Origin of the sequence: Streptomyces sp. NPDC059743 (assembly GCF_042732975.1) — a bacterium.
Classification (GTDB): Bacteria; Actinomycetota; Actinomycetes; order Streptomycetales; family Streptomycetaceae; genus Streptomyces.
Genome location: NZ_JBHWGS010000009.1, coordinates 134642 through 249984, shown reverse-complemented (window position 1 = coordinate 249984; position 115343 = coordinate 134642). Strand labels below are relative to the sequence as shown.

Here is a 115343-nt window from a genome sequence, read left to right as displayed (position 1 = left end):
AGACGGTGGTCCGCAGCCGGGCCAGGGCGTGGCCGGGACGGGAGAAGGCTCCGGCCACGATGTCGGCGAAGCGGTCGGGTGTGTGCGTGTCCAGGGCCGTCTCGATCTGCCGTCGTACATCAGCGCGAGGATCGAGACGCGGTGCCGCACGGCCGAGCCGCGCCATGGCCGTTCCGGGCACCGCGTCGCTGCCGAAGGCGCCGAGCAGGATCGGCTTGCCGAGCGCGGCACCGTAGAGCGTCACCGAGCCGTGGTCGCCGATCACGCAGTCGGCCGCCACCAGGGCGGCCCGCCAGGTGTTCACGGGTGGCATCAGCAGCAGACCCGCGTCCATGGCGTCGGCCAGGAGCGTGCGGATCTGCCAAGCTCCGTGCCCCGCCCAGACGTTGGGATGGATGACCGCTGCCAGACGGTAGCCGTCGTACGGCAACGCCGCCAGCAGTCGCGCGGGCAGCCCTGGGTCCCGCCCCAGGAGGGAAGTAGGGCCCCAGGTCGAGCTGAGCACGACGAGCCGCTGTCCGCGGGCCAGGCCCAACGCCTCGCGATAGACCCTGGCGTGGGACGCGCTCGCCCGTAGCTCGTCGAGAACCGGATCCCCGATCAGCACGGTTCGGCCGGCAGTCTCGGGGCGTGCTGTGATCAGCTGCTTTTCCTGATCGGGATGCGAGACCGCCAGCCATGCGCGCCCCGAATCCAGCAGCGTGTCCGGCACGAGACCGGAGAGACGTACACCCTCCGCGCGCGAGTCCGGCACCATCTTCTGGAAGCCGATGCCGTGCGGAAGCACCAGCACCGGCCAGTCGCCCGGCGGCACGTCGATGTTCTCGCTGGCTGAGATCAGCAGATCGGGCGATACGTCGGCCAGTTGTGTCCACGGCAGGATCCGGCAGCCGGCGTCCTTGAGGAGATCAAGAACCCCCGCGCTGAACGCGGAGGTGGAGTCGTACGCGAACACCACCGTGACCCGGCTGTCGCCGCGGACGACAGCCGGCAGCGTTTCCAGCAGACGTACGGTGGAGGTGACGGTGCGGGCGGCAACCGCGACGGTCCTCGTGCCTTGGAAAGTGCGCCACCGCTCGGCGTCGCGGCCCACGGGTACGCGAAGCGGTGGACGCGCGCTACTAGCCACAGCTGCCTCGGCTACTCCGCATGCCTACCGGATCGCAACCGTCGGTAACGCGAGGACAAGCATCCTCGCGGATCGCGGATCGCGGATCGCGGATCGCGGATCGCGGATCGCGGATCGCGGATCGCGGATCGCGGATCGCGGATCGCGGATCGCGGATCGCGGCAATCATCTGTAGCGGATAGCAAGCCGCGATTCAACCTTTCAACTATCTGGTAGTGGCACCCTCCACGGTATCGCTCGGTGTACTGGGCTGGGAACGGGCCGCTGGTGGAAGCGACGCGGACCGTCCGCGGGCCGCGCCGGTCGACTGCCTCGGCACACTCGACGTCACGGGCGCTGTTGCCGGCTGAGGAGGGTGTCCTGCCAGCTCAGGGGAGCATGGCCGGTGATCTCCTCTACGTCGTGGCTGACCCGGTCGTATCTGTTCGCCGCGTGCAGTCGCGCCATCGTGGCGATGTGATTGTGCAGATGATCCGGGAGACCCAGGGCTCGCAGCTCGTTGTTCTCCCACTCCTCGAACGGCACATCCGTATAGGTGATGGTCCGCCCCAGAGCGAGCGACCATTCCGCGGCGATCTCCGTCAGGTCCCGGGACGCGCCGCCCGTGAGCTCGTACACATGCCGTGTTCGGCCCGTGGGCCGGGACAGCAGAGCGGCGACCGTCTCCGCCACATCCTGGGCGGCGACAGGTGAGGTCCGGCCGTCGCCGAAAGGGAGACGGATGCTGTCGTACTCCGCCACGGAGGCGGCGGCCACGGTGGTGAAGAGCGGATTCTCCATCATCACGGTCGGCCGGACATGGGTCACCGGAAGGCCCGACCAGTCGAAGATCTGCTCGGCGAGCCAGTGCTGGCGTTGCTGGTCGGATTCGGCGGTGCTCGCCAGGCTCATCTGCGAGACGGTCATCTGGGACATGTCGAGAAGGAGATCCAGGCCTCCGTACTCGCGCGCGGCGGCTGCCGTTGTCACCGCCGCCTCCAGATATCTCGGTGAGACGCTCAGGGAGAAGAACGCGCGCTCGCAGCCGTCGAGAGCGGTGAGCACATCGCGGGCACGCGTCAGATCCCCTACGACGACTTCGGCCCCGGTGCGCCGCAACGCGTCGGCCCGCTCATCCTCCCGATGGACCAGCGCGCGAACGGATCTTTTCTGCTCACGGAGGAGCTCCACCACCCGGCGCCCTACGGCGCCCACGGCACCGGCCGCACCGGTCACCAGGAACTTCGCTTCGCTGTCCATGAGTACCGCCTCTCAAGGTGTCCCTCAAGGTGTCCGGGTCAGTGTGCCCCCGCGAGGTCCGTGAGGGCGTCGAGCCGCGTCGGTGTCCAGCCGAGTTCCTTGCGTGCGCGGGCGCCCGTGAACCGCTGGTCGAGTGCGAACGCCTCGGCGATCGGGCCCATTCGGGCCTCCGCCTCCTCCAGGGAGAGGGCAGTGATGTGTCCGGCACGGCCGACGCCCTGGGCCACGGCTTGGGCGATCCGGGACAGCGGGATGTTCTGGTCGCTCACACCGGCGTAGACCGATCCGGCGGGCGCGCTCAGGGCCAGGACGTACAGTTCCGCCACGTCGTCGACATGGATGAGTGCCCAGTGGTTGTGGCCGTCGCCGATGGAGAGAACCATGCCTTCGTCACGCCCCGGGTCGACGAGGAATTGCTTGATGAGGCCTTCTCCGTGGCCGTAGACGAGTCCTGGCATCACCACGACGGGCCGGCTTCCGTCGGAGGCCCTGGCCAGTACTTGTTCTTCGTTCCTGAGCCGCCAGGAAGTGAGCTGTGGCGGATTCAGCGGCGCGTTCTCGTCCGCGACACCATTCGTATTTCCGTAGACCCATACACCACCGGTGTGTACGTACGTTCCGCGCCCTCCCAGACCGTCCAGCAGCGCCTGTGACGCCGCGGAGTCGACGGCGGCGGTGTCGGCGCCGTAGTGCTGTCCGAGATGGATGACACCGTCCGCCTCGCCTGCCGCCGCGCGCAGTGTTCCGGTGTCCGTGAGCCCGCCCATGACCGGAGTGGCGCCCAGAGTTTCGACGGAATGCGCGGACCGGTCACTGCGTGCCAAGGCCGTTACCTCGAAGCCCTGTCGGATCAGCGCTTTGACGGTGGCTTTGCCCACATAGCCGGAGCCGCCCGTGATGAATACCTTCATGGGAATCGGAATCCTTTGTCGGTCGAGTACCGGCCGGGTATCGGCGGGTATCGGTCGGGTCGAATCTCTTACGTATTCGACTGTGCCGGGATACCCGCAGCGCCGTCCAAGACCTGATCCGGCGTCTGTGATACCTCCGGGGCATCAGGGCTGCGTGGCGACCTCACCGCTTGCCCGGACTCGGCCGGCCGAGTCGACGGCGATCCCGGTGAACTCCTCGACCAGTCCATGGTGACGACCGCTTGCCCAGGCCAGACAGACATGGCTCGGAGGAATGTCGTCCACCGGGACGTAGCCGATGTCCGGGCGGGTGTAGAACATCGCGGCGGACAGCGGCAGTACGACGACGCCGCGCCGAGCGGCGACATGTTCGAGTTTCTCCTCGGTCGTATGGATCAAGGGCTGACTCCGCCGTTCCCGGCCGCCCCGGGCCGCGACCATGTCACGCCATTCCGGGACCGCGTCAGGATTCTGGAGCAAATGCTCATCCACGAGATCCGCGATGCCGACGCTCTCCTTGCCGGCCAGCCGGTGGTCGCCCGGCAGTACGACGACCCGCTGTTCGGTCAGCAGCGGTACGGTCTCCAGCCCGGCCGGATCGATCGGCATCCGAACGTAACTGACGTCCACGCGACCGTCCCGTACGGCATCGGCCTGGTCCTCCCAGCTTGTGCGCACCACCTCGATGTCGAGGCCGGGATGACGGCCGGCCAGCGTCCGTACGGCGTCCGTCACGATCAGGCCGGGCATGAACCCGACGGTGAACGTATCGGCGACACGCGCGGCCCGCACGGCTCTGCGCCGCATCGCCGCGGCGCTCGCCAGCAGCGGACGGGCATCGGCGAGCAACTGCTCGCCGGCCGAGGTCAGTTCCGTACTGCGCCGGTCACGGCGGAACAACTGGACCTTGAGCTCGCTCTCCAGCGCCTTGATCTGACGCGAGAGCACAGGCTGAGCGATATGCAGTTCCTCGGCCGCACGGCCGAAGTGCAACTGTTCCGCGACGGCGACGAAATAGCGGATCTTCCGCAGGTCGACGTCCATGCGCGCCTCCACTCAACAGTGATACCTCCAAGGTATCACCGGGCTCCCTCGGCGGCGTGGTCGCACGGGCCCGACGGCTCCGACGAGCAGCGGGCCGTCCCGCCCGCCATGCTGAGAGTCCCGGCCGGGGAGCGGGCACGGTCATGGCGAGGGCGACGGTGCCCGGGCAAGCAGGAGGTCGTCAGCAGGTCGCCGGCAGGTCATCAGGAGGTTCGTCATGAGTATGAAGGTGTGGTTCATCACCGGTGCTTCCCGTGGATTCGGGCTGGAGATCGCGCGGAAGGTCCTCGACGGCGGAGACGCGGTCGTCGCGACCGCCCGCGCTCCACGGACCGTCCATGACGCGCTGCCGACGGGCGGCGACCGGCTGCTGGCCGTGCCGCTCGATGTCACGGTCGAGCAGCAGGCGCGGCAGGCCGCCGACGCCGCCGTGGAGCGCTTCGGCCGGATCGACGTCCTCGTCAACAACGCGGGACGCGGGCTGCTGGGAGCGGTCGAGGAGGCGTCGGCGGACGAGGTGAGGGCGGTCTTCGAGACCAATGTCTTCGGTCTGCTGGCCGTCACCCGCGCCGTACTGCCGGTGATGCGCCGACAGCGCGCCGGCCGGATCATCAACATTAGCTCGGTCGGCGGCTTCGCCGCGGGGAGCGGCTGGGGCGTGTACGCCGGGACGAAGTTCGCCGTCGAGGGCCTGAGCGAGTCCCTGCGCGCCGAACTGCTGCCTCTCGGGATCCTCACGACGGTTGTCGAGCCGGGCGTCTTCAGCACGGACTTCCTCGACCCCACCTCGCTGCACCGCGTGGAACAGGTCATCCCCGACTACGCCGATACGGTGGGCCGTACCCGCCGGTGGGCGGAGGAGAGCAACCACGCCCAGGAAGGCGACCCGGTCAAGGCCGCCGAGGCCATCGTGACCCTCGCCGCCATGGCCGACCCGCCGAGCCGGCTCCAGTTGGGAGCCGACTCCGTCGAACGGGTCCAGGCCAAACTGGATCTGGTCGCCGAGGAACTCACCCAGTGGCGCGAACTGGCCCTGTCGACGGCCCACAACGGCGGCGCGGGGCGCTAGGGCGCCTCCGTGCTAGTGGTAGGCGTGGACCACGGCGTGGCCCTTGCCGCGGGAGATCAACCACCGGTTGACCGGTACGGTGAGGACGAAGGCGACGGCGAGTGAGAAGGCCAGGGCGCTCCAGAAGAGAGCGCTGGTCAGGCCCGCGTGCAGGGCGCCGGGGACGGTGAGCATCACGGTGTTGTCGATGATCTCCATGACGGCGATGGAGACGGTGTCCGCGGCGAGCGCGACCTTGAGCGCCTGACGCACGGGCAGTCCGGCGGCGAGGACGCCTCGTATGGTCAGCGCGTAACCGAAGACGAACGCCAGGGCGATGGCCAGGGCGACGGTCGCGCCGTTGGACAGGCCGGCCGCCGTACCGATGACCATGCCCAGGACCTCGCCGATGGCGCAGCCGGTGAGGCAGTGGAGTGTGGCCCGGGCGGCGATACGCCAACCGGCGCCCGCGCCGGAGCCGTTGGAACCACCGTGGCCGGAGTGCTCGCCGTGCCCACTCCGCCCACTCTGCTCGCTGTGCGCGGAGTGCGTCTGCGGGTCTTGCGCGTGGTGCGTGTGGTGGTGGTCCATGGCGAAACCCTCCGTCGGATGTGATCTGCCGTTCTCGTTCTCCCATCCGAACGATATACCCCCCAGGGGTATTCCAAAGGCTGCGCCGGCCGGGGAACCGGGGACCGCGCCTCGGGCGCGGCCCCCGGCCGGGACCTCGTTCCGCCGGTCCCGGGACTGTCGCCGGCTAGCTGTCGAGAAGCCCGTTCATGCGGGTGATCTCGGCGCTCTGGGAGGTGACGATGCGGCCGGCCAGGTCCTTGGCGGCCTGGTTGGCGCCCTGGGACTGCTCGGTCTTGGCCATGGTGACGGCGCCTTCGTGGTGCTTGGCCATCAGCTTCAGGAAGGCGGTGTCGAATGCCGCGCCGGACGCGTTCTCCAGCGTGGACATGTCGTCCTCGCTCATCATTCCGGACATGGTGTGTGCGGAGTGGTCCGTGTCGTCGGCCGGCACCTGCTCGCCCCAGCCCTTGAGCCAGCCGGACAGCGTCTTGATCTCCGGGTCCTGTGCCTTCTTGATCTCGGAGGCGAGCGTCATGACCTCCGCCGAGGAGGCTCGGGTGGTGGCCAGATCGGCCATTTCGATCGCCTGCCGGTGGTGCGGGATCATGCCCTGCGCGAATGCCGTGTCGGCGGCGTTGTGGGCCGCGTCCGCCGTCGGTGCCGACACCGATGGTGAGGCCGAGGAGGAGGACGATCCGTTGCCGTGGCCGGAGTGTCCGGAGCGTGCCGTGGAACCGTCGTCGTTGCCGCCGCATGCGGCGAGTGCCAGCGCAGCGCCGACCACGGCCACGGCGGTCGCGGTCCTGCGGGCGAGATGGAGAGCGAGAGGGCGAGCGGGACAACGAGCGGAATGACGGAATGAGGTCATGGTGAAGCGACTCCTGTGCGAAGAAGAGGGATGAGGGCATGCCACGAGTGGCCGATGGCCCGAGGTATGGGCTCGGCCGCGGGGCAGGCCTATATGCGCAGGAGTTGCAGTTCGCTCAGGGACGGCGGAGCCCGGTCGTCCGGCGCCGCCCCCGGTGTCCGCTGCGATGTGGTCGCCGGATCGGCGAGGCCGGAGGGCAAGGTCGAGCCGGTCAGGGCGGACAGCGCGGGCCCGGTACTCGTACCGGCCGCCGCGCAGGTGCGGTCCGCGTGATCGAGATGGCCGCCGCCCCCATGGTCCGGATGCGCGCAGTCCCGCGCTCCGGCCGGCATGACATGGGCGGACGTCGGCGTGCTGTGCGCGGCGGTCGCCGTCATGGCGACCGGTGCCAGACCGTGCATCGCCAGCACTCCGGCCACCAACGCCAGCACCAGCAGCGGAAGACCCCGTACCCGCCAGGGCCGGTTCGCGCCATGCGCTGGCCATCTCATGTGCTCATCGTAAACACCGCACAGCTGACCATGTGATCTGGGATAACCCGGGCGAGTCCGATCACTGCGGGCGCGCACTGCTTCTCTCCCTCGACAGCAGCCACAGCAGATAGATCCCGCCGAGGGCGCCGGTGACCAGGCCCACCGGGATCTGGAACGGAGAGAGCAGCCGCTGGGCCAGCAGATCGGCCGTGGCGAGGAGGAGCGCTCCGGTGACCATGGCCGGTCCGATCGGAGCACCGGGCGACCGCGTGACTCTGCGGGCGAGTTGAGGCGCCGCCAGCGCGAGAAAGCCGATGGGGCCCGCGACGGCGATGGCCGTGCCGGCCAGGGCGACACCGAGCAGCAGTCCGACCGCGCGGACCCGCGCGACGTTCACGCCGAGCGCGCCCGCCGTGTCGTCCCCCATCTCCATCAGCCGCAGCGGTCTGCCGACGGCCAGGGCCGCCACCGCGAGCACCGGCAGGGCGAGGGCCAGCGGTGTGACCTGCGGCCAGGAGACGGCGTTGAGGCTGCCGAACGTCCAGGCCTTGGCGCTCTCCGCCGACTCCAGATCGGCCCGGGTGATGAGGTAGTCGTTGACCGACGCGAGCATGGCGCCGACAGCGATACCGGCAAGTACCAGCCGGTTGCCGGAGACTCCGCGCGTGGCGGTGAATCCGTACACGGCCGCCGCCGTGACCAGACCGCCGAGCACCGAGCCCGCGCCGACCCCGATCCCCGCCGTGCCGCCGCCCGCGAGGATGACGACGAGTGCGCCGCTGGTGGAGCCGGTGGTGAACCCGATGACGTCCGGACTGCCGAGCGGATTGCGCGACAGACTCTGGAACAGCGCACCGGACAGTCCGAGCGCCGCCCCGACCAGCAGTGCGGCACAGACGCGCGGCAGCCGCTGGCCGACGACGATGAACCGGTCGGTGCCGGAGCCGCCTCCCATGAGTACGTCGAGGATCTGGCCCGTACCGATCCGGTAGGTACCGGTGAACATGGTCACCGCCCACACCGCCGCGCAGGCCAGCACCAGTACGGCCATGACGGCGGCGGTCCGCCCCGAGTAACGGAGCGCGAGTCCGCCCGGGAGCCGCAGTACCCGGGTCGGGGCGGCGGCGGTGCCCTGCGTGGCGGTGCTCAGCGTGGCGGTGTGACGAGTACGGGTGCGACGAGTGGCCGAGCGACGGGAAGCCGGGCCGTCCGGGGCCTTCGCGGTGTTCATGGTGTTCACGAGGAGACCGCCCTCCGACGGACGACGAGCCACAGCAGCGCGGGAGCGCCGACGAACGCGGTGACGATACCGACCTCGATCTCGCCCGGCGGAGCGATCACCCGTCCCGCGATATCACTGACTAGGAGCAGGATGGCACCGCCCGGCAGGGCGAAGGCCAGCAGCCGACGCAGATCGGGCCCCAGGATCAGCCGCAGAACATGCGGAACGACCAGTCCGACGAAGCCGATCGGTCCCGCGGCGGCCGTCGAGGCGCCGCACAGCAGCATGATCGAGAGAAATCCGGCCGCACGGACCCAGGACACCCGGAGCCCGAGCGCCGCGCCGGTCTCGTCGCCCAGCGCGAGGGCGTTCAGGGACGGGCCGAGCGCGAGCGCGATCAGCGTTCCGACGGCGACGAACGGGACGGCCGCGGTCAGCGCCTCCGTACCGCGGTTCTCCAGCGCGCCCACCACCCAGAACCGGTACGAGTCGAACGCGTCCGTGTTGAACATGGTGAGGATGCCCGTACAGGCGCCCAGACTCGCCGACAGCGCCGCTCCCGCCAGTACGAGCCGGGTGTGCTGGTGGCTACGGGACGCGCCGGAGGTGAGCGTATAGACGAGCAGGGCGGCCAGCACGGCCCCGGCGAAGGCGAACCAGACGTAGCCGGAGACGCTGGTGATGTGGAACCCGGCGATCGCGACCACCACCGCGAAGGAGGCACCGGAGTTGACTCCCACGATGCCCGGCTCGGCCAGCGGATTACGGGTGATGGCCTGCATGACGACACCGGCCAGCGCGAGCGCCGCGCCGACGACGACCGCCAGGACGGTACGAGGCATCCGCAGCCGCCGGACGATGATGGCCTCCGGGCTTCCGTCGTCATGCAGCAGGACGCGCCACACGGTCTCCAGAGGGATGCTCCGCGCGCCAACTCCCAGGCTGACCAGGACGAGCAGCAGTACGACACCGAGACAGACCACGAGCGCGACGAACAGCCGCCCGCGCCGCAGCCCGCGTTTCCGTGGACCGGCGGCCCGTGCGTCATCGGGCTTCCGCTCGCCGTCCGGCGGCTTCCGGGCCGCGGAGCGCGTACCTCCGGATGTGTGATCTATTGCATCACTGTCATACCTACTCATCGACACTTAGGGAAGCCTAAGCTAAGCGATCGTGTACCGCTTCCGTGATCTTCATCTCAGTCTCCATCTCACCCGTGTCGTCAGCGGGTTCGCCGTAGCCGGCGCCCTGCTGCTCAGCGGCTGTTCCGCCGACTCGGCCGACTCCGCCACCGCCGCGTCGGCCGACAAGGGCACCGCCGCGCCCTCGGCCGCCTCCACCCACACCGCGCCACGCGCCGTGCCCAAGGGCATGGGAAGCGGCAAACCGGACGGTGAATTCCCGCGTACGGTCGGCCACTTCGAGGGCAGGACCACCATCGGGGCCGAGCCCAGGAAGGTCGTGGTCATCTCCACCGGCCAGGCCGACGCGCTGCTCACGCTCGGTACCGTGCCGGTCGGCTCGACCCGGGGCGACGGCGCGGACCTCGTACCCGGCTATCTGATCAAGGACTTCCCGCAGCACGCGGCCCAGTTGGCGAAGGTCGCCGATGTGGGCTCGCGGGTGGATCCCGATCTGGAGACCATCGCCAACATCAAGCCCGATCTGATCCTGATGAACATCGCCGGCAAGAACGCCAAGGGCCTCTACACCGCGCTGAGCGAGCTGGCGCCCACCATCGCCACCCAGGGCACCGGGCTCTACTGGAAGCAGGACTTCCTGCTCGTCGCCGACGGGCTGGGCAGGACCGAGCGGGCGCAGTCGTTCCTGGACGAGTTCCACGCCGACGCCGTCGCACTGGGCAAGGCGGTCGGCAAGCCGGTCACGGTGTCCTTCCTACGGCTCAACGGAGACCGTCTGCGGGTCTTCGGTGTGCCCTCGTTCACCGGCAGCATCGCCGAGGACGCGGCGCTCGGCCGGCCCGAGAGCCAGCGCTTCGACGAGACGTCGGAGGACATCAGCAACGAGCAGCTCGACCGGGCCGACGCCGACTGGCTGTTCTACGGAGTCCAGGGCGCCGGATCCAAAACCTCGGCGCTCACCGGCGCACCGCTGTGGCCGACGCTGTCCGCCGTCGTCGGGAAGACCGCGATCCCGGTCGACGACGACGCCTTCTATCTCAACACCGGCCCCACGGCGGCGCGTGACGTGCTCGCCGTACTGAAGGAGCATCTGGTCCCGAAGGGCTGACGAAGCGCTGACAAACGCTGAGCAGCGGTCCGTACCGCGGTCCGTACCGCCGTGGCGGTGCGGACCGCTGCTCCATCAGGCCGTCAGCCCACGAAGATCTCCACGACGGACCAGACGGCGAGGCCCAGCATGCACAGCCCGCCGATGCGCTGGACGGTCCTGAGGGGGACACGCGTGGCGATGAAACGGCCCGCGAGCAGCGCCAGCGCGGAGACCGACATCAGCGCGGCGGCCGAACCGATCGCGGTCGACCAGGTGCCGTTACTGGCGGCGAGATTGGCGGTGGTGATCTGCGTCAGATCGCCCCACTCGCTGATGAACACGGCCATGAAGGCGGTCGAGTAGACCGGCCAGAACCCGGTGACGGTCTTCGTCCCGGCCTTCTCGTCCTCGTCGCCGCCTCCACCGCGCAGCAGCATGAAGGCACCGAACGCGAACAGCAGCGCGGAGACGAGCTTGACGGTCCAGCCGGGAAGCAGCCCGATCAGACTGCCCGCCCCGACGGCGATGGCGACATGGACGAGGAACGCCGTCGATGTGCCGAACCAGACATAGAGCGGACGCATACGCGTACCCATGGCCAGGGACGCGAACATGGTTTTGTCGGGGAGCTCCGCAAGGAAGATCAGCCCGAAGGCGGTGACGATCGCCAGGGGGTCGAGAGACATTCCGGGTGGCTTTCTCTGAGGGCCGGACCCGGGTCTTCGCGAAGCGCCGTGAGGAGCAGGAGGACCACTCGGCCCGGCACGACGGTGCACCCGCGGGACACGGGTACGTCAATGCCTGACCGAAGGTCTCGCCCACCCGCCGAGACGGGCCCGGCCACCGGGAACCCTGGGGTTCCAGTGTGTCGACGACCGGTTCGCGGGGCTACTCCCCTTCGCGGTCACCCAGACTACCCCACCCCCGGAAGAGTGATCGAAGCCGGTACGGCAGCGGGCCGCCAGGCCTGCCGCGCGCCGCCTCCACCACGCGCGTACAGCCGCTTTCGCCCACGCGCGTACGGCCCGCCTCCATCGCGCGCGTACGGCAGACGCCGCCGTGGCCGTACTCCGGACGGCCCTGCCCGGTGGCCCGGTATCCGGGTCTGTCGTGTAGTGGGTGCTGTGGCCGCGATCTGGCGGTCGGAGTGCTGCCCCTGGGGCGGCCGGATCTGAGGAGCCTTCATGAGGAGCAACACCAGGACAGCCAGCGCCGTGGCAGCCGCCGTGCTGTGCGCCGCGGCGCTCGTCGGATGCTCGGACAACGGCGACAGCGGTTCCGAGTCCCGGGCCGAGGCACCTGCGGACTTCGCGGCGGCCCCGACCACCCCGTCCGGAACAGTGAGCCCGTCGGTGAACCCGTCCGACGAGGTGGGCACGATCTCCGCCAAGAAGGGGCCGCTCGGAACGATCCTGGTGGACGACAAGGGCCGTACGCTCTACCTCTTCGAGGCCGACAAGACCAAGGAGTCGACCTGCAAGGACGGCTGCGCCAAGGAATGGCCTCCCGGACTCGAGACCTCCGGCGCTTCGCCCAAGGCCGGCACGGGCGGTGTGAAGGCGAACCTGCTCTCCACCACGACCCGCAGCGACGGCACCAAGCAGGTCACGTACAACAACCACCCGCTGTACCGGTTCGAGGGCGACAAGAAGCCCGGCGAGACCAACGGCCAGGGCCTGACCGCCTTCGGCGCCAAGTGGTACGTCGTCGACACCGCGGGCAAGGCGATCACCACGCCGGTCTCCAGCACCAGTCCCAGCGCGAGTGCCAGCGAGAGCCCCAGTGAGGGCGCCAGCCCCGGTACCACCTCCAGCGACTACTGACCGCCGTCCATGGGCCCGACGGCTCGGAGAAGCCATGCCACTCCCGCACGGCACCGGCCGGACACCCCTGGCCGTGATACTTGCCGCCGTCTGCGTGACCGCCCTGGTCGGCTGTTCCCACAGCAGCGGCGGCGGCAAGCCGGCCGGTTCCACCAGGCCTTCCCCGGGCTCGGCCGCCCCGTCCGGCGGTGGACAGGACCAGGTCACCATCGACAACTTCACCTTCATGCCCGCCGCCCTCACCGTGGCACCGGGCGCGAGGATCACCGTGACCAACAAGGACGACACCGCGCACACCGTGACCGCGACCGCCGGTAAGGCCTTCGACACGGGAACCGTCGACGCGGGCAGGACGGTCACCTTCACCGCTCCCGCCAAGGCCGGTGTGTACCCGTACATCTGCACCATCCACCCCTTCATGAAGGGCACGCTCACGGTGCGCTGACTCCGCCACCGACGCCCTCATCGATCATCACCACCCACCACCCGCAGCCCGGACAGGCCTGGCCCCCGCCGGCCACACATGGCGTGGAGGGCGGGGGCGCGTAGGTCAGGAGCCGTCGGCGCGCCTCAGTGCCGGGAGCCGCGCTTGCCGCCGAAGTCCTGGCCGGTCCCGCCGGTCCCGCCGGTCCGACCGGTCTGGTCGGTGTCGTACTCGATCTGCTCCTTGCGGACGTCGGCCGAGACCTCCTTCTGCTCGGTCACCTTCTCCGTCTCCATACGCACACGCTCGACGGGAATGGTCTCCTTGCTGATCACCGGCTGCTCGGCGTGCAGGGTCACCTCGGTCTGGGCCTCGCTGATGGGGGAGCGGCCCATACGGGAACGGTCCTCGGGCGCGATCGCCTCATGGATGACACGGACCTCCTCATGGCTGAGAGGCACGGACGTGGTCACGCTCTCGGTCACGACGACCTTGCGCAGCCGCGCATGGCCCACCTCGTGCTCCTCGGTGCTGATGTGGAGCTGCTCCTCGGACCGGATGAGTTCCTCGCCCTGCGCCTCCTTGCCCTCGGCCGACTCGGCTCCGCGCATCCCCGCCATCGGCCGTCCCTGGCCTCCCGCGGCGGCCGGCGCGGGCTCCGCGGGCATGCCGGCACCGGCGGACACACCGGGGCGCGCGCCCGTACCCATGCCCGGGCCGGAGACCGTACCGGCCTCCGCGCCGGTCCCCGTCCGCGTCCCCGCCGTCGCGGCCGGAGTACCCGCGCTCTCGGCCATGCCGAGACCGGAACCCGTGGTGGCCAGGCCGTAGTGCTCGTAGAGCTGCTTCTCCTGGCCCGGGTCGAGATGCTCGTCGGCCGCGAGACGCGGTGCCTCCTTGACGGCCTCCTTGGCGTAAGGGACATGGATGTCCTCCCCGGCGCGACGGGCGCCGGTGAGCGGGACGAGGCTCTCGTTCATACCGAACAGACCGGTCTTCACGGTCACCCACTCCGGGCGGCCCGTACGGTCGCCCACATAGACCTGGCCGACGTTGCCGATCTTGTCGCCGTCCTTGTCGTACACGGGCAGCCCCGTGAGCCTGCTGGGGTCGTTGAACACGCCATCGGCTGACATCAGCGATCACTCCTCGCGTGGGGGAAGCGCGTCTGCGGGATTGGCCCCTCACGGTCAGGCGCGCACGACTCCATCGCGCCTCCGTCCGGCACCGGTGGCAACCGGGGGAGACCTGGGGCTACACGCCGTTTCGGTCCCGTCCGCCGTCCGAGCAGCGGTCACGGTGGATGGTGCCCGGTTCCCGATATCCGCCATTCGGGTGAATATTAGGTAATTGATCCGGGTTATTCCGGGCAGCGGACGTGCACCGGACGAGAGCGCCGGACGAGAGGTACGGATTCGTGAGGTACGGAGTTTCGTGAGGTACGGAGTACGGAGAGCGCGAACATGGCTGTGAAACGTATCGGTCTCGTCGTCCACCACGGCCGGGCCGAGGCCGTCGAGGCGGCCCGCGCCGTCTACACCTGGTGCGACGCGCGCGGCATCCCCTACAAGGAGATCGATGTCTGGAAGGCGCACGAACCGCGCCACGACAGCCAGGAGGAGGCGTTCTCGGCGGGCAACCCCGACCTCGTCGTCACTCTCGGCGGCGACGGGACCTTTCTGCGTGGTGCGCGGATCGCGGCCGAGAACGGCGCCGCCGTGCTCGGAGTCGATCTGGGCCGCGTCGGCTTTCTGACGGAGGTCCCGGCCGACAAGGTCACCCGCGCGCTGGACGCCGTCCACGAAGGGCGGGCCGCGGTCGAGGAGCGGATGACGCTCACCATGCGGGCCTCGCGCGCGCTGGAGATGCCGTCGGGTGTGGAGGCGCTGCTCCGCTACGGACGTGGTCCGGCGCTGCCGCCGCCGCATGTCCGGCCCGACACCACGGAGGGCGAGGGCTGGGGCGTGGCGCTGGACATCGTCGCCGTCAACGATGTCGTCCTGGAGAAGCTCGCCCGGGACCGGCAGGTCAATCTCGGGATCTATATCGCGGGCCGGCTCCTCGCCTCGTACTCCGCGGACGGTGTCATCGTGGCCACTCCCACCGGCTCGACCGCGTACAGCTTCGCGGCCGGCGGTCCGGTGCTCTCACCGCACATGGACGCCGTGGTCTTCACGCCGGTCGCACCGCACATGACCTTCGACCGTACGGTCGTGGCCGCTCCCGACGAGCCGGTGGCGGTACGGGTCCTGCCGCATTCCGGGGAGGCGGCGCTGAGCATCGACGGCCAGCTCCGCGGAGTGCTGGATCCGGGGGACTGGGTCGGTGTGTACGGTGCCCAGTACCGGCTGCGGCTGATCCGGCTGGGGCCCACCGACTTCTACACCAGGCTGCGCGACCGCTTCCGGCTCGCCGACGCGCCCGCCACCGCTCCCGACGGGGAGTCCGCACCGCTCTTCCGGCCCGACAGCCCGGTTCCGGCGGATCTGGCCCATCTACGGCTGCCGCCGCCTCCGTCGCGCTCCTGAGCCGCCCGTTCCGGAGGTGCGACCGGACCTGGTCTCGCCGACAACTGAGACGCTCTGGACAAAAATAGTTGTCGGTGGATACGGTGGAGCCATGTTGGACGTGACCGTGATCGAGGACGCGGCGGCGGCAGCCGTCTCGCTGGATCCTATGAGGGCCCGGCTGCTCGCCGAGCTGGCCGCAGGACCCGCGTCGGCGACGATGCTGGCCGGGCGTGTCGGGCTGCCCAGGCAGAAGGTCAACTACCACCTGAAGGCGCTGGAGCGGCACGGACTGGTCGAGCTGGCCGGTGAGCGCAGGAAGGGCAATGTCACCGAGCGGCTGATGCGGGCCACGGCGGCCTCGTACGTCATCTCGCCGCTCGCCCTGGCCGCGGTGCAGCCCGATCCGGGCCGCTTCCGCGACCAGCTCTCCGCGCGCTGGCTGCTGGCGGTCGCGGCGCGGCTCGTACGGGACGTGGGCGCGCTGATCACCGGAGCGACGAAGGCCCGCAAGGGACTGGCGACCTATGCGCTCGACGGCGAGGTGCGCTTCGGCTCGGCGGCCGACCGCGCCGCGTTCGTGGAGGAGCTGACGCGTGGCGTCGGCGCGCTGATCGCCAAGTACCACGACGAGCACGCCGAGTCCGGCCGCGACCACCGGATCGTCGTGGCGCTCCATCCCACCGTCAAACCGGCCGCCTCCGTGACAGCGGAAGGCTCTGTGACAGTGGGTGGCGGCGCGCCGCCGGACGGCGCCGCGCCGGTGACCACCGGCCCGGCCTCCATCGAAGAGGCGTCATGAGAGAGCCGGGCCCTGTCCTCGTCGTCCCGTCCGAGTCACTTCGGTAGCGAGCATTCAGCACAACGTCTACGCGCACCGGCGCGCCTGAGGAGTCACCACATCATGTCCAAGGAATTCGAGATCGTCCGCGAGTTCGAGGTCGACGCGAGCCCCGAGCAGGTCTGGGAAGCGATCACCACGGGTACGGGGGCCTGGCTGTGGCCCATGGAGTACGAAGGCCGTGAGGGCGGCGCGGCACCGCACGGCGGCACCATCACCGCATGGGAACCGCAGCGCCGGCTGACCGCCCGGACCGAGAACGTGGAGGGCATCGACCAGCAGACGCTGAACCAGCTCGACCATCGCATCGAGCCCCGTGAGGGCGGCGGTTCCTGGGTGCGCTACGTACACAGCGGGATCCTCGTCGACGACTGGGACAACCAGTACGACGGTGCCAACAAGCACACCGACTTCTATCTGCACACCCTGCGCCAGTATCTGCTGCACTTCGCCGGACGGCCCGTCACGTTCGCGACCACCAACGGTCCCGCGGCCTCCAACGCGCCCGGCGCGTTCGAGGTGGCGAGCCGAGGTCTTGGACTGCCGGACGACGCGGCCGAGGGCGCCACCGTACGCGTCGAGCTGCCCGCAGTGGGCGCCGTGGACGCCGTCCTCGACTACCGCAATCCGTACTTCGTCGGGCTGCGCACCGAAACGGCGATGTACCGGCTCTTCGGCAGGAACCACTTCGGCGCGCCGGTCGGCATCAGCGTGCACGACTTCGCTCCGGACGCCGACGCCAAGCGGATCGAGGGCGCGTGGCAGAACTGGATCGACGGAGTCTTCGCGTAGGCCCTGTCCGCCCTGTCTACGGGTCGGGGCGCGGGTACGCCGAAGACGCGCCGAAGCGGTACGGGATGAGGGCGTCGCGGCCGGGAGAGACGGCATGATCGAGGCGCTGCTCCAGGCCCGGGCCCCTGGGGCCCTGACCGAACGGGAGCGACACCCATGGCCACACGCGCGGCACTGTTCGATGTCGACGGAACACTTGTCGACACCAACCACCTCCATGTGACGTCCTGGTGGGAGGCGTTCCGCCAGGCCGGTCACACGGTGCCGATGTCCGGGATCCACCACTCGATCGGACTGGGCGCCGGCGAACTCATCGCGCATCTGCTCGGCGACGAGCGGGACCGCGATCAGGACGCCGTGATCAGCGCCGCGCACACCACGCTGTACGCGACCTACTTCGACCGGCTGCCGGCCCTGGAGGGCGCGGGTGATCTGCTGCGGTCACTGGACGACCGCGGCTGGCGCGTCGTACTCGCCACCTCGGCCGGAGAGGCCGAACTGACCGCGCTGCGTCGTGCGCTCGACGCCGACGAGGTCATCACGGCCGCGGTCGGTTCGAACGGCGCCGCCGTGGGCAAGCCCGCGCCCGATCCGGTGCACCGGGCGCTGGAACTGGCCGGGACGTCCGCCGAGCGCGCGGTGTTCGTCGGGGACACCGTCTGGGACATGGAGGCGGCGTCGAGAGCCGGTGTCCGCGCCGTCGCCCTGCTGTCGGGCGGTATTCCGCGTACCGCGCTGGAGTCCGCGGGCGCCACGGCGGTCTACGAGGACCCGACCGCGCTGCTGGCCCGTCTCGACACGAGCCTGTTCGCGGATCTCGACGGCCGCTGAGCGGCGCGCGAGCCGGTGCGGCTGTCCCGGCCCGTGGCCGCTCTCACTCCCGGGACCCGGCCTCGCGGGACCCGGCCTCCTGCGGTCCGGCCTCCCCGGACCGTGCCTCCCGGGACGGCGCCTCCCGGGACGGCGCCTCCCGGGTCCGTGTCCACTCCCGTAGCTGCTCGGCCGTCCAGGTGTTGACGATCCGTTCCGCCGGTACGCCGCACTCCTCCGCCCGCGCACATCCGAGGAGCTGCCAGTCGAGCTGTCCCGGCGCGTGGGCGTCCGTGTCGACGGCGAAGAAGACTCCGGCCGCGACCGCCTCGCGCAGCAGCCGACGTGGCGGGTCGAGCCGTTCCGGGCGGCTGTTGATCTCCACCGCCGTACCGGATTCGGCGCAGGCGGCGAACACCGCCTCCGCGTCGAACTCCGACTCGGGCCTGCCGCCCTCGCGCCGGTCCCGGCGGCCCGTTCCCCGGCGCGCCGTCAGCAGACGTCCGGTGCAGTGCCCGAGGACATCGGTGAGCGGATCGCGTACGGCCGTGATCATCCGGGCGGTCATCGGAGCGGAGTCCATCCGGAGCTTCGAGTGCATCGACGCGACCACCAGATCGAGCCGGTCGAGCAGCTCCCGCTCCTGGTCCTGCGAACCGTCCGGCAGGATGTCGCACTCGATCCCGGTGAGCAGCCGGAACGGCGCCCACCGCTCGTTCAGCTCCGTGATCACATCGAGCTGTTCGCGCAACCGTTCGGCCGTCAGACCTCGGGCGACGGTGAGCCTGGGGGAGTGGTCCGTGAGCACGGCCCACTCATGGCCGATCGCCGCGGACGTCCGTCCCATCGCCTCGATGGAGCTGCCGCCGTCCGACCAGTCCGAGTGAAGATGGCAGTCGCCGCGCAGCGCGGCGCGCAGAGCCTGCCCGTGGTCGGCGAGCGGCGCTCCGGCCTCCCGCTCCAGCCGTGCCAGATAGCCGGGGACGGCACCCGCGACCGCCTCCTCGACGACCTGTGCCGTCTTGGGTCCGATGCCCGGCACCCGGCCCAGCGTGCCGGCCGCGGCGCGCCGTGCGACCTCGTCGGGAGACATGCCCGCCACCGCCTCGGCGGCGGTACGGAACGCCCGTACCCGATAGGTCTCGGCCAGTGAGCGTTCCAGCAGAAAGGCGATCCTGTCGAGAGCCTCCACCGGATCCATGGCGCCCCCAGCGTGTCGGTCGCGTCCCGCCCATTGTCCGCGCCCTTCCGGCGCCGCGCATGGCGAGGCCCCGCAGACGGGGGATGTGCCGCGGGGCCTGCCTCGACCGTTGCCCGTCGTTCACCGTGGCCCGGTGAGACGACGCGCACGCCTCCCGCCGTAAGGAGTCCGGACGACGCGCCTCAGGCGGAACCTGGTGGGCGGCTGTCGGCCGTTCCATGCCTCTCGGCCGGACGATCGCCGTCCAGGCCGCCGGGTGTTGGCGGTGAAAGGAGTGGACGGCTGCCGGCGTGGCGGCGGGGTGGTGCGTGGAGCGTCAGGTCAGTTCTGTACGGTACGACGCTTGCGCGCGGCCCACATGATGCCCGCTCCGGCGACCACCACGACAGCGGCGGCTCCGGCGATCATCGGCGTGGCGCTCGAAGAGCCCGTCTCGGCGAGGTTGTCCCCGGCGGGGCTCGGCTGCGACGAGGGAAGCGCTTCCTCGGAGCTGGTGGGCTCCTCGGTCGGCGTGGCGGGAGCGGTCTCCGTCGGAGCCTCTTCCGACGGAGCCTCCGTGGAGGGGCTCTCCGCCGGCGGCGGAGTCGTGGACTCCGACTCCGAAGGCGCCGGGCTGCTTCCGGGGCAGACCGGAGCGGTCTTCTGGTCGTCGACGTTGTAACGCTCGCCGTCGGCGGCCTTCACCACGAGCCGCACGGCCAGCGTGTCCGAGTGCTCCGGAAGCGTGAGCTTCTTGTGGAACTCGTTCTTGAAGCTCTCCGTGGGCAGCAGGTCCTTGCCGTCCACGGTGACCGTCACGGTGTTCTTGTCGCTGTTGCCGTAGGCGGTCAGGTCGAGGCTGACCTCGGAACACGTCACGTCCCACGTCGGCGTGTGCGCGAACGCCGGAGCGGCCGACAGGCCGACCGCGAGCACACCTGCCGTCGCGGCTGTTATGAGGGCGCCTCTGCGCCGCCATGATCCGCTGAATTGAGTCACAGAATCCTCCGAATAACCGCGCCGCCCATGATGACGGCGCGGGCGCACAGTACCGCCATCGGCCATGACCTCATCAACCGCCCCACCCAACTCAGCCTCTCCACGCACCTCATGTGCCTGGTGGGAGGGGTGATGGCGGTTCGCGCACCGGGCGAATGGGACAGGCCGGGATGGCGTGATCACAACGGGTCCGACAGGCCGGATCGGAGTGTCATCGCTGATGACGCCCATTTCCGCCGGGTTTTGGACGGTGGACGCGAGCGCTCTTCCCCGAATGCGGTGCGGACCATTGCACATTGGGCAAAGTTTGCGTCAATTAACGCGCCCGAGTTTCTCGTTGCCGTGAGAGCGAGCGATTCACGCCAGCGTGACGGCCTGATTTCGGAATGCGCGCGCGGGAAATGGATCTGCTCCCGCACCCGTGCTCCCGCCCGCTCCCGCGGCCGTTCCACGGCCCATGCCGGCATCCGGTCCGGGGCCCGGTCCGGCCGTCTTCACCCATGGCCGCCGCGCCGCGATCGTCGCCGTACCCACTGCCGTGCCGCGGCCAGCCGCGGATGTCGTTCGCGCTGTTCGCGAGAGGCGCGGTCCAGCTCCTCCATCAGCCGCTGGGAGCGGTTCTCCATGTTCAGCTCGTCCAGCATCCGGTCGATCTTCGCGAGCAGCGCGCCATGGAGCTGCCACTGACGAGGATGCTGCTGGACGCCCTCCAGCAGCAGCCGTGCCACCCGCTCCCGGCTTCTCGTCGCCGCGGCCAGATCCTCGGACAGCCGTACCTCCGCCATCTCCGCGCTCTCGCTCACCTCCGTGGTGACCAGGACGGCGAAGCTCACGACGGCGCCGGCGACCCGTGCGAGCAGATCCTCCAGCGCGTTTCCCACCTCCGGCGGGAACAGCGCCTCCTCCGTACGCTCCTTGGCGAGATCCGTGAGCGTTCTGGCCAGCACGCGCAGCACGACCGTACAGATCTCCAGGGTGTCAAGACCGGTACGGAGCACCACCCGGTGCAGCAGTCCCTCCCTCACCCTCGGGTTGAGCCTGAGACTGTCCTCCGCCTGCCGCAGCGCCGCGTCCACCTCGCTGATGTCATGGTCGAGCCGCCGCGCCTCGTGCAGCCGGGCCGCCGCCCGCTCCACCGGGATCGATCCGGTCAGTCCCTCGCCGATACGCAGCAGCAGCCGGCGCATCCGGCGGGAGAGGTCCTCGATGGACTCGCCCGCGGTACCGACCCACACCGGCGGCACGAACAGGAAGTTGAACAGCAGCCCCACCGCCGCGCCGATCAGTGTCTCCAGCACCCGGTCCCAGGCCGTGGTCGTCACGCGTGTCACTCCGAGGACGAGCATGGCGCTGATCGCGACCTCGGGCACGAACTCACCTGCCCGGACGATCCTGCCCACGACGAGCGAGGCCAGGATGATCAGCCCCAGACTCCACCACGACAGCCCGACCAGCGCGCTGAAGGCGATGGCGACCAGCACTCCGGCCACGACGGAGTTCACCCTGCGGATGCCGGTGGTGAGGGTCGAGTAGAGGGTGACCTGTACGACGAGCAGGGCGGTCAGCGGAGCGGTGAGCGGAGCCGTCTCGTTGCTCAGTTGGAGGGCGACCACATAGGCGATGGTCGCGGCGGCGGTGGAGCGCAGCGTCTGTGCGACGGCCGGCTCCCGGCGCCGCTTCACGAACTCCGCCACCGGCGCGCTCACTGAGGTTCGGACATCACCCACGACGTGTCCCTTCCCGTGCCGGGACCTCCGGGATCCGCCGGGCTCCGCGATAGGGCCGGGTGGCTGAGCGACGCCCGGCGCAGGGCTTCCTGACACTCCGACCGGTCGCAGACCGCGGCGCGCCGGGTGAATCTGGAGGAGCGCCTTCCCGCGAAGCCGGGACCCCGGGACGCAGACGCTGGAGGAAGCGATGGGTGTCCGCAGACTGATCCACGACTGGCCCGTCCGCCGCCAGTTCACCGGTTCCGATCCGCTCGGGCGCGGCCGGGCCGCGATGTCCTCCCGTACGGAGGCGCTCAGGCCGCGTACCGAGACCGCCGACCGGATCGTCAAGTCCATCTGCCCGTACTGCGCCGTCGGCTGCGGCCAGCAGGTGTACGTCAAGGATGACCGTGTCGTACAGATCGAGGGAGATCCCGACTCGCCGGTCAGCCGGGGCCGGCTCTGTCCCAAGGGCTCGGCGACGCTCCAGCTCACCACCGGCCCGGCCCGGCGCCATCAGGTCCTGCACCGGCGTCCGTACGCCACGCAGTGGGAGCCGCTCGATCTGGAGACGGCCATGGACATGGTCGCGGAACGGGTGGTCGAGACCCGCCGCCGTACCTGGGAGTGGGAGCACGAAGGACTGCGCACCGCGCGCACGCTGGGCATCGCCAGCCTCGGCGGGGCCACCCTGGACAACGAGGAGAACTACCTCATCAAGAAGCTGTTCACCGGGCTCGGGGTGGTCCAGGTCGAGAACCAGGCCCGGGTCTGTCACAGCTCCACCGTCGCCGGCCTCGGTACCTCGTTCGGGCGAGGCGGCTCCACCACCTTCATGCAGGACCTCCAGCACGCGGACTGCATCGTCATCCAGGGCTCCAACTACGCGGAGGCGCACCCGGTCGGCTTCCAGTGGGTCATGGAGGCGAAGGCGCGCGGCGCCCAGATCATTCATGTGGATCCGCGATTCACCCGTACGAGCGCGGTCGCCGATCTGTACGTACCGATCCGCGCGGGCAGTGACATCGCCTTCCTCGGCGCGCTCATCAACCATGTGCTCACCGAGGAGAAGGACTTCCGGGAGTATGTGCTCGCCTACACCAACGCGGCCACGCTCGTCGGTGAGGACTTCCGGGACACCGAGGATCTCGACGGAGTCTTCTCCGGGCTCGACGAGGAGCTGCGCCACTACGACCGCACCAGCTGGCAGTACGAGAGCGCCGCCGGCCGACAGATGCAGGACGGGCAGCCGAGGCGGCAAAGGCAGCAGGGCAGGGACCGGCACGCCGAGGCCCGTATCCATGAGGCCGGCCAGGCCGAGTCGCACGGTGCCGGCGGTCCCAAGGCCGACGCCCGGCCCGCGCGCGACGAGACGCTCCGGCATCCGCGCTGCGTCTACCAGATCCTCCGACGGCACTACGCGCGCTACACACCCGAACTGGTCGAGGAGACCTGCGGCATTCCTCGCGAGACCTTCGCGCGCGTGTGCGACGCCCTGACCGCCAACTCGGGCCGCGAACGCACCAGCGCCTTCGTCTACGCCGTGGGCTGGACCCAGCATTCGGTCGGTGCCCAGTACATCCGCGCGGCCAGTGTGCTCCAGCTCCTGCTCGGCAATATCGGCCGCACCGGCGGCGGTATCCAGGCACTGCGCGGCCACGCCTCCATCCAGGGCTCCAGCGACATCCCCACGCTCTTCAACCTCCTGCCCGGCTATCTGCCGATGCCGCACGCGCACGCCCACCTGGACCTGGCGTCCTACATCGACGCGAGCCGTACGGAGAAGGGCTTCTGGGGCAACGCGCGGGCGTACTTCGTCAGTCTGCTGAAGGCGTACTACGGCGACGCGGCCACCGCCGGGAACGACTTCTGCTACGACCACCTGCCGCGGCTGACCGGCTCGCACTCCACCTACGAGACGGTCGTCGCACAGCTCGACGGTGTCTGCAAGGGCTACTTCCTGATGGGCGAGAACCCGGCCGTCGGCTCGGCCAACACCCGTCTCCAGCGCCTCGGCATGGCCAAGCTGGACTGGCTGGTCGTACGGGACTTCTCGCTGATCGAGTCCGCGACCTGGTGGCAGGACGGGCCCGAGATCGAGACCGGCGAGCTGCGTACGGAGTCCATCGGCACGGAGGTCTTCTTCTTCCCGGCCGCCACGCACACCGAGAAGTCCGGCTCCTTCACCAACACCAACCGCTGGCTCCAGTGGCACCACGCCGCCGTCGAACCCGCAGGCGACGCCCGCAGCGATCTGTGGTTCATGTACCACCTCGGCAAGCGCGTCAAGGCGAAGCTGGCCGCGTCCACCGATCCGATGGACCGGCCCGTACAGGATCTGACGTGGGACTATCCGGTGGAGGGCCCCTACGACGACCCGGTCGCCGAGGCCGTGCTCGCCGAGATCAACGGGCAGGCCGCGGACGGTTCACCGCTGAGCGCGTACACCGAGCTGAAGGACGACGGCTCGACGCGGTGCGGCTGCTGGATCTACTGCGGTGTGTACGCGGACGGCGTCAACCAGGCCGCCCGCCGCAAGCCGCACACCGAGCAGGACTGGGTCGCCGCGGAGTGGGCCTGGGCCTGGCCCGCCAACCGCCGCATCCTTTACAACCGGGCGTCCGCCGCGCCCGACGGCACTCCCTGGAGCGCGCGCAAGGCGTATGTCTGGTGGGACGGCGCGCGCGGACGATGGACCGGCCACGACGTCCCGGACTTCATCGCCGACCGCGCACCCGGCCATGTACCGCCGGACGGCGCGACCGGGCCCGACGCGCTGCGCGGCGACGATCCCTTCATCATGCAGGCGGACGGCAAGGGCTGGCTGTTCGCGCCCAACGGGCTGGAGGACGGCCCGCTGCCCACGCACTACGAGCCGCAGGACTCACCGTTCACCAACGCGCTGTATCCGGCCGTTCCGCGCTCTCCCGTACGGCGGCTGCTCGTCCGCGAGGGCAACCGCTACCACCCGAGCGGCGACCAGCCGGGCGCCGATGTCTATCCGTACATCGTCACCACCCACCGGCTCACCGAGCACTTCACGGCCGGCGGGATGAGCCGCTGGTCGCCCTATCTCGCCGAACTCCAGCCGGAGTTCTTCTGCGAGATCTCACCGGCGCTCGCCGCGGAGCGCGGACTCCGGCACGGCGGCTGGGCCACCATCGTGACCGCGCGCAACGCCATCGAGGCCCGTGTGATGGTGACCGGGCGGATCAGACCGCTGACGGTGCACGGCCGTACGGTCCACCAGATCGGGCTGCCGTTCCACTGGGGTCCCAACGGCGTCTCCACCGGCGACGCGGCCAACGAACTGGTGGCCATCGCCCTCGATCCCAACGCGCACATCCAGGAGGACAAGGCCCTGACGGCGGACATCATCGAGGGCCGCCGTCCCCGGGGCCCGGAGCTGCCCCGGCTCGTCGACGCGTACCGCAGGCGGGCCGGTATCACCGCACAGACCGGAACGGAGACGCGGACGTGACGCACCATCTGCTCAGTGGACCGGAACACGATCCCGCGCGTGACGCGGGCCATGAGAACGCGCCGCCGCGCGTCGGATTCTTCACCGACACCTCGGTCTGCATCGGCTGCAAGGCGTGCGAGGTGGCCTGCAAGGAGTGGAACGCGATCCCCGAGGACGGACTGACGTTCACCGGGATGTCGTACGACAACACCCAGGGCCTCGGCGCCTCCACCTGGCGGCATGTGGCCTTCATCGAGCAGTCCGTGCCGACGAGCGACGGGCGTACGGAGCTGCCGCTCGTGTCCGGCGGCGGGACGAGCGGTGGGGAGCTGCGCTGGCTCATGTCGTCGGACGTCTGCAAACACTGCACACACGCCGCCTGTCTGGACGTCTGTCCCACCGGCTCCCTCTTCCGTACGGAGTTCGGCACGGTCGTCGTGCAGGACGACATCTGCAACGGCTGCGGCTACTGCGTCCCCGCGTGCCCGTACGGCGTGATCGAGCAGCGGCCCTCGGACGGCAGGGCCTTCAAGTGCACGATGTGCTACGACCGGCTCGGCGCCGGCCTGGAGCCCGCCTGCGCCAAGGCGTGCCCGACCGAGTCGATCCAGTTCGGCGAGCTCGAAGAACTGCGCGAGCGGGCCGCGCTGAGGGTCGACCAGCTCCACAAGGAGGGCGTCACCGAGGCGCGGCTGTACGGGCACGATCCGCAGGACGGAGTCGGCGGTGACGGAGCCTTCTTCCTGCTCCTGGACGAGCCCGAAGTCTACGGGCTGCCTCCGGACCCGGTGGTCACCACCCGCGATCTGCCGGTGATGTGGAGGCACGCGGCCACGGCCGCGCTCTCGCTGGTGGGCGGCTTCGCGCTGTCGTTCGCGCTGACCGGGCTCCCCGTGCGCACCGGAAGGACGCGTACCGGAAGGACGCTCACCGGAAGGACGCTCACCGGAAGGAAGGGACGGACATGAAGAGAGGGATGGACGATGTGACCGCCTCCGGGAGGACTTCGGACGCCCGCCGGCGCAAGCGGAACGGCGAGGAGCCGATGGTGCCCCGGGCCACGTTCGACTCGTACTACGGACGGCCCGTCATCAAGGCGCCCGGCTGGTCGGCCCGTGACATCGCGGGCTACTTCTTTCTCGGCGGACTCGCGGGCGCGGGCTCCGTGCTGGCCGCGGGCGCGCAGCTGACGGGCCGTACGGCCACGGCGACGGCGATGAAGGTCTCCTCGCTCGCGGCGATCACGCTCTCGGGCGCCGCGCTCGTGAACGACCTCGGGCGGCCGGGCCGGTTCATGAACATGCTGCGGGTCCTCAAGCCGACCTCGCCGATGAGCGTCGGCTCCTGGCTGCTCTCCGCGTACGGGCCCTGCGCGGGCGCCGCCGCGCTCTGCGCCACCACCGGCCGGCTGCCCCGGGCGGGAACGGCCGCCACCGGCGCGGCGGCCGTGCTCGGGCCCGCGGTGGCCGCGTACACGGCGGTGCTCGCCGCGGACACCGCCGTACCGGCCTGGCACGGAGTCCACCGCGAACTCCCGTATGTCTTCGTCGCCTCGGCGACGGCCGCCGCGTCCGGGATGGCGCTCGTCCTCGCGCCGTTGCGCGAGACCGGTCCCGCCCGGTGCGCCGCCGTGCTGGCGGCGGTCGGCGAGATCGCCACCATGTCGGCGGCCGAGCGACGGCTCGGGACGGTCGCCGAGACCTACCGCGAGGGCCGCGCGGGACGGCTGCTGCGCGCCGCCCGGGTGCTCACGGTGGCCGGCGCGGCGGGCGCGGCCCTCTACGGGCGGCGGAGCCGTACGGTGGCCGTGGGCAGCGGTGCCATGCTGCTCGCGGGCTCGGCCTGTACGCGGTTCGGTGTCTTCGCGGCCGGTGTCGCCTCCGCCGAGGACCCCGCGTACACCGTGCGTCCGCAGCGGGCGGCGAAGGACCGCGAGGGCCTCAGGGGAGCGGCGGTTGTGCATGACGGCGACGGATGAGGTAGACACCTCTCCAGCGGGTCGATCGGCATTCGGGCCGCGCGGCCGCTCGACTCTCCGAACGGTTGTGCATGCCTTCTTCACCGTCCCGCCAGGAACCGCCGCGCGGACCGTCCGCCGCGTCCGCGCAGAACGCGCTTCCGCAGCACCACGGCATCTTCCTGGAGCCGCGCTACACCGTCGAACTGCCGCCCCTGCCCGAGGGCGAGGGAGACGACGAGGGCGGCGGCATGGACAGCGTCCCCGACAGGGCCGTGGACAGGATGTCGGACAGGTCCGCGGACCGGGCCTCCGACCGATGGTCCTCGGACAGGTCCTCCTCCGACAGATACTCCTCCGGGTCCTCCGCACGTCGCCGTACGAACGCCCCGCGCCGCGGGTGAGCGCCGACCGGACGGGCCAGGTGATCACCCGGCCCGTCGGTCGTCGGCCCGGTCGAACTCGATGCGGTAGTACTTCAGCCGCTCGTCCTGCGAGACGAGCCGCATCCCGACCGCGGCCATGACGCGCTGGGACGCGGTGTTGTCATGGTCGGTGTCGCCCTGTACGGAGGTGATGCCGCGGGCGCGGGCGAAGCGCAGCAGCGCCCGCACGGCCTCGGAGGCGTATCCCTTGCCGTGCGCCGACGGGATCAGCCCGTAGCCGATCGTGACACCGAGATCCTCGTCGGGTGCGCCGTGGAAGCCGAGGCCGCCGATCGCACGGCCGTCCTCGCGCAGACGGATCTCGTACGCGCCGAAGGGCTGAGGATCGCCGGTGATCGCACAGGTCGTCAGATAGCGCCTGGCGCCCACCATGTCACCGTCCGTGGGATAGCCGGGCGCCCACCGGTCACCGTCCTCGGGCTCGCCGGCCGCGACGCGCTCGGCCTCCACGACACTCAGCGGATGGAGTACGAGCCGCTCTGTCACAAGATCATCCATGACATGGAGACGTATCACGCGCGGTGTCCCGGCCACAGGTGCTTTACCGGACCGCGTGGTCCCGTACGTCTGGAGGTCACCGTGCCGTCAAGGGCGCGTCAAGAGGCCCTCGGCCGACGGCAGAGGTACGTCAAGACCTGCGGCCTGCCGTGCGCGGCGGGTCCGCGCGGGTGGAGGCTGGAGAGGCTGACGGGCCGTGTCACGGCAGGTCCTACGGACGAGGCCAGGTCCTACGGACGAGGCAGAGCGAGGTGGACCATGACATATCCGCTCCGTGACCGCGTCGCCGTGATCGCGGCGCTCGCGGCGCCTCTGCTGGTCGCGCTGCTGCTGGCGCCGTTCCGTACGGATCTGGCGGGCACCAATCTGGCGCTGATCCTGGTCGTGGTGATCGTGGCGGTGTCGGCCCTGGGCAACCGTGTCGCCGGCGCGCTCGCCGCGCTCTCCTCGGCGGTGTGGTTCGACTTCTTCCTCGCCCGGCCCTTCGAGCGTTTCACCATCACCGACTCCAACGACATCACGACGGCCGTCCTGCTGGTGGCCGTGGGACTGGCCGTATCGCAACTGGCCGTCCGGGCGCGGCGGCTGCGTGTGCTGACCGTGGTGGACTCCGGCCTGCTCGCCCGGATCCACGACACCGCCGCGCTCGCCCGCTCCACCGGCTCTCCCGACGCCGTGGTGGACCAGGTCAGCCGCCATCTCGTGGAGATCCTGCGGCTGCGCGGCTGCCGCTTCGAGTACGGCACCCTGCTGGGCCATCCGGCCCGGCTGCTCCAGGACGGCACGGTCGCCGTGGACGGCCGGCCCTGGGACCTGGAACGGGTCGGCTGGCCGGGCGGTGAGACCGAGATCAGAGTCTCCGGCCACGGCCGCTATCTGGGCCGCTTCATGCTCCGCCCGAGCCCCGGCCTCATTCCGACCCGTCAGGTGCGCCAGGTCTCGGTGACACTGGCCGAGGACGCGGGCGCCGCACTCGACACCGTGGGCCCGGTCCTGGACCGATGAGCTACGTTGGTCCCCGCCCGGCGTGCGCGAAGATCAGCGGGAGAGCCATGGCGGAGGGTCAGGACGGCGGTGCGGTGCTCCACCGGCGGCCCGGCGCAGGTCCGGCCGTGCGGACGCGGGTTGGGATTCTCGGCCGCGTGATGGCGGGCGTCATCGCCGCCGTCGTGGTGAGCGGCTGTGCCGGTGCCGCGGACACCGCGGTGGAGGGCTCCCGGGCGCGGGCGCAGGCGAGCGAGAGCGGGCCGAGCGACGTACGGCACGACCGGAAACCCATCCGGGACCGGTTTCCGGAGTTCGGTGAGATCAGCGGAACATCCTGGGTGTCCGACGTTCTCAACGACGGTCGCTCCGAGGTGCCCGGTCCCTCGGACATCAGGCTCACCGGTGTGGCATCCCTGTCCGCCGCCGCTGTCGCCGGGATCTCCGAGCGGTACTCCTGGAAGACGTCGCAGCCGCCGTCCTCGGTGCCGAAGGCCCTGCTGTCCGAGATGCCCACGGAGGGCGACTGGCGGACCAGCGCGGACTTCGACGCCACCGTGACCCGGGGCGATTACGACGGAACGTTCTATCTGAGCGCCGAGCGCGGTGTGGTTCTGTTCGACGCCGTCAATCCGGTACGCCGTTCCTCGTAACGGTGCCCGGCCGGGATACGGCCCGCCACGAGCGCCGAGGCGAGCGCCGCGTGATCGGCCGCGTTCCGGTCCGCGTAGCGCAGCGAGAAATCGGCCATGGCGCGGTCGAAGATGTCGGAGGTGCCGAGGTAGTGGGCGATGGCGATCCGGTCGCCCGAGCGCGCGTGCGTACGCGCCAGAGCCCGGCCGCACAGCCACGCCTGGTCGTACAGCAGTGACGGTGACAGATCGTCGATCGTGATGGACGCCTTGGTGTCACGCAGCTGGCGCCAGTAGAAGTGACGGCCCTCGGGTCCGGTGACCCAGCCGAGGAAGAGATCGCCCCCCGTCTGGAGCAGCCGCTGTCCCGCGACGATGCGATGGCCCTGATGGGCGTAGCCGCTCGGCTGGAGATGAGGCTCCAGTACGGACCGCTCGGCCTCCTTGATCTGGAGGATCAGCTGATCGTCGGTGTCACGTCCTGCCAGCAGCACGATATGGCAGCGCAGACCGACACCGGCGACGCCCACCACCTTCCGGGCCGCGTCCACGAAGCGGTACCGGTCGAGCAGCGTCCGCCGTTCCTCCGGGAGCGTGGACCGGTAGCCGATGAAGATACGCCGCAGCATGGCCATGTCGAGCCGCCCGACCGGTTCGAGCAGCGGTGGGTCGGGAGCGATCCTGCGCCGGCCGTCCGGCATGTCGGTCAGCTCCTCCAGCGCCCGCAGGGTGGTGCGCGGCCGGGCGGGCGACGGGTCGGGCCCGAGGTGTTTGCGCCGGCCCGAGCGTACGAGCGGCAGTATGTCGGCGGCGTCGATGTGCTCGTACCAGACGTCGAGTTCACCGAGACCGGCCAGCCGGTGCATCGAGGTGCGGTACGCCTCGGCCGCCGCGTGGACGGCCCTGCGGGCCTCGATGTCGGACTGCCCGTTGTCACGGGAGGCCACCGCGATGCTCACCGCGAGCCGTTTCACATCCCATTCGAACGGTCCTGGATGGGTCTCGTCGAAGTCGTCGACATCGAAGAGCAGGGCGCGGTCGGACGAGGCGAAGGCGCCGAAGTTCAGCAGCTGGGCGTCCCCGCAGAGCTGCACGGTCAGCCCCGAGCGCGGCTGGGTGGCCAGATCGGCGGCCATCACGGCGGCGGCGCCACGCAGAAAGGCGTACGGGGAGGCGGCCATCCGCTCATACCGCAGAGGCAGCAGTTCGGGCACGCGGGTGGTGGTCTGCCGGGCCAGTGAGGTGAGCGGATCGAGCCGGTCGGCCGCCGGTATCCACAGTCCGTGCGAGGAGCGCGACGCCTCTTTGCGCGCGGCCCTGCCGCGTGCCGCCCGGTCGGCGGGGGTGAACATGAAAGGCCCCTCTCGCTCCGGTGGTGGGTGCCGCGGCACGGTTGCTGAGCACGAGCATTCCGTCCCGGCGGGCGGGCGGCCCGGCGGGACGGGCATTCGGGTGGTCCTGACAGTGGGCATGACAAGCGCCCTTACCGGCGACAACACCGCGCGTTCGCATGATCCTTGTGTCGTGGCCGCCCTGGTGAGGCGGCTAGGCCCTGTCCGGCCGATCTTCGTGGGCCCGGAACGCCCGGCACGGCACCTCGCCGCGTTGTCGGAGTTGCCCGAGTACATCCAGTACACGGGCAATCCTCCGCCTTGCGATGCACCGCACCGGACGCCCCGGGCTGATCCACGAAGATCGACCGGACAGGGCCTAGCCTGAGAACACGATGAACCGTTTGACGACACCCTGGGGCGAGTTCGGCCTCACCCGATTTCCCGAGCTGCCGCGCGACACGCTACGCGCGTGGGACACCGCCGACGAGTATCTGCTGCGGTATCTCGCGGGGACCGACGGCGACACCGGGCCGACGGATCTCTCGGGCACCGTGGTCGTCCTCGGGGACCGCTGGGGCGCCCTGACCACCGCGCTCGCCGTCCGCCGGCTCGACCAGCTCCGCGCGGAGCCGCTCGTACAGATCACCGACTCGTATCTCACCCAGCGGGCGACCCGTGCCAATCTGCGGCGCGGCGGCGCCGACACGGAGGCGGTACGGCTGCGGTCCGTCAGGGACACTCCGCCGGACCGGATCGATGTGCTGCTGATCCGGGTCCCCAAGAGCCTGGCGCTGCTGGAGGACCAACTGCACCGGCTCGCACCGGCCGTACACCCGGGGACCGTTGTCATCGGTACGGGACGGGTCACCGAGATCCACACCTCCACGCTGAGGCTCTTCGAGCAGATCCTCGGACCGGTCAGGACCTCGCTCGCGGTGCGCAAGGCGCGGCTGATCTTCTGCGAGCCGGCGGCGGGCCGGACCAGGACCGCCAGCCCATGGCCGCACAGCTACGCGCTGCCCGACGGGCTCGGCGCCGTGTCGGGCCGTACCGTCGTCAATCACGCGGGGATCTTCTGCGCAGAACGGCTCGACATCGGCACACGCTTCCTGCTGCGCCATCTCCCGCGCCGCCACGGTCCCGAGCATGTGGTCGACCTCGGCTGCGGCAACGGTGTGGTCGGCACCGCGGCGGCGCTGGAGAATCCGGCGGCCCGGGTGACCTTCGTCGACGAGTCGTTCTCGGCGGTGGCCTCGGCCGAGGCCACCTTCCGTAAGAACGTCGATGTCGCGGCTCCGGCGGACTTCCTGCTCGGCGACGGCCTTTCGGACATGCCGGCCGGGACGGTCGATCTGGTGCTGAACAATCCGCCGTTCCACTCCCACCAGGCGACGACCGACGCGACGGCCTGGCGGATGTTCACCGGCTCGCGCGCCGCGCTGCGGCCCGGAGGCGAGCTATGGGTCGTCGGCAACCGTCATCTCGGCTACCACATCAAGCTGCGGCGGCTCTTCGGCAACTGCGAGACCGTGACGAGCGATCCCAAGTTCGTCATCCTGCGGGCCGTCAAGCGCTGATCCTCGCATCTGCGAGAGAGCATCGCATCAAGGATTGCAGATGCGAGGGCGAACGGCCTATCTTGTCGCACATGCAGTCCTACACCATCGGCCAGGCCGCCCGGCTTCTCGGGGTCAGCCCCGACACCGCGCGCCGCTGGGCCGACGCCGGCCGGGTCGCGACCCATCGTGACGACGGCGGTCGCCGTCTGATCGACGGCCGCGCGCTCGCGGCGTTCTCCGTCGAGGTCGCGCAGGGCGGCAACGGCGAGGACGACGTCTCGTACACCTCGGCGCGCAACGCGTTCCCGGGCATCGTCACCGCCGTCACACTCGGCGATGTCGCGGCACAGGTGGAGATCCAGGCAGGACCGCACCGACTGGTCTCCCTGCTCACCCGGGAGGCCGTCGAGGAGCTCGGGCTCGAAGTCGGCATGGAGGCAACGGCCCGGGTGAAGTCCACGAGCGTGCACATCGACCGCGCCTGACCGATGTGGTCCGTCGAGCCGCCATCGCGCACGGGCCACGGTCCGCTCCGGCGTGCCCTGCTCGACGAGCCACCCCACCGCACGAGCTGTCGCCCCGCATGAGCCACCGCACCGCACGGGCCGTCGTCGTCGGCCCGTCCGCTCGCGTGCCCTTCCGGGCCCGTACCGCAAAGGAGTCCACCCTCATGTCCTTCGCCCTCACCAGGCGCCGCGCCGCCACCGCGCTCGTGTCCGCCGCCCTTCTTCTGCCGCTGGCCGCGTGCGGCGGCAGTGACGACGGCAAGGCGGACTCCGCCTCTCCGGCCGCCTCCACGGCCGGCGCGTCGGAGAGTGCCGCGCCGAAGGCGGATCTGACCGTGCTCGCCGCCGCGTCGCTGACCGATGTCTTCAAGACGGCGGGCGCCGCGTACGAGAAGGAGAATCCCGGTACGAAGGTGACGTTCTCCTTCGCCGGCTCGCAGGAACTCGCCGCCCAGGTCAAGCAGGGCGCTCCGGCCGACGCGCTGGTCACCGCCGACACCAAGACCATGGACGGGCTGAAGGACGACACCGGCGCGCCGACGGTCATCGCGAAGAACCGGCTGGTGATCGCCACCGTCGAGGGCAATCCCGACAAGGTCGAGAACCTCAAGGACCTCGCCGATCCGAAGCTGAAGGTCGTCCTGGCCGCGCCCGAGGTTCCCGTGGGCCGGTACAGCCGTCAGGTCCTCGAAGCGCAGGGCATCACCGTGAAGCCGGTCTCCGAGGAGCCGAACGTCCGCGCCGTACTGAGCAAGGTGGAGCTCGGCGAGGCCGACGCCGGCATCGTCTACAAGACCGACGCCGACTCCGCGCCCGACAAGGTCGACGCCGTGGAGATCCCCGACGCGCAGAACGCCATCGCCGAGTACCCGGCCGCCACGCTCAAGACGTCCGAGCACAGTGCCGCGGCGGCGGCGTTCGTCGCCTGGCTCAGCGGCCCCGAGGCGCAGAAGATCCTTCAGGACGCGGGATTCCAGCAGCCGTAACACCCTCCGCGCGCGGGCGGTCGGTCACGGCCCGCACACCGTCGGACGACATCCCGATATCCACTGCCAGACATCCACTGTGTGACAGGGCTTGTCCGGGGCTCAGGACCGGACAAGCCTGTCATCACACCGCCGCCCCCGCTGCACCACCGCCCTCGACGCCCGCCGACCTTTCAGCCCAGGAACCAGATGAGCCGCTCCCGCACCCGCAGTCCCGGCGCCCCCGTCGCACTGGCGGTGCCCGCGCTGCTCGCGATCGCCTTTCTGCTGCTGCCGCTGATCGGGATTCTCGCGCGTACCTCCTGGGGCGAACTCGGTACGCATCTCACCAGCCCGGGCGTGGTCCAGGCGCTGAGGCTGTCGCTGCTGGTCTCCTTCTGGTCGCTCGGGCTCTCCCTGGTGCTCGGCGTGCCGCTGGCCTGGCTGCTGGCCCGGGTGCGGTTCCCGGGCAAGACGCTGGTGCGCACGCTGGTCCTGCTGCCGATGGTGCTGCCTCCCACCGTCGGAGGTGTCGCCCTGCTGCTGGGCTTCGGACGGCGCGGGCTGCTCGGTCCCTGGCTGGAGGAGAGCTTCGGGCTCACCCTGCCCTTCCACACCTCGGGCGCCGTCGTCGCCTCGACCTTTGTGGCGATGCCGTTCCTCGTCATCAGCCTCGAAGGCGCCCTCGCCGGGCTGCGGCCCGCCTACGAGGAGACCGCCGCCTCGCTGGGCGCCTCGCCGGTACGGGTGTTCCGTACCGTCACGCTGCCCATGGTGGCGCCCGGTCTGGCCGCCGGTGCCGCGCTGACCTGGGCCCGTGCGCTCGGTGAGTTCGGTGCCACGATCACCTTCGCGGGCAATCTTCCCGGCACCACCCAGACCTTGCCGCTCCAGGTCTATCTGCTGCTCCAGGACTCGCCCGAGGCCGCGACCTCCGTCTCGCTGCTGCTGCTCGCCATCGCCATGGCCGTACTGATCGCCCTGCGCGGACGGTGGACGACCGGCGCCGTCGACCGCGTACCCCGGCCCGGCCCGGCGTCCGACGAACCGGCGGTGCCACCGGAGGCGGCGGTGCCGTCGGACCAGGGCATCGGTGCCGTGACGGCACCCGAACCCTCCGCCGTTCATGACTCTTATGAACGGCATGACTCTCATGAGCGGTACGAGCGGTGGCGGCTGCATGCCGAGGTCACCGGCTTCAACCGGCTCACTCTCGACGCCGAGCCCGGCACCACCATCGCCGTCGTCGGACCCAACGGAGCCGGCAAGACCACCCTGCTGCGCGCCCTTCTCGGTCTCACTCCGCGCGCCCATGCCCAGCTCCGCCTCGGCGACCTGGATGTCACCTCGCTGCCGCCGCACCGCCGCGGTGTCGCCTGGGTCCCGCAGAACGGCGCGCTCTTCCCGCATCTCAGCGCACTCGCCAACACCGCGTACGGACTGCGCGCCCACGGCGTGCGGCGGGCCGAGGCCCGGCGCATCGCCCAGCAGTGGCTCGACCGGCTCGGTGTCGGCCATCTCGCCCGGCGCAAACCGCACCAGGTCTCCGGCGGCCAGGCGCAGCGGATCGCGCTGGCCCGCGCGCTCGCTGCCAGCCCGCGGCTGCTGCTCCTGGACGAGCCGCTGGCCGCTCTCGACCAGACCACGCGCGCCCGGGTACGGCACACGCTGCGCGGCCATCTCGACGGCTTCGGCGGCGTTTGTTTGATCGTCACCCACGATCCGGTCGAGGCCATCTCACTGGCCGACCGGGTCCTCGTGCTGGACGAGGGACTGGCTGTCCAGGACGCTCCGCCCGCCGAGGTGACGCGCCATCCGCGCTCGCCCTGGGTGGCCAGGATGCTCGGCCGCAACGCCTGGCCGGGCACCTTCGGCGCGGGCGGACTCGAACTGACCGCGGGCGGGCGGCTGATCGTCGCCGAGCCGCCGGCCGACGGCACGGCCGCCCTGGCCGTCATCGCACCCGAGGCCGTCTCCGTACACCGGGACCGGCCCGCCGGCAGCCCACGCAACGTCTGGCCGGGAACGGTCAGGGAGATCACCGCCCTCGGCAGCCGGCTGCGTGTTCTGATCACTTCGGACGAGGCACCGGACCTGGTCGCAGAGATCACGCCCGAGGCCGCCGCCGAACTCGGCCTGGCCGACGGCATATCCGTATGGACCAGTGTCAAGGCCACCGAGGTGACTCTCGTCGCCATCTGAGAAACGTCCCCGGGAGCGGTCCCGGAGAGCAGGGAGCAAGCGATGTTGCTGCGTCAGTTGGAGTACCTGGTGGCCCTCGCCAGGGAACGGCACTTCGCTCGCGCGGCGGCGGCCTGCTATGTCTCCCAGCCCTCGCTGTCCGCCGCGATCAGAAAGCTCGAACACGAGCTGGACGTACCCATCGTGCGCCGTGGCCGGCGCTTCGAGGGACTGACGCCCGAGGGCGAGCGGGTGCTGCTCTGGGCACACCGGATCCTCGCCGAACGCGACGCGCTGCGCCATGAGCTGTCGGCGATGCGCGGCGGACTCGCCGGCACTCTGCGGATGGGCGCCATACCGACCGCGCTCACCGCCGCCTCGCTGCTCACCACACCGTTCGTGGAGCGGCATCCCCAGGCGCGTGTCTCGCTCGACTCGCTCTCCTCGCGCGATATCACCCAACGACTGGCCGAGTTCGAGCTGGACATCGCGCTCACCTATCTGGACGACGAGAGCCTCGGCCAGGTACGCAGAACGCCGCTCTACGAGGAGCGTTATCTGCTGCTCACGCCGCACGACGGGCCGATGAAGGGCCAACGGACCGCGGGCTGGGCGGAGATCGCCGAACTGCCGCTCTGTCTGCTCTCCCCGCAGATGCGCAACCGCCTGATCATGGACGAGTACTTCGCGGCGGACGGAGTGACCGCCGTGGTCCCGGCGATCGAGACCGACTCCGTCGCCGCTCTGTACGCGCATCTCACGGCCGGACGGTGGTCCAGCGTGATCTCGCACGCCTGGCTCCATATGTTCGGCGTCCCCGACGGTATGCGTGTGGTCCCGGTGGCACATCCGGCACACGGCCCTCGTGTCGGTCTGGTCATCGCCGACCGCAGCCCCGAACCCGTACTGGCCAGAGCCCTGCTGGAGATCGCCAGGGAGGCGGGCGTACGGGAGGCGCTCGACCAGCTCCTCGACACCTATCTGCACTCTGCGGGACCACCGGGATAGCCGGTCCCTATCCCGACATAGAAAGGTTCATTTTGACCATGGCACCGCTCCCGAGCAGGCTGGAAGCACCTTCCCGCAACAACGGACGAGGAGCCGCAGTCATGGCAAAGGTGCTGTGCGTGCTGTACGACGACCCGGTCGACGGATACCCGAAGACCTACGCCCGGGACGACCTTCCCAAGATCGACCACTACCCCGGCGGCCAGACCACCCCGACCCCGCAGGGCATCGACTTCACTCCCGGGCATCTCCTCGGAAGCGTCTCCGGTGAACTGGGTCTGCGCAGCTATCTGGAGTCCCAGGGACACACCCTCGTCGTCACGTCCGACAAGGACCGGGAGGGATCGGTCTTCGACCAGGAGCTGGTCGACGCCGACATCGTCATCTCCCAGCCCTTCTGGCCGGCCTATCTGACGGCCGAGCGGATCGCGAAGGCCGAGAACCTCAAGCTGGCCATCACCGCGGGCATCGGCTCGGACCATGTCGACCTCGACGCCGCCATCGCCAAGGGCGTCACCGTCGCCGAGGTCACGTACTGCAACAGCATCAGCGTCGCCGAGCACGTGGTGATGATGACGCTGTCGCTCGTACGGAACTATCTGCCCTCCCACAAGTGGGTCCTGGACGGCGGCTGGAACATCGCCGACTGTGTCGCCCGCTCGTACGACCTGGAGGGCATGCAGGTCGGCACGGTGGCCGCGGGCCGTATCGGGCTCGCCGTGCTGCGCCGTCTCGCGCCCTTCGATGTCGGCCTGCACTACACCGACCGGCACCGGCTGCCCGAGTCGGTGGAGCAGGAGCTGGGACTCACCTGGCACGAGAGCGCCGCCGCGATGGTGCCGCACTGCGATGTCGTCACCATCAACGCGCCGCTCCACCCGGAGACGGAGGGCCTCTTCGGCGATGAGCTGATCGCCACGATGAAGCGCGGCGCGTATCTGATCAACACCGCGCGCGCGAAGATCGCCGACCGTGACGCGATCGACCGCGCGCTGCGGAGCGGGCAGCTCGCCGGGTACGCGGGCGACGTGTGGTACCCGCAGCCCGCACCGGCCGACCACCCGTGGCGGACCATGCCGCACCACGGCATGACGCCGCATATCTCGGGCTCGTCGCTCTCGGCGCAGGCGCGGTACGCGGCGGGGACGCGGGAGATCCTGGAGTCGTTCTTCGCGGGGACTCCGCTGCGTGACGAGTATCTGATCGTGGACAAGGGGGCGTTGGCGGGGGTGGGAGCGCACTCCTACTCCGTGACGAGCTAACGAGTCGCCTCTCGCGGGCCGCCGTGCGGGGCGGTGCGCGCCTGGCGGCGCGGTGCGGTGCGCCTCCCGGCGGGGGGCCGTGGTGCGGGGTGCGTTTCGGCGGGGGCCGGTGGTCATGTGCGGGCTGTCGGTCGCTGCCGTTCAGGACGCGCCTGCGGCGCGGGGGCCGGTGCGGTGGGTGGTGCGGGTGCCGGGGCCTCCGGAGGTGCATGTCCGGACTGCTATCCTCACCGCGCTTCGCGCGAGCTGCGACGCTTTACGTCCGGACACGCACCTCCTCCGACCCCGCCCCCCTCCCGCCGGTCGCCCGGGTTTCCGCCCGGTGCCGGGCCGCAAACCAAGCCCGTCCGGCGTTTGAGGACGGAACGGCCAACCCTGGTGCGGGTTCCTGCTCGGAGGGCGTCCGCTCCTCGCCGTACTCCGGCCGCAGGCCGGAAAATCCAGCCCGTCCGGCGATTGAGGACGACACCCAGCACAATGTAACCGTGTCACTTCCTCAGCAGGTGCAACTCGGGTCCCCGGCGGGCCATATGGTCGTCTGCGGTGACGACACCTTGGCCCAGCGGCTCGCCGGGGAGTTGCGGGATGTCTACGGCGAGCAGGTCACGCTGGTCGTTCCTCCCGTGCGCGCTCACCTTCCCGCCGCGCCGCTTGTGGCGCGTGGGCGGGCGTCCGCCTTTATCGGGAGGATGTCGGCGGCGGTGGGCCGTACGGCTGCGGCTCCGGCCGGGCCGGCCGAAGGGGCGCGTGTTGTCGAGGCGTTGGACCTTGACGAGGAGGTCCTCGTGGACGCGGGCGTGCGGGAGGCGGCGGCGCTCGCGCTTGTGCATGGGGACGACGAGATCAATATCCGGGCCGCGCTGGCTGCTCGCCGGCTCAATCCTCAACTGCGGCTCGTCATCCGGCTCTACAACCGCAAGCTCGGCCAGCATCTGGAGGCGCTGCTCGACCAGGCCGCCGCCGTCGCCGTACCCGGTCTGGACACGGCCGCCCTCGACGCGTCCACCACAGTCCTCTCGGACGCGGACACCGCGGCGCCCGCGCTGGCCGCCACCGCCGTCGCGGGCACCAGCAAGGTCGTCAGGGCCGACGGTCTGATGCTCAGGGCCGTGGAGCGCACACCGCCGGGCCCCGGCGAGGTGGCCGACCCGGGGCTGTGCACGCTTGCCCTGCTCTCCGCCACCACCAACGACCCGGCGGGCGCCGAAGGTTCGGACAACAGCGGTCAGGAAGGCCCGCGGCTGCTGCCCGACGACGCGAGCGCCGCCGCCGCCACCGGCCGGGGCACGGTGGTCCTGGAGGCCGTGTCCCATGTGGGCCCGGATCTGCCGGCGCGTCGGCTCGCCGGCCGTGGCGCGCCGCTGGGCTCGCTGTTCTCCCGACGGGTGCGCTGGTCCTTCGCCGGGATCGTGATGGCCGTACTCGCCCTGGCCGTGACCTCCTGGATCCTCACCGGTGTCCATCCGCTGCGCGCGACCTATCTGACGCTGCTCGATCTCTTCGCCATAGGGGATCCGGCAGTTGGTGAGCCGGCGGCACGGCAGATACTCCAACTCCTCTCCGGAGCCACGGGACTTCTGCTGCTGCCCGTGGTGATCGCGGCGGTGCTGGAAGCCCTGGGGACGTTCCGTACGGCGTCCGCGCTGCGCCGTCCGCCGCGCGGTATCTCCGGCCATGTGGTGCTGCTCGGGCTGGGCAAGATCGGCAGCCGGGTGCTGGTGCGGCTGCGTGAGCTGGGCATCCCGGTCGTCTGTGTGGAGGAGGACCCGGACGCGCGGGGCATCGCGCTCGCCCGCAGTCTGCGGGTGCCGGTCGTCCTCGGTGATGTGACCCAGGAAGGCGTGCTGGAGACGGCCAAGATCCAGCGGGCGCACGCGCTGCTCGCGCTGACCAGCGCCGACACCACCAACCTCGAAGCCGCTCTGTACGCGCGCTCCGTCGCGCCCGGTCTGCGGGTGGCGCTGCGGGTGTACGACGACGACTTCGCGACCGCCGTCTACCGCACTTTGCGCGCGGCCCACCCGGGCGCCCTCACCCGCAGCCGCAGCGTCTCCACCCTGGCGGCCCCCGCCTTCGCCATCGCCATGATGGGCCGTCAGATCCTGGGCGCCATCCCGGTGGAGCGCAAGGTGCTGCTCGTCGCGGCGATCGATGTGGCGGGCCATCCACGGCTCGAAGGACGGACGGTCGAGGAGGTGTTCCGGCCCGGTGCCTGGCGGATCATCGCGCTGGACACCGCGGAGCCGGGAGACCGGGTGCCCGATCTGGCGGACACCCGTCTCGACCGCGAGGAGCGCCGGCCGCAGGGACTCGTCTGGGATCTGCATCCCGGCTATGTGCTGCATCCACGGGACCGCGTGGTACTGGCGGCCACCCGGCGCGGCCTCGCGGAGCTGCTCGGCCGCCGGCCCGCCGACCGGGCCGACCGGGCCCCGGATCCTCGTTAGCCGGGGATGCGGGCCGGGCGGGCGGGCACGAGAATGGCCACACACCGGATGAACGAGGAGGCGGCATGAACGCAGAGTCCGCTGCGCAGCCGGAGGAGCACGAGGGCATCACCCCGGACCGGCTGCTGCACACCGCCGGTGCCGAGGTGACGGCGGAAGATCTGGCCCTGGCCTCGGGCCGCGATCTCACCCCGGAGACCATCGAGTGGGCCAGGCGCCGACTGGCCGAGCGTGGCCGCGCGGCCATCGAGGAGCAGCTCCCGTAATCCCTCGGTCACTGTCCGCGGTCCCAGACCGCCGTAGCCGCCACTTCTGAAGGGGACCGCTCCACGCCGTCCCCCGGTTCCTCTTGGCGCGCTCTCGCCGTACATTCGCGGTGAGGGCGCGCTTCTGTCTGCCCCGCTCGGCCCCTCGTGGCCTGCGCAACCGTAAGCTCGCGTCCTCCCACTGGTCACTGAATTCCCCTACGCTCCCTCTCGGTTGACATGCCCAAGACATGCTCAGCGGGAGGAACAAGGGATATGGCAAAGCTCTTTCGTACCGCGGTCGCGGCCGGTGCCGTGGCCGTGCTCGCTTTCGTCACCACCCCGGCCCACGCCGCCGACCCCGGCCAGCTTCCGTACCCCTCCACCACCGGGGTCGGGGTCCACAACTCTTATGAGAAGGCCACCTTCCCCTACTTCGCGGACGCCCTGGACTCCGGCGCCGGAATGCTCGAACTCGACCTGTGGACCAATGTGTTCGGCGCCTCCTGGCGTGTCTCGCACAGCAACCCGCTGGGCAATGACAACAACTGTGTGAACGCCACCAACGTCGGCGAGCTGCGCAACAAGGCGCAGAACCGTGATCTGGCCGGCTGCCTGTCCGACATCAAGGTCTGGCACGACGCCAACCCGGGCCACCGGCCCATCGTCCTCAAGCTCGAACTGAAGGACGGCTTCCAGGGCAACGCCGGCCGTGGTCCCGCCGCCCTCGACGCCCTGCTCACCAGCAAGCTCGGTGACGCGCTCTACCGTCCCGCGGATCTGGTGGGCGGTCACAGCGACCTCGACCAGGCGGCCCAGGCCGGCGCCTGGCCCACGCGCGCGCAGATGGCCGGCAAGTTCATCGTCGAACTGATCCCGGGCACGGTCGAGGAGCAGAATCCTTTCGACACCCTGTGGACCGACCGTGAGTACGCCACCTATCTGCGTGATCTCAAGGCGGCTGGACGGCTCCGCGAGGCGGCGGCCTTCCCGGCCGTCCACAACGCAGCGACCGGCGATCCGCGCACCCGGTACACGGACGCCTCGATCAGGCCCTGGTTCGTCTTCTTCGACGGGGACGCCTCCGCCTTCAGCGGTCTCGACACCTCCTGGTACGCGCAGCGGAACTACTTCGTGCTGATGACGGACGCGCACAATGTGGCGCCCGCCATCGACGGCACCAACCCCACCGAGCAGCAGGCCCGCGACCGGCTGGCCCTGCTGGCCCAGCGCAACGCGAGTCTGATCTCCTCCGACTGGCACGGGCTGAAGCCGGTGCTCTCCTCTGTCGTGGCGCGCGGCGCGGCCCAGTAGTCCCTGCGGTCTCTTCTGTTCCTTTGTTCCTTCTCCCACCGACCTCCGCCGCACAACCCGTCCCCATGTCCCACGGCCGGGGCGCTCAGCCCCGCTCACGCTGTTCGGCGTCCCGGCCGTGGGCCGCCAGCACCATCCCCACGGTGTCCGCCTCCTCCGCCGCCTTGTCCTCCCGGTAGCGGACCACCCGGGCGAAACGCAGTGTCACTCCCGCCGGATAGCGGGACGACCGCTGGAGCCCGTCGTACGCGATCTCGACCACCAGCTCCGGACGTACGGTCACGGTGAAGCCGTCGTCCCGTACGGCCAGCTCCCCGAGGCGCTCGGTCTGCCACTCCAGCATCGCGTCCGTCAGTCCCTTGAAGGTCTTGCCGAGCATCGCGAACGAGCCGTCCTCACGCCGTGCGCCGAGATGCAGATTGGAGAGTCTGCCGGTGCGCCGACCATGTCCCCACTCCGCGGCCAGCACCACCAGATCCAGGGTGTGCACCGGCTTCACCTTCAGCCAGCCCGCGCCGCGGCGGCCCGCGCTGTACGGAGTGTCGAGCGCCTTGACCACCACGCCCTCGTGTCCTCGGGCCAGAGTCTCCCGCAGAAACTCCTCACCGGCCGTGTCGTCGGACGACGGAGAAACGACGATCCGCCGTACCCGCATCGGCTCGGGCACCAGCCGCGCCAGCGCCGCGTACCGCTCCGCGCCCGGCAGATCGAGCAGATCCTCACCGTCCACCGCGAGGATGTCGAAGAAGACCGGGGAGAGCGGGACCGCCACCGCCGCGGACCGTACATCGGTACGGGAGCCCACCCGGCCCGCGATCTCCTGGAACGGCCGCGGCCTGCCCATCTCGTCCAGCGCGATGACCTCGCCGTCCAGGACGAAACGGTCGCCGTCGAGCGCGAGCGCCGCCTCCGTCACCTCGGGCAGCCGGTCCGTGATGTCGTCCAGCGTGCGGGTGAAGATCCGTACGGTCGGTCCGTCGCGGTGCACCTGTACCCGGATCCCGTCCAGCTTCTCCTCGACGGCGCAGGTGCCGAGCCGGCCGACCGCCTCCGTGACGCTTCCGGCGCTCTGCGCGAGCATCGGCAGGACGGGCCGGCCCACGGTCAGCAGGAACTCCTCCAGCACATGCGGTCCTTCGGCCAGCAGCCGCTGCGCCACCTGTTGCAGCGAGCCCGCCAGCATCACCGCCCGCCGCACCACGGCGGCGCCGGCGCCCGAGGTCTCCGCGAGCGCCTCGACCGCGACGGCGTCCAGCGCTCCCTGCCGCAGCTCACCGGAGATCAGCCCGACGAGGAAGCGCTGCTCGTCCTCGGTGGCCGCCGCCAGCAACTCTTGGACCAGCCGTCGCCGCTCGCCCTGTGAGCCCGGGCCCGCGACCGCGGCGAGAGCGGTGAAGGTGTCATTGACCTCATGCACGGTCAGGGTGGCCCGGTCCGCGGGCGGCGGTGGGTCCTTGAGGGCGTTCCAGCCGACGCCGATACGGCCCTGAGGCAGCCGCCCGGCCAGATACGGGATGACGACGGGCACGTCCTCGGGCCCCGCTGTACGGAACACTCCGGCCAGCAGGGAGATCTTCCGGGACCGCGCCGAGGTCTGCGCGACCTCCCGGGAGACACGGGCGAGCGGTGCCAGCATCATGCAGCCATCGTGCTACGCCGGACGCGTGCGCGCGCGTCCGGTGAGGGCCGGGAGTCCGGTGCGCTCACCGGGTTAGCCTGGCCGTACTCCGCCCGGTGGCGGGACGGCCGGAGCGGGCACCCGGAGCAGGTATCGGCGGGGAGGACGGACATGGGTGGGACGGATCCCCGGAGCGAGCAGGATGCCCGCGGTGAACGGGACTCCCGCGGTGAACGGGACTCCCGAGGTGGACAGGACTCCCGAGGCGGCGGCGAGTCCGGTGGCGGCGGCGAGTCCGGCGGCCCGTCCCGCGAGCGGGCTGCCGATCCCGGGCTCTTCGGGCCCGGCTCCATCACCTGGCAGCTCCACAGCGACCCGATGATGTGGATCGCCGGAATCCGCGCCCTCTATCTCCAGGCACTGCACCCACGCGCCGTCCGTGGCGTCATCCAGAACAGCGACTTCAGAAAGGACGCCTGGGGGCGGCTGCGGCGTACGGCCCACTTCGTGGGCACCATCAGCTACGGCACCACCGAGGCCGCCGAGCGGGCGGGCGCCCGGGTCCGCCGTATCCACCGGCTCCTCACGGCCACCGATCCCGTCACGGGAGAGCGCTACGGCGTCGACGAACCGGCGCTGCTGCTCTGGGTGCACTGCGCCGAGGCCGACTCGTACCTCCATGTCCTGCGCCGCTCCGGCATCGTCCTCAGCGACGCGCAGGCCGACCGCTATGTGGCCGAACACCGGGTGGGCGCCCGGCTGGTCGGTCTCGACCCGGACCAGGTGCCCGGCACCACCGCCGAGCTGGCCGGCTACTTCGCCGAGGTCCTGCCCGAGCTGGAGTGCGGTCCCGAGGCGCGGGAGGTGGACGACTTCCTGCGCCGGCCACCGGCCCACCCGCTGCTGGTCCCGGCCCGTGAACTGCTCTGGCGCCGGGTGGCCTCGCTCGCCTACCAGGCCCTGCCGCCGTTCGCCCACGCGCTCTACGGCAGAGCGGCTCCCTCACCGGAGGCCGTCACCCACCGGCTCACCGCCGCCGGGAAGCTGCTTCGGCGGATCCCGGCGCGGGTGCGCTGGCAGCTTCCGCCGAAGCACATCCTCCGGGCGACGGCGAGGCTCGGTCCCGACACCCGGCCCAGCCCGTACACACTCCAGGGCCGGGCGGCCATACTGGACGGGCCGGGGAGGGCGCAGCGAGGTGACGGGGGCGACAGCACGCGATGGCGGACACCAGGCTGATCCAGGGCCGCTACCGGCTGCTCGATCTGATCGGGCGCGGCGGGATGGGCGAGGTGTGGCGGGCGCGCGACGAGTCGCTCGGCCGGCAGGTCGCGGTCAAGTGCCTCAAGCCGCTGGGGCCGCAGCAGGACTCGTCGTTCACGCGTGTCATGCGGGAGCGGTTCCGCCGTGAGGCGCGGGTCGCCGCCGCGCTCCAGCACCGTGGCGTCACGGTCGTCCATGACTTCGGCGAGTACGACGGAGTCCTCTATCTCGTCATGGAGCTGCTCGAAGGGCGCAACCTCAGCCAGCTCCTGGAGGACAACCAGCAGCGCCCGCTCCCGGTGCCCGATCTCGTCGACATAGCCGAGCAGATCGCGGACGCCCTCGCCTACACCCATGAACAGGGCATCATCCACCGCGACTTGAAGCCCGCCAACATCATGCGGCTCACCGACGGCACGGTGAAGATCTGCGACTTCGGCATCGCGCGCCTCGGCCATGACATCGGTTTCACCTCCCGGCTCACCGGGACGGGCATCGCCATGGGCACTCCGCACTACATGTCGCCCGAGCAGATCGGCGGCGGCCATGTCGACCACCGCAGCGATCTGTACTCGCTGGGATGTGTGCTGTACGAGATCGCCACCGGCGCGCCGCCGTTCGATCTGGACGACGCCTGGGCGGTGCTGGTCGGCCACCGTGACACGATCCCTCGGCCGCCCAGCGGGCACCGCGCGGATCTGCCCGGCTTCTTCGACCGGATCGTGCTCGACCTGCTGGCCAAGACGCCCGAGGAACGGCCCTCGGACGCGGGCGATCTGCGCCGCCGGATCAGCGGCGCCCGCTTGGCCCTCGGCCCTGATTCCCAGCACGGCCGCCCGGTGCCGACCGGAGCGGATCCAGGTCCCGCGCCGCCCTTTCCCGGCCGCCCGGCGCCGCTGCCGGACGAGGACCGGCTACCGTCCTGGACCCGGGGGATGACCACCGGGCACAAGGCGACCGGTGTGTCCGTCCTGCGGCCCACTCCGCCCGACCACACCGCCGGGCTGACCGGCGAGTGGACCGCGCCCGCCGATCCGCGTCTCGCCACCGGGATGTATCCGCACCGGGCGCGGCCCACTCCCTCGCCCGAGCAGCTCGCCGTCCTCGCCAGCCGGCACAACGCCGGTCTGAGCCTGGGCCGGCTGGGCCGCTGGGAGGAGGCGGGCGAGGTGCACCGCGCGGTCGTGGCCGAACGTGAGCACGCCCTCGGCCCCGACCATCCGGACACCCTCGGCAGCCGGTACGAAGTCGGCTTCACGCTCAGCAGGACCGGGCGGACGGCCGACGCGCTGCGTGAGTTCACCCGGGTCGTGGAGGGACGCGAGCGCGCGCTCGGCCCCGACCATCCGGACACGCTCACCGCCCGCCAGGAGATGGCGTACGTCCTGGGACAGCTCGGCCGGCACTTCGAGGCCCACCAGGTGTTCGCGGCGGTCCTCGCCTCCCGTGAGCGCACCATGGGCCCCGACCATCCGGACACCCTGCGCTGCCGCCACAACCTGGCGTACAACCTCAGCCGGCTCGGCCGGCTGGAGGACGCCTACCGGCTGGCCCGCGAGGTCGCCGCCGCCCGCTCCCGGGTGCTCGGCGCCCACCATCCCGACACTCTGGTCACCCAGTACGAAGTGGCCTACACACTCGGCCTGCTGGGCCGCTGGCCGGAGGCGCTGAGCGCATACCACGAGGTCGCGGCGGCCCGTGCCCACGCGCTCGGGCCCGACCATCCCGACAGCCTCGCCGCCCGCTACGAGGTCGGTATCAGCCTGGGACGGCTCGGCCGCAGCGCGGAGGCGCTGGAGCTGTACCGCGCGCTGGTCGCCGACCGTACCCGGGTCCATGGCCCGCAGCATCCGGAGACTCTCCGGGCACGGCACGGCCTCGGCGTCAATCTCGGCAGGCTCGCCCGCTGGGCGGAGGCGCTCGCGGAGTCCCGTGATGTCTGCGCGCTCCGCGAACGGGTCCTCGGGCCCGACCATCCCGACACACTCGTCAGCCGCCGGGAGATCGCCGTCGGTCTGGGCTGGCTGGGCCGCTGGGGCGAGGCCCTGGCCGTCTACCGCCAGGTCGCCGAGACCCGTGACCGGGTGCTGGGCCCCGCCCATCCGGACGCCCTGGCCAGCCGCAACGACGAGGCGCACTGTCTGGAACAGCTCGGCAGAGGAGCGGAGGCGGTGGAGCTGTACCGACAGGTGGCGGCGCTGCGCCAGGGCCACGGCGGCCGGAACCGCTGAGCGGGCGGCGGCGCTCCGCCCGGCACGTAAGGGACCTCCTGACAGGTACGGGACCTTCCGACGCGTACGGGACGGGACCTGAGGCCGTCCGCGCGCCTGCGGCCTCGCCGAGCCCGTACCGGCACCTCCCGTACCTCTGGCCCCGAGATCATCCGCGTGTTACCAAGAGCCATGCCCGCACATGTCTCGTACGACGCCGTCATCGTCGGCGGCGGCCACAACGGTCTGGTCGCCGCCGCCTATCTCGCCCGCGCCGGGCGCTCCGTCCTCGTACTGGAGCGGCTCGGCACCACCGGAGGGGCGGCCGTCTCCAGCCGTCCCTTCGCCGGTGTGGACGCCCGGCTCTCCCGCTACTCGTATCTGGTCTCCCTGCTGCCGGAGAAGATCGTGCGGGAGCTGGGTCTGCGCTTCACCGTGCGCAAGCGGACCGTTTCCTCGTACACGCCGCTGGGCGAGGGCGGACTGCTGGTCGGCGAGGGACGCACCCGTGCCTCCTTCGCCGCGCTGACCGGTGGCGAGACGGAGTATGCGGCCTGGCGGGAGTTCTACGGGATGACGGGACGGGTCGCCGAGCGGATCTTCCCGACTCTCACCGAGCCGCTGCCCACCCGCGAGGAACTGCGTGCGCGCGTCGATGACACGACCGCCTGGCGGACGCTCTTCGAGGAGCCGATCGGTGCCGCCGTCGAGGAGCGGTTCCACCACGATCTGGTCCGGGGAGTGGTGCTCACCGACGCCCTGATCGGCACCTTCGCCGATGCCCACGACCCGTCACTCGTCCAGAACCGCTGCTTCCTCTACCACGTGATCGGCGGCGGCACCGGCGACTGGGACGTACCGGTGGGCGGGATGGGCGCGCTCACCGACGCGCTGGCGGACGCCGCGCGGTCCGCCGGAGCCGAGATCGTCACCGGGCACGAGGCGACCGGGATCGTCACCGACGGGACCGCCGCCGAGGTCTCCTTCCGCTCCGGCGAGAGCGACGGTACGGTGACGGCCCGTCAGGTCCTGGTGAACGCCTCGCCTCAGGCCCTCGCCGCTCTTCTCGGCGAGGAACCGCCCGCCGCCGCCGAAGGCGCCCAGTTCAAGGTCAATATGCTGCTGCGCCGGCTGCCGAGGCTGCGCGACCGGTCCGTCGATCCGCGTGAGGCCTTCGCCGGTACCTTCCATATCGCCGAGGGATACGAGCAGTTGGCCACGGCGTACCAGGAGGCGGCGGGCGGCCGGCTGCCGAGTGCGCCGCCGTCCGAGATCTACTGCCACTCCCTCACCGACCCGTCGATCCTCGGTCCCGGACTCGCCGCCGAGGGCTATCAGACACTTACTCTGTTCGGACTGCACACTCCCGCGCGGCTGTTCGCCGCGGACAACGACGCCGTACGCGCGGAGCTGCTCGCCGCCACTCTGGCCCAGCTCGACCAACGGCTCGCGGAGCCGATCGCCGACTGTCTCGCGGTGGACGAGAACGGCCGACCTTGTATCGAGGTGAAGACTCCGCTCGACCTCGAACGTGAACTGCGGCTGCCGGGCGGCCATATCTTCCACCGGGATCTGGCCTTCCCGTACGCCACCGAGGAGACCGGGCGCTGGGGCGTGGAGACGGCGCACGCGAATGTACTGCTGTGCGGCGCGGGCGCCGTCCGAGGCGGCGGCGTGAGCGGAGTGCCCGGCCACAACGCTGCGATGGCGGCCCTGGGCCGGTGAGCACGGAAGGCCACGGGGCCCGGGCGGGGTACGGCCGGGGCCCGGCCTAGTTTTTGGACGCCACCCAGCCGACCGCGTCGATACGGGCCGCGTCCTCCCGCCGTGTGTCATCGAAGACCGTACGGCCGCCGTCCTCGACCCGCAGTCCGTCCACATACGCGCCTCGTCCGACATACAGCCGGTCCGTCGTGTACCGCCAGCGCAGCCTCACCTCTGTACCGCGCCAGGCCGCGAGATCGGCGCTCAGCCGGTGCCAGACGCGGCCCGACCAGCCCGTGGCGGAGCCGGTGGGATGGGCCAGCGGCTCCTGCCCGGCCCGTACGGTCGTGAAGGGCACCGGCCGCCAGCTCGCGCCGCTGTCCGCCGACGCCTCCAGGAACAGCGCGTCGGAGCCGGGCTCGGTGTCCCACCACAGCGAGCAGCGCAGCCGTCCATGCCCGGACTCCGGTGCGAGTGTGAGCGGAGGCAGGGACAGCGTGGCCGTCGTGGCGTTCGCCATGCCCGAGAACCAGGCCGTACGGCCTCTCTCCGGCCGGACCGCGACGGCACGGGCCATCCGGTCGGCGGTCGCGACACGCGGCGCGCTCCCGGAGCGCCAGCTTCGCACGGGATGGACGGAGTTGCCGAGGACGATCAGGAACGAGTCGGTCGTCGGGTCGAGAACGAGACTCGTGCCGGTGAACCCGGTGTGGCCCGCCGTGCTCGGAGTGGCCATGGCGCCCATGTACCAGTGCTGGTACAGCTCGAAGCCCAGACCGTGGGCATCGCCGGGGAAGCCGGAGTTGAAGTCGGTGAACATCAGCTCCACGGACTCCGGGCGCAGGATCCTCGCCCGGCCGTAGGCGCCGCCGTTGAGCAGCGCCCGGGCGAGGACCGCCAGGTCCCAGGCACAGGAGAAGACACCGGCGTGGCCCGCGACCCCGCCGAGGCTGTACGCGTTCTCGTCGTGCACCTCGCCCCACACCATTCCGCGGTCCAGCCCGGACCACGGCCGCCGCGCGTCCTCCGTGGCGGCGATCTTCGGCTTCCAGGAGGCGGGCGGGTTGTAGCGCGTACGGTGCATCCCGAGCGGACCGGTGATCTCGTCGCGGAGCAGGGTGTCCAGCCGCTGCCCGCCGATCCGCTCCAGGATGAGCTGGAGCGAGATCAGATTGAGGTCCGAGTAGAGATAGACCGTGCCGGGCGGATTGAGCGGCGCCTCGTTCCAGAGCAGCTCCAGCTTGCCCTCGTACGTGGGCGCCGTATAGAGCGGGACCCAGGCGCGGAAGCCGGAGGTGTGCGTCAGCAGCTGACGCACCGTGATGTCCTCCTTGCCCGCCCGTCCGAACTCCGGCAGATACGCGGCGACTCGCTCCTCCAGCTCCAGCGCGCCGCGCTCGATCTGCTGGACCGCGAGGATCGAGGTGAACAGCTTGGAGACGGAGGCGAGATCGAAGACGGTGTCCTCGGCCATCGGGATCTGCCGCTCGGCCGGGAGCTCGACTCCGGTGCCGGTCTTCTCGTCGTACGCCGCGTACCGTACGGCCTTGCCGATCGGGCGGTGCAGGGCCACCGTCCCGCCACGGCCCGCGAGCAGCACGGCGCCCGCGTACCACGGATGGACGGGCGACGGGCCCAGGAAGGCCATCGCGTCGGCGACCAGCCGCTCCAGCTCGTCGGCGAGCAGACCGGCCCGCTCGGCCGAGCCGCGCCGCAGCGTCCTGCGCCCGGAGCCGGGCCCGTGGCCCCTACCGCCCGTACCGCCCGTGGCACCGGCGCCGCCGCCCGATCCGGCCGTCGCCGCGCGGGCCACGCTCTCGGCGAACGGGATCGGCGCCAGCGCGAGCGCGCCGCCCAGCGCCAGCACTCCGCCGCCCAGCCCGCGCCGGCTGATCCCGTCGCCCGTACCGTCCTGTGTCATCAGGAAGCCCTCCCCTGAAAGTATCTTTCGGGATCTCGATCGACTCCTGAAACTTTCTTGCGGGACCTGTGCGCTGTCAACCCTTCCCCGCTGCCCTGTGGACAACGGCCTCGACACCACGCCGGGCCCGATATCACGCCCGAACTGACACCGCATCACCGGAAGCGGTCCACGGACGCCGTCCGGCGCAGCCCACCGCGCGTACCTCCGGTGGTTCTGGCAGCGTGAGGCGCATGACGACGAGCGACACCATCAGGTCACTGATGTCCCGGTGGACCGTGGTGGTGCCGCTGCTCGCGGTGGTCGCCCTCGTACTGAGCTGGGGACGCTCCCTGCCCGGCTTCGCGGTCGCCCTGGTCGCCCTCTGTCTCGCGAGCGCGGTGCTCGCGGCCGTGCACCACGCCGAGGTCGTCGCCTACCGGGTCGGGGAACCGTTCGGCTCACTCGTACTTGCCGTCGCCGTCACCGTCATCGAAGTCGCGCTGATCGTCACTCTGATGGTCGACGGCGGCGCCAAGTCGGCCACGCTCGCCCGGGACACCGTCTTCGCCGCCGTCATGATCACCTGCAACGGCATCCTCGGACTCTGTCTGCTGGTCGGTGCGCTCCGCAGCAGGATCGCCGTGTTCAATCCCGAGGGCACGGGCGCCGCGCTGGCCACCGTCGCGACCTTGGCCACCCTCACCCTGGTGCTTCCCACCTTCACCACCAGCCGGCCAGGGCGCCAGTTCTCGTCGGCGCAGCTCGGCTTCGCCGCCGTCGCCTCGCTGATCCTGTACGGGCTGTTCGTCGCCGTACAGACGGTGCGCCACCGCGACTACTTCCTGCCCGTCACCCAGGACGGTGAGGTAAGGAGGGAGGAGGAGTCGTACGCTCCGCTGCCCAGCCGCCGGGCGGCCGGAGTCAGTCTGGTGCTGCTCGTGGTGGCGCTGATCGCCGTCGTCGGTGATGCGAAGGCGGTCTCGCCCACCATCGAGTCGGGAGTGGAGTCGGCCGGGCTGCCTCAGTCGGTGGTCGGTGTGGTGATCGCCCTGCTCGTGCTGCTGCCGGAGACTCTCGCCGCCGTACGCGCGGCCCGCCGCGAGCGGGTGCAGACAAGTCTCAATCTCGCGCTCGGCTCCGCGATAGCGAGCATCGGGCTGACAATCCCGGCCATCGCGCTCGCCACCGTCTGGCTGAGCGGACCGCTGGTCCTCGGACTGGACGCCACGCATATGGTGCTGCTCGCGCTGACCGTGGTGGTGGGCGCGCTGACCGTCGCACCGGGACGCGCCACACTGCTCCAGGGCGGAGTCCATCTGGGCATCTTCACCGCGTTCGTCTTTCTGGCCATCAGCCCATGACGCCATCAGTCCATGACTCCCGGCCATGAACCGCCATGACTTCCGGGCTCCCGCGTCCTTCGGCCGTGGCCTGTCGAGGACCGACGGCGATCGATAGGCTGGCCCGGGACGACGCAGCGGGAGGAGCAGGACGTGGCCGAGAGCATCACCACCCACAAGCCGCTTTCGGGGTGGGACAAGCCGGAGCTCGATCTGAGCAACGCGGACTGGCAGTCGAGCAGCCAAGGCACGGGTGACGTCCAGATCGCCTTCGTCGAGGGCTTTATCGCCATGCGCAACAGCGGGCGGCCCGAGAGCCCGTCGCTGATCTTCAGCCCGGCCGAGTGGCGGGCCTTTGTGATCAACGCGCGTGAGGGGGAGTTCGACCTCACCTGACATGACCGCGTGACCTGACCGCGCGCGGGCCGCCGCGCGGCGCGGGACACCCCGGGGAGCCGGCCGGCCTCCGGGGGACAGAGGGCTTTCACGCCTCCCGTCCCCGACTCTCCACCGTAGGGCGGTGATTGAGCCGAGTACGACGGAGAGCCGGTACATGGTCTGTGCGTGGTCGGCGCGTTCGCCCATGGCTGACGGCCGGATGTCTCCGGTTCCGCCCAGGGGCTCGCGATCGTCACACCCGTACCGTCCGCCTCATCCACCTCACCTGTATCGACGTCCGGGAAACCTGACGGAAACCTGGCTCCGGCGAACCGACGGCAGACGCCCGAGGGAGCTTCCGCGTGCCTCCGTGAAAGGGCTCACGTGGCTCCTGAGTAGTGGCGCGAACACGTACCATGGTGGGATGTCCTTCCTCCGCCGCCGCAGCGCCGCCACACCCGCGGGCCCGGACTTCGACGTCCTGGCCATGGACCCGGGTGACTGGCCCGGAAACCTGGGCGCCGGTCTGCTGCCCGCTCCCGACGGCAGTTGCCAGGGTGTCTTCCTCCGGTACGACCTCTTCGGCGGCCGTGGCCCCGCGATGATCATCGGAAATCTGCCCGAGGGCTCACCGGCCCGCGAACTGGTGGACGGACAGATCCCGTTCGAGGTGGCACAGCTTCTGCTGGCACTGGAGAACGAGGAGCCGGTCGAGGTCGTCGGCAGCGAGGACATCCCGGTGATGCAGGGCGACAATCTGCTGATCGTCCGCCGTCTCAAGCTCTCCGAGAGCCGGATCTCCTGTGTGCAGTTCGATCGCAGTGACCATGTCCTGGTCACCATCGCGAGCTGGGACCGGCCGATCACGGACGATCTCTACGCGCTGCTGAAGCCGCTGCCCGCGGAGCTGTTCCAGCAGGGCTGAGTCGGCCGGCGGACTCAGGGCGGCACGGACCCCGGACCGGGGGCCGTGCCGCCCTTCTCGTGCTGCCCTGTGAACTGAATTTGTCTTGCGTATTGCCAATTCTGTCATCGGACCTTTAACGTCCGGGCCATGACGCCTGGGATCAGCCGTAGAACCACGATCAAGTCCGCAATTGGGGTAACCGGCGCCTTGACACTGGGAGCCCCGGTCCCGTCTGCCGCCGCAACCGGCCATGACACATCCGATGAATTGACGCTGTGGTATCAGAAGCCCGCCGCCGACTGGGAGCGGGAATCGCTGCCCATCGGGAGCGGAGCGCTCGGCGCGAGTGTCTTCGGCACGCTCGCCACCGAGCGGCTCACACTCAACGAGAAGACACTGTGGACCGGTGGTCCCGGAGCCGAGGGCGGATACGACCACGGCAACTGGACCGAGCCCCGGCCCGGCGCACTCGCCTCCGTACAGGAGCGCCTGGACACCGAGGGCAAACTGACTCCGGAGACGGTCGCCGCCGAACTTGGCCAGCCCAAGCACGGCTTCGGCGCCTATCAGGTCCTCGGCGAACTGGAGCTGGCCGTTCCCGGCGCGCCGACGGCTCCCGACGCCTCGTACCGACGCTCGCTCGACCTCGGCACCGCCCTCGCGGCCGTCTCGTACATCCATGAAGGCACCACGTATACAAGGGAGTTCTTCGCCTCCTTCCCGGGCAAGGTGATCGCGGGCCGGTTCTCCGCCGACGAGCCGGGAAAGATCGGCTTCACCCTGCGCTACACCTCGCCCCGCGAGGACTTCACCGCCACCGCGAGCGGTGACCGGCTCACCGTACGAGGCGCGCTCCAGGACAACGGGCTGCGGTTCGAGACCCAGATCCGGGTACGTACGGACGGCGGCCGGGTCACCGCGGGCACGGACGGCACTCTCACCGTCAGCGGCGCCGACAGCGCGTGGTTCGTGCTCGCCGCAGGCACCGACTACGCCGACACCTATCCGCGCTACCGTGGCGCCGACCCGCACACGGCCGTCACCAAGGCGGTCGACGCCGCCGCCCGCCGCTCGTACTCCGCGCTGCGCACCGACCATGTGAACGACCACCGCGCGCTCTTCGACCGGGTCTCGCTCGACATCGGCCAGCAGCTCCCGGAGCTGCCCACCGACCAGTTGCTGACGGGCTACACCGGAGGCGCCGGCGCCGCCGACCGGGCACTCGAAGCGCTCTTCTTCCAGTACGGCCGCTATCTGCTCATCGCCTCCTCGCGCGCAGGCTCGCTGCCCGCGAACCTCCAGGGCGTCTGGAACAACGTCACCAATCCGCCCTGGTCGGCGGACTACCACGTCAATATCAACCTCCAGATGAACTACTGGCTCGCCGAGGTCACCAATCTCGCCGAGACCACCGTTCCCTACGACCGCTATGTCGAGTCGATGCGGGCTCCCGGCCGGGTGAGCGCGCGGGAGATCTTCGGCTCGGACGGCTGGGTCGTACAGAACGAGACCAACCCGTACGGCTTCACCGGAGTCCACAACTGGGCCACCTCCTTCTGGTTCCCGGAGGCCGCCGCCTGGCTCACTCAGCAGCTCTACGACCACTACCGCTTCAACGGATCCACCAGCTATCTGCGCGCCACCGCCTATCCGGTGATGAAGGAAGCGGCGGAGTTCTGGCTCGCCAATCTCCGCACCGACCCACGGGACGGCACGCTCGTCGTCACGCCCAGTTACTCGCCGGAGCACGGCGACTTCACGGTGGGCGCGGCGATGTCGCAGCAGATCGTCTTCGATCTGTTCACCAACACCCTGGAGGCCGCCCGGACGCTGGGCGACTCCCGCGCCTTCCGCACCCGGCTGGAGACCGCCCTCGGACAGCTCGACCCAGGGCTGCGTATCGGCTCCTGGGGCCAGCTCCAGGAGTGGAAGACCGACCTCGACGGCCGGACGGACGACCACCGCCATGTCTCGCATCTCTACGCCCTGCACCCGGGCCGGCAGATCGAGGCGGGCAGCGAGTGGGCGGAGGCCGCCAAGGTCTCGCTGACCGCGCGCGGCGACGGCGGCACCGGCTGGAGCAAGGCATGGAAGATCAACTTCTGGGCGCGGCTGCTCGACGGCGACCACGCCCACAAGATGCTCTCCGAGCAGCTCAAGAGCTCCACCCTGCCCAACCTCTGGGACACGCACCCGCCGTTCCAGATCGACGGCAACTTCGGTGCCACGTCCGGTATCGCCGAGATGCTGGTGCAGAGCCAGCACGGACCGATCGAGGTGCTGCCCGCCCTGCCCGCCTCCTGGCCCGACGGCCGGGTGAAGGGACTGCGGGCGCGCGGCGGCGCGACGCTCGACATCGAGTGGTCCGGCGGCCGGGCGACCAGGATCACCCTGCGAGCGAGCCGTACGACGGAGCTGACGCTGCGCAGCACCGTGCTCGCGGGCGGCGAACGCACCTTCCGGGCCATCGCCGGCAAGACCTACGTCTTCCGGGGAGCCTGACGAGCCCTGGGCCCAGTGCCCGGTGTCCCACTGCCCCCGTGGCGCCTCTGTCCCAGGCGCCACGGGTCCCATGGTCCCGTCCGGCACACCGCCGGACGGGGCCATGCCCTGTACGGGGCCATGCGCTGTACTACGGGCCCGGCCCGAAACCTCGGCTCACACCTCGCGCGATACCGGCCGGTATCCCGCACGATGGAAATACGCCAGGGGCCCGCCGGCACGTGGCTGTCCGCCCGCTGCCGGAGCTTCGTCGAGCGAAGGGTCAGCATGGGTAATAACGTCAACAACGGCAGCAACGGTCTGACGCCGGAGGTCCTGCGCGAGCTGCGCCGCCCGCGCCCGTACCCGGCTGTGTCCCTCACGATGCCCACCAACCGCCGCGATCCCCGCGCCGAGGCGGACGCCGTACGGCTGCGCAATCTCCTCGCCGAGGCAGGACACCGCCTGGAGGCCGACCCGGACGTGGACAAGCGGGCACGTGTCGCGCTCAGGGCACAGCTCGACCGGGCCCTCGCCGAGGTCGATCTGAGCCATACGCTCGACGGGCTGCTGCTCCTCGCCGATGGCCAGGAGCACCGGATCTGGTATCTGCCGCGTGAGGTGCCCGAGCGTGTCGTCCTCAGCGACAGCTATCTCACCCGGAATCTGGTGGCCGCCACCGCGCAGTCACGCCCGTACTGGGTGCTCGGAGTCGCTGCCGACCGCGCGACGCTCTGGAGCGGCTCCGGTGAGTCGCTGCGCGAACACCGCGCGGACGGATTTCCCATGGCGGCGCCCGAGGAGAGCTGGGACGTCGAACGGGAGGAGCGGATCGGCGACACGCCGAGCACCTTCACCGACGAGGAGACCCGCAAGTTCCTGCGGTCCGTGGACGACGCCGTGGGCGCGGTCCTGGCCCGCAGGCCGCGACCGCTGCATCTGGTCGGCCTCGCGCCCGCGCTCGCCCTGCTGGAGGAGGCGGGCAACGCCACCCGCTCGGCCGTCGGCAGGCTGGTCAAGGGCGGTCTGGTGGACGGGCCCGCGCCGGTGCTGCTCAAGGAACTCCAGCCGGTGATCGAGGAGTACGCGCGGCGCGAGAAGGAGGAGGTGCTGACACGGCTGGACGAGGCGAAGGGACGGCGCACCTTCGCCGCGGGACTCGACGAGGTCTGGGAGTCGGTGCGCGAGAAGCGGGCCGAGCTGGTCGCGCTCGAAGAGCACTACCGCCGTACGGTCCGGGTCCACGACGGCCATCTCGTGCCCTTGGACGACGCGCCCGCATCTGTGGCCGCCGGGCACAACGACGTACGGGACGACATCGTGGACGAACTGGTGGAGACGGCGCTGGACGGCGGAGCCGACGTGGTGTTCCTGCCGGACGGTACGCTCGCCGCCCACGACAGGATCGCCGCCGTCCTGCGCTTCTGACAGCCGGAAGCACCCGGAAGCACCAGGAAGCGAACGCACGGACGGCGGGCGTCACAGGCCCCTCCGTGGCCGATGACACCCGCCGTGTTCCGCATCCTGTACGCCGCGTCCCGTACGCCGGGCGGCGCGAGCCGTGCGCCGTGCGCCGTTGGTCAGCGGCGCACGGGCAGCACCTCGACATCGGACGCCTTCACATAGCCGACCCGGTGCCCGTACTGGATCTCGTAGTACCTCTCCTGGCCGCGCACCACCCGGTGCCCGGCGGTGTCGAACGTCGGCGCGTAGTAGTACTCGCCCGGCGCGCTGTCACCCACGACATACCGCTGACCGGCGAGCACCTTGTACGGCAGCGCGGAGACGGTCTGGACCGGCACCTCCGCCGGATACGCAGAGGCCTCCGGATAGGCCCGCCCGTACACCGGCACCTCGGCCACTCCGGCCTTCGGCGTCAGCAGCGAGGCCTTGGCGCCCACCGCCGTCGGCCGTGTCCGCGGATTGTGGAACCAGGCCTTCTGGCCGAGATACCAGATCGCCGTCCAGTCGCCCTGGCGCCCGGCGACCGCGTACTGCTGGCCGGTCGTGGCACGGGCCCCCAGGTCATTGACGTCTGTCGTGGTGTCCTCGCCGCCCGGGCGCAGTCCGATGTCCTTCACCAGCGGAGCGGTCTCCTGCGGCGCGGTGTGCAGCCGTACGGCGCCCGAGCCGTGCGGGGCACAGACCTGGCCCGGCTGCTCGCATCCTGTGTACACCGGCTTGTTCGACGCGTAGTCGGGCCGGATCGTCACCACATCGGCGTTCGCACCCGCGGTCGCCTCGAACGGCTTGCCCAGCAGCCGGAAGTAGTGCGCCCAGTCCCAGTAGGGGCCCGGATCCGTGTGCATATCGGGGATCAGCGCGGTGGTCGTGCCCGGCACGGTGTCATGGCCCAGGATGTGCTGCCGGTTCAGCGGGACGTCGAACCTCTCCGCCAGATATCTCACCAGCCGCGCCGAGGTGCGGTACATCGACTCCGTGTACCAGGCGTCAGGCGAGGCGAGAAAGCCCTCGTGCTCCAGACCCACCGACTTGGCGTTGATGTACCAGTTGCCGGCGTGCCAGGCCACATCCTTGGTCGCCACATGCTGGGCGATATGACCGTCGGACGAGCGCAGTGTGTAGTTCCAGGACACATAGTCCGGGTCCTTGATGAGCTTGAGCGTGGTGTCCCAGGAGCCCTCGGTGTCATGGATGACGATGTAGTCGATCGACTGGGACGCGGGCCGGTCGGCCTTGTCGTGGTTGCCGTAGTCCTTGTCGCCGAACTCCGCGTACGCCGCGGGCAGCCACTCACAGGCGACCGTGCGCGGGCACTCCGCCTCGTCCGCCGGGACCGTACGCAGTCCGAGCCGCGCCGCCTGGGAGGTGTCCGGCGAGATCTTCGGGGCCGCGCGCAGCGCGACCCGCTGGCCGCTGTCCGTCGTATGCCGCTCACCGCCTCTGATCACCGCGTACACATCGTTCGCGTAGGCCGTGGCGGTCGCCGAGTCGTCCGCTCCGGAGAAGCGGGCGACCGCGCCGTACCAGTCGGCGGGATCGCCGCTCAGCGGCTCGCCCAGCTCCCGCTGGGCCGCGGCCAGCAGCGCCGCGCCGCCGCGGATATTGGCGGCCGGGCTCTCCCGCAGCTCCTCGGCGGGCAGTCCGGTCAGAGTGGCGGCGCGGTCCAGGGTGCGCAGCCGCGCGGGCAGTTCGGATGTCCTGGGCGGCGCTGTCGTCGTGGCCGTCCGTACGGTCCTGACCGTCCGCGCCGGACGGGAAGTGTCACCGCGCGCGTCCTCCGCGCCGTCCGAGTGGTGCTGCCGCGCGCCGGCGATCGCGGCCCTGGCGTCGGTCAGATGCATCGGACCGTAGCCGCCGGTGACGCTGGGCGCCCCGCTGTGCGTGTCCCAGCGCGACTGGAGATACGAGACGCCGAGCAGCACGCTCTGCGGTACCCGGTACTGCGCGGAGGCCGCGGCGAACTCGCGCTGGAGCGCGTCGGCGGCGGGCTGTTCCGCGGTGGCGGAGGGAGCGGCCGAGATCAGCGGCAGCAGCAGGGCGGCGGATGCCACGGCGCCCCCCGCTCTCAGCGCACGCCCACGGCGGGATCTCGGATGTGGGGGGACGGAACCTTGCAACGCAGCCTCCAGTGACGGGTGATACGCGAGGGTCTGCCGGGCGGGGCCGACTACAGAGGTATCGGCTCCCGGACGATCCGTCAATCATCCGCCACAGAGGCGATTTCCCACGTCAGCGCGGGTTTCCTGGAGTTTCGCAGCGGTGGTGTTCCGGCCTGCGGCGCGTCAGTGGAGTGAACCAATGAAGGAACAAGGCCCGCTGTCCGGCGCCCGGTTCACGGCTCGAACGCAGAGCGCGGTGGTCGCCCTGGAGCGGCGCCGTCCCAGGGAGAGCCATATCGACGCACCACGCACCCCGTGTGTCGGCACGGGGCACGCGACGCGGTTCTCTTCCTCCGGTCGGTGGAACGGATCAGCGGGTGCCGACCGCGGCACGCACCGCACGCCGCGCCATCGCGCAGTCGTCGTGCAGCCGGCGCAGCAGCAGCCGCTGCTCCTCGCCGGTGGCCGGACCGCACTGCCCGGCCGCGGAGGCTCCGGCGGCGGACGAGGAGGAGGGGGACGACGACGGGCCCGCGCTGGGCTCCGGCGCCTCGTGCATCGCGCGCTGCACCGCCGTCTCGTACATCCGGATCTCCCGGGTCAGTACGAGCATCAGATTGACCAGGAACGCGTCCCGCTCGGCGGGACCTCTGACCTGTGCGAGCTGGCTGATCTGGCGCCGTGCCGCCGGAGCGTCCCCGAGCACCGCCCACAGCGTCGCCAGATCGTATCCGGGCAGGTACCAGCCCGCGTGCTCCCAGTCGACCAGCACCGGGCCCGCCGGTGACAGCAGGATGTTGGAGAGCAGGGCGTCGCCGTGGCAGAACTGGCCCATCCCCTGCCGGCCGGCCGCCAGACCGTGCAGCAGCTTCTGGAGGTCGCCCAGATCGCGGTCCGTGAACAGACCCAGTTCGTGGTAACGGGCGATCCGTGACGCGTAGTCGAGAGGCGCGTCGAAGAGTCCGGCCGGTGGCCGCCAGGTGTTGAGCCGGGCGATCGCGCCGAGCGCGGCCCGTACATCGGCCCTCGGCGGTGCCTCCACCGGATGGCGGGCCAGCGCCGCGGCCCGGCCGGGCATCCGCTCGATCACCAGCGCGCAGTTGTCCGGGTCCGCGGCGACGAGCCGGGGCACCCGCACCGGTGGCCGGTGCCGTACGAAGGAACGGTAGGCAGCTATTTCATGCCGGAACCGTTCGGTCCACACCGGCGAGTGGTCCAGTAAACACTTGGCGACCGCGGTGGTGCGCCCGGTGGTTCCGACGAGCAGTACGGACCGGCCGCTGCGGCGCAGTACCTGTACCGGTTTGAACTCCGGACAGATCCGGTGCACCGACGCGATGGCCATCCGCAGCTGCGCGCCCTGAGGGCCGGACAAGTCGAGTCTCCCGCTGAGCGGTTGGGTGACGGCTCCCGTCCTGATCCGAGTCCGCCCGACATGGGTGGGGTCGAGATACGGTCCGCTCCCGGGCACGACCGTACGCTGCGACCGGGGCGGAGCGGACACGGAGGACGATGCTGTGTACATGGGCGATACAGATCCCTTCGTGTGCCGACGAGTTGCGTGCGCCGTCCCGCCCCGGCGGCCCTTCGGCACCCTGGGGAGTACGTCCTGCCGCCGGGGCGGGGTGGCGCTTTCCTACCCGACACCCGAGTGCGGGTGGCACACCATCTGGCGCACCCTGGCGAAGCCTGGCGAATAGTCGCCATGCATCTGCCGGAGGGCTACTGTCAAGTCAGCCGAGAACCTGGGGGCTTGACGTGAGCGGAGTATCCAACACCCGTCTGTCGGATCTGTTCGGCCTGGCCGGCTGGTCCAAGGGCGAACTCGCGCGGATGGTGAACCGGCAGGCGGCGGCCATGGGCCACCCTCAGCTGGCCACCGACACCTCGCGGGTGAGGCGCTGGATCGACATGGGGGAGACCCCGCGCGATCCCGTGCCGAGAGTGCTGGCGGCCCTGTTCACCGAGCGGCTCGGTCGTGTCGTGACCATTGAGGACCTCGGGTTCGTACGGAACGGGCGCGCGGGGAAACGACGGAACGCCGGGAGCGCCGGGAAAACCGACAATCCCGACGGTCTGCCGTGGGCGCCCGACCGGACGGCAGCGGTCCTCACCGAATTCACGGGAATGGACCTCATGCTCAACCGTCGAGGCTTGGTCGGCGCGGGTGCCGCGCTCACCGCAGGCTCCGCACTCACCAGCGCCATGCACGACTGGCTGCACTCCGACCCCGCGCTCGCGTCGGACGCGCCCCGGCTCGACGATCCCCTGCACGCCGACCCCGCCGGGTTCGACCGTTACGAGGCCGCCCCCATCGGGTCGCAGGAGATCGACGCGCTGGAGCACTCCGTGGAGGTGTTCCGCGCCTGGGACGCCGCCCGCGGCGGCGGGCTCCAGCGCAAGGCGGTGGTGGGCCAGCTCAACGAAGTGGGCGGCATGCTCGCCTACCGCCATCCCGACCATCTCCAGCGGCGCCTGTGGGGCGTCGCCGCCAACCTCGCCGTACTCGCCGGGTGGATGTCCCATGACATCGGCCTCGAACCCACGGCCCAGAAGTACTTCGTCATCGCCACCCACGCGGCACGCGAGGGCGGCGACCGGCCGCGTGCCGGTGAGGCCCTGTCCAGAGCCGCCCGGCAGATGATCCATCTCGGCCGGCCCGACGAGGCACTCGATCTGATGAAGCTCGCCAAGTCCGGCTCCGGCGGCGAGACTCTGCCCCGTACACGCGCCATGCTGCGCACCATCGAGGCCTGGGCACAGGCGTCCATGGGCCGTGGCCAGGCCATGCGCAGGACCTTGGGCGAGGCGGAGGAACTCTTCGTCTCGGACAAGGGCGATGTGCCGCCGCCCTGCTGGATGCAGATGTTCGACGAGGCCGATCTGCACGGGATGGAGGCGCTGGCCTTCCGTACGCTCGCCGACCACGAACCGGCGGCGGCGACCGTGGCGCAGAGCCATGCCAAGAAGGCGCTGGAGCTACGGGGCGGCGGCCGGCAGCGGTCCAAGATCTTCGACTACATCTCGCTGGCGTCCGCGTGCTTCATCGCGGACGATCCGGAGCAGGCGGACCGGTACGCGCGTCTCGCGCTGGTGTCGATGGGGGAGACCTCGTCGCACCGCACCTGGGACCGGCTGCGGGAGATGTACCGGCTCACAGGCCAGTACGCGGGCCACGGGAAGATCGAGGACCTGCGTCAGGAGATCCAGTTGGCCCTGCCCAAGAATCCCGCCAGGAAGGCCGGGAGCGCCGACATCTAGCAGCCTCCGATACAGCGCACCCCTCCGGTACAGCGCGCCTCAGTCTTCGTCCTCGGACAGCTCGGTCGTCCCACCCGGGCCGCCGACCCTGGCGGCCATCACACAGGCACCGTCCGTGCGTTCGGCCTCGCCGAACTCCTCGACGACCGCCCTGGCACACTCCTGCGCGGTACGGGTCCCGGCGAGCCGGGGCGCCAGCGCCAGGAGCCGGTCCCGGTCCGTGCCGGTGGTGTCACCGTCGCGCGTCAGCCCGTCGGTGTACAGCACCAGCAGATCTCCGGGCCGGAGCCGGATGTCGGCCTGCTCGTACGCGGCTCCCGAGGTCGCGCCGAGCAGCACGCCGTCCGGCGGAGTCAGTACACGCCCCGTCCCGTCGCGGAACAGCAGCGGGGCGGGGTGTCCTGCCTGTGCCCAGGCGAACGTCCGGGTCCTCGGGTTGTAGCGGGAGCAGAGCACACTGCCCAGCGCGGGCTGCTCGGAGGTGTCGAGGAGCTGATTGAGATGGCCCAGCAGGGCGCCGGGCTCGATGCCCGCCACGGCCATGCCGCGCAGCGCGCCCAGCGCCATCGCCATGGAGGAGGCGGCGGCCATGCCCTGGCCGGTCAGCTCGCCGACGGTCAACAGAGTGTCGCCGTCGGGCAGTTCAAGGGCGTCGTACCAGTTCCGGCCGGTCAACGGATCGGCCGCGGACGGGAGATGGCGTACGGCCACGTCCAGCGCCGCGACGTCCGGCGCGGCGGACCCGTTACGGGCGGCGAGCCGTGACGAGCCGCGCCAGGACGGCAGAACGGCCTCCTGCAACTCGCCCACGAGCCGACGCTCGGTCTGCGCGATGTGCTGCTCGCGGTGGAGCGAGTCCCGTGAGTCGCGCACCGCCCGTTCGCTGCGGCGCAGTTCGCTGATGTCACGCAGGACCGCCCACATGGAGGCGGTGCAGCCGTCGGTGTCGACGACCGGCTCGCCCGTCATATGCAGCGTACGCACCCGGCCGTCGGGCCTGACGATACGGAACTCGCCGTCCATGGGCTTCCCGTCGATCAGACACTCCGTCACCATCGCGGTGAGCAGCGTGTGGTCGTCCGCGAACACCAGGGAGGGCAGTTCGTCCAGCGACAGCGGTCCGCTCTCCGACGTCCGGCCGAAGATCTCGAACAGCTCGTCCGACCAGCTCACTTCGTCGGTGAGCAGATCCCACTCCGCGCTGCCGACCCGGCCCGGCGAAAGGCCGCCGGCGCCGTTCTGGATCCCTTGCCGGTGGCGAGGAACGCGGTGCTGCTCCCGCGCCGGTTCCGCCGAGCCGGAGCCCTCCGGCCGCCCGGCCTTCAGCTCCTCCAAGTGCGCGCCCAGATCGTCCAGTTGATGGACCGCCAGATCGCAGAGCGCCCGCTGCCAGCGCCACAGCGCGTCATCGTCGTCCGGCTCGGTGTCACGGCGCACGGCGTCCACCTCTCCACGCAGTTGACGCGTCTGGCTGATGAGCGCTTCCACCGTCCCCCGCTCGGGAGGCTGCGGGGCAGGACGGTCCGCGAACAGAGGGGACGGCATCTCGTACTCCGATACGGCGCGGCACTGTCTGGTCCAACTAATGGACTGTTATGAACTCTCGCACAGGCGCCCCGGGCCCGTAAGGCGTTTGGCAACACTCGATGCGGCGATGCTTCTGGCATATGCCGCAGGCTGCCGGGAGCGTGGATACGGCATGTTCGATACGGCATGGTCCTTCTCAGCCGACGGGAAGCCGGTGGAGCGCCACCAGCAGCCGCCAGACCCGGGTCGCGATGGACTCCGGAGAGTCCTCGATCAGACCGTGCAGCCAGTCCGCCAGTACTCCGGTGAAGGTGGCGGCCACCGCGGAGGCGATCAGCTCCGGAGCGGGCGCGCCGGCCAGCGCCCGCTCGGCGCGGCTGCGTTCGCGCAGCTCACGGTGGAGCAGCTCGCCCAGCGGGCCGCCGCCTCCCGGACGCAGCAGTGTCCGGTAGAGCGCGGCGTGCGGGGTGAGGGCGGTGAAGAACGGGACGAGAGGCGGCGGCGGAACGCGTGGATCCGGAGCGCCTCGCCAGGCGTGCAGGGCGTCCACGGCGTCCCGTACCACCTCCGCGCAGGCGTCCACGGCCAGCGCCTGGAGATCCTGGTAGTGCAGATAGAACGTGGCCCGGCCCAGTCCGGCCCGGCGCACCAGGGCGGCGACACCGACCTCTTCGAGCGGCCGTTCCGCACACTCGTCGAGCAGTGCCTGCCGCAGTCTGGCCCGGGTCCTGGCCGTACGTGGATCGCCCGCACCCTTTCCGGGAGCCGACGGTGGCGGTGCGCCTGGCGGTGTTCCGGTCATCCCGCCGCCAGGACCGCGGCCAGAGTGATCGCGCCGGGCAGCGCCTGGACGAACAGGATGCGCCGGTTCGCGGTGATCCCGCCGTACACCCCGGCGACGGCCACACAGATCAGAAAGAATATCTGGACCCGGTATCCGGTCGGGTCGTCGGCGATCAGGCCCCAGAACAGCCCGGCGGCCAGAAAGCCGTTGTAGAGGCCCTGGTTGGCGGCGAGCGGCGCGGTCCTACGGGCCAGCTCGGCGTCGAATCCGGAGAGCGCGCGTCCTTGCTTGCGCTCCCACAGGAACATCTCCAGGACCATGACATAGACATGGAAGACGGCCACCAGGCCGACCAGGATGTGCGCGACTGTCCGCATGGCGCGGGCCCCCGTACTCGTGACAAGGAATGGACATGTGTCCAGGAAGTATAGACACATGTCCAGGAACGGAATGGCCGGCCCCGGGCAAGCCGAAGCCCCCGGGACAAGCGCGTCCACGGGGGCTCGGGCCAGCATTCCCCGGTGGGGGCGCTTGGAGTTAACGCGGCACAGTCTGGCACCGGCGGTGATCAGGTACGGGCATGCCGCGCCGCGCTCACCAGATGGCCTCGACCCATTCGGGGTGGTCGATGAACGGGTTCCGGTTGTTCTGGTACTGGCTGTATATGACCTCGTTGCGGCGCTTCTCGAAGGCGTCCGGCGGGTCCTGGAGGCTCCATGCCTTCAGCACGGACAGCTTCCCCATCACGGGCGTGGAGCCGTTGTTGACACGCTCGTTGGGTTCGAGGTCGGGCCAGGAGTCGTCGCCCTCGTACCGTACGGCCATATAGAGGATCATCCGGGCGACATCGCCCTTGACCGCGTTGCGCGGCTCGTAGGAGTCGGAGTCCGTGTAGTTGCCCGGCGCGCCGGAGACCGCGCTGCCGCCCCGGTCGAAGTCCTTGTTGCCGCGGACGGAGTTGACGCCGACGTCCTCCGGGCGCAGATGGTGGAGATCGGTGCCGGGTCCGGTGGCGGTGCCGAAGTTGCCGTGGGACTGCGCCCAGACGTGCTCGCGGTTCCACTGGCCCGAGTTGCCGCCGTTGCTCGACTTCGACTGGGACCGGCCGCTGTACAGCAGGATCACATTCGAACTGTTCGCGGGATCCTGGTCGGTGTTCTTGAGCGCGTCCCAGACCTGCGCGTACGAGATCTTCGTCTGGTTCCTGATGATCGTGTGCAGGGCCGACTTCAGCGCGGGACCGGTCTTGCCGAGCGCGCTCTGGTAGTACGTGTCGTCGAGCGCGGCCACGGCGCCCGCCGAGCCCGCGGTCGAGGCGGAGATCACGGTCGTGGACGGCGTGGCGGCCGGTGCGGCGGCAGCGGTGGTGGCGAGCACCGCGGTGGCGGCACCGAGGGCCAACAGCAGGCGCCCGATGGGACGTTGGCGACGGGACATGGGGAAGCTGTCCTCTCCGGCGGGGACCGTCACGGCGCACGGCCACAGGGTGGGGGCGGGCGCCGCAGTGGTCGTGACGTCATGGTTGAGCGGGAGCCTTCCACAGGGCCCTGCGGCCTCGTGTGAACACACAGTGTCGGTCATGTGCAGGTCAAGTCAACCGTTGGGTCGGCCGCCGGCGCCCGGTTGCGGAGGGTCTGGGTTCATATGTATGTGCGGCGGCCATGAATCTGGTCAACTTTGGTCCATACCAGCTTCTTGACGGCCCCTCGTACCCTGCCTTAAATCAAGTACTGAAATAAGCGCCCGAGGCGCTCACGCGCGACCTCCCCCTCGGCTGCAATGTCATGTGCATGACCCCCCACTGAAGCGATGTGATGACTGTGCGAATCCCTCTGGGACGCCGGATGGCGCTCTCCGCGCTCGCCCTGCTCTGCTGTACCGGTCTGCTGACCGCGTCGCCCGCCGGCGCGGCTCCCGCACCCGAGGCGCGCTCCGACGCCTCGATCGCCGCGGTGACCTTCTCGGAAGACTTCAACGGCCCCGCGGGATCGGCCGTCGACGGCGGCAGGTGGCAGATCGAGACCGGCGACAACGTCAACAACCACGAGCGGCAGTACTACACCGCCGGCAACAACAACGCCGCCCTCGACGGCCAGGGCAACCTGGTCATCACCGCGCGCAAGGACAACCCGGGCAACTACCAGTGCTGGTACGGCCGGTGCGAGTACACCTCGGCCCGGCTCAACACCTCCGGCAAGTTCACCGCGCAGTACGGCCGTGTCGAGTCCAGGATGAAGGTCCCGCGCGGCCAGGGCATGTGGCCCGCGTTCTGGATGCTCGGCAACGACATCGGTAACGTCGGCTGGCCCAACAGCGGCGAGATCGACATCATGGAGAACGTCGGCTTCGAGCCCGGCACCGTCCATGGCACCCTGCACGGTCCCGGCTACTCCGGCTCGGGCGGCATAGGCGCCGGCTACACCCTGCCCGGCGGCCAGGCGTTCGCCGACGCCTTCCACACCTTCGCCATCGACTGGTCCCCCGACGCCATCACCTGGAGCGTCGACGGCAATGTCTACCAGCGGCGGACGCCCGCCGATCTCGGTGGCCGCGCCTGGGTGTTCAACAAGCCGTTCTTCATCATCCTGAACCTGGCGGTCGGCGGCTACTGGCCCGGCGACCCCAACAGCAGCACTCCGTTCCCGTCGCAGCTCGTCGTCGACTATGTGCGTGTCACCACCAACGACGGCGGCTCGGGCGGAGGCGGCGGTACGATCACCGGTCTCGGCGGCAAGTGCGTGGACGTGGCCGGAGCCAATCCGGCCAACGGCACGCCCGTACAGCTCTACGACTGCAACGGCTCCGCCGCGCAGCAGTGGAGCGTGGGCGCCGACGGTTCGCTCCGCGCGCTCGGCAAGTGCCTGGATGTGACGGGCAACAGCACGGCGGACGGCGCGCAGCTCCAGCTCTGGGACTGCGCCGGTACGCCCAATCAGCTCTGGGCCCTGCCCGCCGCCCGCGATGTCGTGAACATCGGCGCCAACAAGTGCATGGACGCCACCGGCAACAGCTCCGCCAACGGCACCCGGCTCCAGATCTGGACCTGCGGCGGCACGCCCAATCAGAAGTGGACGGTGAACCGCTGATGGCCGGCGCAGGCCTCCGCGGAAGTAGAACGCCGCTGAGAACGCTCGTCCTGCTGGCCGCGCTCGCGCTGGGCCTCGCCACGTCGCTCATCAGCACGCCGGTCCCGGCCACCGCCGCCGTCGCGGCGGTCGGCTCGATCACGGGCCTCGGCGGCAAGTGTGTCGACGTGGCTGGAGCCAATCCGGCCAACGGCACGGCCGTACAGCTCTACGACTGCAACGGCTCCGCCGCGCAGCAGTGGGACGTCGCCTCCGACGGCTCGATCCGCGCGCTCGGCAAGTGCCTGGACGTGACGGGCAACAGCACGGCCAACGGCGCCCAGCTCCAGATCTGGGACTGCGCCGGCACCCCGAACCAGAAGTGGACCGTCTCGGCGGCCCGTGACATCGTCAACACCCAGGCCGACAAGTGCATGGATGTGACGGGCAACACGTCCGCCAACGGCACCCGGCTCCAGATCTGGACCTGCACCGGAGCCGCGAACCAGAAGTGGACCGCGCCCTCGGGCGGTGGCAATCCGCCCGCGCCCGGCGGACCCATGGCGGTCGCACCGTACATCTACAACGGCTGGGGCAGCCCGCCGAACCCGACCACGGTCATGAACGCGACCGGCGTGAAGTGGTTCACCCTGGCGTTCGTGCTCAGCAACGGCTACTGCAATCCGCAGTGGGACGGCGGACGCCCGCTGACCGGCGGAGTGGACCAGCAGACCATCAACACCGTGCGCGGCGCGGGCGGCGACATCATCCCGTCCTTCGGCGGATGGAGCGGCAACAAGCTGGAGAGTTCCTGCTCCAGCGCGGGTGAACTGGCCGCCGCGTACCAGAAGGTCATCAACGCGTACGGACTCAAGGCCATCGACATCGACATCGAGGCCGCGGCGTACGACAGCCCCACCGTCCAGCAGCGCACCGTGGACGCGCTCAAGACCATCAAGGCCAACAACCCCGGTATCAAGGTGTACATCACCTTCGGCACCGGCCAGAACGGCCCCGACACCAGTCTGATCAACCGCGCTGCCGCCGCCGGTCTGACGGTGGACAGCTGGACGATCATGCCGTTCAACTTCGGAGGCGCGGGCCAGAACATGGGCACGCTCACCACCCGTGCCGCCGAGGGCCTGAAGAACGCGGTCAAGAACGCGTACGGATACAGCGACGACCAGACGTACCGCAGCATCGGCATCTCGTCGATGAACGGCATCACCGACAACAGCGAGACGGTGACCGTCGCGGACTTCCGCACCATCCTCGCCTACGCACAGCAGCACCATCTCGCACGGCTGACCTTCTGGTCGGTCAACCGCGACCGGCCCTGCACCGGCGGCGGAGCCGACACCTGCTCCGGTGTCAGCCAGCAGGCGTGGGACTTCACCCGCGTCTTCGCTCAGTACACCGGCTGACGCCGGGCGAGGAGAACGAACAGATGAACACGCTCTCGTACGGTGGCGGTGCCATGCCGGGCCGCCGCCCGTACCGACGGCTGTCCCCGCTCACCCTGCTGCTGACCGTGGCAGCACTCTGTATGTCGCTGGTCGCCCTGCCTCAGCAGGAGGCCGCGGCGGGGACCGCCGTGGAGGGCGGTGTCACGGTGGGCGGTGCCGCTGCGGCGGCACTGCCCACCGGGTGGGCCACCGTCATCAACAAGACGAGCGGCAAGTGCGTCGACGCACGCGCCGCCGCCACCGGCAACGGCACCGCCGTACAGCAGTACACCTGCAACGGCAGCCTCGCCCAGCACTGGAGCCTCACCGCCACCAGCGGCGGCCATGTCAGGGCCGGCAACCGCAACGCCGACAGTCAGGTCTGGGACGTGACCGAAGTATCGGCCGCCGACGGCGCGGCGATCCAGCTCTGGACCTACAGCGACGGCACCAATCAGCAGTGGCTGCCGGTGGAGGAGGCCGACGGCGCGTACCACTTCGTCAACCGCGCCAGCGGCAAGTGCCTCGATGTGCCGAGCGCCTCGACCGCCGACAGCGTCCAGCTCCAGCAGTACACCTGCAACGGATCGGGCGCGCAGTCCTTCCGGGTGGAGGCCGCGGAGCCGCCGGTGCCTCCGGGCACTCCGGACCTCGGCCCCAATGTGACCGTCTTCGATCCGTCGATGTCGGCCGCCACCATCCAGAGCCGGGTGGACGCCACCTTCCGCCAGCAGGAGACCAATCAGTTCGGCACGCAGCGGGCCGCCTTCCTGTTCAAGCCGGGCACCTACAACGCCGATGTGAATGTCGGCTTCTACACCCAGGTCGCCGGCCTCGGTCTCTCGCCGGACGATGTCAACATCCGTGGCGCCGTCCATGTGGAGGCCGACTGGTTCCCGCCGCAGAACGCCACGCAGAACTTCTGGCGCAGCGCCGAGAACCTGTCCGTCACACCCACGACGGGCACCGACCGCTGGGCGGTCTCTCAGGCCGCTCCGTACCGCCGTATGCATGTGCGCGGCAATCTGGCGCTGGACGACGGCGGCTGGTCCAGCGGTGGCTTCATGGCCGACTCCAAGGTCGACGGCCAGGTCAGGTCCGGCTCCCAGCAGCAGTGGCTCTCCCGTAACACCGAGTGGGGAAGCTGGACGGGATCCAACTGGAACATGGTGTTCGTCGGCGCGCGGAACGCGCCCGCGAACAGCTTCCCCAACCCGCCCTACACCACGGTCGACCAGACTCCGCAGGTGCGCGAGAAGCCGTTCCTGTACATCGACCAGGCCGGCGCCTACAAGGTGTTCGTCCCGGCGCTGCGTGACAACTCCAGCGGTACGACCTGGTCGGCCGGGGCTCCGGCGGGTACGTCGATCCCGCTGGACCAGTTCTACATCGCGAAGCCGGGAGCGAGCGCCGCGGATATGAACGCCGCGCTGGCGCAGGGCAAGAACCTGCTGGTCACTCCGGGTGTCTACCATCTCAACCAGACCTTGAGGATCACCCGTCCCGACACGGTCGTCCTCGGGCTGGGCCTCGCGACGTTCATCCCGGACAACGGCATCACCGCGGTGTCGGTGGCCGATGTGGACGGTGTCAAGGTAGCCGGTCTGCTCATCGACGCCGGGCCCGTCAACTCCCAGCGGCTGATGGAGGTCGGCGCCGACGGCTCCGGCGTGAGCCACGCGGCCAACCCGACCTCACTGCACGATGTGTTCTTCCGCATCGGCGGCGCCGGTGTCGGCAAGGCGACCACCAGTCTGGTCGTCAACAGCCGCAATGTGATCGGCGACCATATGTGGATCTGGCGCGCCGACCACGGCAGCGGCGTGGGCTGGAACACCAACACGGCGGACACCGGTCTGGTCGTGAACGGCGCCGATGTCACGATGTACGGCCTGTTCGTCGAGCATTACCAGAAGCATCAGACGATCTGGAACGGCAACGGCGGAAAGACGTACTTCTACCAGAACGAGATGCCCTACGATCCGCCCAACCAGGCGGCCTGGATGAACGGTACGACGCAGGGCTACGCCGCCTACAAGGTGGCGCCGTCCGTGACCAGCCATCAGGCGTACGGGCTCGGCAGCTACTGCTTCTTCAACGTCAACAACAGTGTGACGGCGGAGCACGCGTACGAGGTGCCCAACAACGCCAATGTGCGCTTCCGCAACATGGTGACGGTCTCGCTCGGCGGCACCGGGACCATCCGGCATGTCATCAATGACCGGGGAGGGCCGTCGAACTCGTCCACGAACGTGGCGAATCTCGTCGCCTATCCCTGACCTGACCTGACCTGACCTGACCTGACGAGGCCCGGCCAAGCCTTTAGCGGCGGCGGCAGACGGCGACAGACCGACAGGCGGTCCGCGGACGGAACTCCCGTCCGCGGGCCGCCTGTACGCCGTTCTGCCGGACTCCCGGAGGCGGGGGACATGCCAGCGCACGGTCTCCGTACCGGTGGCTCAGGGAGCCCGCCCGGCCATCGGCTCGGCCTCCAGAAAGCGGCGACGGCGCGGGCCTCGGTAGACCAGCGCCTCCCAGCCCAGCCGTTCCAGTACGGCGGCGCACTCGGCCAGCGCGCGCTCCTCCTCCTGGGCCGCTCCGCCGCCGTGCGGCCCGGCCCACTCCACCCGTACGGCCGCCGCCCGCTCACCGGCGAGAACACGGAATCCGGTGGCGGTCCGCCGCCCGGTCCCGTCCACCGCTGACGGCGCCAGTCCGGCCGCCTCCAGCGCGAGCGCGACGGCCCGCACCGGGCGCCGCCGCTCCCACGGCGCCGGAGTGGCCGCCGGATCGCCCGGGCCCGTATGGGTCAGCCGCCGGATCTGGAGCAGCCCTTCGAAGGCGACCCGGACCTCGGCCGCCCGCGCCCGCGGATCCGTGCCCGGCACCGGTCCGTCGCCCGTGGCCGCCTCGAAGCCGCCCTGCCCTGCCCTGTCGTCCCTGTTGTCCTTTGCCGTCTCTTCCTCTGCCGCCACACACAGACTCTCTCAGCAGGCTCGGACAATCGCCTGTGACCGGCTCCACCGCGACGGAACGGAGGCCTGAGCACGTAAGGCGGGCCTGAGAAAGAGAGGCCCCGACCGGACGGGGGGCGCCGGTCGGGGCCGTAACGGGAAGGATGCGGATGGCGGTCGCCTCACAGCGAGGTGCTCCATAAGGCTTCAGCCGAACGATCTTCCTTATGGGCGATTCTTATACGGGCCCCGGGGACTCAGTTCCATCCACAGCCTCACACTCCACAACGGCGGGCCGTCCCGGAATGTTCCCCGCCTCTGACGACAGGATCCAGCGGACCGGCGTCAGGACGGCAGCACCCAGATCGGGTTCGAGTAGAACCAGAGGTCCTGCCACGGGTCGGCGGAACCGACGACATCGATCGCCGGGCCGAACGGGTCGACCGCGGCACCGTGGACGCCCACCGCGCTGCGCTTGCCATCGGTACCGCGCAGCCGGACGTACAGCGGGCTGGAGACCTTGCCGAGCTTGTACGTGAGCTTCACCGTGCCCGTCGACTCGTTGACCTCGAAGGACTTGACGACCTTCGCGGTCGGCGCGGTGAAGGTGTCCTTGTCGCGGACCGGTCCCGTGACATCGCCCTGGATGATGTCGACACGGGCCAGCTTCGGCACGAACTGCGCCCAGTTGGCGCCATTGGCGAGCGCGATCTCGATGGTCAGCTCGACGTTGTCACCGCGCTTGGTGTGCAGCGCGCCACCGAGCGTGGTCCAGCGGCTGCTGCCCTTGATACGGACGTCGAGACCGCTGATCAGGGCGCCGTGGTCGACCCAGATCCGGCCCGCGCGCATACCGTCCATGACCGCCGCGTACGAGAACCGGTCCGCGCCGACGTGCGTACGGCTGTAGTGGCCCGGCCAGTAGTCGCCCTCGGTGAGGTTGAGGCCGTCGTTGCCGTAGACGGGGTCGGAGTGCTTGCCGTTGACCGAGAAGTTGTCGTCGGGGCCGTAGACGGAGGGATCGGCGTAGACCCGGTGCGAGTCCGAGTTGGCGGTGATCCACCACGGCTTGCCCTCGGCCAGCAGGCTGTCCCAGAGACCGCCGACGGTGGAGGTCATCCAGTCGAAGCCGCCCCAGGTGCGGTAGCTGTCCGCCGGGTAGCCCGGGAAGGAGCTGGAGCCCGGGCCGTTGCCGTAGAAGCCACGGGCCTGGGCGCCGCCCTTGGGAGCCGGCAGACCGGCGGCCTGGTGACCGGGAGCGCCCTCCATGCCGATGGCGATCGGGTGGTCGGACGAGGTGGCGTCGCGCCAGCCGCGGATCTCGTGCGGCGAGTCGATGCCGTTACGGGCCGGGTGGTTGGCCAGCATCAGCGCGTCGTCGACCTTGCGACGGCGCACCTGGTCGGCGAGGAACTGGAGGCCGGAAATGGCCAGGGCCTCGTTGACGTCGTTGGACGAGCTGGGGTGCAGGCTGCCGTCGTAGTCGTTCTCGAACCTCTTCAGCACCTCCACCTCGTTGCTGCCCGGGTGGACGAAGACCGTGGCGTGCTCGGCGCCCGGGATGTTCCACTCCAGGCCCTGGAAGACGAGCTGGTCCTTGAAGACCTTGCGGGCTTCCTTGATGTCCGGGTTGACCTTGTCCACACCGATCTTGGCGTGCGCTTCGCTGCCGTGGTCGGTGATGACCATCCAGTCCAGACCGTGGGCCGTGCCCTGGCGGACCTGGTCGATGACGCGGTACTTGCCGTCGTTGCTGTACTGCGTGTGGATGTGGTGGTCGCCCGCCAGCCACAGGAAGCCGTTGCTCTTGGAGCGGCTGCCCAGCGGAGAGCCCTTCGAGTCGGCGGCGGCGGTCGTGGCGCCGCCGAGGACGCCCGCTCCGGCCAGACCGGCGCCGAGCAGGCCGGTGCGGCGCAGCATCGAGCGGCGGGAGAGCTGGCTCGGTGACAGCTCGCTGTCCGGCACGCCGGCGTCGAGCGCCGCCGGCAGAGGGCCGTTGTCGGCCGGAGTGTCATGCGCGTGGTCGTGCGTGTGGTCATGCGGGTGGTGGTGATGGCCGTGGCCCATTGCAGCTCCTCGCCGGTCCCAGTACTGCTCAGCGAGTCAGATGGTCGATCGGCGGAATGAAGGCCTGGTGACGGCAGTGAGTACGCCGAATGTTGAAAGCCGTACGGAACCCACGCATGCTGTTTTCCGAGTGCGGGTCAAGGGCAGCTTTTCGGGTCGGCCCGCGGCAAGCCCTGGCAGGTCAGGGCGGGAACCCGGCCGAGAAGTCCGAGGAAGAGCTCGGCGGTCCGCTCTGCTGGCGGGTGCGGGAGACCGGTCGTACGGTGAAGGTGCGACTGACTCGAAGGGACCTGTGGGGTCGGACGGGCGGCGGCGTTATGGAGAACGATGAACAGCGGATCGGCGGGATGATCTGTAGTCATCTCGCGGATGTCGAACCGGTGGACCCGGACAGCGCCGACAGCTGCCCGGAGTGCGTCGCGCTCGGTGACACCTGGGTGCATCTGCGTGAGTGCCAGAGCTGCGGACACATCGGCTGCTGCGACTCCTCCAAGAACAAGCACGCGACGGCGCACAACAAGGCGACCGGCCATCCGCTCATCCGCTCCTACGAGCCCGGCGAGGGCTGGTGGTGGTGCTACGAGGACGAGGTCGTCTTTGAGGTCGAGGGCGTTCCTCCCGTACGGCCGGCCTGACGCGGTACGGCCACCACCGGCCCGGACCGGCACGACCCGGGCGTCTCGGGGCGGGGCGGCTGCCCCCGGGACGCCCGGCCCGCTGGTGTCAGCCCGAGGTCACGGTGAACAGGGCGCCGTCCGGATCGCGCAGCGTCGCCTCCCGCAGCTCCGGCGAGGGATCCGGCGGCGAGAGCAGCGCGCCTCCGCTCTTGAGCGCGGCGTCGACCGAACCGGGCACCTCGGGCACCCGGAAGTAGACATGCCAGCGCGGTCTGATCCGTGGATCGGGCACGGCCTGTACGGCGCCGCCGCGGATCTTGGCGACCACATGCTCGTCCTGCCGCAGCACCGCGTCCCCGTCCTCACGCACCAGAGTGAGTCCGCCCTCGGTCTCCGGCGCCCAGCCGAGGACCTGGCCGTAGAACCGGGCCGCGTCGGCGGTGTCGCGGGTGCGCAGCTCCAGCCAGGCCGGCGCGCTGCCGCGTCCCACCGTCCAGTCGGTGCGTACGGCGCCCTCCCAGATCCCGAACGCCGCGCCGTCGGGATCCATGGCCAGCGCGGCCCGGCCCGAGTGGAAGGCCAGCGGGCCCACCGCCACGGTCGCGCCGCGCTCCCTGATCCTGGCCGCGGCCTCGTCCACATCGGCCACCGCGAAGTACGGCGTCCAGGAGACGGCGACCTGGAGGGAGGAGGCCAGCGCGCCGATGCCCGCGACGGGCATCCCGTCGGAGAGCGCGACACAGAAGTCGTCCCCGAGCCCGGCCGGCCGGTAGGACCAGCCGAGGACATCGCCGTAGAAGGCCTGGGCGGCGGGCAGTTCACGTGAGAGGAGAGTCACCCAGCATGGGGCTCCCGCAACCGTTTGTGACTCCATCTTGTCCCGCTCCACACCGCTCACTCCGCCCTCGTCCGTCACGTGTCGCCGCTCTCCACTGGCCTTGCTGCCACTACGTGTTACCGCTTTCCCTGTCTCTACTCTGCCAGGCCGCGCACGACTTCCTCGCCGGGTGCCGGTCGTACCGGGGTCCGCGGGACGTCGTCGGGACGTCGTACGGACCCCGGCACGGTGCCGGCGCGCGGTGCCTACGCGTGGTGTCAGCGCGTCGCGGCGGCGAGGGCCGCGTCCGCCTTGGCGCGGGTGGGCTGCCACAGCGTGGTGACGGGCTCCCAGACCCGGATGCCCCGAGGCGATCCCAGGGACGCGGCGGTGAACTCCTCGCCGTAGTGCGACGGATCGGCCGCCACCGTCAGGGAGGAGACCGTACGGTTCTCGTCGGCGGCCGGGTCGAGGGTGCGCACGGCGGCGTACGCGGAGCCTCCGGCGGCGAGCCGGTAGGGAGCGCTCTCCGACGGCGGTACGGGCTGGGCCGCGCCGTCCAGATCCCCGAAGGTGACGGTGGGAATGCGGTCGACAACGCAGGCGCGCCCGCTCCCGTTGGTGACGCTGATACGGACGACATGGGCCGTGGCGCCCCGGGCGGCGGTCACCTCGACCGAGCCCTGCCGACAGGTGGCGAGGACCGCCGGCGCGGCGACGGCGGCCGACATGCCGGTACCGGCGAGAAGAAGGGCGAGAGCCGCTGCCGCCGGTGCGGCTAGGGTCTTTCGTTTGGATCTGGCTGGATCAGGGAGCGCCCGCCGCGGGAGCGGCTGATGTCGGCGTTGGTGCCGTGGATCGCAAGGCGGAGGAGGGAGGCGACGCGGAGCGTCGTTGAGTGACGACAACGCGGCGAGGCGCGGTGCCAGGGCACGCGAGCCCAGCAAGATCCAAACGAGAGGCCCTAGTCGCCGCGCGCGTACTTCTTGAGGACCTTGCCTGATCGGTCGGCGGCCAGATAGGCACCGCCGTAGTTGTCCGACAGATAGACGAGCAGCACAGGCTGGTCGTCGGCGAAGGCCCATGACGGGTCGACGTAGATGTAGCGATTGGTCGGCTTGTCGACACCGAGGTCCTTCTCGGCCTTGCTGAACAGAGCGGGAAGGGCGTCCCAGTCGAAGGACAGGAGGTCGACGGTGCCCTCGCAGCGTGCCGCCCATATCCCTTTTGGTGACCTGGCCGTCCCGGTAGTCGAACGAGTCGTACAGTTCCTTGCTCCCGGCGATGAGCGCGTCCGCCGAGGCGTGGTCGCTGTAGAGGCTGAACTTGCTGACCTCCGTGCCGCCCATGACGGGCTTGAGCTTTCCGATCACTGCTCTGACGCCCGACGGTGTCAACAGGGAGCCCTCGTCGGATCGTTGGGGCGAGGTGACCGGATCGGAGGACTCCGAGGACCGTGGGGATGGATCGGCGGGGGCGCTGGTGCCCGGCCGGTCCGCGCCGGGAGTGTTGCCGTCGCCGCCCTTGTCGCCCTGCGAGGGGAGCAGCGCCCAGATCAGTACTCCGGTCAGCCCGACGCCGACGACGGCCGCGGCGATCGGGACGAACGGAGGTCTGCGGACGCCGCCCGCTCGGCGGGCCGGAGCGCCGGTGTCGGACACGAGTCCGGGACCGGACGTGGATCCGCGCGGGGCCGGTGACGCGGGCGGCGTGAAGGGATTCGCCGACGAGCGATAGCCGGAGTACGGCGACGCGGGTCGCTGCTCGTACCGCGACGGCGGTGTCAGCACCCGGGTGGCCGGAGTGGGAGGCGGTTGCTGAGGCGGCTGATGCGGAGTCACCGCGTCCGCCTTTTCCGGAACCACCGCGTCGGCCACTCCCGGCGCGGAGCCGGGCCCGTCCACCACCGCGGCCAGCAGCCGGTCCAGTTCGGCCGCGTCGGGCCGCGCGTCCGGATCCCGGTCGAGCAGCGCCATCAGCACCGGAGAGAGCGCTCCGGCCCGGACGGGCGCGGGTATCTCCTCGTCGAGCACAGCGGCCAGCGTGGCCAGGGAGGTGGCCCGGCGCAGCGGATGCCGGCCCTCGACCGACACGTACATCAGCATGCCCAGCGACCACAGATCGGAGGCGGTACGGCTCTCGTCGCCGCGTATCCGCTCGGGAGCGATGTAGTCGGGAGAGCCGATGAGATCACCGGTGGCCGTCAGACCGGTGGCCTCGCGGAGCGCCGCGATACCGAAGTCCGTGAGCACCGGCCGGCCGTCCGGCCGCAGCAGGACATTGGCGGGCTTCACATCCCGGTGGTGGATGTCGGCCGCGTGCGCCGCGCGCAGCGCCGCCAGCACTCCGCGCCCGATCGTGGCGGCCTCGACGGGCGTCAACGTGCCCTCGGCGAGCCGCTCCTGGAGCGACTGTCCCGCCACCAGCTCCATGACGATCCAGGGATGGACCATCTCCGGCGAGTCCACGATGTGATGGATCGTCACCACGCCCGGGTGATCGATCCTGGCCAGCGCCCTGGCCTCCCGCAGTACCCGTTCGCGCAGCAGCCTGGCTGCCGCCGGATCCGCCGCGAGCAGCGCGGGATCGGGCGGGCGTACCTCCTTGAGTGCCACCTCGCGGTGGAGCACCAGATCAAGGGCGCGCCACACCATTCCCATACCGCCCGCGCCGAGCCGGCCGAGCAGCTCGAACCGGCCGTCGATCACGCGTCTTTCCTGGCCCCCTGCGTTCATGGCGCTCAGGGTACGAGCAGTGTGCCCGGCCGGTCACACCGCTCCCGCATCCTGGTCGCGTCCGGTGCCCTCCGGCGGTGGAGCGGCGCGCGCGGATGTACGCTCCCGCCGGCCGCCGGGATGGCGTTTGTGCCAGATCAGGAACACGGCCGTGGCCACCAGCGCCCAGCCCGCCGGCACGGCGAACGGGAACACATGCTGTGCGTCGCCGAAGTAGACGGCGGTGTGCTGGGCGTTGATCGAGGCGCCGGGCGGCAGCCAGCGGCCGATATGGCCCAGCAGCGACGGCAGCAGCGGCCAGGAGACGGCACCTCCGGAGGACGGATCGCCCAGCAGCACCATCAGTCCCCAGGTCGGGACCAACGCCCAGCGCCCGATCAGGGTGTGGAACATGGTGAAGACCATTCCGGTGGTGAACATCGTGAACGCCAGGATCAGCCAGGACTCGGCGAACGGGAAGCGGATCGCGCCCAGCCACCAGTCCACCACCGCGGCGATGGAGAAGCCGCCCAGCAGGGCGTAGACCACGGTGCAGCCAATGCGCTCGCCAGGGTTGAGCGCGCTCGCGTGGACGGAGAGCTGAGTGGCGCCGACGAAGCCGAGGATCACGGCCGCGAGCGAGATGTAGAAGAGCGCGAGACCGCGCGGATCGCCTTTCTGGAGCGGCTTGACATCGCTGATCCGCACCGGGACACCGACCGACCTGGCCACCGCCGGCGCCGCTTCCGTGAGCACCTGTGCCACGGAGGCGCCGGCCGCGCTCGCCACGGCGAGATCGACACGGCCGGGAAGTACGGTCAGGATCGCGAACACCTCCTGCTCCTCCACTCCGTGGCGCGCGGCGGCGCCCGTCGCGAAGGGATGGAGTTCGAGCGAGGTGTTGAGCCGCTTCTCCATACCGTCCACAAAGGCGGTGGCGGCGCTGGTGTGCAGAGGGCCCACGACGGCGGTGGGGATGCGGTGCGGTGTCGGATTGGCCATGTTGTACGTGTACGAACCGGCGAAGAGCCCGGCCGCGGCGGCGACGATGACCGTCACGACGGTGGCCGGGAGGAAGGGCGAGGATCTGAAGGCGGCCCGCCTCCCGGCCATGGTCCGGTGTCCGCCGTGCGTACCGCCGGAGCGGGCGTCACCTTCATGATCCTTACGCATGAAAGCACCGTAAGGCACTCATATCGGAATCCCCGGGCGGATCCGAGCGGATCCGGGCGGCAGGGCAGTGAGCGCTCAGCGCAGTAGCAGCTGAAGTCCGCCGAGCACGGTCGCTCCGATCACCAGGCGCTCGAAGAGCCGCTGGTCGATCCGGTTCACACAGACCTTGCCGATATAGGCGCCCGGCAGCACGAAGAGCACCAGGGCGGCGTCCAGCAGGAGCGAGTGGGCGTCGATCAGACCGAGTCCCACGCTGAACGGCACCTTCGAGGTGTTGACGATCAGGAAGAACCACGCCGAGGTCCCCAGGAAGCCGAGCTTCCGGAAGCCCGCGGAGAGCAGATACATCGACATGACCGGGCCGCCCGCGTTGGCGACCATCGTCGTGAACCCGCCGAGCACTCCGTACGAACGGGCCTTGAGACGACCGCCCGACGGTTCCGGGCGATCCGTGTCGCCCGAGTCCTGGCCGATGTCCGCCGTCTCTTTCGTACCGTCCGTTCCGCCGGCGCGCCGCCGCCACACCGTGACTCCGGCCATCAGCAGCAGAATCGCCCCGATCGATGTACGGACGGCCGCGTCGTCGGCCCACAGCAGAAAGACCGTGCCCACCACGACGCCCGCGGCGACCGCCGGGAACAGCCGCCACAGAGTCGGCCAGTGGGCATGCCGCCGGTAGGTCAGTACGGCGAGCACATCGCCCATGATCAGCAGAGGCAGCAGCACCCCGGTCGAATCACGTGCGGGCAGCACGGCGGCGAACACGGCCAGACTGACCGTATTCGCACCGCTCACCGCGGTCTTCGAAAAGCCGACGAGCGCCGCCGCCAGGGCGAGCGCGGCGAATCCCCACCAAGTTATGTCCATGCCAACGTCTGATGGTATGCCCGGTGGGCCCACCGCGAGCACAGCCCTTGGCGGGAGGAGTACTTGGCGGAGTGCGCGGAGTGCTGAGAGAGGCTCCGCGAGTGCGGTCGGATGCGTACGCTGGGGCTGCCGCGAAGATCGCGTCGGGAGAACGGGCCGAGAGGGTGAATGTGATGAGCATGGAGCGTCCGCCGGAGTTCGATTCGGGCGTGGCCCATCCCGCCCGCGTGTACAACGCGTGGCTGGGCGGCAAGGACCACTATCCCGCCGATCTGGAGGCCGCCGAACTGGCCGCCGAGGCCAATCCCGGGATCGTTCCCTCCGTCCGCGCCAACCGCGCCTTTCTCGGCCGGACGGTCCGTCATCTCGCGGGCGAGGCCGGGATCCGGCAGTTCCTGGACATCGGCACCGGCATTCCCGCCGCGGACAACACCCATGAGGTCGCCCAGTCCGTCGCTCCGGACTCCCGTGTCGTCTATGTGGACAACGACCGGATCGTGCTGGCCCACGCACGCGCCCTGCTCGTCGGCTCGGCCCAAGGGCGGACCGACTACATCGAGGCCGACGCCCGCGATGTGGAGACCATCCTCGCCGAGGCACGGCACACGCTGGACTTCAGCCGGCCGGTCGGGCTGATGCTCGTCGCGATCCTCCAGTACATCCCGGACGCCGACGATCCGTACGGTGTCGTCCGCAGGCTGCTCGACGCGCTGCCCTCCGGCAGCCATCTCGTGATCTCCCACCCGGCGTCCGACATCAGCGCCGCCGAGGTCGCCGAGTCGATGCGCGTCTACAACGAGCGCGCCGCCGCGCACGCTGCCGCCACACCTCGTACGCATGACCAGGTGGAACGTTTCTTCGACGGTACGGAACTGCTGGCGCCCGGTGTGGTGTCACTGCCGCGGTGGCGCCCGGGCCCGCACGACATACCGGCCGACGACATCCCGATGTGGAGCGGCGTCGGCCGCAAGCCGTAAGCACCTGGTCCCGTACCCGGACCGTACGGATCAGGTCCGGCCGTACGGATCGAACCGTACGGATCAGTCGCGCGCGGCGGCCGTGCGCGCGGCGGGCGCCAGTGCGAAGACCACCGCGGCGCCCATGACCGCCACGGCCGCGAGGCCGATGACTCCCGCCAAGGTCACCTGGAGCAGCAGCCCTCCGGTGGCCGCGCCCGCGAACACAGCCACCACCGATCCCGCCCGGCGATGCGGCTTGGCGCCGGTGCCCGCGCCGAAGACACTCTGCGAGGTGAGCGCGGTGAGCGTCCTGGTGAGCACGGACGTGGTGAGATCCCGCGGCGCCAGAAGGCCGACCGTGGCGTTCTGGAGACCGCAGCAGGCGCCGAGCAGTGCGACGATCAGCAGGGTGGCCCTGCCCTCCGCCCGCAGCACACCCGTGCCGACCAGTGCGGCCGTCAGGGCAAGCAGGGCGGCCTGCCCGGCGAAGGCGGCGGCGAGCCAGAACCGGGGCCGCCGGCCGAAGTGCTTGTTGAGTCGGCCGCCGAGAAATGTGCCCAGGACGAAGGCCGTCAGGGCCACGACCGGACCGACCACCGACAGGTGGTGCGCCTTGGCGATGGAGAGCCCCAGAAAAACGACATTCCCTGTCATATTGGCGACGAAGACATGTCCCAGCCGCAGATAGCTCACCGCGTCCACCAGACCGCTCGCGAAGGTCATGCTCAGCAGCGCTCCCACGGCCCACCGCCGCGCCACGGGAAACTCCTCGTCGGGCACAGGGACACCTACTTTCCACGCTGGAGTCTTTCCGCGCCGGAGCCGGCCGGGCCGCCTGGCCGAGCCCACACCCTAGTCGCGGCATACCGCCCGCCCGTCCGCACCACGCGCATGTCAGAGTCCTGGCAGAGCAGAAAGGTTCTGGCAGCACGAGACCGTCACGAGACCGTTCTGGCAGCACGAAAACGCAGAAGGAGAAACCCAGTGCCCCACGCGTCCGGACATCCCGTCGTCCCCGATGACACCGCCATACCTCCGGTGGTGCGGAACTGGGCCGGCAACATCACCTTCAACGCGGCACGCGTGCACACGCCTCCCTCCATGGAACGGCTGCGGGAGATTGTCGCCGGAAGCGGCGCGGTGCGCGTACTGGGCAGCGGACATTCGTTCAACACGATCGCGGACACCCATGGCGATCTGATCTCGGTGGCCGGACTGCCCAGGACCGTGGAGGTCGACACGACGGCCGCCACGGTCACGGTCGGTGCCGGCCTGCGGTTCGCCGAGTTCACCGGCGCCGTGCACCGGGCCGGGCTGGCGCTGCACAACCTCGGCTCGCTCCCGCACATCTCCGTCGCCGGAGCCTGCGCCACCGGGACGCACGGCTCCGGGACCGGCAACGGGAACCTGGCCTCCGCGGTCCGCGCGCTGGAACTCGTCACGGCCGACGGCGAGCTGCTCACGCTCGCCCGGGGCGACGAGGACTTCGCGGGCGCGGTGGTCGCGCTGGGCGCGGCCGGTGTGGTCACCCGGATGACGCTCGATCTGGTGCCGGGACACGACTTCCGGCAGTGGGTGTACGAAGGGCTTCCGTACGGGCGGCTGCGCGAGCGGTTCGACGACGTCCTGTCCGCCGCGTACAGCGTGAGCCTCTTCACCACCTGGCGGACCGATCGGATCGACCAGGTCTGGCTGAAGCAGCGGACCGGCGACGGCCATCCGGACCCCGCGCCGGACATCTGGCTGGGCGCGGCGCTCGCCGACGGCCCCCGCCATCCGGTGCCGGGTATGGACGCCGGGACCTGCACCGTACAGGGCGGTGCTCCCGGGCCCTGGCACGAGCGGCTGCCGCACTTCCGGCCCGAGTTCACCCCGAGCAACGGTGATGAACTCCAGAGCGAGTACTTCGTCGCGCGCGAGGACGGTCCCGCGGCCTTCGACGCGCTGACGGCGATCGGCGGGCGGATCGCGCCCGCCCTCCAGATCGGTGAGATCAGGACGGTCGCGGCGGACGATCTCTGGCTGAGCCCGGCGTACGGCCGCGACTCGGTCGCCTTCCACTTCACCTGGCACCCGGACATGGCGGCGGTGACGCCGGTGCTGGCCGCCATCGAGGAGGCGCTGGCGCCCTTCGACGCCAGACCGCACTGGGGAAAGGTCTTCACCATGGGCCCGGAGCGGGTCCGGGAGCTGTACGAGCGGTACGCGGACTTCGAGGCGTTCATCGCCAAGCTCGACCCGCGCGGGGTGTTCCGCAATGAGCTGATCGGCCGGTATTTCCCCGGAAGATAGCGTGGTCCGCACTACCGGGCGGATCGTCCGCCAATATTGGTGCCGGGAATATTGTCACCAACCTATTACCTGGAAAATATCCACATCACAGAATCTGTTTCTAACCTCACGCCATGGCCCGGCACAGAATCGCTCCGAACCCCGTCACCGCCCTCCTGGTCACCGGATGGGTCGCGGCCGGCGGTCTCCTGCTGACCACCGGCGGCGACGCTCCGGTCCCGGCGCGGGCTGCCGTCGCGCCGGTTCCGCCGGGATCCGGTGCGGCCCCGCTGCCGGGGCTCCGGGCGGTGGGCGCGGTACGGGCCGGGGAGGCCGGCCGGGGCTCCGGGGCCGATGGCAAGCCCTCGCCGAAGCCAGACAAGCCCTCGGCAGAGCCGGACAAGCCCGCGGTGGATCCGGACGAGGCGCTGGCCACCTCGCTCGAACCGGTCGTGAAGTCCACCTCGGCCTCCCTCTCGGTGGCGGTGCTGGACACGGAGGACGGGGACACGGCGTCGTACGGGTCCGGGAAGACCTATGACACGGCGAGCATCGTCAAGGTCGACATCCTGGTGGCCCTGCTGCTGCAGGCACAGGACCAGGACCGCCATCTGACGGCGGAGGAGAAGGACTACGCGACCTCCATGATCCGCCTCAGCGACAACGCCTCGGCGGACGCGCTGTGGATTGCGATCGGCGGGTCGTCCGGCCTGGACGAGGCGAACCGAAGACTCGGGCTGAAGGCGACGACCGCCGGAGTGAACGGCCACTGGGGGCTGACCCAGACCACGGCCGCCGATCAACTGGTCCTGCTTTCCGCCGTGTTCGGTGACGACTCTGAGTCCGACCTCAGTGAGGCCTCACAGACCTTTATAAGGGGGCTGATGGGCACGGTGTCGACGGACCAGGACTGGGGCGTGTCCGCGGCGGGGACGCTCACCGGGCTGAAGAACGGCTGGCTGCCGCGGACCGCGACCGGCCTGTGGGACATCAACAGCATCGGGCGCGTGACGGTGGACGGGCACGGCTATCTGCTGACAGTGCTCTCGCGGGGCAGCGCCAGCAAGGAGGCGGGCGTCGCCATGGTCGAGAGGGCTTCGAAGGCGGCGGTGCGTGCCCTGAGCGGGCAGGCATGACAGTGCGGGCCACGTGCCGTCCGCTGCCCGATCACGGCCGGGCCGCGAACCGGGTCAGTACGGTCATGGTGGGCCGGAGATTCCGTACGACGGGCACCCGCCGCAGCACCGGCTGGACCACGCCGTAGTACGGACCGCGCCCCCGCGGCGGCGGCACTTCGCGTACGGCCGTGATGTACGGATGCGCGCCGTAGACCTTGCGCAGTTCACCCGCGTCCATGCCCCACGGCATCGGCGGGACGGCGAAGCCCTGGGCGGTTCTCATCCCGCCGTGCGTCGTACGGGCGCTGAACCACCTCGGCACCGCGTCGAAGACGAGCGCTCCGCCCGGGAAGTGCTCGGCGCAGGTGGCGATCACCTCCCGGACCTCGGGAGGCCGCAGATACATCAGCAGGCCCTGGGCGGTGACGAGCACACCGCGGGCGGTGTCGACCTGGTCGGGCCACGCCGGATCCAGGGCGGAGCACGCGAACGTACGGCGCCGCTCACCGTCGGGCAGCAGCCGCAGCCGGACGGCCACGGCTTCGGGCAGATCCACGGTGAGCCAGTTCATCCGGCCGTTGTCCACCCGCCAGAACTGGGTCTCCAGACCTTCGCCCAGCGCGATGACCGTGCCGTCGGGACGCTCGGTGAGGAAGTGCCGTACGACGCCGTCGAAGGTACGGACGCGCAAGGCCTGGCCCTGCGCCAGGAACGGGCTGGGCGGGCCGAAGGTCTGGGCGAAGGGATAGTCGACGGCGTCGACGAGCTCGACCGCCTTCGGATCCTGAAACGTGGAAGTCGGGTCCCGCGCGTCGCACGCGCGCTGGTACAGATTCCACAGCAGAGTCTCGGGAACGCCCTTGAGCGCGACGGGCACCTTCTCTCCGCGGCCTCTCCGCCCGTCCTTCCGAAGATCCTTCCGCCGGTTCTGCTCCTGGCGCCTCTCGTCGTCGTCCATGGCGCAACGCTCCCCGCGCTTGTTCGACTGCCTCTGTGCCACATATGCCTCCAGCACACCCATTCAACCGCGTCCCGCCTGCGGTTATGGCATCTCTGAGTGGCGGATTCGTATGACGGAAAGATGGCCGGATTTCCACCGGATGATCCTTGTATCCGTGCCGCGCGAACCGCCGTCATACGGCACTCTGCTCGTATGAGCGCGAACTCGGACGAGACGGCGGACGGCTTATTCGACGAAGCGGCGGCACGGCGGCTGCTGGAGCTGGGCGCACGCGAGGAGGCGCTCAGACGCGCCTTCCCGGTGGACGGTCCGGATGTGGATCCGGTGTCCATCGCGCACTACACCGGATATGCCGCGATGCTCCATGAGGACCGTGGCTGGCGGCAGCTCTTTCCCGCCGTCGCCGCCGAGGAGGAGGCACGGCTGGATCTCCGTGATGTCCTGCTGGTACGGGCCGCGAACGGCGGCGAGCTGGGCCGGCGCTTCGCCCGGGCCGCCGAGGCCGTCGCGCGCGGTGAGGACCAGGTGATCATCGGCGAGGACGTCTACCGCGTCGTACGGATCGAGCAGACCGTCATCATGACCGCCCATGGCCCGCAGCCGCCACGCCCGCACGACCAGGAGTTCCCCGAGGTGCTCGACGAGCGTCCCGGGCCGCGCGGTCCGGGACGGCCGCTGGACGACTGACCGCTGACAGGTGGACGGACGGACCACCGGACGACCGACCACCGGACCGCTGACCACTGGACGGCTGACCGGCCGACCGGGCCCGGCTCATGCTCCGCGCGCGACCACCAGGGCGCAGCGAGGACTGCCGTCGGGCCGGCGGCCGAGATCGGACAAGGGCAGCAGACCGGTCGTGAATCCCGCACCGGCCAGTTCGTCCAGCACATCCGGCAGCCGGAACGTGCGGTAGTACATGACGAACGGCGGATGCCAGAGCAGATTGCGCAGCCGCATCGCCGAGTCGAAACCCCAGAGCGCCCAGTAGAGCCCGGAGCCGACCCGGGGCGGCGCGGGCACGGGAAACACGAACAGACCGTCCGGCCGGAGAGCGGCACGCGCCTGGGCGAACACCGCCCGCCGCTCGGCCGGCAGGAAATGACCGAACGCGCCGAAGCTCACGGCCAGATCGAACGCGGGCGCGAGAGGCAGGGCGCGCGCGTCGGCCCGTACCCACTCCACGGCCGGTCCGCCGGGAAGATCCGGCATCGCGGATCCGGCGGCGGCGAGCATGCCCGCGCTGAAGTCGACGCCGACGATCCTTTCGTCGCAGAGCCGCCGCAGCACGCCCATCCCGGCGCCGGTGCCGCAGCAGATGTCGAGTCCCGTACGGAACGGGCCGAGCGGCCGAACGGTACGTACCACCGCGTCCAGCACCTGATCCGGCGTACGGAACGGTGTCCGGTCGAACTTCGGCGCCAGCAGGTCATAGCCGTGCTCGACGGATGAGAGCGCCTGTACGGCGAGTTCGCGAAGGGTCGGGCCCTCAGGGGAGAACATCGTCGGCCAGCCTAACCACTCCCGGCCGCTGTCGTGTCCCTGCCCGCTGGACCGTCCGCCGTCCGCCGTCCGCCGCACCGCCGCACCGTCCGCCGCCGGGCCCGGGCTCACAGATGCTGAGTGCGGTGGAGCCGCCACACGGTGAGGGCGAGCTGGAGACGGAGCCGTCCGTGCGGCTCGTGCACCGGCCAGCCGAGCCAGTGCTCCGCCTGTACCAGCCGGTCCTGGAGCGTGGAGTGGTGCATGGTCAGCTCCGCCGCCGCGGCCCGCAGACTCGTGGCGAAGGCGACCGCGTGGAGCGTCGACGCGGCCCAGGGAGCCGCCGCGACGGCGCGCTCCAGCGCCCGTACATCGGCGATCGGCTCCGCATCGGGACCGACGGCGTCCGCCAGCAGGGCGAGACCGCCCAGTTCGTCCGCGTATACGGTCCTCGGGCCAGGATCGTGCTCGTCGCCCTCCGCGGTGAACCGCAGGGCGGTCCGCGCGGCGGTCGCGGACGCCGGCAGATCGAGTACGGGCACCGCCGGGCCGATCCCGGCGCGCCGGCCGCCGGTGGAGGGCGTACGTGTACCGGTAGAGGGCATCGCCTCGACCACGGTCGCGCCTCCCGCTGGCGCCACCGCGCGGGCGAGCGCCGTGTCCCGCAGACCGAGCCGGACGGCCGCCTGCCACCGGGCGTGCTCGGGCGCCGAGGCGTCCAGCAGCACTTCCACCGAGGCCGGGTCGGCGGCCGGACTTCCCGACGGCGCCCGGCCTCTGGTCCGGTCGAGCACATCGCGCGCGGCGGCTGCCGCCCGCTCCAGCACCATCGCGTCGACGCCGTTCGGCGGTCCGGTCCGCTCCAGCCACACCGCCGCGACACCGTCCGGCACCAGCGCTGCCGACATCCAGCCGGGATCGACCGGACCGCCGCCGTCCTGGCGTATTCCGTCGGCGCCGACACGGATACGCACTCCGCGCGCCTCGTCCACCAGCCGGGCCGGGCAGCCCGACAGCACCGCCGCGCCGCGCACCAGCGACTCCAGCCCGGCCCGGCCCTCGACCAGCCGGTCGAAGTAGACGATCACATGGAGCGCCGCGCCCGCGTCGGGATCGAGTGCGGCAAGCCTGCCCGCCAGCTCTTTCACCACTTCATCCTGCGGCTTCGGACAGCCGGTGCCAAGCGTCCGTCCCGGCCCGTTCAGTTCGCGAGCAGCCTGCGCAGCCACACGAGCGGTGCGTTCCTGGCGTCCTGGGACAGCGCGGCCTGCGGCGCCATCATCTCGAAACCGTGGAAGCCGCCCGGCCACACATGCAGCTCGGCCGCGCCGCCCGCCTGCCACAGCCGGGTGGCGTACGTGACGTCCTCGTCCCGGAACGTCTCCGCCGAGCCGACATCGATGAAGGCCGGCGGCAGCCCCGACAGATCCGTGGCCCGCGCCGGAGCGGCGTACGGCGGGACATCGGGGCCGCCGCGCCGCTCACCGAGGAGCGCCGTCCATCCGGCATGGTTCGCCGCGCTGTCCCACACGCCCAGACCGGCCATCTGAAGGCTGGAGACGGTGTCGTTGCGGTCGTCGAGCATCGGGCACATCAGGAGCTGCCCGGCCAGTGCCGGTCCGCCGCGGTCGCGGGCCAGCAGGGCGACGCCCGCGGCGAGACCGCCGCCGGCGCTGCCGCCGCCGACCACGATCCGGCCGGGATCGATCCCGAGCTCGGCGGCATGCTCCGCCGTCCACACCAGCCCGGCGTACGAGTCCTCCACCGGAGCGGGATGCGGATGCTCGGGAGCCAGCCGGTACTCCACGGATACGACGACCAGATCCAGCTCCTGGGCCCAGTCGAGCACCGTGTCGATGCCGGTCCGGTTGTCCCCGAGGACCATCCCGCCGCCGTGGATGTGGTAGAGCGCGGGCAGCGTGGTGGTGGCTCCGGTCGGCCGGCAGATGAGCAGCGAGATGTCCGGCTCACCCGCCGGGCCCGGCACCGTACGCTCCTCGACCTCGAAAGCGCCGTCGCGCCGCAGATCCTCGTCGGACAGCCGGCTCCGGTCCTGGCCCGCCCGCACGGCCGGGATGTCGTCGAGGTTCAGCCGGCCGCCGAACTGCTCGTTGATGACGTCGAGCGCCGCCGCCAGCTCCGGATCGAAGGGCGGCGGCGGTCCGACCAGCCCGTCCCGTACGGCGGTGGGCCGCGTGTCGGCGGACGGGCCCTGCGCGGATGTCGTCGTGGGCGGGGCCGCTGCGGGCGGCGTGTCCGAGAACGGGGCGGCGGTCATCTGCTCTCCCTGGGTCGCGGCCACGTCCCTGTGGCCGATCACGCCATCCTGCCTCCGGACCGGAGTGCGCGGCGGCGCCGGACGGCGGAGATCACCCGCCGTCCGGCGGGTGCCACACCGCACGAAGGTGCCATGAGCCAGGAGACACGTCCCACGCGATGGGTGTTCAAACCTCGCGACCGCGACGCATCGGCGGATTTCATACGATCGCAACGCTGTGATCTCGACAGATACCCCCGCGCGGTGTCAGTCTCCCGCCATGCACCTCACCGCCCGAAGCTTTCTCCCCGCCGTCTTCGTCCTCGCCGTCGCAGCCGCCACCGGCTGCGCGCCGCAGGAGACGTCGTCGTCGGACGAGTCCTCCGCCTCCGCGCCCTCCTCCGCGCAGTCCGCCGCGTCCTCCTGCGGGGCGCCCACGCTCGCGACGGAGACCAAGGGAAAGCTGACCGTCGGAACGGACAAACCGGCCTACGCGCCCTGGTTCGAGGACGACGATCCGGCCAACGGCAAGGGCTTCGAGTCCGCCGTCGCGTACGCCGTCGCCAAGGCACTCGGCTTCGGGAAGGACCAGGTCGTCTGGCAGACCGTCCCGTTCAACAACTCCTTCGCGCCGGGCGAGAAGAACTTCGACTTCGACATCAACCAGATCTCCATCAGCGACCAGCGCAAGCAGGCCGTCGACTTCTCCTCGGGCTACTACGACGTACGCCAGGCCGTCGTCGCGCTGAAGAAGTCCCCGTACGCCGGAGCGAAGAGCGCCGCCGATCTCAAGGGCGCCAAGCTCGGCGCCCAGGTCGGCACCACCAGCCTGGACACGATCAATGAAGTGATCAAGCCGACGCAGCAGCCCGCCGTCTTCCAGAAGAACGATTTCGCCAAGTCCGCGCTGCGCAACGGCCAGGTCGACGCCATCGTCGTCGATCTGCCCACGGCCTTCTACATCACCTCGGCCGAGGTGCCGGACGCCGAGGTCGTCGGCCAGTTCGCGAACTCGGCAGGCACCGCCGAGCAGTTCGGGCTCGTTCTCGACAAGGGCAGCGCGCTCACCACCTGTGTCACCGAGGCCGTCGACGGGCTGCGCGAGGACGGCACACTCGCCGCGCTGGAGAAGCAGTGGCTGTCCGACGCCGTGGACGCACCGGTACTCAAGTGACCTCGAACACCGTTCCCTTGGGGAAGGACGGAGACACGGGCGAGGGCGGAGGCGTGCGCGAGGAAGCCGGCGCGGACGGGTACACACCGTCCGCGCGACGGCTCGAACGCGAGCGGTACAAGCGCGCCCGAGCCCGCCGCGCCACCGCGATCGCCGCGCTCTCCACGCTGGTGACGGGCGTGGTCCTCTTCCTCGTCATCACCGGCTCACCTGGCTGGCAGCGCACCCGTGAGACCTTCTTCAGCGCCGAGTACGCGCGGATGGCGCTGCCTCAGGTCCTCGACGGTCTGCTGCTCAATCTGCGGCTGCTGGCGGTCTGCGGAGTGGCCGTCCTCGTCCTCGGACTGCTGCTGGCGATCGCCCGTACCCTGCGCGGCCCGGTCTTCTTCCCGATCCGTGCACTGGCCACCGCGTACACCGACTTCTTCCGCGGACTGCCGCTGATCATCTGTCTGCTGATGGTCGTCTTCGGTGTGCCGGCGCTCCGGCTCCAGGGCGTCACCACGGATCCCGTCCTGCTCGGCGGCACGGCGCTCGTGCTGACCTACTCCGCGTATGTCGCCGAGGTCTTCCGGGCGGGCATCGAGTCCGTACATCCCTCGCAGCGGGCGGCGGCCCGCTCGCTGGGACTCTCCAGCGCCAAGACCCTGCGGTACGTGGTGCTTCCGCAGGCCGTACGGCGCGTCGTGCCGCCGCTCCTGAACGATCTGGTGTCGCTCCAGAAGGACACCGGACTGGTCTCGATCGCCGGTGCCGTCGACGCCGTCTACGCGGCCCAGATCATCGCCGGAAAGTACTTCAACTACACGCCGTACGTGGTCGCGGGCCTCGTCTTCGTCGCGCTGACGATCCCGATGACACGCTTCACCGACTGGATCACCGCCCGGATGGACCGCAGACGCGCGCAGGGAGGAACCGTATGACCACCGCCGACGCTCCCGTGCTGCGCCTGGAGTCCGTACGCAAGACCTTCGGCCGGGACCGCGTCGTCCTGCGCGATGTCACCCTCGATGTCGCACCGCACACCGTCACGGCGCTGATCGGCGCCTCGGGCTCCGGCAAGTCGACGCTGCTGCGGTGCGCCAATCTGCTGGAGGAGATCGACGACGGAGCGATCTTCCTCGACGGTGAGGAGATCACCGATCCACGGACCGACCCGGACGCGGTGCGCCGCCGGATCGGTGTCGTCTTCCAGTCGTACAACCTCTTCCCGCATATGACGGTCCTCCAGAACGTCACCCTCGCGCCGCGCCGGGTCCTGGGCGTCCCGCGCGAGGAGGCGGAGGAACGGGCCAGGGAACTGCTGGCCCGTCTCGGTCTCGGCGACAAGGCGCGGGAGTACCCGGACCGGCTCAGCGGCGGCCAGCAGCAGCGCGCGGCGATCGTACGGGCCCTGGCCGTACGCCCGCGGCTGCTGCTCCTGGACGAGATCACCGCGGCGCTCGACCCGGAACTGGTCGGCGAGGTGCTCTCGGTCGTACGGGACCTCAAGGACGACGGGATGACGATGGTGCTGGCCACCCATGAGATGGGATTCGCCCGGGAGGTCGCGGACCAGGTCTGCTTCCTCGACGCGGGAGTCGTCCTGGAGCGCGGCACACCTCGGGAGGTCTTCGGCGCTCCTCGGGAGGAGCGTACGAAGCGGTTCCTGCGGCGGATCGTCGAGGCGGGCCGCCTCTGAGTGCCCTTCTCACCCCGGCCCTTCTCATCCGGGCCCCGGCCGGCGCGGCGCCGCCGAGAACTCCACGGGCAGCGAGACGGGAACACGTGTCCAGGGCGAGGGCTGCCAGCTCACCTCCTCGGGCCGGATGGCCAGCGTCATGTCGGGCAGCAGATGCAGCGCGGTGTTCACCGCGGTACGGGTGATCAGCCGCGCCGGCACCTGCGCCGGGCACACATGCGGACCGGCCGAGAACGCGAGATGCGCGCGGTTGCCCGGCTCGCCCGCCTCGTCGGGACGGATCGCGGGATCGTCGTTGGCGGCGGCGATCCCGAGGATCAGCACATCGCCGCGCCGGATCTGACGGCCGCCCAGCTCGGTGTCGCGCAGCGCGTACCGGGCGGGCATGTTGTTCATCGGAGGATCGCGCCACAGCGCCTCGTCCAGGGCGTCGTCCACACCGAGCCGGCCGCCGTGCAGCCGGGCCGCGAACCGCGGATCGGTGAGCATCAGCCTCAGCGCGTGGGAGATCCAGGCGTTGACGCCCTCCGTGCCCGAGGAGATCATCACCACCATCGACTGAAGACGTTCCGCGTCGGTGCGCAGATTCGGATGGTGGATGATCGCGGTCGTCAGGTCGTCGGCCGGATCGAGCTGCCGCTCGCACAGGGTGTCGACCAGGATCTCCTGGAAGTGGCGGTTGCCGTCCTGCGAGTCGTCGGCGCTGCCGAACAGCGCGACCAGCGCCCGCCGCAGCTCCTGGCCCTCAGTGCTGTCCAGACCGAACAGCGACGCGATGGAGAGCAGCGGCACGATCGCCGCGTACTCGCTCACCAGATCGGCCCGGCCGTGCGGGGAGAACTCCGCGATCAGCTCCGTACAGACCGACTCGACCTGACGGCGGGCCTTGCGCTGGTCGATCCGCGCGACACCGTCGTCCAGAGGCTGGCGGAGCCGGCGGTGCTCCGGGCCGTCCGCGCCGATGACATTGGCGCGCCAGGCCATCATCGGCAGCAGTCCCGACTGCGGTGAGACCACACCGTCGTTGAGATCGCGCCAGTTGCGGGCGTCACGGGAGAAGAGCTGTTCCTGGCGGGTGACGGTCAGCAGCTCCCGATAGCCCATCACGAGCCAGGCGGGCACGCCCGGCTCCAGCTCCACCTTGGCGACGGTGCCCCAACGCTCCCGCAGACCGCGGTAGACCTCGCGCGGTTCGGCGGCGCCCGTCGCGGACGCGAGCGGGAAGAGCTCCGTACGGCCGCTGTGCGCGGGACAGCCGGGCGGCGGTGAGGGCGGTGAGGGCGACGGGACCGACGAGGACAGGGAAGGCGGCGGGGAGGGCGGCGAGGAATGGCTCATGAGGCGGGCTCCTTGGTACGCACCGTACCGGCGGCGGACACATACTCGACCAGGCTGATCAGCGCGTCCACCGACGGAGCACGCTCCCGCGCGTCGCACATCACCACAGGTGTCTCGGGCAACAGGTCGAGCGCGCGCCGCAGTTCCCGGACGGCGTACTCCTCGCTGTCCGGGAACTGGTTGATGGCGACGGCGAACGGCAGCCCGCGCAGCTCCAGTTGCTCCAGTACGTCGAAGCTGTCCTCCAGCCTGCGGGTGTCGACGAGGACGAGCACTCCGAGCGCGCCCTCCGCCAGGCCCTCCCACAGATCCCAGAACCGCCGCTGCCCGGGTGTGCCGAACAGATAGAGGACCAGTCGGGAGTTGAGCGTGATCCGGCCGAAGTCCATGGCGACCGTGGTGGTGGTCTTGGTGGACATCCCGGCGAGATCGTCCACGCCGACGCTCGCCTCGGTCATCACCTCTTCGGTGCGCAGCGGTTCGATCTCGCTGACCGAGCCGACCAGTGTGGTCTTGCCGACGCCGAACGCGCCCACCACCAGGATCTTCACAGCCTGCTGGACAGTGTCGGGCAAATAGCGGTCAGCGGAGCCGACGGAGACCATCCAGTACCTCCTGAAGCAATTGCGGGTCGGGCTGCACGGCCTGGGGGACACCGGAGCGCGCGGACAGATGACCGCTGTCGACGAGATCGGAAGCCAGCACCTTCACCAGGCTCACCGGCAGTTCGAGATGGGCGGACGCCTCCACCAGCGAGAGCAGCCGCTCGCACATCCGGACAAGGGCGCGCTCCTCCCTGGTCGCGGAGACCGGCAGCTCGCACGGCGGATCGGCCGCGATGAGCAGCGTCTCGACGCCCACGGTGTTCCGCGAGGGCCGGGAGCGTCCCTTGGTGATCACATAGGGGCGTAAGGCTCCGGCGCCGTACTCGCCCTCGTCCTCTGGACCGCTCACCGAGCCGATTCCTGTCGCGGCGGACTGCTCAGATTCCCGGCGCCGATCTTCAGCACCTGCGCCTGCATCTGCCGGGCGACCAGCTTCGGGTCCACCACCGGGCCCGTCACCACCGCGAGATGGGCGCCGTTGGCGCTGCGCATGAAGAGGAAACCGCCGTTGAACTCGACCATCTGCTGATGCACGGCTCCGCCGTCCTCGCCGAACTCCCTGCCGAGGCTGCGGGCGAGGGACTGGAGCCCCGAGCAGTTCGCCGAGAGCCGGTCCGCGGAGTTGCGGTTCATACCCTCGGAGCTGGCCAGCAGCAGTCCGTCGGCGCTGAAGACGATCACTTCTCTTACCCCGGGCACCACGGCGACATCGGCGATCATCCAGCCGCGTTGCTCCGGGTTCTCCACGTAACTCATGCTCAGTTCGGTCCTTCCGGTTCGGGTGTGGGGGAGGAGGGCCCGTCGGGGCCCTCGTTCGGGAGGGAGGAGGACGGCGTGGCCGGACGGCCGCCCTCGAAGAACTGCTCCATCCAGTCACCGGCCTGTTCCGGTGTGCCCGGCGGTGTCGTGGCGGTGGGGGCCGCCTCGGCCGCGGGAGCGTATTCACCGCGCCGCGAACGGCGCTGAGGCAGCCGGCGGCCGGCCCGCGGCGGATCCATGGGTGTCGCGGCTTCCGGGGCGTCCGGGACCACTGGGCCGGGATTCACCGGGTCGGGATGCACAGGGCTGGGAGTCACCGGGGCGGGAGTCACGGGTGCGGGGGCCACTGGGGTCGGGGACAGGGGAACGGGAGTCACGGGTGCGGGAGCCGGCGGAGAGGGCGTCGCCGGCGCGGATTCGGCAGGCGTAGAAGGCGCGGGGGCCGCAGCGGGCGCGGAGGCCACGGAGGCCGCGGGGCTCGGCGACGCGGATACGGCGGATACGGGGATGGCCGGCGCGGCTGCGGACACGGCGGCCGAGGGCGCCCGGCGCACCGGGATACCGGCCACGGTGGTCGTGACGGTGCTCGCCGCCTCGGGCGCCTGCGCGGGCCTGGGCACGGACCGTACGGCCACGGTGGTACCGGCCGGAGCGAGCGTCTCCAGCACCTCCGAGGGCACCAGCACCACCGCGCGGACACCGCCGTACGGAGACGGCCCGAGGTCGACATGGAAGCCGTGCCGGTCGGCGAAGCGCCCGACGACCGCGAAGCCCGTCTGCGGGATCTCGCCGACCTCGCCGACGCCCAGGAGCCGCCGTCCGGAGACGATCTCGCGCGCCTCCGCGAGCCGGTACTCGTCCAGGCCGAGCCCTCCGTCGTCCACCTCGATGACCGCGCCGCGCTGCACCGTACGCACGGTCACCGGCACATTCGTCCGAGGCGGCGAGTACTCCGTGGCGTTGGCGAGCAGCTCGGCCAGCAGATGGACCAGTGGCTCGACCACCGAGGGACGCACACCGATGTCGGGATCGCCGGTGACCTCGATACGCCGGTACGCCACGATCCGGCCGGACGCCGCCCTGACCACATCCACCAGCGCCAGCGGCTTCTGCCACTGCTGGCCCGGCCACTCGCCGCACAGCACCTTCAGACTCTGGGCGTGCCGGGCCTGCTGGGTGGCCGCGTGGTCCACCCGCATGGTGGTCTCCAGCAGATCGGCGTCGCCGGGATAGCGGTCGGCCAGTCCCGTCACCGCGGCCTGGATCCGGTGCGCCGAGGTCTGGACCCGGCTCGCCAGCTCGACGAGCGCCAGCCGCTGCGACTCCTCGCGGTGCTCGACCGAGCGGGAGACCTCGGCCAGCAGCCGGTCGAACCACCGGGCCACCGGGTCGGCCGGCCGGTCACCGCGGTGCGGCGGCACCGGGATCTCCGCCCTGCCGAGCGCGGCGGGCAGCCGCTCGTTGACGAGATGCTCGACCTCTTTCCGTACCAGCTCCGCCTGCTGCTCCAGCCGGGAGTGCCAGTCGGCCTCGCGGCGGGCCGCGGCGGTCTGGGCGTGCTGGTGCCGGCTGCGCAGATTCACCAGGGCGGTGAGCACCAGCACGGCGAGCACGCCATAGGCCAGGGCCGCGCCGATATGGACGTACGCGAGGGAGAACACCGCCGTGCCGAGCGCGGCGGCGGTGACGGCGAGTGTCACCGGCCAGGGCCATGACGAGACGCGGGACAGAAGAGAGGGCGCGGGGGAACGTGCCATGGAGAACCTTCGAGTTGGCTGAAAATCGTGGTCCGGCTGAATTCACCCGGCGGAAGTCACGGGCGGTGAAAGCGGTGGAGAGCCGGTATGAGCGCCGGATGTACGGGCGTGGGGCGCTGGGCCCCTTCGGCCTCGGCGCGGACATACGGCTTGATCATGGGTAGAACTACCTCTTCACCGGACGCTGTTGGGGGATCGTACAACCAGCGTCCTCACGTGAAGTCACATCCCGGCCACATGCGGTTACGGCCGTTACCTGTGCGCGAGTGGCCCGGACACCGCTCTCGGCAGGCCGGATATCGCGTACACGTCATCGATCGGGTCCGCCCGTCCGGCACGGTGGACGGTGGTCGGACGGCGGTCATGACACGCCGTCGTGGCCGAGGGGCGGCCCGGGGCCCGTACCGCCACCGCCGCCCGCTACGGGCCGGACCTGCCCGTACGCGCGGACACAGCCCTCGGACCGCCCGTGCGGCAGGGCACGGGCGGGATCGCGGACATCTGGATTTCCGGGCTCCGCCGAGGACGGGCGAGGGCCGGGCCGAGGTGGCGGATTTTGACACCGCCACCCGGGCAGCTCAGCGCCTCATACGGTCGGTCTGGCGGATCTTGTTCGTCACATCCAGGGCGGCGACCTTGTACGACTCCGCGAGCGTCGGGTAGTTGAACACCGCGTCCACCAAGTAGTCGACCGTACCGCCGCAGCCCATCACGGCCTGACCGATATGGATCAGCTCCGTCGCGCCCGAGCCGAAGCAGTGCACCCCGAGCAGCCGCCGGTCCTCGGGCGACACCAGCAGCTTCAGCATGCCGTGCGCGTCCCCGATGATCTGACCGCGCGCCAGTTCGCGATAGCGCGAGATCCCGACCTCGAACGGTACGCGCGCGTCGGTCAGTTGGTCCTCCGTCCGGCCGATGAAGCTGATCTCGGGAATGGTGTAGATCCCGATCGGCTGGAGGTGGTGCATCGCGTTCACCGGCTCGCCGCAGGCGTGGTACGCCGCCACCCGTCCCTGCTCCATCGAGGTCGCGGCCAGCGCCGGGAAGCCGATGACATCGCCGACGGCATAGATATGCGGAACCTCGGTGCGGTAGTGCTCGTCCACCGTGATCCGGCCGCGCTTGTCGGCGGAGAGCCCCGCCTTGTCGAGATCGAGCTCATCGGTCAGCCCTTGCCGGCCCGCAGAGTACATCACGGCGTCGGCGGCGATCTTCTTGCCGCTCTCCAGGATCGTGAGCGTGCCCTGCTCATGCCGCTCGACCGCCGCGACCGTCTCACCGAAGCGGAAGGTCACCGCCAGATCGCGCAGCCGGTACTTGAGCGCCTCGACCACCTCGACATCGCAGAAGTCGAGCATTCCGTCACGCTGTTCGACCACAGTGATCTTGCTGCCGAGCGCCGCGAACATGGATGCGTATTCCATGCCGATGACGCCGGCGCCGACGATCACCATGGACCGTGGCACCTTCTCCATGTTCAGGACGCTGTCGGAGTCCATGACCGTACGGTCGTCGAACTCCACACTCGCCGGGCGTGCCGGACGCGTGCCGGTGGCGATGACGATGTGCTCGGCGGTCAGCAGCCGGTCCTGCCCGGAGAGGTCCCGTACGGCCACGGTGTGATCGTCCATGAACCGTCCGGTGCCCGACAGCAGCGTCACCTGGTTCCTGGCGAGCTGGTTGCGTACGACATCGACCTCCAGGCCGACCACATGCTGGGTACGGGCGGTGAGATCGGCGACGGTGATCTCTTCCTTGAGCCGGTAGCTCTGGCCGTACAGATCCCGCTGGGTCAGCCCGGTGAGATAGAGCACCGCTTCCCGCAGTGTCTTGGAAGGGACGGTTCCGGTATGAATGGAGACGCCGCCGACCATTTCGGGCCGGTCGACGACGGCGACCCGCCGGCCGAGTTTGGCCGCTGCTATGGCGGCCTTCTGGCCGCCCGGTCCTGATCCGATGACAAGCATGTCGAAGTCGGGCACGGGAGGAGTCTGTCAGCCGGGCGTGTTTCCCGGAAGGGCGGGTCCGGCAGGTGATGCGGCGGACCGGCATGAACAACGATCATTTACGGTGAGTTCTTGTCCGGTCGCCCGGTGCGGGCCCGGCGGGCGCTTCCGTACGCAGGGAGGATGAACCAGCCAGTGGTTCTGAAGACATTCAGATGGGCTTTTCTCGTCACCGCGGCCGGTCTCGCCGCCGGGGCGCTCTACGGCGGATGGGCCGCCCTGGGGATCGTCGCGATCCTGGCCGTCCTGGAGGTCTCGCTCTCCTTCGACAACGCGGTGATCAACGCCGGGATCCTGAAGCGGATGAGCGCCTTCTGGCAGACGATCTTCCTCACCGTCGGTGTGCTGATCGCGGTCTTCGGGATGCGGCTCGTCTTTCCCGTGCTGATCGTCGCGATCACCGCGAAGATCGGCCCGGTCCAGGCCGTCACACTGGCGATCAACGACAAGGACCGCTACCAGCAGCTCGTGACCGACGCCCATCCGGCGATCGCCGCCTTCGGTGGGATCTTCCTGCTGATGATCTTCCTCAACTTTATCTTCGAGGAGCGGGAGATCACCTGGCAGACCTGGCTGGAGCGGCCTCTGGCCAGGCTCGGCAAGGTCGGGACGCTCTCGGTCTGTATCGCGCTGATCGTGCTGGTCGTCGCCGCCATGACGGTCGCCACCCATGCCCACCAGCACGGCGGCGGGCATGCCGACAAGGCCCAGATGGTACTGACCGCCGGAGTCGCCGGTCTCATCACCTATCTGGTGGTCGCAGGGCTCTCCGGCTTCTTCGAGAACCGTATCGAGGAGGTGGAGGAGGAAGCGGAGGAGGCCGAGGAGAAGGCCCGGGAGAGACGCGGCGGCGGGAACGGCGCGGTGGCGGCGCTCACCGGGAAGGCCGCGTTCTTCACCTTCCTCTATCTGGAGGTCATCGACGCGTCGTTCTCGTTCGACGGAGTCATCGGCGCCTTCGCCATCACCAACGACATCGTGCTGATGGCCCTCGGTCTCGGCATCGGCGCCATGTACGTCCGGTCGCTCACCGTCTATCTGGTCCGGCAGGGCACACTCGACGACTTCGTCTTCCTGGAGCACGGCGCGCACTACGCCATCGGCGCGCTCGCCGTGATTCTCCTGGTCACCATCCAGTACCAGATCAGCGAGCTCGTCACCGGCCTCGTCGGAGTCGTGCTGATCGGCTGGTCCTTCTGGTCCTCGGTACGGCGCAACGCCCGTATCGCCCGGGAGACCGAGGGGGAACGCGCCGTCGACGGCGCCGGGTGACTCACCGATCGACTCACCGATTGACCCGGCCGCCGGTGGCCGTTCAGTTGCCGGTGATCGTGAAGAGCCCGCCGTCCGGGTCGCGGAGCGTGGCCTCCCGTCCCGCGCCTCCCGGGCCCGCGGAGGCCGGCGGAGCGACGATCGAGCCTCCGGCGGCGAACGCGGCCTCCGCGGCGGTGTCCACGTCGGCCACCCGGAAGGACACATGCCAGCGAGGCCGGATCTGCGGGTCCGGAGCGCTCTCGACGGCTCCGCCGCGCAGCGCGGCGACCGTGTGCGTACCGTCGCGCACCATCACCTGATGGTCCTCGTACTGCACCTCGCAGCTCTCGCGCTCGTCCGAGCCCCAGACGAGGACCTGTCCGTAGAAGATGGCGGCGGCGAAGGCGTCTCTCGTACGCAGCTCCAGCCGGGCGGGCCCGCTGCCGCGTCCTACGGACCAGCCCGGGATGGTCTCGCCCTCCCAGAGCCCGAACACGGCGCCGTCCGGGTCCGCGGCGAGAGTGGCCCGGCCGGTGGGCATGGCGAGCGGGCCCACGGCGATGGTCGCGCCTCGCTCACGGACCCGGGCAGCCGCGGTGTCCGCGTCGTCCACGAGAAAGTACGGTGTCCAGGTCACCGCGGCCTGGAGGCTGGTCGCCAGCGCTCCGATGCCCGCGACCGCGAATCCGTCGGCGAGCGCGACGCAGAACTCCTCGCCCAGCGTCGTCGGGCGGAAGGTCCAGCCGAGGGCCCTGCCGTAGAAGTCCTGGGCGGGCCGGAGATCCCGGGCCATCAGACTCACCCAGCACGGCGCTCCTACTACCGCGTGTCGTGTTGCCCGCATGGTTCTCGTCCACTCCGTTCCCGCCGGCCGGACAGGCTCGCGTCCTGCCCTGCCATCGTTCACCCGACCCGGCCGCCGCGCACTCCGGAACATGTCCGCCGAGGCAGGGACGGACCATTCCTGCCGCGTCGAGGATCCCGGGCGCTCAACGGCGAGGATCCCGTGTGCTCAGCCCATCGCGCGGTCGAGATTGATCGCCGAGCTGATCAGGGCGAGATGGGTGAACGCCTGCGGGAAGTTGCCCAGGTGCTCACCGGTCAGTCCGATCTGCTCGGCGTAGAGGCCCACATGGTTGGCGTAGGTGAACATCTTCTCCAGCGCCAGCCGCGCCTGTTCCACATCGCCGCTCCTGGCGAGCGCCTCCACCCACCAGAACGAGCAGATGGAGAAGGTGCCCTCGGTACCGGTCAGCCCGTCGGGAGCCTGCTCCGGGTCGTAACGGAACACCAGGCTGTCCACGACCAGCCGGTTGCCGATGGCCTCCACGGTGGACAGAAAGCGCGGATCGACCGGCGAGACGAATTTGACCATGGGCATCAGCAGCAGCGAGGCGTCCAGGATGTCCGCGGGCTCCTGGCCGTCCTCCGCGGCCAGCCGCTGGACGAACGTACGCTCCCGTGGATTCCAGCCGCGCGCCATGATCTGGCGGTAGATCCGGTCCCGGACCGAGGTCCAGCGGCCCAGATCGCCGGGCAGTCCGCGCTGACGCGCCATCCTGATCATACGTTCGACCGCGACCCAGCACATGAGCCGTGAGTACGTGTGGTGCTGCTGGCCCGCCCGGGTCTCCCAGATCGACTGGTCGGTGGTGTCCCAGTGCTCCATCAGCCATTCCAGGATGTCGCACAGATCGCTCCAGCTGTCGTGCGAGATGCCCACGCCGTACTTGTTGAACAGATAGATCGAGTCGATCAGTTCGCCGTAGATGTCGAGCTGCCGCTGGACGCTGGCGGCGTTGCCGGTACGGACCGGACGCGAGCCCCGGTAACCGTCGAGATGCCCGAGCACCTCCTCGGGCAGGGTGTCGTGTCCGTCGATCGAGTACATGACGCGCAGCGGGCCACCGCTGCCGTCGGGCGCCGCGCTGTGCAGCCGGTCGGTCAGCCAGTCCATGAATCCCTGCGCCTCCTGGGTGAAGCCCAGCCGCAGCAGGGCGTACAGGGAGAACGCGGCGTCGCGGATCCATACGTAGCGGTAGTCCCAGTTGCGTGTGCCGCCCACCTGTTCGGGCAGGGCGAGCGTCGGCGCGGCCACGATGGCACCGGACGGCTCGTGCGTCAGCAGCTTGAGCGTGAGCGCCGAGCGGTGGACCATCTCACGCCAGCGGCCGGTGTAGATGGACTGGCTCAGCCAGCGGCGCCAGAAGGCGACGGTGGACTCGAAGAGCGCCTCGGCGGCGACCGCGTCGACCGCGCACGGATCCGGTTCGGTGGCGGAGCCGTCGTATCCGCCGGCCGTCTCCAGATCGAACAGCGCCGTCTCGCCCTCGGGAAGGTCGAACACGGCGTGGGCGTCGGTGGCGTCGAGGTCGAGAGCGACGGACGAGCGCAGCCAGAGCGTCAGGGAGTCGCCGACGAACCGTACGCCGTCCGGGATCCGCTCCAGCCGGTGGGTGTCACGGCCGTAGTTCAGCCTCGGCGCGATCCGTACGCCGAGCCGCATCCGGCCGCGGACATTGACCACCCGGCGCACCAGCCGCTGCCGGTGCTGCGGATCCCGCTCGCGCACGATCGGCATGAAGTCCTGGACCTCCACGATGCCGTCGGCCGTGAGGACCCGGGTGATCAGGATATTGGTGTCGGGGAAGTAGAACTGGTTGCGGGTGGCGACGTCGCACACCGGCGAGATGTCCCAGAAGCCGCCGCGCTCCTTGTCGAGCAGAGAGGCGAAGACACTCGGGGAGTCGAAGCGGGGAGCGCAGAACCAGTCGATGCGTCCGTCGGTCCCGACGAGCGCGGAGGTCCGCAGATCCCCGATCAGACCGTGCTCGGCGATCGGCAGATAGCCCTCGGCCGGGTCGCCCGGCGCAGCGGTGTCCTGATCATCATGTTTCACCCCGCCAAGTCTCGCCCACCGGACACACCTCCGCATGTCGGTATGGACGCGAGGCGCCATGTACGCGAGGCGCCGGCCGCGGTTCCGGCGAGCGGTCTAGAAACCGGGCCGGTGGACGCGGAGGAAGTCGACCTCGTAGGACATGGCCGTGGCGGACGGTTCCGGCGCCGGGTGGTAGCGGCCCGCGCAGACCGAGAGGTTCACGATCAGCGAGGCGTTCCAGTCGCGGCCCACGCCTCGGCCGTCGGAGTAGGCGCGTCGGCCGTTGACCCACCAGACGACGGACCTCGACCGGAACTCGACGCGCAGATCGATCCACGCGCCCGGCCTGATCGACGGATGGGTGTAGTAGCGCTGACCGCCTCTCACATGGTTGGAGAGTTCGAGCAGATCCGGGTTGTCCGGGTGGTATTCGAAGATGTCGATCTCGTTCCCGCCGTCCCGCCAGGTCCAGATCGCGGGCCAGGCGCCCTGCTCGGCGGGCAGCCGTACCCGGGTCTCCAGGATGTCGCCGGTCTGTACGGCGAAGCCCTCCGCGCTCTCCTCGGTGGTCAGCAGACCGGTGTTCCAGTTGCCGTCGGGACGGCGCGTCGCGCGGAAGGTGCCGGTGCGGCTGTACTCCGCGTCGGGCACGAGATGGTCGAGCTTGTTGTCCCCGGGATTGGTCGGACCGCCGCCCGGATAGGCCCAGGTGCGGCCCGCGACCCACTGCTCCTCGGAGGAGAAGTCGGCGGTGAAGCAGACGGGACCGGACCAGGGCGGCGGTCCGCCGGGAGCGGGTACGGAGGGCCTGGGCCAGGGCCTGAGCCTCCGGGTGAGCCACTCCAGAAGCGCGGACCCTTGGCGGCTCATGGCGTCCCTCTTCCCCGGAGCTGAGGTCGTCTCGGGGCGTACGGGCCCCAGGCCGCGCGCCGGGAGAGCCCGGAACCACGGCCGTTCACCATGCTAGGGAGGCGGAGCGGGCGTCAGGAGCGACGCGGTCACGAGGACACGGCCGACCTTCAGTTCGGACCGTCCCTCACTGGTGGCCTCCGGGATGCGAAGGGCGTGCAGCCGGTGGCTGGGTGGATGAGCCCCACGTCACCGGCGACCCGACGCACGTGGTGCCGTGAACGATCCTGTGCGAGGGACGGCAGTTGGGCCGGAAATCGGCGGGACGGCCGAGAAGCCCCGCCGCGCGCGTCGGCCGACGGCGGCCGGAGGGAAACATACGCGCCAATGACACCGGACCGCCCACCGCCTCGATCCATTGCGTCACGTGGCGACTACAGTGTGCGTACGCAGGACCTCCGGCCTCCCGCACGGCACCCGCACATTCTTCACACAATGCACATTTCCGGCCGATCGCTGCCTGCGGGCGGCGCACAGGGGAGACGAGGCTCCCGCTGCCTGTCTAGCCTCCCGCCCATGCGATCACCTCTGATGAGACGCCTCGGCCTTACCACGCTCCTCGCCCTCGTCCTCGGCGTGTTCGGCCTGGCTCCCGCCGCGAGCGCGGCTGCCGCTCCGGCCGAGCTGACCTTCGCCACCGACAGCGCCACCACCACGCCCGGCGGCACGGTGAACCTGTCGATGACGCTCACCAACAACCAGACCTACGACATCTGGTTCGTCTACCAGACCATCGACCCGACCTGGCTGACCACCCAGCGCCCCGACCTGAAGTACAGCTTCACGGGCTGCGCGCTGACCACGTCCGCCGGCAGCGTCCCCTGCTCCGGGACCGGCCCCGCCGACCTGGGGGCCAACTACGGCGCCACGATCCCGCCCGGGCAGAGCCGGACCGTCACGCTGACTCTCCAGGTCGCCGCGGACTCCGGCTGCAACGGCAACATCGGCTTCTACTCCTACTTCTACGCCGAGTTCAGCGACAGCACCAACCTCAGCGGCGGCCCTGTCTACACCCCCGAAACGCGAGTGCTCTGCGCCTGACCGCGTCGGACATGGGCTGACAGGCCGTCAAAACAGCTGACCCGCAGTGAGAGTGGCCCGAAATCTGGTTGATTCAGGGCACTCGACCGGTGGATCTCCGACCGACCGGCGGGCCCACCGGGCCCGCCGGGCGACATCGGGCCGCGTCCTTGCTCAACTTTCCGCGCGGGACGGCGGATTGACGTCCGCGGGCCGTCGTATCCGCAGGAGCATCAGGACGGACGCCACCGCCGCGAGCGCGCACCAGGTGGAGAGGAACTCCAGCCGCCACAGCACCGCGCAGAGGAGCGCTCCGCACGCGACGACCGCGCCCAGCAGCCGTACGTACGGGTCTCCGCCGAGCAGCAGCGATCCGAGAGTGGCGACGAGATAGCCCGCGACGACCAGAGGCGCGTACGGGACGTCGACGGCATAGCCGAGCGTGTGGCCACGGATCTCGGCCCGTACCGTCCTGGTGGCGAGGCAGTACGCGAGAACCGCCGCGGTCGCAGCTCCCGCGAGCAGCGGAACCGTCAGCCGGCGCCGTGCTTCCGGCGGTGCGGCCAGCAGTACGCCGAGCGGCACCCAGAGCGCCAGTACGGGCAGGGCGATCACGGCCCAGGCCAGAGTGGCCGGGCCGGTTCCGCCGCCATTGCGCCAGACGACGGACTCGATGCCCTGATGGATTCCCAGAAGCAGCGGCAGCGTGGCGAGCGGCAGCTCGCGGAGGTGCCGCACCCGCGCCACACAGACCGCCCCGACCACCGTGATCCCGGTGCCCGCCACGAGATCGGCCGTCGCGCTCCAGCACATAAGGCCACCCGGGTCGCTTGGAGGATTACGAGGATTACTCAGAACCGATGGATCAGAACCGATGAGTCGTCAGGTCGTGCGTGCGTCGGTGATCCGGTCCAGGCGGTAGTAGTCGGCGACGCATCCGGCCGGCCAGGGCCGTCGTCCCGGGCCGTAGAACGGTTCTGCCATCCCGCTGATCGGCAGTCGCGCGTACGGCAGGACCCGCGCGCCCTGTGCCGCCTCGGTGCGCAGCCGTAGATCCTGGCGGTCCCAGCGCTCGGCCCGTACCCGCATGTCATGACCCAACTGGCCGAGTGGGAAGGCCAGTTGGACGCACACCGCAACGCACACCGCCGCACAGGCCGCCGCCGTCACGGCCGATGGCCACGCCGGCTGTCTCCGTGCCCAGGCGCGTCCCAGCAGGGCGCCGACTCCCGTGAGCAGCAGCACATACAGCAGGAGGTAGTCGTTCCAGGTGCGCGACGCGCCGGTCACCCGGGAGCCGAAGAGCGGATAGGCGATCACGGTGCAGAGGTATCCGGCGACAAGAAAGGTGAGGATGCCCGCGGAGACCAGAAGGACCGGCCGGCACGGCAGCAGCACCGGAGCACTCCTGGCCCCGCGTCCGGCCCCGGCCCCGGTCCCGGCCTGTGTCCGGGCCTTGGCCGACAGTCCGAGCAGCACTCCCACCGCGACCGCTCCCAGGTACTGCCATGTCGTCAGGACCGTGCCGAGAATCTCCAGGAACGCGCGCAGCGATCCCAGCAGCGCGTCGGGAGCCACCGTCGCGGTGGTTTCCGCGCCGATGCGCTCACGGCGGTTGCGCGACCCGGGAGAGGTGAGCAGGACCAGTGTGCCGGTCGCCGTCCCGGCCAGGCCGGCCAGACACCAGGCGCGCGCGTACCTCCGTACCCGTACGGTGAAGGTGCTGCCGCTGAGCAGAAGAACGGCCGGGAGCACCACCAGCGCGACGACCGACGCCTCTTCCGAGAGTGTGCCGAGGAAGCATCCGGCCAGGAACGCGGTGGCGACGGCGGCGGCCCTGGCCCTGCGCGAGCGTGCCCATCGGAGCGGAATCGCCGCCGCACAGGCCAGCACGGGCGCCACCGTGTGCGAGACGGCGGAGGCGGGCCAGTAGAACGTCTTGTAGGTGTTGGGAGTCGCGAACAGAAAGACCACCGTGACCGTCGACGCCACGAGCAGCGGAAGCCCGCGCGGTGCCGTCCGTCCCGCCGCGCGCAGCAGCAGACCGGTCACCGCCCACAGCACGCCCAGCATGACCACGGCGCTGACCGGAGCGAACCACTGATGGCCCGTGGGCCCGGACTTGGTGTAGAGGCCCACCAGCAGACCGTTGCCCACCCGTCCGTTGTCCACGGTATAGAACTTCTCGACCAGCCCGGAAATACCGTTGTCCCGCACCGTGGGCAGAAAACACCACTCGTCGGCACTGGGACGGACATAACCGCCGAGCCATGAAGCAGCGCCGAGAAGAGCGAGCGGCAGCGGCAGGAGAACCATCACCCAGAATTTGATCGGCGAACGTACAAATGTTTCGCGGCCGTTGTCCGGTTCTTGGCGGGATTTCCCGTCCTGCTGTCTCGGGATGGCGACGCTCGAAGCGCCCGCGGCCATGTGCACCACTGCCTTTCGCCTGTGATTCGACCCATCGTCGGCACGCCGGCGCGTCGGCCGGACAAGGTGGCCGGAATCAGCCCTCCGAGCGCGCCTGTCCGACGGACGTCGCGGACGGGCGGCCACGCGCGGACGCGCGGGATTCGTCCGTCTCCCGTACCACATAGTGCGGACGGCGCTTCGCCTCGTGATAGATCCGCCCCACGTATTCACCGATGACGCCGAGCGTCGCGAGCTGGATTCCGCTGAGCGCCACAATGGCCGTCATCAGCGTGGTGAAACCGGGCGCGTCGACTCCGTTGAGTGCGACATTCGCGATGATCCAGAAGGCGTAGAGGAGCGCGGAGAGAAAGAGCCAGAGGCCGGTGTGGATCGCCAGGCGCAGCGGACGGCTGTTGAAGGAGAGCAGTCCGTCGATGCCGTAGTTCAGCAGATTCCGACCGCCCCATTTGGATGTTCCGGCGGCCCTTTGCACATTGCGGTAGGTGAAGCTCACGGTCTCGAAGCCGATCCAGGAGAAGATCCCTTTGGAGAACCGGTTGCTCTCCGGCAGCGCCAGCACACTGTTCACCGCGTGACGCGACAGAAGTCTGAAGTCCCCTGCTCCGTCGACCACTTGGACATCCATGCAGCGGCGTACCAGTCGGTAGTAGAGGCGGCTGAGCGCCGTGCGCAGGACGCCTTCGCCGGCCCGGTCGCGCTGTGCCACCACCTGGTGGTAACCGTGCCGGTGCAACTCCAGCATGCGGGGCACGAGCTCGGGAGGATGCTGGAGATCCGCGTCCATCAGAACCACGGCTTCGCCCCGGGACATACGCAGACCGGCGAGCATGGCGGCTTCTTTACCGAAATTGCGGCTGAACGAGGTGTAGCGGACCCGTGGATCGTTTCCGGCGAGTTCGCGCAGTCGCTGTCTGGTCCGGTCCTCGCTGCCGTCGTCCACATAGCAGATCTCAAACGTCTGCCCGGTCGGTTCGAGGGCGGTGACCAATGCGGTGTGAAAGGCCCCGATCACCTCGCTCTCATTGAAACACGGTACGACGATTGATACCTGAAGCATGGTCATCCCATTCCATGTCCCGTGATACGGGTGTTCGATCTGTGCCGGCCTCGATGAAATGCCCACCGTTCAGCGAGTGTTGTCGGGAGCGATTGCCTTGTGTTCCGCACCATAGAATTTATCGATCTGCCTCTCAAGCGTCACGGCGGCATGGCGTCCATCCCGCTGAGACGTTTCTTCGGGATCGGACGACGCCCCCGACGGATGTGCTTCGTTGTCGATCGGTGTTGGTCGGAGGGCTAGGTGTCACGCCCCGTAGGCGCTACCGTCGGACGGTCGAATGGGCTCCCGCGCCGTTGTGACCTTCGGCACAGTCGAGGTCCCGGATGCAGAGCTTGCATTTCATGGGCATGACAGCGCGATATCGCGCACGTGAGCCCTGGATGGCGTCCTTGAAAAACGTCCCTTTGCTGTCGGCTCATCGAAAATCTTCCACTACGCAAAGTGATTGTGTATCGACACAACGTCACGAGTTGCGCAGTGTGACCGTTTGACCCCGAGGAAGCCGGGCCAGTTAACTACCCGCGAGTTAGCTACCCGCCGGTCAACCCCCCACTTGATTCGGGAGACTTCATGCCGATGCCGGAACCCGGCGTGTCCATCGAGTTCTCGCTGACACACTCGGTCATCGTCGTCAATCCCCTGCACCGGCCGTCGCCACGGCTGACGGCCGTCGCCGCCCGGACGGGCGCGATCGGCGTGCTGGAACTGTCCCTCGATGATCCACGCGATGTCGCCGACACACTCGACCGCACCTGCCGCTGGTCGTCGCTGCCCTTCGGAGTCCGGATACGGCCCGGCTGCACCGTGGCCGTCACCGATCTGCCCGATCCGGTGGACACCGTCCTGCTGGCGGATCCCGGGCGCTCGCCCGCCGAGTTCGCGGGCCGTCGTGTCCTGGTGGAGGTGACGGACCTCGCGGGCGCCCTGCGCGCCGTCGCCGACGGAGCCTCGGGCCTGATCGTCCGCGGCGCCGAAAGCGGTGGCCGCGCGGGCGAGTTGAGCACCTTCGTGCTGTTGCAGCAGGTGCTGGCCGATCCGTCGGTCACCTTGCCCGTCTGGGCGTGCGGCGGTATCGGGCCCCATACGGCCGCCGCCGCGGTCGCCGGAGGTGCGGCCGGTGTCGTACTGGACACCCAGCTCGCGCTGTACGACGAGGCAGGGCTGCCCGCGGAGATCACCGCCGCGCTCACCGGGCTCGACGGCTCGGAGACCGTTCTGCACCACGGGACACGCGTGCTCCGCCGCCGTGGCCCCGGCGCTCCCGAACTCCCCGGGGATCCGGCCGAGTTCGCGGCCAGAATCGGCAGTGACGATCTGCGGACGCAGTTCCTGCCGGTCGGTCAGGACGCCTTCCTCGCCGCCACGTTCGCCGAGCGCTGGGCAACCGTGGGCGAGGCCGTCCGCGGTGTCCGGGCGGCGATGACCGCCGCCGTGGCGGACGACGAGCCCGCCGCCGCGCTGGCCGCCGGATCGCCGGGCGCACGGGTCCTGGGCAGCCGACTGCCCATCGCCCAGGGCCCGATGACCCGTGTCAGCGACGAGCCCGAGTTCGCCGCCGCCGTCGCGGCCGGAGGCGCGCTGCCGTTCCTCGCGCTGGCGCTCGCGAGCGCGGAGCGCACCCGGTCGATGCTGGAGCGCACCCGCGCGGCGCTCGGGGACGCGCCCTGGGGCGTCGGCGTACTCGGATTCGCCGACGAGGAGATCAAGGCCGCGCAGCTCGACGTCGTACGGGAGCTGAAGCCGACCCACGCGATCATCGCGGGCGGCAGACCGGCCCAGGCCGCCGCGCTGGAGGCGGAGGGCATCACCACCTTCCTGCATGTTCCCTCGCCAGGGCTGCTGCGGCAGTTCCTCGCCGCCGGAGCGCGCCGGTTCATCTTCGAGGGCGCCGAGTGCGGCGGCCATGTCGGACCGCGCAACAGCTTCCCGCTCTGGGAGGCCCAGACCGATGTCCTGCTGGACTTCCTGGCCGAGTCCGGGCCCGGGACGGCCGGTGAGCTGACGGTGCTGTTCGCGGGCGGTATCCACGACGAGCGCTCGGCCGCGATGGCCGCCGCCCTCGCAGCGCCGCTGACCCGGGCCGGTGTCGCGTTCGGTGTGCTGATGGGCACCGCGTATCTCTTCACCGAGGAGGCCGTGGCGGCCGGCGCGATCCAGCCGCTGTTCCAGCGCCGGATCGTCGCCGCCGAGCGCACCGATCTGCTGGAGACCGCGCCCGGCCACGCCACCCGCTGCGCGCACAGCGCCATCACCGAGGACTTCGCGGCCCTCAAGGACGAACTGCGCGAGCAAGGCGTGCCCGACCGCGAGATCTGGGAGCACCTGGAGCGGTTCAACGTCGGCAGACTGAGGCTCGCCAGCAAGGGCATCGAGCGCGTCGGCGACGAACTGCTCCCGGTCGACGAGATACGCCAGGCCGACGAAGGCATGTTCATGGCGGGCGAGGTCTGTGTACTGCGCTCCGCCACCACCAGCGTTGCCGCACTGCACGACTCCGTCGCCGACGGCGCCGCCGCGTGGCTGCGCGAGCGTGCCGCCGGACTGCGTACCGCGCTCGGTCTCACCGACGCCGTCGAGGAGCCCGCGCCCGCGCCGCTGCGGATCGCCGTCGTCGGCATGGCCGGCATGTTCCCCGGCGCTCCCGACCTGGCCGATTTCTGGGCCAACATCCTGGCGGGCAAGGACTGTGTGACCGAGGTCCCGGCCCATCGCTGGGACGCCGAGCGGTACTACGCGCCGGACGGCGACGGCGAGCGCACTCCGTCACGCTGGGGCGGATTCCTGCCCGAGATTCCCTTCGATCCGCTGCGCTACGGCATTCCGCCGGCCTCGCTGGCCAGCATCGAACCCGTACAGCTTCTCGCGCTGGAGGCGGCGCGGCGCGCGCTGGCCGACGCGGGATACGCCGGTACGGGCACCGATCACGCCCGTACCTCCGTGGTGTTCGGCGCGGAGGCCGGCAGCGATCTGTCCAACGCGACCACTCTGCGTACGGTGCTGCCCGGCTATGTCGGCACCATCCCGTCCGCACTGGACGAGCAGCTGCCCAGGCTGACCGAGGACTCCTTCCCCGGGATGCTCGCCAATGTCATCGCGGGACGGATCGCCAACCGGCTCGACCTCGGCGGTGCCAACTACACCGTCGACGCCGCCTGCGCCTCCTCGCTCACGGCCGTGGACGTGGCCTGCAAGGAGCTGATCACCGGCACCAGCGATCTGGTGCTGTGCGGCGGCGCCGATCTGCACAACGGCATCAACGACTATCTGCTCTTCTCCTCGGTGCACGCGCTGTCCCCGACCGGCCGCTCGGCCACCTTCGACGGCGCCGCCGACGGCATCGCGCTCGGCGAGGGCGTGGCCTGTGTGGTGCTCAAGCGGCTCGCCGACGCCGAGCGCGACGGCGACCGGATCTACGCCGTCATCGACGGTGTCGGCAGCGCGAGCGACGGCCGCGCCCTGGGCCTGACGGCGCCACGCCCGGCCGGCCAGCGCGCCGCGCTCACCCGCGCCTACCGCAACGCCGGTGTCTCGCCCGCCGACGTCGGTCTGATCGAGGCCCATGGCACCGGCACCGTCGTGGGCGACCGTACCGAACTCGCCACGCTGACCGAGGTGTTCACCGAGGCCGGTGCCGAGCCCGCCAGTTGCGCGATCGGCTCGGTGAAGTCCCAGATAGGACACACCAAGTGCGCCGCCGGACTGGCCGGACTGATCAAGACCACACTGGCCCTCCATCACGGAGTGAAGCCGCCGACGCTGCATGTACGGCAGCCGAACGCGGCCTGGGACGGCGGGAGCAGCCCGTTCGTCTTCCACACCGCCGCCCGGCCATGGGCCACGGAACCGGCGGAGCGCATCGCGGGTGTGAGCGCCTTCGGTTTCGGCGGTACGAATTTCCATGTTGTTCTACGCGCGTATGACCAGCCTCCACCCAGGCACTCCCTGGACACCTGGCCGGCCGAACTCTTCACCTTCCGTGGCCGGGACGCCGAGGCGGCCCGCCGCTCCGCCCGCGCGCTGCTGGAACTCCTCCAGCGCGGTGGCCAGTGGCGGTTGCGCGACTACGCGCGTCATACGGCCCGCCGCAGCGACCAGGCGGCCGGCCGCGGTGAGTCCGTACGGATCGCCCTCGTGGCGGACAGCCTGGCCGGACTCGCGGAGCTGCTGCGCCGGGCCGTCGAAGGAGAGCAGGACCCGAAGGCGGGCCTCTACACGGCCGACGACACCACGGACCGCGCCGAGAGCGGCGGTTCCGGCTCCGGCTCCGGTGAGCTGGCGTTCCTCTTTCCCGGGCAGGGCAGCCAGCGGCCCGGAATGCTCGCCGAACTCTTCGTCGCCTTCCCCGAGTTGCAGCGCCATCTCCAGCTCGGCGCGCAATGGGCGGACACGCTCTATCCGCCCGCGGCCTTCGACGAAGAGGGCAAGGCGGGCCAGCTGGCCCGTATCACCGACACGGCCGTCGCGCAGCCCGCGCTCGGCGTAGTCGAACTCGCCGCCGCCGAACTGCTGGCCTCGCTCGGTGTACGGCCCGCCATGGCCGCGGGCCACAGCTACGGCGAACTGGTCGCGCTCGGCGTGGCCGGCGCGCTCGCGCCGCAGGACGTCCTCACCGCCAGCGCGGCCCGCGCCCAAGCCATCCTGGCGCAGGTCGAAGGCGGCGACCCGGGCACCATGGCGGCCGTCTCCGCCACGGCCGAGCAGGTCGAGGAGGTGCTGCGGACGTCCGGTCTCGCCGAGGCCGTCGTCGCCGCCAACCGCAACGCGCCCGAGCAGACCGTCATCTCGGGACCGACCGAGCCGATGGCCACGGCGGTGGCGCGGCTGCGCGACGCCGGTCATGCGGCCAAGCCGCTCCAGGTCGCCTGCGCCTTCCACAGCCCGCTGCTGGCCGGAGCGGGCGACGCCTTCGCCGAGAGCCTGGCTGGTATGACCGTCCACGCACCGGACTTCGACGTCTGGTCCAACCGCACGGCCGATCCGTATCCGGCGGACCCGGAGGCGGTACGGGCCGGGCTCGCGGCCCAGATCGGCGCGCCCGTCCGGTTCACCGAGCAGATCGAGGCCATGTACGCGGCCGGCGCCCGTGTCTTCGCGGAGGTGGGTCCCGGCCGGGTGCTGAGCAGACTGGTCTCCGCCGTCCTGGGCGACCGCCCGCACCGCACCGTTCCGCTCGACGGCGGCCGGGGAGCCGGACTGACCGGCTTTCTCTCCGCCCTGGCCCAGCTCGCAATCAGCGGTGTCGATGTCCGCACCGGCCGGCTCTTCCAGGGCCGCGACGCGGTCGATCCCGAGACCGCCGTGGCCGAGCGGACCGCGGGCTGGACCGTCGACGGCCAGCTCGTCCGCCGCGCCGACGGCACCATTCCTCCCGACGCCCTGCACCCCGCCCGACCTGTTACGGAGCTGATCGTGCCGGAGAACCACGCCTCCCACGGCGCCGCCGCGTCCGGACCGGACGCCCTCGTCGCCGAGTTCCTGCGCACCAGCCGGGACCTGGTGGCGGCGCAGCGAGATGTCATGCTGAGCTATCTGGGCGGGCCCGTGGCCGTCCCGGCCGGCCAGACCCTGGGCCAGCCGCTCGTCTACGCGTCGGCCTCGGTGGCCGCGCCCGCGCCCGCCGCACTGCCCGCGCCCGTGGACCGGACGGCCCTTGCCGTGACCGCCGCGCCCGCAGTGACTGCCGCGCCTGCCATGGACCGGGAGTCCGTGCTCGGCTCGGTACTGGCCGTGGTGGCGGAGCGTACGGGTTATCCGGTGGAGATGATTGAGCCGGAGCTTGATCTTGAGGCGGATCTGAGTGTGGATTCGATCAAGCGGGCGGAGATCGCGGGTGAGTTGGCGGTGCGTCTCGGTCTTCCGGCGGGTTCCGGTACTGATCTGGACGGTCTGAGCGCCGCCCGTACCGCTGCCGGGATCGCCGCGCTGCTCGTCACCGCGTTCGGCGAGCAGGCCACGCCTGCCGCGAGCGCGGCTCCCATCGCGGTGGCGTCCGGTCCCGCGCCTGCCATGGACCGGGAGTCCGTACTGGGCTCGGTGCTTGCGGTGGTGGCGGAGCGTACGGGTTATCCGGTGGAGATGATTGAGCCGGAGCTTGATCTTGAGGCGGATCTGAGTGTGGATTCGATCAAGCGGGCGGAG

93 protein-coding genes and 1 pseudogene (1 of these 94 cut by a window edge) are annotated in these 115343 nt (G+C 70.4%); 46 read left to right on the top strand and 48 right to left on the bottom strand.

From position 1 onward, the window contains the following. The 4 genes from ACFV6H_RS18185 to ACFV6H_RS18170 all read right to left on the bottom strand — a co-directional run. On the bottom strand, positions 1–1093 hold the 5' portion of the coding sequence (locus ACFV6H_RS18185; protein WP_385542873.1) for a hypothetical protein. Its footprint begins 572 nt before the window's first position; only the first 1093 of its 1665 coding nucleotides appear in the window; the start codon lies at positions 1091–1093; the stop codon falls past the left edge of the window. Positions 1094–1456: 363 nt separating this feature from the next. Next, a complete protein-coding gene (locus tag ACFV6H_RS18180) occupies positions 1457–2368 on the bottom strand; it encodes an NAD(P)H-binding protein (RefSeq protein WP_385542870.1) in 912 nt (303 codons plus the stop codon). Positions 2369–2406: 38 nt separating this feature from the next. Beyond that, positions 2407–3279, bottom strand: coding sequence for an NAD-dependent epimerase/dehydratase family protein (locus ACFV6H_RS18175; protein WP_385542867.1), 873 nt, complete (start codon positions 3277–3279; stop codon positions 2407–2409). A gap of 144 nt (positions 3280–3423) precedes the next feature. Further along, the gene (locus ACFV6H_RS18170; protein WP_385542864.1) at positions 3424–4323 is read right to left on the bottom strand and encodes a LysR family transcriptional regulator; all 900 of its coding nucleotides are present in this window, start codon (positions 4321–4323) and stop codon (positions 3424–3426) included. 223 nt (positions 4324–4546) lie between these two features. Between ACFV6H_RS18170 and ACFV6H_RS18165 the strand changes: the two genes are divergently transcribed. Continuing rightward, positions 4547–5392: an oxidoreductase gene (locus ACFV6H_RS18165; RefSeq protein ID WP_384987622.1), complete on the top strand. Its 846-nt coding sequence runs from the start codon at positions 4547–4549 to the stop codon at positions 5390–5392. 12 nt (positions 5393–5404) lie between these two features. On the opposite strand, the gene ACFV6H_RS18160 is transcribed toward ACFV6H_RS18165, so the two are convergent. From ACFV6H_RS18160 to ACFV6H_RS18140, 5 genes are all read right to left on the bottom strand, one after another. After that, positions 5405–5962 carry a DUF4396 domain-containing protein gene (locus tag ACFV6H_RS18160; RefSeq protein ID WP_385542861.1) on the bottom strand — a complete coding sequence of 186 codons (558 nt, stop codon included), beginning with the start codon at positions 5960–5962 and terminating at the stop codon, positions 5405–5407. A 166-nt stretch (positions 5963–6128) separates the two neighbouring features. After that, complete coding sequence (locus ACFV6H_RS18155; RefSeq protein ID WP_385542858.1) at positions 6129–6812, bottom strand: DUF305 domain-containing protein; 684 nt, start codon at positions 6810–6812, stop codon at positions 6129–6131. A gap of 89 nt (positions 6813–6901) precedes the next feature. Further along, the gene (locus ACFV6H_RS18150; protein WP_385542855.1) at positions 6902–7303 is read right to left on the bottom strand and encodes a DUF6153 family protein; all 402 of its coding nucleotides are present in this window, start codon (positions 7301–7303) and stop codon (positions 6902–6904) included. Positions 7304–7364: 61 nt separating this feature from the next. After that, positions 7365–8516, bottom strand: coding sequence for a FecCD family ABC transporter permease (locus tag ACFV6H_RS18145; RefSeq protein ID WP_385542852.1), 1152 nt, complete (start codon positions 8514–8516; stop codon positions 7365–7367). A gap of 5 nt (positions 8517–8521) precedes the next feature. After that, complete coding sequence (locus tag ACFV6H_RS18140) at positions 8522–9646, bottom strand: FecCD family ABC transporter permease (RefSeq protein WP_385542849.1); 1125 nt, start codon at positions 9644–9646, stop codon at positions 8522–8524. 31 nt (positions 9647–9677) lie between these two features. Here ACFV6H_RS18140 and ACFV6H_RS18135 point away from each other — a divergent pair, with 31 nt between their 5' ends. Continuing rightward, on the top strand, positions 9678–10754 hold the full coding sequence (locus ACFV6H_RS18135) for an ABC transporter substrate-binding protein (protein ID WP_385542846.1): 1077 nt from the start codon (positions 9678–9680) through the stop codon (positions 10752–10754). An 83-nt stretch (positions 10755–10837) separates the two neighbouring features. Here the strand turns inward: ACFV6H_RS18135 and ACFV6H_RS18130 are convergent, their stop codons facing one another. Continuing rightward, the gene (locus tag ACFV6H_RS18130; protein ID WP_093598146.1) at positions 10838–11422 is read right to left on the bottom strand and encodes a TMEM165/GDT1 family protein; all 585 of its coding nucleotides are present in this window, start codon (positions 11420–11422) and stop codon (positions 10838–10840) included. Between the two features lie 498 nt (positions 11423–11920). Between ACFV6H_RS18130 and ACFV6H_RS18125 the strand changes: the two genes are divergently transcribed. After that, positions 11921–12559, top strand: coding sequence for a hypothetical protein (locus tag ACFV6H_RS18125; protein WP_384984238.1), 639 nt, complete (start codon positions 11921–11923; stop codon positions 12557–12559). A gap of 34 nt (positions 12560–12593) precedes the next feature. Continuing rightward, positions 12594–13004, top strand: coding sequence for a cupredoxin domain-containing protein (locus tag ACFV6H_RS18120; protein ID WP_385542842.1), 411 nt, complete (start codon positions 12594–12596; stop codon positions 13002–13004). 125 nt (positions 13005–13129) lie between these two features. Here ACFV6H_RS18120 and ACFV6H_RS18115 read toward each other — a convergent pair whose 3' ends face one another. Beyond that, positions 13130–14119 (bottom strand): DUF2382 domain-containing protein, encoded by a 990-nt coding sequence (locus ACFV6H_RS18115; RefSeq protein WP_385542839.1) that lies wholly within the window; start codon positions 14117–14119, stop codon positions 13130–13132. A 327-nt stretch (positions 14120–14446) separates the two neighbouring features. On the opposite strand from ACFV6H_RS18115, the gene ACFV6H_RS18110 reads away from it, so the two are divergent. From ACFV6H_RS18110 to ACFV6H_RS18095, 4 genes are all read left to right on the top strand, one after another. Continuing rightward, positions 14447–15511, top strand: a complete 1065-nt coding sequence (locus ACFV6H_RS18110; protein ID WP_385542836.1) for an NAD(+)/NADH kinase — start codon at positions 14447–14449, stop codon at positions 15509–15511. A 91-nt stretch (positions 15512–15602) separates the two neighbouring features. Further along, complete coding sequence (locus tag ACFV6H_RS18105) at positions 15603–16292, top strand: ArsR/SmtB family transcription factor (RefSeq protein WP_385542833.1); 690 nt, start codon at positions 15603–15605, stop codon at positions 16290–16292. Between the two features lie 102 nt (positions 16293–16394). Next, positions 16395–17123, top strand: a complete 729-nt coding sequence (locus ACFV6H_RS18100; RefSeq protein ID WP_385542830.1) for an SRPBCC domain-containing protein — start codon at positions 16395–16397, stop codon at positions 17121–17123. A 156-nt stretch (positions 17124–17279) separates the two neighbouring features. Beyond that, complete coding sequence (locus tag ACFV6H_RS18095; RefSeq protein WP_385542828.1) at positions 17280–17954, top strand: HAD family hydrolase; 675 nt, start codon at positions 17280–17282, stop codon at positions 17952–17954. 43 nt (positions 17955–17997) lie between these two features. Here the strand turns inward: ACFV6H_RS18095 and ACFV6H_RS18090 are convergent, their stop codons facing one another. The 3 genes from ACFV6H_RS18090 to ACFV6H_RS18080 all read right to left on the bottom strand — a co-directional run bounded on the left by ACFV6H_RS18090 (position 17998) and on the right by ACFV6H_RS18080 (position 21839). Continuing rightward, a complete protein-coding gene (locus ACFV6H_RS18090; RefSeq protein ID WP_385542825.1) occupies positions 17998–19134 on the bottom strand; it encodes a PHP domain-containing protein in 1137 nt (378 codons plus the stop codon). A 321-nt stretch (positions 19135–19455) separates the two neighbouring features. Then, positions 19456–20112: an LAETG motif-containing sortase-dependent surface protein gene (locus ACFV6H_RS18085; protein WP_385542821.1), complete on the bottom strand. Its 657-nt coding sequence runs from the start codon at positions 20110–20112 to the stop codon at positions 19456–19458. A 494-nt stretch (positions 20113–20606) separates the two neighbouring features. After that, entirely contained in the window at positions 20607–21839 is a 1233-nt protein-coding gene (locus ACFV6H_RS18080; protein WP_385542818.1) for an aromatic acid exporter family protein, read from the bottom strand. 190 nt (positions 21840–22029) lie between these two features. Here ACFV6H_RS18080 and fdh point away from each other — a divergent pair, with 190 nt between their 5' ends. From fdh to ACFV6H_RS18060, 4 genes are all read left to right on the top strand, one after another. After that, positions 22030–25302 (top strand): formate dehydrogenase, encoded by a 3273-nt coding sequence (gene fdh / locus ACFV6H_RS18075; protein WP_385542815.1) that lies wholly within the window; start codon positions 22030–22032, stop codon positions 25300–25302. Beyond that, complete coding sequence (locus ACFV6H_RS18070) at positions 25299–26252, top strand: 4Fe-4S dicluster domain-containing protein (RefSeq protein ID WP_385542812.1); 954 nt, start codon at positions 25299–25301, stop codon at positions 26250–26252. Before fdh ends, ACFV6H_RS18070 begins: the two co-directional genes overlap by 4 nt. Positions 26253–26329: 77 nt before the next feature. Then, complete coding sequence (nrfD, locus tag ACFV6H_RS18065; RefSeq protein WP_385543107.1) at positions 26330–27262, top strand: NrfD/PsrC family molybdoenzyme membrane anchor subunit; 933 nt, start codon at positions 26330–26332, stop codon at positions 27260–27262. 71 nt (positions 27263–27333) lie between these two features. Continuing rightward, on the top strand, positions 27334–27645 hold the full coding sequence (locus tag ACFV6H_RS18060) for a hypothetical protein (RefSeq protein WP_385542809.1): 312 nt from the start codon (positions 27334–27336) through the stop codon (positions 27643–27645). Positions 27646–27669: 24 nt separating this feature from the next. On the opposite strand, the gene ACFV6H_RS18055 is transcribed toward ACFV6H_RS18060, so the two are convergent. Continuing rightward, positions 27670–28185 (bottom strand): GNAT family N-acetyltransferase, encoded by a 516-nt coding sequence (locus tag ACFV6H_RS18055; protein WP_384984274.1) that lies wholly within the window; start codon positions 28183–28185, stop codon positions 27670–27672. A 258-nt stretch (positions 28186–28443) separates the two neighbouring features. On the opposite strand from ACFV6H_RS18055, the gene ACFV6H_RS18050 reads away from it, so the two are divergent. Together ACFV6H_RS18050 and ACFV6H_RS18045 are read left to right on the top strand one after the other, a co-directional pair. Then, entirely contained in the window at positions 28444–29190 is a 747-nt protein-coding gene (locus ACFV6H_RS18050; RefSeq protein ID WP_385542805.1) for a DUF4118 domain-containing protein, read from the top strand. 47 nt (positions 29191–29237) lie between these two features. Next, entirely contained in the window at positions 29238–29822 is a 585-nt protein-coding gene (locus tag ACFV6H_RS18045) for a hypothetical protein (RefSeq protein WP_385542802.1), read from the top strand. Here the strand turns inward: ACFV6H_RS18045 and ACFV6H_RS18040 are convergent. Then, positions 29756–31153 carry a DUF2252 domain-containing protein gene (locus ACFV6H_RS18040; RefSeq protein WP_384984283.1) on the bottom strand — a complete coding sequence of 466 codons (1398 nt, stop codon included), beginning with the start codon at positions 31151–31153 and terminating at the stop codon, positions 29756–29758. The two genes, ACFV6H_RS18045 and ACFV6H_RS18040, sit on opposite strands and share 67 nt — an antisense overlap. A gap of 374 nt (positions 31154–31527) precedes the next feature. Between ACFV6H_RS18040 and ACFV6H_RS18035 the strand changes: the two genes are divergently transcribed. The 9 genes from ACFV6H_RS18035 to ACFV6H_RS17995 all read left to right on the top strand — a co-directional run bounded on the left by ACFV6H_RS18035 (position 31528) and on the right by ACFV6H_RS17995 (position 42622). Continuing rightward, positions 31528–32712, top strand: a complete 1185-nt coding sequence (locus tag ACFV6H_RS18035; protein WP_385542798.1) for a methyltransferase — start codon at positions 31528–31530, stop codon at positions 32710–32712. Between the two features lie 71 nt (positions 32713–32783). Continuing rightward, positions 32784–33179 (top strand): molybdopterin-binding protein, encoded by a 396-nt coding sequence (locus ACFV6H_RS18030; RefSeq protein ID WP_384791048.1) that lies wholly within the window; start codon positions 32784–32786, stop codon positions 33177–33179. Between the two features lie 185 nt (positions 33180–33364). Beyond that, entirely contained in the window at positions 33365–34186 is an 822-nt protein-coding gene (gene modA / locus ACFV6H_RS18025) for a molybdate ABC transporter substrate-binding protein (RefSeq protein WP_385543104.1), read from the top strand. Between the two features lie 189 nt (positions 34187–34375). Next, a complete protein-coding gene (locus tag ACFV6H_RS18020) occupies positions 34376–36367 on the top strand; it encodes an ABC transporter permease (protein WP_385542795.1) in 1992 nt (663 codons plus the stop codon). Between the two features lie 42 nt (positions 36368–36409). After that, positions 36410–37354 carry a LysR family transcriptional regulator gene (locus tag ACFV6H_RS18015; RefSeq protein WP_385542792.1) on the top strand — a complete coding sequence of 315 codons (945 nt, stop codon included), beginning with the start codon at positions 36410–36412 and terminating at the stop codon, positions 37352–37354. 101 nt (positions 37355–37455) lie between these two features. Then, positions 37456–38616, top strand: coding sequence for an NAD-dependent formate dehydrogenase (locus ACFV6H_RS18010; protein ID WP_093588944.1), 1161 nt, complete (start codon positions 37456–37458; stop codon positions 38614–38616). Between the two features lie 530 nt (positions 38617–39146). After that, positions 39147–41063 (top strand): NAD-binding protein, encoded by a 1917-nt coding sequence (locus tag ACFV6H_RS18005; protein ID WP_385543101.1) that lies wholly within the window; start codon positions 39147–39149, stop codon positions 41061–41063. Between the two features lie 65 nt (positions 41064–41128). Then, positions 41129–41329, top strand: coding sequence for a hypothetical protein (locus tag ACFV6H_RS18000; RefSeq protein ID WP_384984294.1), 201 nt, complete (start codon positions 41129–41131; stop codon positions 41327–41329). A gap of 255 nt (positions 41330–41584) precedes the next feature. Then, on the top strand, positions 41585–42622 hold the full coding sequence (locus ACFV6H_RS17995; protein WP_385542789.1) for a phosphatidylinositol-specific phospholipase C domain-containing protein: 1038 nt from the start codon (positions 41585–41587) through the stop codon (positions 42620–42622). An 85-nt stretch (positions 42623–42707) separates the two neighbouring features. Here the strand turns inward: ACFV6H_RS17995 and ACFV6H_RS17990 are convergent, their stop codons facing one another. Beyond that, a complete protein-coding gene (locus tag ACFV6H_RS17990) occupies positions 42708–44261 on the bottom strand; it encodes an ATP-dependent DNA ligase (protein ID WP_385542786.1) in 1554 nt (517 codons plus the stop codon). A 150-nt stretch (positions 44262–44411) separates the two neighbouring features. Here ACFV6H_RS17990 and ACFV6H_RS17985 point away from each other — a divergent pair, with 150 nt between their 5' ends. The 3 genes from ACFV6H_RS17985 (at position 44412) to ACFV6H_RS17975 (ending at position 49438) form a co-directional block, all read left to right on the top strand. Then, entirely contained in the window at positions 44412–45479 is a 1068-nt protein-coding gene (locus tag ACFV6H_RS17985) for an oxygenase MpaB family protein (RefSeq protein WP_385542783.1), read from the top strand. Beyond that, positions 45461–47734, top strand: a complete 2274-nt coding sequence (locus ACFV6H_RS17980) for a tetratricopeptide repeat protein (RefSeq protein ID WP_385542780.1) — start codon at positions 45461–45463, stop codon at positions 47732–47734. Before ACFV6H_RS17985 ends, ACFV6H_RS17980 begins: the two co-directional genes overlap by 19 nt. Before the next feature lie 171 nt (positions 47735–47905). Further along, a complete protein-coding gene (locus ACFV6H_RS17975; RefSeq protein WP_385542777.1) occupies positions 47906–49438 on the top strand; it encodes a phytoene desaturase family protein in 1533 nt (510 codons plus the stop codon). 46 nt (positions 49439–49484) lie between these two features. On the opposite strand, the gene ACFV6H_RS17970 is transcribed toward ACFV6H_RS17975, so the two are convergent. Further along, positions 49485–51338, bottom strand: coding sequence for a serine hydrolase (locus ACFV6H_RS17970; protein ID WP_385542774.1), 1854 nt, complete (start codon positions 51336–51338; stop codon positions 49485–49487). Positions 51339–51571: 233 nt separating this feature from the next. Here ACFV6H_RS17970 and ACFV6H_RS17965 point away from each other — a divergent pair, with 233 nt between their 5' ends. The 5 genes from ACFV6H_RS17965 (at position 51572) to ACFV6H_RS17945 (ending at position 57854) form a co-directional block, all read left to right on the top strand. Further along, on the top strand, positions 51572–52681 hold the full coding sequence (locus ACFV6H_RS17965) for a calcium:proton antiporter (RefSeq protein ID WP_093592389.1): 1110 nt from the start codon (positions 51572–51574) through the stop codon (positions 52679–52681). Between the two features lie 132 nt (positions 52682–52813). After that, a complete protein-coding gene (locus ACFV6H_RS17960) occupies positions 52814–53056 on the top strand; it encodes a DUF397 domain-containing protein (RefSeq protein ID WP_066952556.1) in 243 nt (80 codons plus the stop codon). 406 nt (positions 53057–53462) lie between these two features. Continuing rightward, positions 53463–53963, top strand: a complete 501-nt coding sequence (locus tag ACFV6H_RS17955) for a hypothetical protein (protein ID WP_046496399.1) — start codon at positions 53463–53465, stop codon at positions 53961–53963. A gap of 129 nt (positions 53964–54092) precedes the next feature. Then, positions 54093–56447, top strand: coding sequence for a glycoside hydrolase N-terminal domain-containing protein (locus tag ACFV6H_RS17950; RefSeq protein ID WP_385542769.1), 2355 nt, complete (start codon positions 54093–54095; stop codon positions 56445–56447). Positions 56448–56714: 267 nt separating this feature from the next. Continuing rightward, complete coding sequence (locus tag ACFV6H_RS17945) at positions 56715–57854, top strand: chemotaxis protein (RefSeq protein WP_385542766.1); 1140 nt, start codon at positions 56715–56717, stop codon at positions 57852–57854. A 152-nt stretch (positions 57855–58006) separates the two neighbouring features. Here ACFV6H_RS17945 and ACFV6H_RS17940 read toward each other — a convergent pair whose 3' ends face one another. Together ACFV6H_RS17940 and ACFV6H_RS17935 are read right to left on the bottom strand one after the other, a co-directional pair. After that, entirely contained in the window at positions 58007–60007 is a 2001-nt protein-coding gene (locus ACFV6H_RS17940; protein ID WP_385542762.1) for an N-acetylmuramoyl-L-alanine amidase, read from the bottom strand. Positions 60008–60359: 352 nt separating this feature from the next. Continuing rightward, entirely contained in the window at positions 60360–61514 is a 1155-nt protein-coding gene (locus tag ACFV6H_RS17935; protein ID WP_385542759.1) for an aminoglycoside phosphotransferase family protein, read from the bottom strand. A gap of 233 nt (positions 61515–61747) precedes the next feature. Here ACFV6H_RS17935 and ACFV6H_RS17930 point away from each other — a divergent pair, with 233 nt between their 5' ends. Continuing rightward, positions 61748–63250, top strand: a complete 1503-nt coding sequence (locus ACFV6H_RS17930; protein ID WP_385542756.1) for a hypothetical protein — start codon at positions 61748–61750, stop codon at positions 63248–63250. Between the two features lie 39 nt (positions 63251–63289). Here ACFV6H_RS17930 and ACFV6H_RS17925 read toward each other — a convergent pair whose 3' ends face one another. The 4 genes from ACFV6H_RS17925 to ACFV6H_RS17910 all read right to left on the bottom strand — a co-directional run bounded on the left by ACFV6H_RS17925 (position 63290) and on the right by ACFV6H_RS17910 (position 66998). Next, a complete protein-coding gene (locus ACFV6H_RS17925) occupies positions 63290–64795 on the bottom strand; it encodes a PP2C family protein-serine/threonine phosphatase (RefSeq protein WP_385542753.1) in 1506 nt (501 codons plus the stop codon). Positions 64796–64973: 178 nt separating this feature from the next. Continuing rightward, positions 64974–65579, bottom strand: a complete 606-nt coding sequence (locus tag ACFV6H_RS17920; protein ID WP_385542751.1) for a TetR/AcrR family transcriptional regulator — start codon at positions 65577–65579, stop codon at positions 64974–64976. Then, positions 65576–65938 (bottom strand): DUF1304 domain-containing protein, encoded by a 363-nt coding sequence (locus ACFV6H_RS17915; RefSeq protein ID WP_384789366.1) that lies wholly within the window; start codon positions 65936–65938, stop codon positions 65576–65578. Before ACFV6H_RS17915 ends, ACFV6H_RS17920 begins: the two co-directional genes overlap by 4 nt. 217 nt (positions 65939–66155) lie before the next feature. Beyond that, positions 66156–66998, bottom strand: coding sequence for an endonuclease I family protein (locus ACFV6H_RS17910; RefSeq protein ID WP_385542747.1), 843 nt, complete (start codon positions 66996–66998; stop codon positions 66156–66158). Positions 66999–67375: 377 nt separating this feature from the next. Between ACFV6H_RS17910 and ACFV6H_RS17905 the strand changes: the two genes are divergently transcribed. The 3 genes from ACFV6H_RS17905 to ACFV6H_RS17895 are packed head-to-tail and all read left to right on the top strand — an operon-like array spanning position 67376 to position 72350. After that, entirely contained in the window at positions 67376–68647 is a 1272-nt protein-coding gene (locus tag ACFV6H_RS17905) for a family 16 glycosylhydrolase (protein ID WP_385542744.1), read from the top strand. After that, positions 68647–70050 carry a ricin-type beta-trefoil lectin domain protein gene (locus tag ACFV6H_RS17900; protein WP_384984343.1) on the top strand — a complete coding sequence of 468 codons (1404 nt, stop codon included), beginning with the start codon at positions 68647–68649 and terminating at the stop codon, positions 70048–70050. The genes ACFV6H_RS17905 and ACFV6H_RS17900 overlap by 1 nt, the downstream gene beginning before the upstream one ends. Before the next feature lie 23 nt (positions 70051–70073). Beyond that, positions 70074–72350 (top strand): RICIN domain-containing protein, encoded by a 2277-nt coding sequence (locus ACFV6H_RS17895; RefSeq protein ID WP_385542741.1) that lies wholly within the window; start codon positions 70074–70076, stop codon positions 72348–72350. A gap of 180 nt (positions 72351–72530) precedes the next feature. Here the strand turns inward: ACFV6H_RS17895 and ACFV6H_RS17890 are convergent, their stop codons facing one another. Then, positions 72531–73046, bottom strand: coding sequence for a hypothetical protein (locus ACFV6H_RS17890; RefSeq protein WP_385542738.1), 516 nt, complete (start codon positions 73044–73046; stop codon positions 72531–72533). 324 nt (positions 73047–73370) lie between these two features. Further along, a complete protein-coding gene (locus ACFV6H_RS17885; RefSeq protein WP_384984349.1) occupies positions 73371–75092 on the bottom strand; it encodes a PHP domain-containing protein in 1722 nt (573 codons plus the stop codon). A 317-nt stretch (positions 75093–75409) separates the two neighbouring features. Here ACFV6H_RS17885 and ACFV6H_RS17880 point away from each other — a divergent pair, with 317 nt between their 5' ends. After that, on the top strand, positions 75410–75727 hold the full coding sequence (locus ACFV6H_RS17880) for a UBP-type zinc finger domain-containing protein (RefSeq protein WP_237540591.1): 318 nt from the start codon (positions 75410–75412) through the stop codon (positions 75725–75727). An 88-nt stretch (positions 75728–75815) separates the two neighbouring features. Here the strand turns inward: ACFV6H_RS17880 and ACFV6H_RS17875 are convergent, their stop codons facing one another. From ACFV6H_RS17875 to ACFV6H_RS17855, 5 genes and pseudogenes are all read right to left on the bottom strand, one after another. Continuing rightward, complete coding sequence (locus tag ACFV6H_RS17875) at positions 75816–76583, bottom strand: VOC family protein (RefSeq protein WP_093602794.1); 768 nt, start codon at positions 76581–76583, stop codon at positions 75816–75818. Between the two features lie 221 nt (positions 76584–76804). Then, on the bottom strand, positions 76805–77257 hold the full coding sequence (locus tag ACFV6H_RS17870) for a DUF4232 domain-containing protein (protein ID WP_385542734.1): 453 nt from the start codon (positions 77255–77257) through the stop codon (positions 76805–76807). A gap of 233 nt (positions 77258–77490) precedes the next feature. Continuing rightward, positions 77491–79261, bottom strand: a pseudogene (locus ACFV6H_RS17865) (protein kinase). Positions 79262–79294: 33 nt separating this feature from the next. Continuing rightward, a complete protein-coding gene (locus ACFV6H_RS17860; protein WP_385542731.1) occupies positions 79295–80413 on the bottom strand; it encodes an ABC transporter permease in 1119 nt (372 codons plus the stop codon). A 75-nt stretch (positions 80414–80488) separates the two neighbouring features. Continuing rightward, positions 80489–81280, bottom strand: a complete 792-nt coding sequence (locus ACFV6H_RS17855) for a sulfite exporter TauE/SafE family protein (protein WP_385542728.1) — start codon at positions 81278–81280, stop codon at positions 80489–80491. A 173-nt stretch (positions 81281–81453) separates the two neighbouring features. Between ACFV6H_RS17855 and ACFV6H_RS17850 the strand changes: the two genes are divergently transcribed. After that, positions 81454–82257, top strand: coding sequence for an SAM-dependent methyltransferase (locus ACFV6H_RS17850; protein WP_385542725.1), 804 nt, complete (start codon positions 81454–81456; stop codon positions 82255–82257). 63 nt (positions 82258–82320) lie between these two features. On the opposite strand, the gene ACFV6H_RS17845 is transcribed toward ACFV6H_RS17850, so the two are convergent. Beyond that, the gene (locus ACFV6H_RS17845) at positions 82321–82998 is read right to left on the bottom strand and encodes a YoaK family protein (RefSeq protein WP_384984370.1); all 678 of its coding nucleotides are present in this window, start codon (positions 82996–82998) and stop codon (positions 82321–82323) included. 225 nt (positions 82999–83223) lie between these two features. On the opposite strand from ACFV6H_RS17845, the gene ACFV6H_RS17840 reads away from it, so the two are divergent. Both ACFV6H_RS17840 and ACFV6H_RS17835 read left to right on the top strand, forming a co-directional pair. Beyond that, positions 83224–84531, top strand: a complete 1308-nt coding sequence (locus ACFV6H_RS17840; RefSeq protein WP_385542722.1) for a D-arabinono-1,4-lactone oxidase — start codon at positions 83224–83226, stop codon at positions 84529–84531. Between the two features lie 113 nt (positions 84532–84644). Further along, positions 84645–85646, top strand: a complete 1002-nt coding sequence (locus ACFV6H_RS17835) for a hypothetical protein (protein WP_385542719.1) — start codon at positions 84645–84647, stop codon at positions 85644–85646. Between the two features lie 31 nt (positions 85647–85677). Here the strand turns inward: ACFV6H_RS17835 and ACFV6H_RS17830 are convergent, their stop codons facing one another. After that, positions 85678–86586, bottom strand: a complete 909-nt coding sequence (locus tag ACFV6H_RS17830) for a class I SAM-dependent methyltransferase (protein WP_385542716.1) — start codon at positions 86584–86586, stop codon at positions 85678–85680. A 195-nt stretch (positions 86587–86781) separates the two neighbouring features. Between ACFV6H_RS17830 and ACFV6H_RS17825 the strand changes: the two genes are divergently transcribed. After that, positions 86782–87276, top strand: a complete 495-nt coding sequence (locus ACFV6H_RS17825) for a DUF5954 family protein (RefSeq protein WP_385542713.1) — start codon at positions 86782–86784, stop codon at positions 87274–87276. An 87-nt stretch (positions 87277–87363) separates the two neighbouring features. On the opposite strand, the gene ACFV6H_RS17820 is transcribed toward ACFV6H_RS17825, so the two are convergent. From ACFV6H_RS17820 to ACFV6H_RS17810, 3 genes are all read right to left on the bottom strand, one after another. Further along, a complete protein-coding gene (locus tag ACFV6H_RS17820; RefSeq protein WP_385542710.1) occupies positions 87364–88092 on the bottom strand; it encodes a class I SAM-dependent methyltransferase in 729 nt (242 codons plus the stop codon). 107 nt (positions 88093–88199) lie between these two features. Then, complete coding sequence (locus tag ACFV6H_RS17815; RefSeq protein WP_385542707.1) at positions 88200–89219, bottom strand: helix-turn-helix domain-containing protein; 1020 nt, start codon at positions 89217–89219, stop codon at positions 88200–88202. 53 nt (positions 89220–89272) lie between these two features. Next, positions 89273–90349, bottom strand: coding sequence for an alpha/beta hydrolase (locus tag ACFV6H_RS17810; RefSeq protein ID WP_385542705.1), 1077 nt, complete (start codon positions 90347–90349; stop codon positions 89273–89275). Positions 90350–90608: 259 nt separating this feature from the next. Between ACFV6H_RS17810 and ACFV6H_RS17805 the strand changes: the two genes are divergently transcribed. From ACFV6H_RS17805 to ACFV6H_RS17795, 3 genes are read left to right on the top strand one after another with little or no spacing between them, the layout of a single operon-like run. Further along, complete coding sequence (locus tag ACFV6H_RS17805; RefSeq protein WP_384984390.1) at positions 90609–91502, top strand: ABC transporter substrate-binding protein; 894 nt, start codon at positions 90609–90611, stop codon at positions 91500–91502. Between the two features lie 17 nt (positions 91503–91519). Next, the gene (locus tag ACFV6H_RS17800) at positions 91520–92425 is read left to right on the top strand and encodes an amino acid ABC transporter permease (protein ID WP_385543098.1); all 906 of its coding nucleotides are present in this window, start codon (positions 91520–91522) and stop codon (positions 92423–92425) included. Beyond that, positions 92422–93183: an amino acid ABC transporter ATP-binding protein gene (locus ACFV6H_RS17795; RefSeq protein ID WP_385542701.1), complete on the top strand. Its 762-nt coding sequence runs from the start codon at positions 92422–92424 to the stop codon at positions 93181–93183. The genes ACFV6H_RS17800 and ACFV6H_RS17795 overlap by 4 nt, the downstream gene beginning before the upstream one ends. Positions 93184–93207: 24 nt before the next feature. On the opposite strand, the gene ACFV6H_RS17790 is transcribed toward ACFV6H_RS17795, so the two are convergent. The 6 genes from ACFV6H_RS17790 to sthA all read right to left on the bottom strand — a co-directional run bounded on the left by ACFV6H_RS17790 (position 93208) and on the right by sthA (position 99624). Then, positions 93208–94521, bottom strand: a complete 1314-nt coding sequence (locus tag ACFV6H_RS17790) for a cytochrome P450 (RefSeq protein WP_385542698.1) — start codon at positions 94519–94521, stop codon at positions 93208–93210. Beyond that, positions 94518–95126 carry an ATP/GTP-binding protein gene (locus ACFV6H_RS17785; RefSeq protein WP_384984399.1) on the bottom strand — a complete coding sequence of 203 codons (609 nt, stop codon included), beginning with the start codon at positions 95124–95126 and terminating at the stop codon, positions 94518–94520. Before ACFV6H_RS17785 ends, ACFV6H_RS17790 begins: the two co-directional genes overlap by 4 nt. After that, positions 95104–95475: a DUF742 domain-containing protein gene (locus tag ACFV6H_RS17780; RefSeq protein WP_384789428.1), complete on the bottom strand. Its 372-nt coding sequence runs from the start codon at positions 95473–95475 to the stop codon at positions 95104–95106. Before ACFV6H_RS17780 ends, ACFV6H_RS17785 begins: the two co-directional genes overlap by 23 nt. Further along, on the bottom strand, positions 95472–95882 hold the full coding sequence (locus ACFV6H_RS17775; RefSeq protein WP_093595576.1) for a roadblock/LC7 domain-containing protein: 411 nt from the start codon (positions 95880–95882) through the stop codon (positions 95472–95474). The genes ACFV6H_RS17780 and ACFV6H_RS17775 overlap by 4 nt, the downstream gene beginning before the upstream one ends. 2 nt (positions 95883–95884) lie before the next feature. Further along, on the bottom strand, positions 95885–97642 hold the full coding sequence (locus ACFV6H_RS17770) for an ATP-binding protein (protein WP_385542693.1): 1758 nt from the start codon (positions 97640–97642) through the stop codon (positions 95885–95887). Positions 97643–98220: 578 nt separating this feature from the next. Then, positions 98221–99624: a Si-specific NAD(P)(+) transhydrogenase gene (gene sthA / locus ACFV6H_RS17765; RefSeq protein WP_385542690.1), complete on the bottom strand. Its 1404-nt coding sequence runs from the start codon at positions 99622–99624 to the stop codon at positions 98221–98223. A 159-nt stretch (positions 99625–99783) separates the two neighbouring features. On the opposite strand from sthA, the gene ACFV6H_RS17760 reads away from it, so the two are divergent. Then, on the top strand, positions 99784–100920 hold the full coding sequence (locus ACFV6H_RS17760) for a DUF475 domain-containing protein (RefSeq protein WP_385543095.1): 1137 nt from the start codon (positions 99784–99786) through the stop codon (positions 100918–100920). Positions 100921–100963: 43 nt separating this feature from the next. On the opposite strand, the gene ACFV6H_RS17755 is transcribed toward ACFV6H_RS17760, so the two are convergent. The 3 genes from ACFV6H_RS17755 to ACFV6H_RS17745 all read right to left on the bottom strand — a co-directional run bounded on the left by ACFV6H_RS17755 (position 100964) and on the right by ACFV6H_RS17745 (position 104653). Further along, positions 100964–101695, bottom strand: a complete 732-nt coding sequence (locus tag ACFV6H_RS17755) for a VOC family protein (RefSeq protein WP_384789512.1) — start codon at positions 101693–101695, stop codon at positions 100964–100966. Positions 101696–101914: 219 nt separating this feature from the next. Further along, positions 101915–103837, bottom strand: coding sequence for a glycoside hydrolase family 15 protein (locus tag ACFV6H_RS17750; RefSeq protein ID WP_385542687.1), 1923 nt, complete (start codon positions 103835–103837; stop codon positions 101915–101917). 60 nt (positions 103838–103897) lie between these two features. Further along, positions 103898–104653, bottom strand: a complete 756-nt coding sequence (locus ACFV6H_RS17745; RefSeq protein WP_385542684.1) for a beta-glucanase — start codon at positions 104651–104653, stop codon at positions 103898–103900. 555 nt (positions 104654–105208) lie between these two features. On the opposite strand from ACFV6H_RS17745, the gene ACFV6H_RS17740 reads away from it, so the two are divergent. Next, positions 105209–105733, top strand: coding sequence for a hypothetical protein (locus tag ACFV6H_RS17740; RefSeq protein ID WP_384789443.1), 525 nt, complete (start codon positions 105209–105211; stop codon positions 105731–105733). A 153-nt stretch (positions 105734–105886) separates the two neighbouring features. Here ACFV6H_RS17740 and ACFV6H_RS17735 read toward each other — a convergent pair whose 3' ends face one another. The 3 genes from ACFV6H_RS17735 to ACFV6H_RS17725 form a co-directional block, all read right to left on the bottom strand. Further along, a complete protein-coding gene (locus ACFV6H_RS17735) occupies positions 105887–106525 on the bottom strand; it encodes a DUF6629 family protein (protein WP_385542681.1) in 639 nt (212 codons plus the stop codon). Positions 106526–106594: 69 nt separating this feature from the next. After that, positions 106595–108028 (bottom strand): DUF6056 family protein, encoded by a 1434-nt coding sequence (locus ACFV6H_RS17730; protein ID WP_385542678.1) that lies wholly within the window; start codon positions 108026–108028, stop codon positions 106595–106597. Between the two features lie 190 nt (positions 108029–108218). Further along, positions 108219–109202, bottom strand: a complete 984-nt coding sequence (locus ACFV6H_RS17725; RefSeq protein WP_385542675.1) for a glycosyltransferase family 2 protein — start codon at positions 109200–109202, stop codon at positions 108219–108221. Positions 109203–109775: 573 nt separating this feature from the next. Here ACFV6H_RS17725 and ACFV6H_RS17720 point away from each other — a divergent pair. Beyond that, positions 109776–115343, top strand: a 5568-nt coding sequence (locus ACFV6H_RS17720; RefSeq protein ID WP_385542672.1) for a beta-ketoacyl synthase N-terminal-like domain-containing protein, incomplete at its 3' end; no start/stop codon positions are given.

Bases quoted from the DNA above. Each gene is read 5' to 3' on its own strand.
- ACFV6H_RS17785 (WP_384984399.1), bottom strand. From the start codon at position 95,126: ATGGTCTCCGTCGGCTCCGCTGACCGCTATTTGCCCGACACTGTCCAG.
- ACFV6H_RS18095 (WP_385542828.1), top strand. From the start codon at position 17,280: ATGGCCACACGCGCGGCACTGTTCGATGTCGACGGAACACTTGTCGAC.
- ACFV6H_RS17980 (WP_385542780.1), top strand. From the start codon at position 45,461: ATGGCGGACACCAGGCTGATCCAGGGCCGCTACCGGCTGCTCGATCTG.
- ACFV6H_RS17985 (WP_385542783.1), top strand. From the start codon at position 44,412: ATGGGTGGGACGGATCCCCGGAGCGAGCAGGATGCCCGCGGTGAACGG.
- ACFV6H_RS17965 (WP_093592389.1), top strand. From the start codon at position 51,572: ATGACGACGAGCGACACCATCAGGTCACTGATGTCCCGGTGGACCGTG.
- ACFV6H_RS17870 (WP_385542734.1), bottom strand. From the start codon at position 77,257: ATGTCGGCCGCCGTCGCCGCGCCGGCGGTCCTCGCCACCTGTCGGCAG.
- modA (WP_385543104.1), top strand. From the start codon at position 33,365: ATGTCCTTCGCCCTCACCAGGCGCCGCGCCGCCACCGCGCTCGTGTCC.
- ACFV6H_RS17885 (WP_384984349.1), bottom strand. From the start codon at position 75,092: ATGGGCCACGGCCATCACCACCACCCGCATGACCACACGCACGACCAC.
- ACFV6H_RS17895 (WP_385542741.1), top strand. From the start codon at position 70,074: ATGAACACGCTCTCGTACGGTGGCGGTGCCATGCCGGGCCGCCGCCCG.
- ACFV6H_RS17740 (WP_384789443.1), top strand. From the start codon at position 105,209: ATGCGATCACCTCTGATGAGACGCCTCGGCCTTACCACGCTCCTCGCC.
- ACFV6H_RS18105 (WP_385542833.1), top strand. From the start codon at position 15,603: ATGTTGGACGTGACCGTGATCGAGGACGCGGCGGCGGCAGCCGTCTCG.
- ACFV6H_RS17860 (WP_385542731.1), bottom strand. From the start codon at position 80,413: ATGCGTAAGGATCATGAAGGTGACGCCCGCTCCGGCGGTACGCACGGC.
- ACFV6H_RS17990 (WP_385542786.1), bottom strand. From the start codon at position 44,261: ATGATGCTGGCACCGCTCGCCCGTGTCTCCCGGGAGGTCGCGCAGACC.
- ACFV6H_RS18130 (WP_093598146.1), bottom strand. From the start codon at position 11,422: ATGTCTCTCGACCCCCTGGCGATCGTCACCGCCTTCGGGCTGATCTTC.
- ACFV6H_RS17955 (WP_046496399.1), top strand. From the start codon at position 53,463: ATGTCCTTCCTCCGCCGCCGCAGCGCCGCCACACCCGCGGGCCCGGAC.
- ACFV6H_RS17915 (WP_384789366.1), bottom strand. From the start codon at position 65,938: ATGCGGACAGTCGCGCACATCCTGGTCGGCCTGGTGGCCGTCTTCCAT.
- ACFV6H_RS17820 (WP_385542710.1), bottom strand. From the start codon at position 88,092: ATGTTCTCCCCTGAGGGCCCGACCCTTCGCGAACTCGCCGTACAGGCG.
- ACFV6H_RS18150 (WP_385542855.1), bottom strand. From the start codon at position 7,303: ATGAGATGGCCAGCGCATGGCGCGAACCGGCCCTGGCGGGTACGGGGT.
- ACFV6H_RS17805 (WP_384984390.1), top strand. From the start codon at position 90,609: ATGCACCTCACCGCCCGAAGCTTTCTCCCCGCCGTCTTCGTCCTCGCC.
- ACFV6H_RS18045 (WP_385542802.1), top strand. From the start codon at position 29,238: ATGGCGGAGGGTCAGGACGGCGGTGCGGTGCTCCACCGGCGGCCCGGC.
- ACFV6H_RS17770 (WP_385542693.1), bottom strand. From the start codon at position 97,642: ATGGCACGTTCCCCCGCGCCCTCTCTTCTGTCCCGCGTCTCGTCATGG.
- ACFV6H_RS18170 (WP_385542864.1), bottom strand. From the start codon at position 4,323: ATGGACGTCGACCTGCGGAAGATCCGCTATTTCGTCGCCGTCGCGGAA.
- ACFV6H_RS17975 (WP_385542777.1), top strand. From the start codon at position 47,906: ATGCCCGCACATGTCTCGTACGACGCCGTCATCGTCGGCGGCGGCCAC.
- ACFV6H_RS18125 (WP_384984238.1), top strand. From the start codon at position 11,921: ATGAGGAGCAACACCAGGACAGCCAGCGCCGTGGCAGCCGCCGTGCTG.
- ACFV6H_RS17750 (WP_385542687.1), bottom strand. From the start codon at position 103,837: ATGCGGAGGTGTGTCCGGTGGGCGAGACTTGGCGGGGTGAAACATGAT.
- ACFV6H_RS18040 (WP_384984283.1), bottom strand. From the start codon at position 31,153: ATGTTCACCCCCGCCGACCGGGCGGCACGCGGCAGGGCCGCGCGCAAA.
- ACFV6H_RS18060 (WP_385542809.1), top strand. From the start codon at position 27,334: ATGCCTTCTTCACCGTCCCGCCAGGAACCGCCGCGCGGACCGTCCGCC.
- ACFV6H_RS17795 (WP_385542701.1), top strand. From the start codon at position 92,422: ATGACCACCGCCGACGCTCCCGTGCTGCGCCTGGAGTCCGTACGCAAG.
- ACFV6H_RS17910 (WP_385542747.1), bottom strand. From the start codon at position 66,998: ATGTCCCGTCGCCAACGTCCCATCGGGCGCCTGCTGTTGGCCCTCGGT.
- ACFV6H_RS17835 (WP_385542719.1), top strand. From the start codon at position 84,645: ATGGCCCGGCACAGAATCGCTCCGAACCCCGTCACCGCCCTCCTGGTC.
- ACFV6H_RS17970 (WP_385542774.1), bottom strand. From the start codon at position 51,338: ATGACACAGGACGGTACGGGCGACGGGATCAGCCGGCGCGGGCTGGGC.
- ACFV6H_RS17875 (WP_093602794.1), bottom strand. From the start codon at position 76,583: ATGGAGTCACAAACGGTTGCGGGAGCCCCATGCTGGGTGACTCTCCTC.
- ACFV6H_RS18160 (WP_385542861.1), bottom strand. From the start codon at position 5,962: ATGGACCACCACCACACGCACCACGCGCAAGACCCGCAGACGCACTCC.
- ACFV6H_RS18030 (WP_384791048.1), top strand. From the start codon at position 32,784: ATGCAGTCCTACACCATCGGCCAGGCCGCCCGGCTTCTCGGGGTCAGC.
- ACFV6H_RS18175 (WP_385542867.1), bottom strand. From the start codon at position 3,279: ATGAAGGTATTCATCACGGGCGGCTCCGGCTATGTGGGCAAAGCCACC.
- ACFV6H_RS18100 (WP_385542830.1), top strand. From the start codon at position 16,395: ATGTCCAAGGAATTCGAGATCGTCCGCGAGTTCGAGGTCGACGCGAGC.
- ACFV6H_RS17900 (WP_384984343.1), top strand. From the start codon at position 68,647: ATGGCCGGCGCAGGCCTCCGCGGAAGTAGAACGCCGCTGAGAACGCTC.
- ACFV6H_RS17775 (WP_093595576.1), bottom strand. From the start codon at position 95,882: ATGAGTTACGTGGAGAACCCGGAGCAACGCGGCTGGATGATCGCCGAT.
- ACFV6H_RS17830 (WP_385542716.1), bottom strand. From the start codon at position 86,586: ATGGACGACGACGAGAGGCGCCAGGAGCAGAACCGGCGGAAGGATCTT.
- ACFV6H_RS18055 (WP_384984274.1), bottom strand. From the start codon at position 28,185: ATGGATGATCTTGTGACAGAGCGGCTCGTACTCCATCCGCTGAGTGTC.
- ACFV6H_RS17790 (WP_385542698.1), bottom strand. From the start codon at position 94,521: ATGAGCCATTCCTCGCCGCCCTCCCCGCCGCCTTCCCTGTCCTCGTCG.
- ACFV6H_RS17920 (WP_385542751.1), bottom strand. From the start codon at position 65,579: ATGACCGGAACACCGCCAGGCGCACCGCCACCGTCGGCTCCCGGAAAG.
- ACFV6H_RS18145 (WP_385542852.1), bottom strand. From the start codon at position 8,516: ATGAACACCGCGAAGGCCCCGGACGGCCCGGCTTCCCGTCGCTCGGCC.
- ACFV6H_RS17725 (WP_385542675.1), bottom strand. From the start codon at position 109,202: ATGCTTCAGGTATCAATCGTCGTACCGTGTTTCAATGAGAGCGAGGTG.
- ACFV6H_RS17855 (WP_385542728.1), bottom strand. From the start codon at position 81,280: ATGGACATAACTTGGTGGGGATTCGCCGCGCTCGCCCTGGCGGCGGCG.
- ACFV6H_RS18155 (WP_385542858.1), bottom strand. From the start codon at position 6,812: ATGACCTCATTCCGTCATTCCGCTCGTTGTCCCGCTCGCCCTCTCGCT.
- ACFV6H_RS18165 (WP_384987622.1), top strand. From the start codon at position 4,547: ATGAAGGTGTGGTTCATCACCGGTGCTTCCCGTGGATTCGGGCTGGAG.
- ACFV6H_RS18090 (WP_385542825.1), bottom strand. From the start codon at position 19,134: ATGGATCCGGTGGAGGCTCTCGACAGGATCGCCTTTCTGCTGGAACGC.
- ACFV6H_RS18015 (WP_385542792.1), top strand. From the start codon at position 36,410: ATGTTGCTGCGTCAGTTGGAGTACCTGGTGGCCCTCGCCAGGGAACGG.
- ACFV6H_RS17935 (WP_385542759.1), bottom strand. From the start codon at position 61,514: ATGTACACAGCATCGTCCTCCGTGTCCGCTCCGCCCCGGTCGCAGCGT.
- ACFV6H_RS17945 (WP_385542766.1), top strand. From the start codon at position 56,715: ATGGGTAATAACGTCAACAACGGCAGCAACGGTCTGACGCCGGAGGTC.
- ACFV6H_RS17950 (WP_385542769.1), top strand. From the start codon at position 54,093: ATGACGCCTGGGATCAGCCGTAGAACCACGATCAAGTCCGCAATTGGG.
- ACFV6H_RS18110 (WP_385542836.1), top strand. From the start codon at position 14,447: ATGGCTGTGAAACGTATCGGTCTCGTCGTCCACCACGGCCGGGCCGAG.
- ACFV6H_RS17995 (WP_385542789.1), top strand. From the start codon at position 41,585: ATGGCAAAGCTCTTTCGTACCGCGGTCGCGGCCGGTGCCGTGGCCGTG.
- ACFV6H_RS18035 (WP_385542798.1), top strand. From the start codon at position 31,528: ATGAACCGTTTGACGACACCCTGGGGCGAGTTCGGCCTCACCCGATTT.
- ACFV6H_RS17730 (WP_385542678.1), bottom strand. From the start codon at position 108,028: ATGGTTCTCCTGCCGCTGCCGCTCGCTCTTCTCGGCGCTGCTTCATGG.
- fdh (WP_385542815.1), top strand. From the start codon at position 22,030: ATGGGTGTCCGCAGACTGATCCACGACTGGCCCGTCCGCCGCCAGTTC.
- ACFV6H_RS18140 (WP_385542849.1), bottom strand. From the start codon at position 9,646: ATGAGTAGGTATGACAGTGATGCAATAGATCACACATCCGGAGGTACG.
- ACFV6H_RS18020 (WP_385542795.1), top strand. From the start codon at position 34,376: ATGAGCCGCTCCCGCACCCGCAGTCCCGGCGCCCCCGTCGCACTGGCG.
- ACFV6H_RS17825 (WP_385542713.1), top strand. From the start codon at position 86,782: ATGAGCGCGAACTCGGACGAGACGGCGGACGGCTTATTCGACGAAGCG.
- ACFV6H_RS17755 (WP_384789512.1), bottom strand. From the start codon at position 101,695: ATGGCCCGGGATCTCCGGCCCGCCCAGGACTTCTACGGCAGGGCCCTC.
- ACFV6H_RS18115 (WP_385542839.1), bottom strand. From the start codon at position 14,119: ATGTCAGCCGATGGCGTGTTCAACGACCCCAGCAGGCTCACGGGGCTG.
- ACFV6H_RS18120 (WP_385542842.1), top strand. From the start codon at position 12,594: ATGCCACTCCCGCACGGCACCGGCCGGACACCCCTGGCCGTGATACTT.
- ACFV6H_RS18010 (WP_093588944.1), top strand. From the start codon at position 37,456: ATGGCAAAGGTGCTGTGCGTGCTGTACGACGACCCGGTCGACGGATAC.
- ACFV6H_RS17810 (WP_385542705.1), bottom strand. From the start codon at position 90,349: ATGACCGCCGCCCCGTTCTCGGACACGCCGCCCGCAGCGGCCCCGCCC.
- ACFV6H_RS18180 (WP_385542870.1), bottom strand. From the start codon at position 2,368: ATGGACAGCGAAGCGAAGTTCCTGGTGACCGGTGCGGCCGGTGCCGTG.
- ACFV6H_RS17905 (WP_385542744.1), top strand. From the start codon at position 67,376: ATGACTGTGCGAATCCCTCTGGGACGCCGGATGGCGCTCTCCGCGCTC.
- ACFV6H_RS18000 (WP_384984294.1), top strand. From the start codon at position 41,129: ATGAACGCAGAGTCCGCTGCGCAGCCGGAGGAGCACGAGGGCATCACC.
- ACFV6H_RS17745 (WP_385542684.1), bottom strand. From the start codon at position 104,653: ATGAGCCGCCAAGGGTCCGCGCTTCTGGAGTGGCTCACCCGGAGGCTC.
- ACFV6H_RS18005 (WP_385543101.1), top strand. From the start codon at position 39,147: ATGGTCGTCTGCGGTGACGACACCTTGGCCCAGCGGCTCGCCGGGGAG.
- ACFV6H_RS17735 (WP_385542681.1), bottom strand. From the start codon at position 106,525: ATGTGCTGGAGCGCGACGGCCGATCTCGTGGCGGGCACCGGGATCACG.
- ACFV6H_RS17880 (WP_237540591.1), top strand. From the start codon at position 75,410: ATGGAGAACGATGAACAGCGGATCGGCGGGATGATCTGTAGTCATCTC.
- ACFV6H_RS17925 (WP_385542753.1), bottom strand. From the start codon at position 64,795: ATGCCGTCCCCTCTGTTCGCGGACCGTCCTGCCCCGCAGCCTCCCGAG.
- ACFV6H_RS18050 (WP_385542805.1), top strand. From the start codon at position 28,444: ATGACATATCCGCTCCGTGACCGCGTCGCCGTGATCGCGGCGCTCGCG.
- ACFV6H_RS17850 (WP_385542725.1), top strand. From the start codon at position 81,454: ATGAGCATGGAGCGTCCGCCGGAGTTCGATTCGGGCGTGGCCCATCCC.
- nrfD (WP_385543107.1), top strand. From the start codon at position 26,330: ATGGTGCCCCGGGCCACGTTCGACTCGTACTACGGACGGCCCGTCATC.